Annotated in this window: 94 protein-coding genes, 1 pseudogene and 1 other annotated feature; of the genes and pseudogenes, 19 read left to right on the forward strand and 76 right to left on the reverse strand. The window is 53.0% G+C overall.

The genetic code is table 11. The features are described 5' to 3' along the window. From Q7J88_RS02015 to rpsB, 19 genes are all read right to left on the reverse strand, one after another. The coding region (locus Q7J88_RS02015; protein WP_303720480.1) for a 3-isopropylmalate dehydratase large subunit at nucleotides 1–1,085 on the reverse strand (1,085 nt) is incomplete at its 3' end. Nucleotides 1,086–1,124: 39 nt separating this feature from the next. Continuing rightward, complete coding sequence (locus Q7J88_RS02020; RefSeq protein ID WP_303720481.1) at nucleotides 1,125–2,666, reverse strand: 2-isopropylmalate synthase; 1,542 nt, start codon at nucleotides 2,664–2,666, stop codon at nucleotides 1,125–1,127. A gap of 190 nt (nucleotides 2,667–2,856) precedes the next feature. After that, nucleotides 2,857–3,084 (reverse strand) — a binding site (T-box leader). A 114-nt stretch (nucleotides 3,085–3,198) separates the two neighbouring features. Continuing rightward, on the reverse strand, nucleotides 3,199–3,957 hold the full coding sequence (gene pssA, locus Q7J88_RS02025; protein WP_303720482.1) for a CDP-diacylglycerol--serine O-phosphatidyltransferase: 759 nt from the start codon (nucleotides 3,955–3,957) through the stop codon (nucleotides 3,199–3,201). Next, complete coding sequence (locus Q7J88_RS02030; RefSeq protein WP_303720483.1) at nucleotides 3,948–4,598, reverse strand: phosphatidylserine decarboxylase family protein; 651 nt, start codon at nucleotides 4,596–4,598, stop codon at nucleotides 3,948–3,950. The genes pssA and Q7J88_RS02030 overlap by 10 nt, the downstream gene beginning before the upstream one ends. 83 nt (nucleotides 4,599–4,681) lie before the next feature. Further along, on the reverse strand, nucleotides 4,682–5,692 hold the full coding sequence (gene ilvC / locus Q7J88_RS02035; RefSeq protein WP_369681951.1) for a ketol-acid reductoisomerase: 1,011 nt from the start codon (nucleotides 5,690–5,692) through the stop codon (nucleotides 4,682–4,684). Nucleotides 5,693–5,850: 158 nt separating this feature from the next. Then, nucleotides 5,851–6,342: an acetolactate synthase small subunit gene (gene ilvN, locus Q7J88_RS02040; RefSeq protein WP_303720485.1), complete on the reverse strand. Its 492-nt coding sequence runs from the start codon at nucleotides 6,340–6,342 to the stop codon at nucleotides 5,851–5,853. Nucleotides 6,343–6,378: 36 nt separating this feature from the next. Further along, nucleotides 6,379–8,076, reverse strand: coding sequence for a biosynthetic-type acetolactate synthase large subunit (gene ilvB / locus Q7J88_RS02045; protein ID WP_303720486.1), 1,698 nt, complete (start codon nucleotides 8,074–8,076; stop codon nucleotides 6,379–6,381). 144 nt (nucleotides 8,077–8,220) lie between these two features. Continuing rightward, the gene (gene ilvD / locus Q7J88_RS02050) at nucleotides 8,221–9,891 is read right to left on the reverse strand and encodes a dihydroxy-acid dehydratase (RefSeq protein ID WP_303720487.1); all 1,671 of its coding nucleotides are present in this window, start codon (nucleotides 9,889–9,891) and stop codon (nucleotides 8,221–8,223) included. A gap of 146 nt (nucleotides 9,892–10,037) precedes the next feature. Beyond that, entirely contained in the window at nucleotides 10,038–10,256 is a 219-nt protein-coding gene (locus Q7J88_RS02055) for a DUF465 domain-containing protein (protein WP_303720488.1), read from the reverse strand. A gap of 99 nt (nucleotides 10,257–10,355) precedes the next feature. Next, nucleotides 10,356–11,063, reverse strand: a complete 708-nt coding sequence (gene tsaB, locus Q7J88_RS02060) for a tRNA (adenosine(37)-N6)-threonylcarbamoyltransferase complex dimerization subunit type 1 TsaB (RefSeq protein WP_303720489.1) — start codon at nucleotides 11,061–11,063, stop codon at nucleotides 10,356–10,358. Continuing rightward, on the reverse strand, nucleotides 11,063–12,382 hold the full coding sequence (gene rseP, locus Q7J88_RS02065) for an RIP metalloprotease RseP (RefSeq protein ID WP_303720490.1): 1,320 nt from the start codon (nucleotides 12,380–12,382) through the stop codon (nucleotides 11,063–11,065). Before rseP ends, tsaB begins: the two co-directional genes overlap by 1 nt. After that, complete coding sequence (locus Q7J88_RS02070; RefSeq protein ID WP_303720491.1) at nucleotides 12,379–13,539, reverse strand: 1-deoxy-D-xylulose-5-phosphate reductoisomerase; 1,161 nt, start codon at nucleotides 13,537–13,539, stop codon at nucleotides 12,379–12,381. The genes rseP and Q7J88_RS02070 overlap by 4 nt, the downstream gene beginning before the upstream one ends. Before the next feature lie 8 nt (nucleotides 13,540–13,547). Further along, nucleotides 13,548–14,333, reverse strand: coding sequence for a phosphatidate cytidylyltransferase (locus Q7J88_RS02075; protein ID WP_303720492.1), 786 nt, complete (start codon nucleotides 14,331–14,333; stop codon nucleotides 13,548–13,550). 10 nt (nucleotides 14,334–14,343) lie between these two features. Then, the gene (locus Q7J88_RS02080) at nucleotides 14,344–15,114 is read right to left on the reverse strand and encodes an isoprenyl transferase (protein ID WP_303720493.1); all 771 of its coding nucleotides are present in this window, start codon (nucleotides 15,112–15,114) and stop codon (nucleotides 14,344–14,346) included. Between the two features lie 135 nt (nucleotides 15,115–15,249). Continuing rightward, nucleotides 15,250–15,414 (reverse strand): DUF362 domain-containing protein, encoded by a 165-nt coding sequence (locus Q7J88_RS02085; RefSeq protein WP_303720494.1) that lies wholly within the window; start codon nucleotides 15,412–15,414, stop codon nucleotides 15,250–15,252. A gap of 38 nt (nucleotides 15,415–15,452) precedes the next feature. Beyond that, complete coding sequence (frr, locus tag Q7J88_RS02090; RefSeq protein WP_303720495.1) at nucleotides 15,453–16,010, reverse strand: ribosome recycling factor; 558 nt, start codon at nucleotides 16,008–16,010, stop codon at nucleotides 15,453–15,455. Then, nucleotides 16,007–16,732 (reverse strand): UMP kinase, encoded by a 726-nt coding sequence (gene pyrH / locus Q7J88_RS02095; protein ID WP_303720496.1) that lies wholly within the window; start codon nucleotides 16,730–16,732, stop codon nucleotides 16,007–16,009. The genes frr and pyrH overlap by 4 nt, the downstream gene beginning before the upstream one ends. Before the next feature lie 24 nt (nucleotides 16,733–16,756). Then, a complete protein-coding gene (tsf, locus tag Q7J88_RS02100) occupies nucleotides 16,757–17,665 on the reverse strand; it encodes a translation elongation factor Ts (RefSeq protein WP_303720497.1) in 909 nt (302 codons plus the stop codon). Nucleotides 17,666–17,782: 117 nt separating this feature from the next. Further along, nucleotides 17,783–18,577: a 30S ribosomal protein S2 gene (rpsB, locus tag Q7J88_RS02105; RefSeq protein ID WP_303720498.1), complete on the reverse strand. Its 795-nt coding sequence runs from the start codon at nucleotides 18,575–18,577 to the stop codon at nucleotides 17,783–17,785. Between the two features lie 265 nt (nucleotides 18,578–18,842). Here rpsB and lptF point away from each other — a divergent pair, with 265 nt between their 5' ends. Both lptF and lptG read left to right on the forward strand, forming a co-directional pair. Next, nucleotides 18,843–20,030: an LPS export ABC transporter permease LptF gene (gene lptF, locus Q7J88_RS02110; protein WP_303720499.1), complete on the forward strand. Its 1,188-nt coding sequence runs from the start codon at nucleotides 18,843–18,845 to the stop codon at nucleotides 20,028–20,030. Next, nucleotides 20,027–21,109: an LPS export ABC transporter permease LptG gene (gene lptG / locus Q7J88_RS02115; RefSeq protein ID WP_303720500.1), complete on the forward strand. Its 1,083-nt coding sequence runs from the start codon at nucleotides 20,027–20,029 to the stop codon at nucleotides 21,107–21,109. Before lptF ends, lptG begins: the two co-directional genes overlap by 4 nt. A gap of 71 nt (nucleotides 21,110–21,180) precedes the next feature. On the opposite strand, the gene ahcY is transcribed toward lptG, so the two are convergent. The 4 genes from ahcY to Q7J88_RS02135 form a co-directional block, all read right to left on the reverse strand. Then, a complete protein-coding gene (ahcY, locus tag Q7J88_RS02120) occupies nucleotides 21,181–22,617 on the reverse strand; it encodes an adenosylhomocysteinase (RefSeq protein WP_303720501.1) in 1,437 nt (478 codons plus the stop codon). 31 nt (nucleotides 22,618–22,648) lie between these two features. Beyond that, nucleotides 22,649–23,566, reverse strand: coding sequence for a metalloregulator ArsR/SmtB family transcription factor (locus Q7J88_RS02125; protein ID WP_303720502.1), 918 nt, complete (start codon nucleotides 23,564–23,566; stop codon nucleotides 22,649–22,651). Between the two features lie 174 nt (nucleotides 23,567–23,740). Continuing rightward, the gene (locus tag Q7J88_RS02130; protein WP_303720503.1) at nucleotides 23,741–25,576 is read right to left on the reverse strand and encodes a cell wall metabolism sensor histidine kinase WalK; all 1,836 of its coding nucleotides are present in this window, start codon (nucleotides 25,574–25,576) and stop codon (nucleotides 23,741–23,743) included. Nucleotides 25,577–25,828: 252 nt separating this feature from the next. Next, nucleotides 25,829–26,881 (reverse strand): TIGR04283 family arsenosugar biosynthesis glycosyltransferase, encoded by a 1,053-nt coding sequence (locus Q7J88_RS02135; protein ID WP_303720504.1) that lies wholly within the window; start codon nucleotides 26,879–26,881, stop codon nucleotides 25,829–25,831. Nucleotides 26,882–27,029: 148 nt separating this feature from the next. Here Q7J88_RS02135 and eno point away from each other — a divergent pair, with 148 nt between their 5' ends. Then, nucleotides 27,030–28,316 carry a phosphopyruvate hydratase gene (eno, locus tag Q7J88_RS02140; RefSeq protein WP_303720505.1) on the forward strand — a complete coding sequence of 429 codons (1,287 nt, stop codon included), beginning with the start codon at nucleotides 27,030–27,032 and terminating at the stop codon, nucleotides 28,314–28,316. A gap of 1,355 nt (nucleotides 28,317–29,671) precedes the next feature. Here eno and Q7J88_RS02145 read toward each other — a convergent pair. The 3 genes from Q7J88_RS02145 to cas6 form a co-directional block, all read right to left on the reverse strand. After that, on the reverse strand, nucleotides 29,672–30,121 hold the full coding sequence (locus tag Q7J88_RS02145; RefSeq protein WP_303720506.1) for a hypothetical protein: 450 nt from the start codon (nucleotides 30,119–30,121) through the stop codon (nucleotides 29,672–29,674). Next, nucleotides 30,122–30,439, reverse strand: a complete 318-nt coding sequence (locus Q7J88_RS02150; RefSeq protein ID WP_303720507.1) for a zf-TFIIB domain-containing protein — start codon at nucleotides 30,437–30,439, stop codon at nucleotides 30,122–30,124. It lies immediately after the preceding gene. An 88-nt stretch (nucleotides 30,440–30,527) separates the two neighbouring features. Next, nucleotides 30,528–31,478 (reverse strand): CRISPR system precrRNA processing endoribonuclease RAMP protein Cas6, encoded by a 951-nt coding sequence (gene cas6, locus Q7J88_RS02155; protein ID WP_303720508.1) that lies wholly within the window; start codon nucleotides 31,476–31,478, stop codon nucleotides 30,528–30,530. Between the two features lie 90 nt (nucleotides 31,479–31,568). Between cas6 and tgt the strand changes: the two genes are divergently transcribed. After that, the gene (gene tgt, locus Q7J88_RS02160; protein WP_303720509.1) at nucleotides 31,569–32,702 is read left to right on the forward strand and encodes a tRNA guanosine(34) transglycosylase Tgt; all 1,134 of its coding nucleotides are present in this window, start codon (nucleotides 31,569–31,571) and stop codon (nucleotides 32,700–32,702) included. 52 nt (nucleotides 32,703–32,754) lie between these two features. On the opposite strand, the gene Q7J88_RS02165 is transcribed toward tgt, so the two are convergent. From Q7J88_RS02165 to dnaE, 9 genes are all read right to left on the reverse strand, one after another. Further along, nucleotides 32,755–32,976, reverse strand: coding sequence for a hypothetical protein (locus Q7J88_RS02165; protein ID WP_303720510.1), 222 nt, complete (start codon nucleotides 32,974–32,976; stop codon nucleotides 32,755–32,757). Between the two features lie 12 nt (nucleotides 32,977–32,988). After that, the gene (locus tag Q7J88_RS02170; RefSeq protein ID WP_303720511.1) at nucleotides 32,989–33,210 is read right to left on the reverse strand and encodes a 4-oxalocrotonate tautomerase family protein; all 222 of its coding nucleotides are present in this window, start codon (nucleotides 33,208–33,210) and stop codon (nucleotides 32,989–32,991) included. 35 nt (nucleotides 33,211–33,245) lie between these two features. Beyond that, nucleotides 33,246–35,186: a transglutaminaseTgpA domain-containing protein gene (locus Q7J88_RS02175; protein ID WP_303720512.1), complete on the reverse strand. Its 1,941-nt coding sequence runs from the start codon at nucleotides 35,184–35,186 to the stop codon at nucleotides 33,246–33,248. After that, the gene (locus Q7J88_RS02180; protein WP_303720513.1) at nucleotides 35,173–35,919 is read right to left on the reverse strand and encodes a DUF58 domain-containing protein; all 747 of its coding nucleotides are present in this window, start codon (nucleotides 35,917–35,919) and stop codon (nucleotides 35,173–35,175) included. Before Q7J88_RS02180 ends, Q7J88_RS02175 begins: the two co-directional genes overlap by 14 nt. A gap of 113 nt (nucleotides 35,920–36,032) precedes the next feature. Next, complete coding sequence (locus tag Q7J88_RS02185; RefSeq protein WP_303720514.1) at nucleotides 36,033–36,974, reverse strand: MoxR family ATPase; 942 nt, start codon at nucleotides 36,972–36,974, stop codon at nucleotides 36,033–36,035. 126 nt (nucleotides 36,975–37,100) lie between these two features. After that, nucleotides 37,101–37,301: a cold-shock protein gene (locus tag Q7J88_RS02190; RefSeq protein ID WP_303720515.1), complete on the reverse strand. Its 201-nt coding sequence runs from the start codon at nucleotides 37,299–37,301 to the stop codon at nucleotides 37,101–37,103. Nucleotides 37,302–37,655: 354 nt separating this feature from the next. After that, nucleotides 37,656–38,414 (reverse strand): septal ring lytic transglycosylase RlpA family protein, encoded by a 759-nt coding sequence (locus Q7J88_RS02195; protein WP_303720516.1) that lies wholly within the window; start codon nucleotides 38,412–38,414, stop codon nucleotides 37,656–37,658. 12 nt (nucleotides 38,415–38,426) lie between these two features. Beyond that, nucleotides 38,427–39,389: an acetyl-CoA carboxylase carboxyltransferase subunit alpha gene (locus Q7J88_RS02200; RefSeq protein WP_369681952.1), complete on the reverse strand. Its 963-nt coding sequence runs from the start codon at nucleotides 39,387–39,389 to the stop codon at nucleotides 38,427–38,429. 49 nt (nucleotides 39,390–39,438) lie between these two features. Then, nucleotides 39,439–42,909, reverse strand: a complete 3,471-nt coding sequence (dnaE, locus tag Q7J88_RS02205; RefSeq protein ID WP_303720518.1) for a DNA polymerase III subunit alpha — start codon at nucleotides 42,907–42,909, stop codon at nucleotides 39,439–39,441. A gap of 248 nt (nucleotides 42,910–43,157) precedes the next feature. On the opposite strand from dnaE, the gene Q7J88_RS02210 reads away from it, so the two are divergent. Continuing rightward, nucleotides 43,158–44,021 (forward strand): HDOD domain-containing protein, encoded by an 864-nt coding sequence (locus Q7J88_RS02210; RefSeq protein ID WP_303720519.1) that lies wholly within the window; start codon nucleotides 43,158–43,160, stop codon nucleotides 44,019–44,021. 18 nt (nucleotides 44,022–44,039) lie between these two features. On the opposite strand, the gene Q7J88_RS02215 is transcribed toward Q7J88_RS02210, so the two are convergent. The 9 genes from Q7J88_RS02215 to Q7J88_RS02255 are packed head-to-tail and all read right to left on the reverse strand — an operon-like array spanning nucleotide 44,040 to nucleotide 51,841. Beyond that, nucleotides 44,040–44,663 carry a V-type ATP synthase subunit D gene (locus tag Q7J88_RS02215; RefSeq protein WP_303720520.1) on the reverse strand — a complete coding sequence of 208 codons (624 nt, stop codon included), beginning with the start codon at nucleotides 44,661–44,663 and terminating at the stop codon, nucleotides 44,040–44,042. Further along, nucleotides 44,660–45,985 carry a V-type ATP synthase subunit B gene (locus Q7J88_RS02220; protein ID WP_303720521.1) on the reverse strand — a complete coding sequence of 442 codons (1,326 nt, stop codon included), beginning with the start codon at nucleotides 45,983–45,985 and terminating at the stop codon, nucleotides 44,660–44,662. Before Q7J88_RS02220 ends, Q7J88_RS02215 begins: the two co-directional genes overlap by 4 nt. Further along, nucleotides 45,972–47,597 (reverse strand): V-type ATP synthase subunit A, encoded by a 1,626-nt coding sequence (locus Q7J88_RS02225; RefSeq protein WP_303720522.1) that lies wholly within the window; start codon nucleotides 47,595–47,597, stop codon nucleotides 45,972–45,974. The genes Q7J88_RS02220 and Q7J88_RS02225 overlap by 14 nt, the downstream gene beginning before the upstream one ends. Further along, on the reverse strand, nucleotides 47,594–47,908 hold the full coding sequence (locus Q7J88_RS02230) for a V-type ATP synthase subunit F (protein WP_303720523.1): 315 nt from the start codon (nucleotides 47,906–47,908) through the stop codon (nucleotides 47,594–47,596). Before Q7J88_RS02230 ends, Q7J88_RS02225 begins: the two co-directional genes overlap by 4 nt. Beyond that, nucleotides 47,905–48,807 (reverse strand): V-type ATPase subunit, encoded by a 903-nt coding sequence (locus Q7J88_RS02235; protein WP_303720524.1) that lies wholly within the window; start codon nucleotides 48,805–48,807, stop codon nucleotides 47,905–47,907. Before Q7J88_RS02235 ends, Q7J88_RS02230 begins: the two co-directional genes overlap by 4 nt. Continuing rightward, on the reverse strand, nucleotides 48,791–49,375 hold the full coding sequence (locus Q7J88_RS02240) for a V-type ATP synthase subunit E (RefSeq protein ID WP_303720525.1): 585 nt from the start codon (nucleotides 49,373–49,375) through the stop codon (nucleotides 48,791–48,793). The genes Q7J88_RS02235 and Q7J88_RS02240 overlap by 17 nt, the downstream gene beginning before the upstream one ends. Nucleotides 49,376–49,378: 3 nt before the next feature. Further along, nucleotides 49,379–49,591: an ATPase gene (locus Q7J88_RS02245; protein WP_369681953.1), complete on the reverse strand. Its 213-nt coding sequence runs from the start codon at nucleotides 49,589–49,591 to the stop codon at nucleotides 49,379–49,381. Nucleotides 49,592–49,614: 23 nt separating this feature from the next. Beyond that, nucleotides 49,615–51,522: a V-type ATPase 116kDa subunit family protein gene (locus Q7J88_RS02250; RefSeq protein ID WP_303720527.1), complete on the reverse strand. Its 1,908-nt coding sequence runs from the start codon at nucleotides 51,520–51,522 to the stop codon at nucleotides 49,615–49,617. Beyond that, nucleotides 51,497–51,841 (reverse strand): hypothetical protein, encoded by a 345-nt coding sequence (locus tag Q7J88_RS02255; RefSeq protein ID WP_303720528.1) that lies wholly within the window; start codon nucleotides 51,839–51,841, stop codon nucleotides 51,497–51,499. The genes Q7J88_RS02250 and Q7J88_RS02255 overlap by 26 nt, the downstream gene beginning before the upstream one ends. Nucleotides 51,842–52,026: 185 nt before the next feature. Between Q7J88_RS02255 and Q7J88_RS02260 the strand changes: the two genes are divergently transcribed. The 3 genes from Q7J88_RS02260 to Q7J88_RS02270 all read left to right on the forward strand — a co-directional run bounded on the left by Q7J88_RS02260 (nucleotide 52,027) and on the right by Q7J88_RS02270 (nucleotide 55,738). Beyond that, nucleotides 52,027–53,244, forward strand: coding sequence for a cation:proton antiporter (locus tag Q7J88_RS02260; RefSeq protein WP_303720529.1), 1,218 nt, complete (start codon nucleotides 52,027–52,029; stop codon nucleotides 53,242–53,244). Between the two features lie 59 nt (nucleotides 53,245–53,303). Then, nucleotides 53,304–54,341 carry a GMP reductase gene (locus tag Q7J88_RS02265; protein ID WP_303720530.1) on the forward strand — a complete coding sequence of 346 codons (1,038 nt, stop codon included), beginning with the start codon at nucleotides 53,304–53,306 and terminating at the stop codon, nucleotides 54,339–54,341. Nucleotides 54,342–54,427: 86 nt separating this feature from the next. Then, nucleotides 54,428–55,738: a DUF3422 family protein gene (locus Q7J88_RS02270; RefSeq protein WP_303720531.1), complete on the forward strand. Its 1,311-nt coding sequence runs from the start codon at nucleotides 54,428–54,430 to the stop codon at nucleotides 55,736–55,738. A 45-nt stretch (nucleotides 55,739–55,783) separates the two neighbouring features. On the opposite strand, the gene Q7J88_RS02275 is transcribed toward Q7J88_RS02270, so the two are convergent. From Q7J88_RS02275 to Q7J88_RS02300, 6 genes are all read right to left on the reverse strand, one after another. Continuing rightward, nucleotides 55,784–56,368 (reverse strand): nucleoside triphosphate pyrophosphatase, encoded by a 585-nt coding sequence (locus Q7J88_RS02275; protein ID WP_303720532.1) that lies wholly within the window; start codon nucleotides 56,366–56,368, stop codon nucleotides 55,784–55,786. 9 nt (nucleotides 56,369–56,377) lie between these two features. Then, nucleotides 56,378–56,743, reverse strand: a complete 366-nt coding sequence (locus Q7J88_RS02280; protein ID WP_303720533.1) for a hypothetical protein — start codon at nucleotides 56,741–56,743, stop codon at nucleotides 56,378–56,380. Between the two features lie 60 nt (nucleotides 56,744–56,803). Then, a complete protein-coding gene (locus tag Q7J88_RS02285) occupies nucleotides 56,804–57,826 on the reverse strand; it encodes a YafY family protein (RefSeq protein ID WP_303720534.1) in 1,023 nt (340 codons plus the stop codon). Continuing rightward, nucleotides 57,823–58,203: a nucleotide pyrophosphohydrolase gene (locus Q7J88_RS02290; protein WP_303720535.1), complete on the reverse strand. Its 381-nt coding sequence runs from the start codon at nucleotides 58,201–58,203 to the stop codon at nucleotides 57,823–57,825. Before Q7J88_RS02290 ends, Q7J88_RS02285 begins: the two co-directional genes overlap by 4 nt. A 73-nt stretch (nucleotides 58,204–58,276) precedes the next feature. Then, complete coding sequence (locus Q7J88_RS02295) at nucleotides 58,277–58,957, reverse strand: response regulator (RefSeq protein WP_303720536.1); 681 nt, start codon at nucleotides 58,955–58,957, stop codon at nucleotides 58,277–58,279. A 1-nt stretch (nucleotide 58,958) separates the two neighbouring features. Further along, entirely contained in the window at nucleotides 58,959–60,581 is a 1,623-nt protein-coding gene (locus Q7J88_RS02300; RefSeq protein ID WP_303720537.1) for a sensor histidine kinase, read from the reverse strand. A gap of 418 nt (nucleotides 60,582–60,999) precedes the next feature. Between Q7J88_RS02300 and Q7J88_RS02305 the strand changes: the two genes are divergently transcribed. From Q7J88_RS02305 to Q7J88_RS02325, 5 genes are all read left to right on the forward strand, one after another. Then, on the forward strand, nucleotides 61,000–61,977 hold the full coding sequence (locus tag Q7J88_RS02305) for a tripartite tricarboxylate transporter substrate binding protein (protein WP_303720538.1): 978 nt from the start codon (nucleotides 61,000–61,002) through the stop codon (nucleotides 61,975–61,977). A gap of 75 nt (nucleotides 61,978–62,052) precedes the next feature. Continuing rightward, nucleotides 62,053–62,484 carry a tripartite tricarboxylate transporter TctB family protein gene (locus tag Q7J88_RS02310; protein WP_303720539.1) on the forward strand — a complete coding sequence of 144 codons (432 nt, stop codon included), beginning with the start codon at nucleotides 62,053–62,055 and terminating at the stop codon, nucleotides 62,482–62,484. Between the two features lie 12 nt (nucleotides 62,485–62,496). Then, entirely contained in the window at nucleotides 62,497–64,050 is a 1,554-nt protein-coding gene (locus tag Q7J88_RS02315) for a tripartite tricarboxylate transporter permease (RefSeq protein WP_303720540.1), read from the forward strand. Between the two features lie 138 nt (nucleotides 64,051–64,188). Then, nucleotides 64,189–64,896, forward strand: coding sequence for a sulfite exporter TauE/SafE family protein (locus tag Q7J88_RS02320; RefSeq protein WP_303720541.1), 708 nt, complete (start codon nucleotides 64,189–64,191; stop codon nucleotides 64,894–64,896). Between the two features lie 116 nt (nucleotides 64,897–65,012). Continuing rightward, nucleotides 65,013–65,516 carry a peptidylprolyl isomerase gene (locus Q7J88_RS02325; protein WP_303720542.1) on the forward strand — a complete coding sequence of 168 codons (504 nt, stop codon included), beginning with the start codon at nucleotides 65,013–65,015 and terminating at the stop codon, nucleotides 65,514–65,516. Between the two features lie 43 nt (nucleotides 65,517–65,559). Here Q7J88_RS02325 and Q7J88_RS02330 read toward each other — a convergent pair whose 3' ends face one another. The 3 genes from Q7J88_RS02330 to Q7J88_RS02340 are packed head-to-tail and all read right to left on the reverse strand — an operon-like array spanning nucleotide 65,560 to nucleotide 66,607. After that, entirely contained in the window at nucleotides 65,560–66,009 is a 450-nt protein-coding gene (locus Q7J88_RS02330) for a heme-binding domain-containing protein (protein WP_303720543.1), read from the reverse strand. A 58-nt stretch (nucleotides 66,010–66,067) separates the two neighbouring features. Beyond that, complete coding sequence (locus Q7J88_RS02335; protein WP_303720544.1) at nucleotides 66,068–66,334, reverse strand: hypothetical protein; 267 nt, start codon at nucleotides 66,332–66,334, stop codon at nucleotides 66,068–66,070. A gap of 15 nt (nucleotides 66,335–66,349) precedes the next feature. After that, complete coding sequence (locus Q7J88_RS02340) at nucleotides 66,350–66,607, reverse strand: hypothetical protein (protein WP_303720545.1); 258 nt, start codon at nucleotides 66,605–66,607, stop codon at nucleotides 66,350–66,352. Between the two features lie 98 nt (nucleotides 66,608–66,705). Here Q7J88_RS02340 and Q7J88_RS02345 point away from each other — a divergent pair, with 98 nt between their 5' ends. After that, nucleotides 66,706–67,374 (forward strand): PolC-type DNA polymerase III, encoded by a 669-nt coding sequence (locus Q7J88_RS02345; RefSeq protein ID WP_303720546.1) that lies wholly within the window; start codon nucleotides 66,706–66,708, stop codon nucleotides 67,372–67,374. Nucleotides 67,375–67,410: 36 nt separating this feature from the next. Here the strand turns inward: Q7J88_RS02345 and galE are convergent, their stop codons facing one another. The 12 genes from galE to Q7J88_RS02405 form a co-directional block, all read right to left on the reverse strand. Next, on the reverse strand, nucleotides 67,411–68,427 hold the full coding sequence (galE, locus tag Q7J88_RS02350; protein ID WP_303720547.1) for a UDP-glucose 4-epimerase GalE: 1,017 nt from the start codon (nucleotides 68,425–68,427) through the stop codon (nucleotides 67,411–67,413). Nucleotides 68,428–68,586: 159 nt separating this feature from the next. Next, nucleotides 68,587–70,149 (reverse strand): glutamine-hydrolyzing GMP synthase, encoded by a 1,563-nt coding sequence (guaA, locus tag Q7J88_RS02355; protein WP_369681954.1) that lies wholly within the window; start codon nucleotides 70,147–70,149, stop codon nucleotides 68,587–68,589. 1 nt (nucleotide 70,150) lies between these two features. Further along, a complete protein-coding gene (gene guaB, locus Q7J88_RS02360; RefSeq protein ID WP_303720549.1) occupies nucleotides 70,151–71,623 on the reverse strand; it encodes an IMP dehydrogenase in 1,473 nt (490 codons plus the stop codon). A gap of 144 nt (nucleotides 71,624–71,767) precedes the next feature. After that, nucleotides 71,768–72,863 (reverse strand): peptide chain release factor 2 gene (prfB, locus tag Q7J88_RS02365; RefSeq protein WP_303720550.1). Its coding sequence is split into 2 segments (ribosomal slippage): nucleotides 71,768–72,793 and nucleotides 72,795–72,863, totalling 1,095 coding nucleotides; the frame shifts between segments, so codons are not numbered across the junction. Between the two features lie 127 nt (nucleotides 72,864–72,990). Then, nucleotides 72,991–73,647, reverse strand: coding sequence for a metal-dependent transcriptional regulator (locus Q7J88_RS02370; protein ID WP_303720551.1), 657 nt, complete (start codon nucleotides 73,645–73,647; stop codon nucleotides 72,991–72,993). A 184-nt stretch (nucleotides 73,648–73,831) separates the two neighbouring features. Then, nucleotides 73,832–75,787, reverse strand: a complete 1,956-nt coding sequence (gene feoB, locus Q7J88_RS02375; RefSeq protein ID WP_303720552.1) for a ferrous iron transport protein B — start codon at nucleotides 75,785–75,787, stop codon at nucleotides 73,832–73,834. 42 nt (nucleotides 75,788–75,829) lie between these two features. Next, complete coding sequence (locus Q7J88_RS02380; RefSeq protein WP_303720553.1) at nucleotides 75,830–76,264, reverse strand: Fur family transcriptional regulator; 435 nt, start codon at nucleotides 76,262–76,264, stop codon at nucleotides 75,830–75,832. A gap of 135 nt (nucleotides 76,265–76,399) precedes the next feature. Then, nucleotides 76,400–77,146 (reverse strand): cytochrome c biogenesis CcdA family protein, encoded by a 747-nt coding sequence (locus tag Q7J88_RS02385; protein ID WP_303720554.1) that lies wholly within the window; start codon nucleotides 77,144–77,146, stop codon nucleotides 76,400–76,402. Between the two features lie 17 nt (nucleotides 77,147–77,163). Continuing rightward, entirely contained in the window at nucleotides 77,164–77,697 is a 534-nt protein-coding gene (locus Q7J88_RS02390; protein ID WP_303720555.1) for a TlpA disulfide reductase family protein, read from the reverse strand. A gap of 22 nt (nucleotides 77,698–77,719) precedes the next feature. After that, on the reverse strand, nucleotides 77,720–79,027 hold the full coding sequence (locus Q7J88_RS02395; RefSeq protein WP_303720556.1) for a trypsin-like peptidase domain-containing protein: 1,308 nt from the start codon (nucleotides 79,025–79,027) through the stop codon (nucleotides 77,720–77,722). 13 nt (nucleotides 79,028–79,040) lie between these two features. Beyond that, complete coding sequence (locus tag Q7J88_RS02400) at nucleotides 79,041–80,390, reverse strand: sigma-54 dependent transcriptional regulator (protein ID WP_303720557.1); 1,350 nt, start codon at nucleotides 80,388–80,390, stop codon at nucleotides 79,041–79,043. A gap of 25 nt (nucleotides 80,391–80,415) precedes the next feature. Further along, nucleotides 80,416–81,462 carry a PAS domain-containing sensor histidine kinase gene (locus tag Q7J88_RS02405; RefSeq protein WP_303720573.1) on the reverse strand — a complete coding sequence of 349 codons (1,047 nt, stop codon included), beginning with the start codon at nucleotides 81,460–81,462 and terminating at the stop codon, nucleotides 80,416–80,418. 254 nt (nucleotides 81,463–81,716) lie between these two features. Between Q7J88_RS02405 and Q7J88_RS02410 the strand changes: the two genes are divergently transcribed. The 3 genes from Q7J88_RS02410 to Q7J88_RS02420 all read left to right on the forward strand — a co-directional run bounded on the left by Q7J88_RS02410 (nucleotide 81,717) and on the right by Q7J88_RS02420 (nucleotide 83,972). Beyond that, entirely contained in the window at nucleotides 81,717–82,034 is a 318-nt protein-coding gene (locus tag Q7J88_RS02410) for a hypothetical protein (protein WP_303720558.1), read from the forward strand. A gap of 368 nt (nucleotides 82,035–82,402) precedes the next feature. Further along, nucleotides 82,403–83,344: an AEC family transporter gene (locus Q7J88_RS02415; protein ID WP_303720559.1), complete on the forward strand. Its 942-nt coding sequence runs from the start codon at nucleotides 82,403–82,405 to the stop codon at nucleotides 83,342–83,344. A 34-nt stretch (nucleotides 83,345–83,378) separates the two neighbouring features. After that, entirely contained in the window at nucleotides 83,379–83,972 is a 594-nt protein-coding gene (locus Q7J88_RS02420) for a 50S ribosomal protein L11 methyltransferase (protein ID WP_303720560.1), read from the forward strand. 152 nt (nucleotides 83,973–84,124) lie between these two features. Here the strand turns inward: Q7J88_RS02420 and Q7J88_RS02425 are convergent, their stop codons facing one another. The 10 genes from Q7J88_RS02425 to Q7J88_RS02470 form a co-directional block, all read right to left on the reverse strand. After that, nucleotides 84,125–84,424: a GGDEF domain-containing protein gene (locus Q7J88_RS02425; protein ID WP_303720561.1), complete on the reverse strand. Its 300-nt coding sequence runs from the start codon at nucleotides 84,422–84,424 to the stop codon at nucleotides 84,125–84,127. A gap of 97 nt (nucleotides 84,425–84,521) precedes the next feature. Beyond that, nucleotides 84,522–84,746, reverse strand: a complete 225-nt coding sequence (locus tag Q7J88_RS02430; protein WP_303720562.1) for a hypothetical protein — start codon at nucleotides 84,744–84,746, stop codon at nucleotides 84,522–84,524. Nucleotides 84,747–85,018: 272 nt separating this feature from the next. After that, the gene (locus Q7J88_RS02435) at nucleotides 85,019–85,756 is read right to left on the reverse strand and encodes a succinate dehydrogenase/fumarate reductase iron-sulfur subunit (RefSeq protein ID WP_303720563.1); all 738 of its coding nucleotides are present in this window, start codon (nucleotides 85,754–85,756) and stop codon (nucleotides 85,019–85,021) included. Beyond that, entirely contained in the window at nucleotides 85,756–87,672 is a 1,917-nt protein-coding gene (locus Q7J88_RS02440; RefSeq protein ID WP_303720564.1) for a fumarate reductase/succinate dehydrogenase flavoprotein subunit, read from the reverse strand. The genes Q7J88_RS02435 and Q7J88_RS02440 overlap by 1 nt, the downstream gene beginning before the upstream one ends. Nucleotides 87,673–87,682: 10 nt before the next feature. Beyond that, a complete protein-coding gene (locus tag Q7J88_RS02445) occupies nucleotides 87,683–88,357 on the reverse strand; it encodes a succinate dehydrogenase cytochrome b subunit (RefSeq protein ID WP_303720565.1) in 675 nt (224 codons plus the stop codon). A gap of 416 nt (nucleotides 88,358–88,773) precedes the next feature. Then, a complete protein-coding gene (locus Q7J88_RS02450) occupies nucleotides 88,774–91,431 on the reverse strand; it encodes a valine--tRNA ligase (RefSeq protein WP_303720566.1) in 2,658 nt (885 codons plus the stop codon). A 134-nt stretch (nucleotides 91,432–91,565) separates the two neighbouring features. Further along, nucleotides 91,566–92,918, reverse strand: coding sequence for a response regulator (locus Q7J88_RS02455; protein ID WP_303720567.1), 1,353 nt, complete (start codon nucleotides 92,916–92,918; stop codon nucleotides 91,566–91,568). Nucleotides 92,919–92,949: 31 nt separating this feature from the next. Next, entirely contained in the window at nucleotides 92,950–93,273 is a 324-nt protein-coding gene (locus Q7J88_RS02460; RefSeq protein ID WP_369681950.1) for a hypothetical protein, read from the reverse strand. Nucleotides 93,274–93,371: 98 nt separating this feature from the next. Further along, nucleotides 93,372–93,824, reverse strand: a complete 453-nt coding sequence (locus Q7J88_RS02465) for a chemotaxis protein CheW (protein WP_303720569.1) — start codon at nucleotides 93,822–93,824, stop codon at nucleotides 93,372–93,374. Between the two features lie 112 nt (nucleotides 93,825–93,936). Beyond that, nucleotides 93,937–94,977, reverse strand: a complete 1,041-nt coding sequence (locus tag Q7J88_RS02470) for a deoxyguanosinetriphosphate triphosphohydrolase (RefSeq protein ID WP_303720570.1) — start codon at nucleotides 94,975–94,977, stop codon at nucleotides 93,937–93,939. A 245-nt stretch (nucleotides 94,978–95,222) separates the two neighbouring features. Between Q7J88_RS02470 and Q7J88_RS02475 the strand changes: the two genes are divergently transcribed. Together Q7J88_RS02475 and Q7J88_RS02480 are read left to right on the forward strand one after the other, a co-directional pair. Beyond that, a complete protein-coding gene (locus Q7J88_RS02475; RefSeq protein WP_303720571.1) occupies nucleotides 95,223–95,651 on the forward strand; it encodes a MucR family transcriptional regulator in 429 nt (142 codons plus the stop codon). A 132-nt stretch (nucleotides 95,652–95,783) separates the two neighbouring features. Then, nucleotides 95,784–96,890, forward strand: a complete 1,107-nt coding sequence (locus Q7J88_RS02480; RefSeq protein WP_303720572.1) for a transposase — start codon at nucleotides 95,784–95,786, stop codon at nucleotides 96,888–96,890. Nucleotides 96,891–98,353: 1,463 nt separating this feature from the next. Here the strand turns inward: Q7J88_RS02480 and Q7J88_RS02485 are convergent. Further along, a pseudogene (locus tag Q7J88_RS02485) lies at nucleotides 98,354–98,611 on the reverse strand (transporter); the annotation flags it as partial.

Raw genomic sequence — 98,611 nt, forward strand, 5'->3', positions numbered from 1 at the left:
CAGAAGCCCGCATCCATGAATACCTTGATGATCCCCTCGTCCAAAGCATCCTGAAAAATTTTCGGCGTCGCCGGAGAAACGATGCCACGCACCGAATCGGCGATGGTCTTGCCTTTAAGTACTTCGGCCGCTTGGCGTAAATCCTCGATCCGGCCGTTGGTGCAGCTGCCGATGTAGATCTGGTCGACCTTAGTGCCAGCCATCTCCGACACAGCCTTTACACAATCCGGTTTGTAATCGTATGTGACCTGCGGTTCCAGGCTGGAGACATCGATATCGAGTACCTTGTCGTAGCTGGCGTCATCATCGGAAACCCACTTACCGTACTCCTCAAGCGCCTCTTCCTTGCTGGTAAACTCATCCTGAATGAAAGGCCAGAGATATTCGACAGTGGTCATATCCGGCATGCAGACGCCGGAGGTACCGCCCGCCTCAATCGCCATATTGCAGAGAGTCATGCGCGCTTCCATACTCATCGCATCGACAATCGGACCGCGGAACTCAATGACCCTGTCGGTGGCACCGTTAACACCGAGCTGACCGATGACGTAGAGGATTACATCTTTAGCCACGACGCCCCGCGGCAGAGTACCGTTCAGGTTAACGCGGATCGTCGCCGGCTCGCGGAAGGAGCAGACCCCCTTCAAAATACCGACTTCCAGGTCGGTGGTACCGACGCCAGCGGCGAAAGCACCGAAAGCACCGTGGGTACAAGTGTGGCTGTCTCCCATGATAACAGTGAATCCGGGGCGAATGTAGCCCTTCTCCGGGAAGATCGCATGGCAGACGCCATTGCGCCCGACATCGAAGAAGTCAGGAATATCGTGGCGACGAGCCCATTCGCGCAGGATAAGAGCCTGCGTGGCGGTCTTGCTGTCCTTGGCCGGAGTAACATGGTCGATGACCACCTTGATCTTGTCTTTATTGAATACCCGGTCCTTACCCCGCCACTCCAGATCGGCGATCGCCACCGGGGTGGTGATTTCGTGACAGAGTACCCGATCGAGACTGAGGACCTTGGTCCCCTCGAACGGCTCATCCTTGAGATGGGCGTCAAAAATTTTTTCCGCTAACGTCTTACCCATGAGTTTCTACTCTCCTGTTTTTAATGCCAACAATCCGGACTAAACTGATTCCTGTGTCCGTTGAGCAATACTGGCGATCTTGTTCAGCGCATTGATGTAGGCTTTGGCGCTGGCAACGATAATATCAGAATGTGCTCCCTGCCCCAACACTTCACGGCCTTCATGGTTTTTCAGACGCACCGAACATTCCCCCTGTGCATCGGTCCCACCGGTGATAGCACCAACCGAGAAGTTGAGCAAGGGGTAATCGGTTCCGGTCAGTTGCTTGATCGCCTTGAAAGTAGCGTCAACCGGGCCGTCACCCATCACTGCGGTCTTCTTCATTTCACCTTCCACCTCCAGCTCAACAGTTGCGGTCGGAGCAGCAAAAGAGCCGGAACTGACGTTCATCTGCTTCAGCTTGTAGGTTTCAGAGATACGCATGACTTCGTCGGCAACGATGGCATCCAGATCTTCGTCAAAAATCTCTTTCTTCATGTCAGCCAGAGCTTTGAAGCGAACAAAAGCCTTTTCGATCTCTGCTTTATTCAGATCGTAGCCAAGCTCCTTGAGGCGATCAATAAAAGCATGACGACCGGAGTGCTTGCCGAGAACCAGTTTGTTGGCGTTGAGACCGATCGACTCGGGGGTCATGATCTCGTAGGTTTCCTTGTTCATCAATACGCCGTGCTGGTGGATTCCTGCCTCATGCGCAAAAGCATTAGCACCGACAATCGCCTTGTTCTGCTGCACTTGAATACCGGTAATGGTAGTCAACAGCTTGCTCGACGGCATGATCTGCTCGGTAACAACATCACAGGCATATGGGAGGATGTCATGACGGGTACGCAGGCTCATCACAACCTCTTCGAGCGAACAGTTCCCGGCCCGTTCGCCGATTCCGTTGATGGTACATTCCACCTGCCGCGCACCAGCCTGTACCGCCGCCAGCGAGTTAGCCACCGACAGGCCGAGGTCGTTGTGGCAGTGTACCGAGATAATTGCATCATTGATATTCGGCACATTCTGCTTCAGATAGCTGATGATCTTAGTGAACTCCGACGGAATTGTGTAACCGACGGTGTCCGGGATATTGACCGTGGTCGCGCCGGCTTCGATAACCGCCTGAACCACCTGAGCCAGGAACGACAGACGGGTCCGCGCGGCGTCCTCGCAGGAAAATTCGACGTTCGGAGTATAACCGGCAGCACGCTTGACGGCAGCGACAGCGGCATCGATGACCTGCTGCTCGCTCATCTTCAGTTTATGCTGCATATGAATATCACTGGTCGCGATGAAAGTGTGAATCCGACCACGCTCACCGGCATACTTGAGCGCCTCCCAAGCCCGGTCGATATCCATATCTGCGGCGCGAGAGAGCCCTGCGATCTGCGGTCCCTTGATGGTCTGGGCGATCTTTTTTACCGCTTGGAAATCACCTTCGGAGGCGATCGGAAAACCGGCCTCCATAACATCTACGTTGAGCTTTTCCAGCTGATGAGCGATGCGCAGTTTTTCTTCGATATTCATGCTGGCGCCGGGAGACTGTTCTCCGTCACGCAAAGTAGTGTCGAAAATAATGATTTTTTCTTTTTGACTCATGGCCTCATCCCCTTCTCTCGTGGAACCTACCGGTCAATACCGGGGCAGTTCTTATCCGTGAAAATCTTTAACTTTAGTTTTTTCGGTTGCAGGTCACCTAGGTCTGATTCCACTAAGAACCACCCCCTTTCATCATCCTGTTTAAGATTTTACGCAGAAAACAAAAAAACTCCCGCGCCTGTAACATCCGTACAGGGGCGAGAGCTGAAATGCTTCGCGGTACCACCCTGATTCGACTTCACAAATTCCCCGTGAAATCCTTCATTGGCCCTTTACGCAGGCTCACGACAGAAACTAACCGGCGGCTTCATCTCTGTAGCTCCGAGGCGAGTTCGGCGTCTTTCCGTACCGGCTCACAGCGACCGCCGGCTCTCTGGAACGGAAAGGAGAGCTTACTACTCCTCTTCAACGCTTTTCATGTAAAAACCGATTCAACCGGAAATGCGACCTCAAGTCAAGTCGATTTTATAACCGAATATTTCCATTTTATCTTTTTTGAAGATATCGAATCTATATATCCTCAGGAAAACAGCTACAGCAGCTCCTCTTTTTTGCCCCGCCGCCATCGATACAGGTATTCGAGCGGTCCGGAAACCAGATAGACCATGCCGATGACAAACAGCATAACTTCCGGTTTGGCAACGATCAGAATCATGGCCATGATCGCCCCGACCAGCAAGCGAAACGGCTGTCGTTTGAACAGATCAGGATCTTTAAGGGAAAAGTACTTGATTTTGCTGACCATCAAAAATGCCAGTAGAAAAACCAGAAACACCACCGATACTTTTTTGATGGTTCCGGTCCCGCCCAACTCGAAAAATAGCAACACGCAGGTCGCGACAATACATGCCGCCGCCGGTATAGGCAGGCCGACAAAACGTTTCGACTCCACGGTATCGACTTGCACATTAAAACGGGCCAGCCGTAAAGCTCCACAAACCACGTAGAGGAACGCAGCCAGCCAACCAAGCTTGCCAAACGGCTTGAGCGCCCAAGCGTACATCAACACCCCAGGGGCGACGCCGAAAGCAACCACATCGGCAAGCGAGTCCATCTCAACGCCAAATTTGCTGGTGGTGCCGGTCAAACGCGCTACCTTACCGTCCAGCCCATCAAGGATGGCGGAAAGGAAGATGAACCAGGCGGCACGGACAAAATTACCGTCGGTCGAGGCGATAATGACATAAAAACCAGCAAACAGACTCCCCGCTGTAATCAAATTCGGCAGGACATACACCCCTTTGCGGAGGTTTTCCCGCTTATCGGTTTTGGTCGGTTGTTCTAGTAACAAGGCAATTTCCCCAGAATCGTTTCGCCGGCGACGGTCTTTTCGCCGAGTCTGATTTCAACCTCGCTCCCTTGCGGGAAGTAAATATCGACGCGTGAACCGAAACGGATCAGCCCATAGCGCATACCACGTTCCAGCGTATCGCCGATCACCGGGTAAGTCACGATTCGCCGGGCAACCAGACCGGCAATCTGTACAAACAGAATTCGACTGCCCTGTGCAGTTTCCAGCAGAATCCCACCCTGCTCGTTGCACTTGGCCGCCTTATCGAGCGAGGCATTCAGAAACTCGCCCTTCTGGTAGTACATCTCGATCACTTTGCCGCTACAGGGAGCCCGGTTCACGTGAACATTGAAAACGTTCATAAAGATGCTGACCTTGGTTACCCGCTCTTTAAAATAACGGGGCTCATTGACATCGCCGACAAATATTACTTTGCCATCCGCCGGCGCCACTACCAGATCGCGCCCTTCCGGGACAACCCGCTCCGGATTACGGAAAAAATAGACCGCAAACAGGGTCAACGCAAGCATGATAAGGGTCAAAAAGCTCCAGCCGATCATGGCACAGACCAGAGTGACAAAGCCGAACAGTCCGATAAATGGATAGCCTTCAACCGCTATCGGTTTATTTTGATTTCGCATTCTTCATCTCTTTTGTGACGTAAAAAGGGCAATCGCAACGACCGCCCTTTTTACCACAATCTAACCGAATTGATTTAGCCAAATCAATTCTTAGACTTATCAACAATCTTCTGAATCCAAGGCATCATGCTGCGCAGATTCTCGCCGACCTGCTCGATCGGGTGCGCGGCGTTGAGACGACGGCGGGCGGTCATCTCCGGGTAATTGGTCTGCCCCTCGAGGATAAAGCGCTTGGCGTACTCACCATTCTGGATGTTGGTCAGACACTCCTTCATAGCCTTGCGGCTTTCATCGTTGATCACCTTCGGACCGGTGACGTATTCGCCATACTCGGCGTTGTTGGAGATCGAGTAGTTCATGTTGGCGATGCCGCCCTCGTACATCAGATCTACGATCAGCTTAAGCTCGTGCAAACACTCGAAGTAAGCCATCTCCGGTGCATAACCTGCCTCGGTCAGGGTCTCGAAACCTGCCTTAACCAGCTCGACCGCACCACCACAGAGAACCGCCTGCTCACCGAACAAGTCGGTTTCGGTCTCGTCCTTGAAGGTGGTTTCGATGATGCCGGTACGGCCACCGCCGACGCCGCTGGCGTAGGACATGGCGACCTGCTTGGCTTTGCCGGTCGCGTCCTGGAAGACCGCTATCAGGTCAGGGATTCCTCCGCCCTTGACGAACTCGGAGCGGACCGTGTGACCCGGAGCCTTCGGTGCGATCATGATTACATCGAGGTCAGTACGCGGCACAATCTGGTTATAGTGGATGGCAAAACCGTGGGCGAACGCGAGGGTCGCACCCTGCTTCAGGTTCGGCTCGATCTCTTCAGCATAAAGCTGAGACTGGAACTCATCCGGGGTAAGAATCATCACCAGGTCAGCCTGGGCAACCGCCTCAGCAACCTGCTTGACCTGCAGTCCATGAGCTTCGGCTTTGGCAACCGAAGAAGAATCACTGCGCAGGCCAACTGTAACATCGACACCGGAGTCCTTCAGGTTACATGCATGGGCATGTCCCTGGGAACCGTAACCGATGATCGAAACCTTCATCCCCTGAATGATGGAGAGGTCAGCATCCTTATCGTAATAAACTGGCATTGTTTGCATCGATATTTCCTCCTGAAAAATTATCCCGTTACGGCAGCCTTGGCTACCGAAAAAGGTGAAAGCCAAACGGTTGATCCTTATAGCACAGAGCCTTTGTCGAGGCAAAGCCTTAACAACCAACCAATTAACAGTTGTTTGATATAAACAAACTAGCCGGTTACCCCTTTGGCTCCGCGCCCCATAACGATCGGACCGGAGCGGACAATCTCCTTGATCCCCATCGGCCGCAACAGTTCGATCAGACCGTCAATCTTGGCCGGGGCGCCGGTAATTTGAATGGTATAGGTTTTCGGCGTGACATCGACCACGCTGGCACGGAAGATATCGACAATCCGCAGCGCCTCGGCACGCGAATCAGCTTCGGCGTTGACCTTGATCAGTGCCAGCTCCCGTTCGACATAGGCCTCCCCGGTGAAATCAACTACCTTAATGGTCGAGATCAGCTTGTTCAGCTGTTTGTTGATCTGCTCGAGAATGCGATCGTCACCGGTCGTCACCAGGGTCATCCGCGAGATGTTCGGCTCCAAAGTCGGCGCTACAGACAAACTCTCGATATTGAACCCCCGACCGGAAAAAAGTCCCGAAATCCGCGATAGCACCCCAAATTCATTTTCCACCAACACAGAAATTGTATGCTTCATCTTCTAGATCCTCTCTATAAAAATCCAACTGGCAAGCTAAGAAGCCAGAACCATTTCATGAATCCCTTTACCGGCCGGAACCATGGGCAGCACGTTCTCCTCGCGCGCGACCTTAAACTCCATCAGTACCGGCCCAGGGGTCTCCAACGCTTTTTTGATGGTGCCCTCAACGTCGCTCACCTTCTCGCAACGCAAACCGGCGGCGCCATAGGCCTCGGCCAATTTAACGAAGTCGATCGGCAGCTCCATGCAGGTTTGACTGTAACGCTTGTCGAAGAACATCTGCTGCCACTGCCGGACCATGCCAAGGAAGTTGTTGTTGAGAATGGCGATCTTGACCGGCAGTCGGTACTGCACCAAGGTCGCCAGCTCCTGCGAGTTCATCTGGAAGGAGCCGTCACCGGAGATATCAACCACCTGGCGGCCAGGAAAGGCCACTTGGGCGCCAAGAGCCGAAGGAAGACCGAAACCCATGGTCCCCAGGCCTCCCGAGGTCAAAAAGGTGCGCGGATGACGGAACTGGAAGAACTGCGCGGTCCACATCTGGTGCTGTCCGACCTCAGTAGAAATAATGGCGTCATCAGCGGTCAATTCACGAATCTTCTCGATAACAAATTGTGGTTTGATAATCGTGTCTGATTGTTTGTAAGCCATCGGGTGGGTCTGCTTCCACTCACCAATGATGGCCCTCCAATCGGCTGTATTCTCAGCCAGTTTAGCCAATTCATCCGGCGATTCAGCTAGATTCTCGCCCAGTTTGCCAAGAACATCCTTCAGATCCCCAACGATCGGCAGGTCTACGGCGACATTCTTTTTGATCGAGGTCGGATCGATATCGATATGGATCACCTTCGACTTCTTAGCAAAGGCATCGATCCGACCGGTAACCCGGTCATCAAAACGGGCGCCAACCGCAATCAGCAGATCACACTCGGTGACCGACATATTCGCATAAAAGGTCCCGTGCATGCCGAGCATCCCCAGTGCCAAGGGGTGATTCTGCGGAAACCCGGACATGGCCATCAGGGTCGTGGTCACCGGGGTCTGGGTCATCTCCGACAGCTTGATCAGCTCCTCATTGGCTGCCGACAGGTTAATACCGCCGCCGACATAGAGAACCGGCCGTTTGGCCTGCAGAAACATTTTGGCCGCCTTTGCTATCTGCCGAGTATTCCCCTCGTAGGTCGGCTTATAACCACGCAGGTTGACCTTTTCCGGATACTTGTACTTGGTCTTGGCAATCTGGATATCCTTCGGGAAATCGATCAACACCGGGCCGGGACGTCCTGAGCGGGCGATATAAAAAGCTTCCTTGATGGTGCGCGCCAGATCCTTGATGTCCTGAACCAGAAAGTTGTGCTTGGTGCAGGGGCGGGTGATGCCGCACATATCGGCTTCCTGGAAAGCATCGTTACCGATCAGCGGCGTCGGCACCTGACCAGTGATGATCACCATCGGAATCGAATCCATGTAGGCAGTGGCGATCCCGGTGACGGTATTGGTGGCGCCAGGACCACTGGTTGCAATCACCACCCCAACCTTACCGGTGCTACGCGCATACCCGTCAGCAGCATGAACCGCTGCCTGTTCATGACGGGTCAGAACGTGCTCGAGCGGCGAATCGAACAGATCGTCGTAAATATTGATCACCGCACCACCAGGGTAGCCGAATACGGTATCGACCCCTTCTTTTTGCAAACTCTCCAGTAAAATCTGCGAACCGGTCAGTTCCACCTGATACTCCTCTGCAGTCGTCTCTCAAATAATCCAAATAGAACACTGGCAGTGGAAAACCGTTATCCACTGCCAGTAGAAACAGGGAGTTTAACGCCCTGAAGATATAAAAATCAATATACTTTCGAAACTTAGGTTGATTTTCTAGTCAGCCTTGCACACCGCGCCAGTACCGGCATGAGTCACAACCTTGGCGTAACGGGCCAGCCAGCCGGACTTGATCTTCGGTTCAGGCGCCTGCCATTTGGCGCGACGTTCTTCGAGAACTGCATCCGACAGATCGATCTTCAGGCTGCGGTTCGGGATATCAAGTATAATCAGATCACCGTCTTCAACCAAAGCGATCGGACCACCTTGTGCCGCTTCCGGAGAGATGTGTCCGATACAGGGGCCACGGGTACCCCCAGAGAAGCGGCCATCAGTGATCAGGGCCACCGAGTCACCAAGGCCGAGCCCCATCAGAGTTGCGGTCGGAGCCAGCATTTCGCGCATGCCGGGACCACCCTTCGGCCCTTCGTAGCGAATCACCACCACATCACCAGCGACCACCTTGCCGCCCATCAGCGCTGCCATGGCCGCCTCCTCCGAATCGTAACAACGCGCCGTGCCGCTGAAATTCATCATCTTTTCTGAAACGCCCGATTGCTTGACCACCGCACCTTCCGGGGCCAGGTTCCCCTTAAGGATGGCGATACCGCCTTCCGGACGGACCGGGTCGGAGACCGGATGCACCACTTCTTCATCGACAGACTCGACACTCGCGACGATCTGCTTGATGCTGGCACCAAGCAGGGTCGGGTTGTCGTTGATCCGGTCGCGCAGCTGATAGAGAACCGCCGGAACCCCACCAGCCGCATCCAGATCCTCCATGAAGTGGATGCCACCCGGGTTCATTGAGGCAAGTTGCGGTGTGGTACGGCCCAGCTCGTCGAAGGCATCGAGCGGTAGATCAACACCAGCCTCACGGGCGATCGACAGCAGGTGCAGGACTGTGTTGCTGGACCCCCCAAGCGCCAAATCGACGCGGATAGCGTTTTCGAAGGCTTCACGGGTCAGAATCTGCCGCGGGGTAATGTTGTTGCGTACCAGTTCGACAATCTTCTCACCGGAAGCGAAAGCGATCCGCCGTTTCAGCGAGGATACACAGGACGCAGTACCGCAACGCGGCAGGCTCATGCCCATGGTTTCGGTCAAGATCGCCATCGTGTTGGCGGTGAACAGCCCCTGACAGGAACCGGCGGTCGGGCAGGCGTTGTCCTCGCACATCATCAACTGCTTTTCATCGATCACTCCCGCCTTGTACTGTGCCATCGCCTCGAAGGTGTCGGTGACAAAGGAGAAGCGTTTCCCTTCCCGACCAGACCCGGTCTGCGACGGTCCAGCAGTCACGACGATGCAGGGAATGTCGAGGCGCGCAGCCGCCATCAGCATCCCCGGAGTAATCTTGTCGCAGTTGGTGAGCAATACCAAGCCATCGAGGCGATGTGCCTCGGCGATCGATTCCACCATGTCAGCGATCAATTCACGGGTCGGCAGCGAGTAATGCATCCCTTTATGCCCCATGGCGATACCATCGCAGACACCGGGGATTCCGAAGATAAAAGAGTAACCGCCACCGGTGTGGACCCCCTTCTCGATGAACCGCTCCAGATCACGCATTCCGGTATGGCCGGGAATCAGATCGGTAAAAGAGGAAGCGATGCCGATAAACGGCTTCTCCATCTCTTCATTCGGCACACCGGTGCTTTTCAGCAAAGCCCGGTGTGGGGTCCGTTCAAAACCTTTGGTTATTGCATCACTACGCTTTTCGCTCATTTCCGTTCACCTGTCGATTGGGCTTCACCCAAATAGAAATTCATCCAACCAATTTGGACTCTCAAAACGAAAATACAGCAAAGGGTTTAAGCGGATGCTTAAACCCTTTGCTGTATAAAACTCTTCCCGTTTATGACGATACGGGATCAGTTACTTACGGTATGAAGGATTTTTTCCATCGCATCCTTACCTGCGAGTTTCATCTTCTTGACTTTATTTTTTTCTAGCTCTTCCTGGGTAGACAAGAAAGGTTTTTTATCGTATTCGGTTAACTGTTTTTCAAAAATGATGTGTTCTTCGTAGAGCATGCGGAATCGGGGATTGCTGTCGAGAAGGGTTTGCAGCACGTTCTGATCAATTTCCATTGGCACCTCCGCGTGTCAGGGTTAGAACTCATAAAACATGTTTATAGCTAATCAAAATGAGCTGCAAATGTCAATAACTGAACCTCGCAGAAAAACAAGTTAAGACTTCTTCTTATGGCCCAACTCGGCATCAGACGGTCGGATATAGATTGGCAGCAATTCCGCAGCGGTATCCACCCTCTCATGAACAAAGCCCTGCCAACCCAGCCAAGCGGCTTGTGAAGCTCGAACCTGATGTGCGGAGGCGTTTGGTAACAGAGCCTTTTCGCCCAACGCCTCGATGATTTCCTGCTGATACAGGGGGACACCATCGCCGACAAAAGCGACCTGACAATCGATCTGCTGCAGCAGATGCTGCGGCGGGAGAACCTGCGCCTCACCGACCGGTTGCGGACCTTCCTCGCTCCAGCGGAACAGTTGGCTATAGACCTCTTTTTTACGGGCATCCATAAACGCGCAGATCGGCACCGGCGACAGAGGCAGATTCATGGCCAGCATCTGCAACGAGGAAACTCCAATAACCGGTTTGGCAACGACTTGTGCCAACCCCTTGATGGTCGCTATGCCGATCCGAAGCCCGGTAAAGGATCCCGGCCCAGTCACTGCCACCAGTAGGTCGAGATCCTGCAATTGCCACCCTGTGTCGGCAAGCAACAGATCGATTTGTCTGAGCAAGTTCTCACTGTGAGTGCTACGCACATTCAGCAGCGACTCGCCAACCAGCTTCTCGCCCTGGCACAAAGCGACACTGCCGGTGAAGGAAGAACTGTCGATGGCAAGAATCTTTATGTCTGCAGAATTGCCCATCACCCCAACAGTCTGATGATATCGTTATAAAAAGCCAACACCATCAGCATCAGCAACATCGCCATACCTACCTGCTGGGCCACCTCGCGCGCACGGATCGACACCGGCCGCCGGATGATCAACTCAATCAGGTTGAAAAGGATATGGCCACCGTCGAGGATCGGGATCGGCAGCAGATTGAGTATTCCCAACTGGATTGAAATGAAGGCTAGTACCGAGAGAATTGCCGCCAAGTCTGTCTGCGCGGCTTGTCCAGCTACCTGAACGACGGTAATCGGCCCGCCGATATTCTTCGTCGAAACACTGCCACTGAACAGCTTTTGAACGAAAACGACGGTCAGTTCAATCAGCTCCCAAGTCCGTTTAGCCCCTTCCTGTAAGGCATCCACAAAACCGAAACGTTTCAGTTCGGTGGCCTGCTTCGGCGCGATACCTATCAGATAATCTCCTTCACCGTCTCGTTGTTCCGGGGTCAACTCGACCTTTACGGTTTGGCCATCCCGCTCCAGCACCACAGGCACCGATTGATTGCCGACCTCTTGCACAATCGGCCGCAAATCGTACCAGGATGTAATCCGGTGCTTGCCAATCTGCAGGATCAAATCACCTTTTTGCATACCGGCTAGTTTTGCCGGCATATTGTCGGCCATGTCGCCGATACGGGCTTCCTGCTGCGGCAAAAGCCCTAAAGCCTGCATCCCTTCCAGACTTTTGTTGTCCGCCGGGAGTTCCAATTTCAGCAACTGGCCATTCCGCTCGACTTCAAAAACAAGCGATTCCCCCGCCCCGCTGACAAATGCCCGGTTGGTGTCGTTCCAAGTGGCAACCGATCGCTGGTTGACACTGACAACGCAATCTTCAGCTGCAAATCCACCACTGGCCGCTTCGGAATCAGCGAGTACATGGCCGACACATGGCGGCTGGTCGATGTAACTCGGCATCTGCACACCGACCATGAAGGAGACCGGCAGAATCAGAAACGGCAGAATCAGGTTCATCAGCGGCCCGGCGGAAACAATCGCCAAACGCCGCGAAACCGGTTTGTCGGCAAATGAGCGCTTCCGCTCCTCAGCAGTCAACTCAGCCGCTTCACCCTGCTCGCCGCTTCCTTCGCCGAGCATCTGGACATAGCCGCCGAGGGGGATGGCACAGATCAGATACTCGGTTTCTCCCCACTGCTTGGAAACCAACTTCGGTCCGAAACCGAGGGAAAATTTCAGGACTTTAACACCACACCACTTGGCGACACAAAAATGGCCTAATTCGTGAACGAAAACCAGTATTCCGAGCATTAGAATACCGGCGATTACGGTAGTCATTTGAGACCTCCATCAATCAAGTTTCTTGCCTCCTGACGACCCCATAAATCAGCCTGCAACACCCGGTCGATGGTTGTCAGTTGCTCTGGATGATGACGCTTCATCACCGCCTCGATCAGCTCCGGGATACCGAGAAAACTGATCCGCTGTTGCAAAAAGGCCTCGACCGCCACCTCATTGGCTGCGTTCATTACAGCCGGCAGGCTGCCGCCAACCTCCATCGCCTCGTAGGCCAGCCGCAAACAGGGGAACTGCTGCAAGTCGGGCTCAGCAAAAGTCAAGCTTCCGGCCTGTGTCAAGCTAAGCGGCTTCTGCTCAAGTGGTAGCCGTTGCGGCCAGGAGAGAGCGTAAGCGATCGGTGTTTTCATGTCAGGAACCCCGAGCTGCGCTATCACCGCACCATCCCAGTATTCGACCATCGAGTGGACAATACTTTCCGGATGGATATGCACGGCGATCTGTTCACCTGGCACGCCAAACAACCAGTGCGCTTCGATCACCTCCAAGCCTTTATTCATCATGGTTGCAGAATCGATCGAAATTTTCTGCCCCATATCCCAGTTCGGATGTGCCAAGGCATCTGCAGGGGTGACCGACGAGAGCTGTTCCAGGTCGTGCTTCCGGAAAGGCCCCCCCGAAGCGGTCAGGATCAAGCGGCGGATATCTTCCTTGCGCTGCCCGGCCAGTGACTGGAAAATAGCTGAATGTTCGCTATCGACCGGAATCATGCAGCAACCCTGCCGCTCTACTTCAGCCATCACCAGGGAACCTGCCGCTACCAGGGTCTCCTTGTTCGCAAGGGCAACATCCTTGCCGGCCTTGATCGCAGCCATGGTTGGAACCAGACCGGCGGCGCCGACGATCGCGGCAACGACCATCTGTGCATCGTGGCAGGTAGCACACTGAATCAATCCTTCGATCCCGCAGACAATCTGGACATCAAGCCCCTTAAGACCTGCAGACAACCTTTCCGCACCCTGTTCCGTCGCAACGGCGACTATTTTGGGCCGGAAACGCTCAACCTGCTTCAACAACAGGTCGATATTCTTTCCTGCCGACAGCGCCACAACCTTGTAACGATCGGGAAATGCTTCGATAATCTGCAGCGTACTGACGCCGATGGAGCCGGTTGAACCGAGAATAGTCAGGTTTTTCATTATTTCACTCACCCACCATACCCATACCTGGCGAGGCAATAAACAACGGGAAAAGCAAACAACAGGCTATCGAGTCGATCGAGCAAGCCACCGTGGCCGGGGATCAGCGTGCCGGAATCCTTTACGCCGCAGGCTCGCTTCAGCAACGACTCGAACAGGTCTCCCAGTTGGCCTACAACACCGAGCAGCAGGCCGACTGCAATACCGTCCCAAACCCCGATCATCGGCAAAAAAGTCAATCCGGCCAGTTCAACTACCAGCACCGAGCCGAGCAAACCACCGACCCCCCCCTCGACACTTTTGTTCGGGCTGACTGCGGGGTAGAGCTTATGCTTTCCCAGTTTGCTACCAACAAAATAGGCGCAGCTATCACAGACCATTATCACCAATAGTGTTAGAAAAATCCATGCACGCCCATTCGGCTGATAACGCAATTCGACCAGATGCCCAACAAGAAAGGGCAAATAAAAAAAGCCGAGGCAAAGCCAACCGAGGCGATGGTGAACCGCGGAGAGTTCTGAAAAACGGAATAGAAAGAACAGGCCCAAGATCAGAATTGCTCCCCCGAATAGGGGTAACAACAACTCATGACGCTGCATATAGAGAAGAGGGATGCTTAGGGCACCGGCCCCCGCCGCCACCCACTGCTCAACGACATTATTTTCCGCTAGGCCCATCCGGTTGAACTCAATAAGGGCCAAGAACAGTACTACGGCGAGAAACAATGAAAAGATCAACGAATTGGCAAAGGCGACCAACAGTATCAGCAGCGGTATGACAACCGCTGCAGTCACAATACGCTGTTTAATGGCTCTCTCCTTCCGACAGATCGGACCCCGACGTCATCAGCTGATCATCAGTCAAACCGAAACGCCGCTTTCGCTGTCGGTAGTCCTCAAGGGCCCGGTGCAATTCCTGCGCATCAAAATCGGGCCACAATACATCAGTAAAATAAAGTTCGGCATAGGCCACCTGCCAGAGCAGGAAATTACTAATCCGCTTCTCCCCGCTGGTGCGGATCAGCAGATCCGGCTCCGGGATTCCCTGCGTATCAAGAAATTGAGCAAACAGATCATCATCGACAGTTTGCAGATCAAGCCCCGCAGAGACCTTCTCCGCCAATTGCTTTGCCGCCCGCAGGATTTCATCCCGACCGCCGTACGATAACGCCAACACCATGGTCAGCGCGCTCCCTCCAGCAGTATCGGCTTCGGCTTCGGTCAATGCCCGCCGTACCGATGCAGATAAACGGCTACGATCGCCAATCACCCGCAGGCGAATGCTCCCATCCAGCATCTTCTGCCGCTGCGAAGCGAGAAACTGCAACAACAATTCCATCAGCGCGTCCACTTCCTGCTGCGGACGACCCCAGTTCTCGGAACTGAATGCAAACAGGCTTAAGTAGCGGATGCCAACCTGCAAGCACTCGTCAACAACCTTAACGACGGTCTGCACCCCCTGTTGATGGCCGGCAATCCTCGGCAAACCCTGTTTTTTGGCCCAGCGTCCGTTACCGTCCATGATAACGGCCAGATGCTGTAGCGGAGCACAATTCTCTTTTACTTGTTCAGACATTCCCAGCCTACCCCTCGAAAAACATAAGCTGGAAAATTAGCATGATTTCCGCCTTAACAGCAAGAATGGAAAAAGCTCGCCAATAAAAAAGGGGACACCCGAAGGCATCCCCTTACAAAACTGACCAATAATCGCTTAATCGACGATCGCATTTACCGGACAGCTGTCTACACAGGCGCGGCACTCGGTGCACTCGTCAGTAATCGTATAAGTTTCTCCAGATTCAACGATCGCCCCCAGTGGACAAGTGTCAACACAAGTTCCACAGGCAATACATTCTTCGTTAATCTTCAAAGCCATTCGCTGTTACCTCCACATAAATTACAGACCGTCGAAGATCAGATCTCCATGACCTCTTCTTCTTTTTTTTGCACTACCGAATCAATCGTGTCGACAAATTCGTCGGTCACCTGCTGAACCTCCTTTTCGCCACGCTTCAACTCGTCTTCGGTAATTTCTTTTTCTTTTTCCAGCAGTTTCAGGGTGTCATTTGCATCACGGCGGGCATTTCTAACCGAGATCTTGGCGTCCTCGCCCATCCGCTTGATGATCTTCACCATCTCCTTGCGGCGTTCTTCCGTCAGTGCCGGCACCGGCAAACGGATCAACTGACCATCAGAGGACGGTGTCAGCCCGAGATCCGCCTTGAAAAGCGCCTTTTCAATTTCCGGAATCAGGTTTTTCTCCCAGGGCTGCACAGTGATCAAGCGCGGCTCAGGTGCAGACAGAGTTGCAACCTGGTTCAGTGGGGTCGGCACACCGTAATAATCAACCCGCACATCATCAAGCAGAGTAGTTGTTGCCCGTCCGGTACGGACCTTGGTCATCTCTTTTTTCAATGCCTTGACAGCCTTATCCATGGCTGACCGGGCCTCACTCATGACTTCATCTATCATCCTGCATCACCTCCCTTGACAATTGTACCGATCTCTTCACCGCGAACAACCTTCTGAATATTGCCGCGCTGGGTCAGATCGAAAATGATCATCGGCAGATTATTATCCATGCAAAGCGAAGTCGCCGTCGCATCCATTACTTGCAATCCTTGCTGCAACACTTCGAGATAGGTCAGGGTCGGCAGTTTCACAGCATCGCTGTTCTTTTTCGGGTCGGACGTGTAGACGCCATCGACCTTGGTTGCCTTAAGGATAACTTCGGCATTGATTTCCATCGCCCGCAAACTGGCGGCCGTATCGGTCGTGAAATAAGGGTTGCCGGTACCGGCACTGAAAATCACCACCCGCCCCTTTTCCAGGTGGCGAACCGCCCGGCGCCGGATGTACGGCTCGGCGATCTGCTGCATCTCGATCGCTGACTGGACCCGCGTCACAACCCCCTGCTTTTCTAAGGCGTCCTGCATCGCCAGGCTGTTCATAACAGTGGCGAGCATTCCCATATAATCGGCACTAGCCCGATCCATCCCTTTGGAGGAGGCGGCAAGACCCCGAAAGATATTGCCACCACCAATAACCAAAGCAACCTGAACGCCAAGATCGACTATTTCCTTGATTTCAGCAGCAATCGAAGTGATCACATCCGGGTCGATTCCATAGCCCTGCTCGCCGGCAAGGGCTTCACCACTTAGTTTCAGAAGAACACGTTGGTACTTGATCGCCACGTCAGGCTCCTGCAGATCGGGGTTTTACTTGCTCAAGGCAGCAACTTCGGCCGCGAAATCATCTTCCTTCTTTTCGATACCTTCACCGAGTTGGTAGCGAGCATAACTGTTCAGCTTGATTTCGGTACCGAGTTCCTTGGCCAGAGCCTCGACCACTTTGCCGACTTTTTGGTCCGGATCGATGACGAAAGCCTGCTCGATCAAGCAAACCTCACCGAAGTACTTGTTGATCTGACCGGTAATGATCTTCTCAACGATATTTTCCGGTTTGCCGCTGTCGAGAGCCTTGACGCGCATAATCTCTTTTTCCTTGTCAATCACTGCGGAAGGCACGCTGTCGCGATTCAGGTACTGGGGAGCGGCTGCGGCGACATGCATGGCAATCTGACGACCCAGCTCAGCAACCTTCTCGTCGGTCGATTCAGTCTGCAGTTCAACCAGAACCCCTATTTTCCCGGCACCATGGACGTAATCAGCGACAACCCCTTGGCCGGCGTCAATCCGCTCAAAGCGACGGATATCCATGTTCTCACCGATGGTGGCGATCTGGTGGGTCAGCTCTTCGCTGACGGTACGACCGGTTTCGGGATAAGTGAGCCCTTTCAGAGCTTCAACGTCAGCGGCAACGTTAGCCGCCACGACCCGGCCGATGCCTGCAGCGAAAGCCTTAAAGGCATCGTTTTTAGCAACGAAGTCGGTCTCGGCATTGACTTCGACCAGCGCACCGACCGTTCCTTCGGAAACGGCAACAACCATCCCCTCGGCGGCAACCCGACCAGATTTCTTGGCAGCAGCGGCAAGACCTTTTTTCCTCAGAAAATCGACCGCTTCCTCCATGTTGCCGGCCGTTTCGGTCAAGGCTTTTTTGCAATCCATCATGCCAGCGCCGGTCTTCTTACGCAGTTCCGATACCATCGCAGCTGTAATACTCACATTTTCCTCCATAGTGTTGACGGGCATCGCACCCGTAAATTTAGGTGTTAAAGCAACGGCCGGACCGAAGCCCGGCCGCCGGCCTATGCATTTTCACTGTTATTAGTAAAGATTAGGCTATTCATCAGCGGGGGTCGCTTCAGCTGCCGGAGTCTCTTCCACCGAGGCAGGTGCTGCCTCAGCAACTTGATCATCCTGTCCTTCCGCTTCAGTCTGCTTCTGATCCTTGCGACGCTGGCCACCTTCGATACAGGCATCAGCCATTTTGCTAGCGAACAGGCGGATGGCGCGAATCGCATCATCGTTCCCCGGAATGATGTAATCGATATTGTCCGGATCGCAGTTGGTATCTACAACAGCCACAACCGGGATTCCCAGCTTGTTGGCTTCCTGAACGGCGATCGCTTCCTTTTTCGGGTCGATGATAAAAACCGCTGCCGGCAGCTTGCTCATATTCTTGATGCCGCCGAGGTTCTTCTCCAGCTTCTCGCGCTCGCGCTCCAGCTGCAGGGCCTCTTTCTTGGTGTACTGCTCGATGGTGCCATCAGTACCCATTGCTTCGATCTTCTTCAAGCGATCAATGCTCTGCTTGATGGTGGCAAAGTTGGTCAACATACCGCCGAGCCAGCGGTTGTTGACGTAATATTGCTCAGCACGCATCGATTCTTCAAGGATGGCATCCTGTGCCTGCTTCTTAGTGCCAACAAAGAGAACCTTTTCGCCATTAGCGACGGTATCCTGAATAAACTGATAGGCGGTCTTGAAATAACGAACGGTCTTCTGCAAGTCGACGATGTAGATACCGTTACGGGCACCGAATATGTAAGGCTTCATTTTCGGGTTCCAGCGCTTGGTCTGGTGACCGAAGTGAACGCCGGCTTCGAGCAGTTGTTTCATGGTGATTTGGGCCATCTGATTTTACTCCTTTTTCTGGTTTAAATCCTCCGCCCCAGTCTTTTCTGCCAGGCCTCCGGTGTTGATCGAGAACCATCCTGAACAGATCCTGAAGCGTGCGTAGTAAATAACTGCACGGGTATAACACTCAAGCGAGTTCCAAGCAAGTGAAATTTTCCAAATTGGGCAGCAATCCTTTATCCCATTCTAAGCGCTATTTTCCGCAACCAGACATGGTTTACCTTATTTACAGATGTGAGCCGCTGTACTAACATGCGCCACCATGTCGAGCCTACGTATTCATCGTTATATCAGTCGTGAGATCAGTGTTCCGGTCGTCCTGAGCTTGCTGATTTTCACCTTTGTCCTGCTGATGGGACGCATCCCAAAACTGACCGAACTTGTGGTCAGCAAAGGGGTACCGAGCCGAGAGATCATTCAACTATTCAGCTACCTGATGCCGACCTTTTTCAGCATCACGATGCCACTCTCTTTCTTGCTCGGCATCCTGCTCGCCTTCGGTCGCTTGTCGGCCGACAGCGAATTCATCGCCCTGAAAGCTTCTGGCGTAAGTCTCTATGCGCTGCTTAAGCCGGTGCTGCTGATGGGGCTCTGTTTTTCTCTGTTGACCGGCTGGCTGACGATCATCGTCGAACCCGCCTCAAAAAGCGCCTTCCGCAGCAAACTGTTTCAGATCGCCTCAAGCAGAGCCAGCGTTGGAGTTCAGCCTGGCATCTTCAATGACAATTTTGATGGCCTGGTGTTATATACACGTGGAATGGATGAGCGACAGGGGATCATGGAAGGGGTATTCATTTCAGATGAAAGGGAGGGAGAAACACCGGCAACAATCGTCGCCAAACAAGGGCGCTTCATTCCCGACCCGAAAAACTACAGCTTGACCCTGCGCCTCAGCAATGGCACCATCCACAGGCAACCGACCGGCAAGAAAAAAGCAACCTACCAGACAGTCGGTTTCAGCACCTACGACATCAACCTCGATCTCGCCAGCCAGCTGGCCGATGAAAAGCAGCGGCACAGATCGCGCGGCGAGCTTTCCTGGTCGGAACTTAACGAGGCTTACGACGCAGCTGACAACGAAAAAGCCAAGTACAGATTCGCGGTAGAAAAACACAAGCGGGTCGCCATCGCCTTTGCCCCGATGGTCTTCGCTCTGGTCGGGGTTCCGCTCGGGCTGCAATCGAACCGCTCCGGGAAAGGCGCCGGCTTCGCCATGGCATTGGCGATCGCCCTGGTCTATTACCTACTGCTCAGCGTCGCCAGCACCCTGGCCGGCAAAGGGGCACTGCCCGCATCGGTCGCTCTATGGCTGCCGAATTTCTGTTTTCTGTTCGGCGGCAGCTACTTTCTGCACCGCACCGCCATCGAACAACCGATGTCATTTTTCAGCTGGCCGGCACGACTACTCGGACAACTCAAGCACCTGATTAGCGGCAAGGAACGGCCATGATGATTCTCAACCGGTTCCTGCTGAAACACTTTTTACGCATTCTATCCTTGAGTGTCGGGGCCTTTATCGGCATCTACCTGTTGATCGATTTTTTTGAAAAAGTCAGCGACTTCATCGACTACAAAGCATCGGCGGGCGATTACCTCACCTACCTGTTCAACAGCATTCCCTTTGTGTTTGTCCAGATACTTCCCCTGTCGATCCTCATGACGGTGGTCTTGACCCTCGGCATCCTTGGCCGGACTAATGAAGTGACTGCCATGCGTGCCTGCGGCGTCAGCCTTTGGCGGATCGTGCAACCCTTTATGCTCTTGGCACTGGGGCTCTCCATTTTGCTATTAACGCTGAATGAATTTGTCGTTCCTTTAAACGCCAGGGCATTGAACAACCTCCTCGATATCAAGCTGCAAGGCAAGCAGCAACTCAGCTTGAAACGGAACGAACTCTGGTTTCGCGACAAAAATCGAATCATCAACATCAAAGTAGCAGACCCGCAGAACCAGCGCTTACATGGAGTGACCATTTTTGAACTGGACGATTCGCCGAAAATTATCCGACGCCAAGAGGCTACGCAGGCCGATTTCAAAAACGGCCAATGGACAACAAAACAACTGACCGAAAACCGTTTCGATCCGACCTATGGTGATCTGCTGAAGATCGAGTCGCTAAGCAATCAGACCATCAACATCAACCGGAAACCGGAGGACTTTGCGCAACAGGCGGCCCAGAACGAGACCCTTAATTTCCGGCAGTTGCTGAACATGGTCAAAAAACTTGACCAGGAAGGGATCGACTCGACCAGACAACGAGTCGACATGCATAATCGACTGACCGCCCCCTTCACCTGTTTGATCATGGCCTTTCTCGGCATCCCATTTGCGCTACAGCGTGGCCGCAACAGCAACATCGCTTTGGGGATAGGACTCAGCCTCGGCATCGGTGTAATCTATTTCATCCTCCAGTCGCTGGTGAGCGCTTTCGGCTATTCCGGTGCGTTACCGCCGATCGTGGCGGCCTGGACAACCAACCTCATCTTTATACTGCTTGGCGTCTGGATGCTACTGAGCGTGAAAGAGTAGCGACCTCCTAAAAAAAAGCCCGGTCGACGTGCTGTCGACCGGGCTTTTTTGCAACGATCCTGCTAGCGAGCTTAATAGCGATAGGTATCCGGCTTGTAAGGGCCAGCGACTGGCACACCGAGATACTTCGACTGCTCCTCAGTCAAAACGGTCAGTTTGGCGCCCAGCTTATCGAGATGCAGGCGGGCCACTTTCTCGTCCAGTTGCTTCGGCAGCACATAGACCTTGTTTTCGTAATTCTCGCCATTCTGGAACAGCTCGATCTGCGCCATCACTTGGTTGGTGAAGGAGTTTGACATGACGAAGCTCGGGTGACCGGTAGCACAGCCGAGGTTGAGGAGACGCCCTTCAGCCAGCACGATAACCCCGTGTCCGTCTTCAAACTCCCAGCGGTCAACCTGCGGCTTGATGTTCTGCCGCTCTACGTCGCCAGCCTTCTCCATCGCTGCCATCTCGATCTCGTTGTCAAAATGGCCGATGTTGCCGACGATGGCGTTGTTCTTCATCTGGCGCATATGCTCCAGAGTGATGACGTTCTTGTTGCCGGTGGTGGTAACGTAGAGATCGGCAAAATCAAGGACATCCTCGACCCGCTTCACCTCATACCCCTCCATCAGCGCCTGCAGCGCGCAAATTGGGTCGATTTCGGTGACAATGACTCGCGCGCCCTGCCCACTCAGGGATTGACAGCAGCCCTTGCCGACGTCGCCGTAACCACAGACCACGGCGACCTTGCCGGAAAGCATCACATCGGTTGCGCGCATGATGCCATCGACCAGCGAATGACGACAGCCGTAGACATTGTCGAACTTGCTCTTGGTGACCGCATCGTTAACGTTCATCGCCGGGAACAGAAGCTCACCCTGTTCCTCCATCTGGTAGAGACGATGCACTCCGGTAGTGGTCTCCTCGGTCACCCCCTTAATCGAAGTGGCGGTCTTGATCCACTTCTGGGCATCGGCGATGATCGACTTCTCAAGCTGGTTAACCAGCTCGCGCCAGTCCTCCGGGTCATCCTCGGTGACATTCGGCACTGCATCCACCGACCATTCGTTACCCTTAAGAACAAACAGGGTCGCGTCACCACCGTCATCAAGAATCATGTTGGGAAATTCGCCGTCCGGCCAGGTAAGCATCTGCTCGGTACACCACCAATATTCTTCCAGAGTCTCCCCCTTCCAAGCAAACACCGGAATCCCTTGCGGGTTATCAGCAGTTCCTTCCGGACCAACGGCGACCGCAGCCGCAGCATGATCCTGCGTGGAAAAGATATTACAGGAACACCAACGCACCTTGGCCCCCAGATCGACCAAGGTCTCGATCAAGACCGCCGTCTGGATAGTCATGTGCAGCGAACCGGAAATCCGCGCCCCCTCAAGTGGCTTCTGCCCTGCATATTCTTCGCGCAACGCCATCAGCCCCGGCATCTCCTCCTGGGCCAGAATAATTTCTTTGCGGCCCCATTCGGCCAGGGAAAGATCTTTGACTTTAAAGTCCTGATTTTCCATCTTTGTACACTCTCCTAATTTAGATGACGCTTCAGTGCGTCTCTTTTATCGCTGTTAGAATAACGACCGGCCATTCGTCGGTGCGTCCACCAATGATTTCTGTAACTACCTGTTCGAATCCGGCTTCACTACACCAGACTGACAAGTCTTGTACAGTAAAACCGAGCCATTGATCAGCCAATTCGTCTCGAACCCACTCCTTATCGTGACGTTGCAAATCACAGAGCAGCAGTCGTCCACCAGAGTGCAGAACCCGCGCCAGCTCCCTGATCACTGCAGCCGGGTCGGAGGCATGATGCAGGACCATATTGAGCAAAACAACATCGACCGAATCGCTCTCCTGCGGCAACGCCTCCATCTGTCCAAGCTTCAACTCAATATGACTAAAAACAGCGGTTGCCTCGCGCGCAGCCTCTAGCATCGATGGCGAGTGATCAACACCGACCAGCCGTTCGGCCCTATCGGCAACCGCCGCCATCAGGCTTCCGGTACCAACACCGACTTCAAGCAGCTTAACGCAATCTGGAATCAGGACAAGCAATTGCGACAAATAATCGGCAGTCGGCAACAGGTCACGAGCCATCTGGTCCCATTGCCGGGCATGTCGGTCAAAAAATTCACGACTGCGCTGTCGACGTGCCGAAAGGATTTTAACCAGCGCGGTGCGATCCCGAGCATATTCCGCCAAACCGCTCCAGCGCTTCTCGAGATGCGGCAGCAAATCCAGGAAAAGGCCGTTGGTCGGCTGCAGCTGATAGTAGGCCCAAGTTCCCTCACGCTTGACCTGCACCACACCGGCATCGAGCAGGACCTTCAGGTGCCGTGAGATACGTGACTGCCCCATCTGCAGAATATCAACCAGTTCCTGAACAGTAAATTCGCCCAGTTGCAAGATGGCGAGCAACCGCAAACGAGTCTGATCTGCAAGAGCTTTGAATAGGAACAGCATATATATCCGAGAAAAAGGATTACAAATATCAATTTTTCTTGATATACCAGATGAGCAGCATTACGTCAAGGCGGGACAAAGACGAGAAGAGTTTATTCCTGCCTACCAGGAATACTAAGCAGGTTTAGTTTGACAGGATAACTACTGAGACAACGACACGCCAACATGCGTCGATCACCTTGGTAGGGTCACGACAACCCGAGTACCTTCCCCGTAATGGCTGTCAATGTTTATTGAGCCGCCATGAACATCAACGATGTATCTGACGATACTCAAACCGAGCCCAGCCCCGCGCACCCCCGAATCGACAGGATCGGCTCGGTAGAAGCGATCGAAAGCCCGTTCGACCTGCTCAGATGTCATACCAACCCCCTGATCCGCAATGGTCAATTGGAGGCCGTCCGAAACTTCAGCTAAATCAATGTTGATAATCCCCCCTTGTGGAGAGTACTTGATCGCATTACTGATCAAGTTTTCCAAAACCTGCAGCATCCGATTCCTATCCACCCGAATCGGTGCCACCGGCTCTGTCACCTGATAGGTAAGCTGATGGCGACCAACGCCATGCAGTTGAGCATCTGAGACGGCAGCGGCAACCAACCGATCAAACTCAACCAGTTCAAGGTTCAGTTCCAGAGGACGCCCCTCCTCTATGCGTGAAATATCCAACAAGTCATCAACGATCAGCGCCAAACCATTCGCTTTTTCGTTGATGATAGTTAGAAATTCCAGCTCTTCATCTGGGTTGAAAGAACGATTTTCGAGCAACAGCTCAGAGTAGCCGAGTATCATGGTTAAGGGGGTCCGCAACTCATGAGCGGCAATGGTCACAAACTCGCTCTTCATCCGCTCTACATTGCGAACCTTGGTTACATCCTGTAAAAAAATCACCATCCCCTTGGTGTCGCCCTCGCTGGAGAGCAGTTGTGATGCGCGCACTGCAAGAACCTGGGGTCCCTCCCCCTGCTGGCGATTCAGGAGCAAGTCAAATTCAGTCACTGCCCCGGTCACCAGTGTACTCTTGATAACAGATACGTTCTCATGCAGAGCAGGCAGATCAATCAGATCTTCCAGACGGACTCCTGATTGCCAATTATTTACCCTGAATAATTCGATTGCAACGGGGTTCAGGTGAAGAACCCGATTCCGGTTGTCGATGACAATCAGGGCATCAGCGACGGAAGAGAGAATCGCGTCGATCTTGTCATGCTCTTCGGAAACCTTTCTCAACGCATCCCGAAGTGCTATTTCAGCCGCCTCGCGTTCTTCAATCTCAGCTGAAAGTTTACTATTGGCGGATTGCAGCTCACTGGTCCGCAACGCAACTCTGTTTTCCAGAGATTCATTAACAGCCTTCAGAGCCCCTTCCGCTTCCCGCAATGCCAGAAAATTCCTCTTCGCCCGACCGAGGCCAATCAGCATCAGCAACAAAAATGTTGCCGCAAAGGTCAACAGCATCAGCCCGGCTTTCGAATTAAGTACCTTCAACTGTTGCTGCTCATCCGTGATGTCATAATAGACTTCAACCGCCCCATGAAAACTTTTCTGCACCATGATTGGCACATAGGTCTCGACAACATCCATCGAAATCGGGACTCCATCGGCAGTCAGGTGATCTTTTTGCACCACCTTGGAATAGAGCTGCCCCCTAGCGACCTGTTGCACAAAGTAGGGCTTCTCATTGACATCGCCGATTTCATCTTCCTGGGTCGAAAAAACGATGCGGCCACTCGCGCTGAAAATCCGCAATTTCAGCAGCAGTTCCTCTTCTTTCAAGGAGTTGATTTCGGAAGTAATCTGACTACCGATAGAATCGTGCTCCAGATCGACCCCTTCTAATTGTTTATTGACCACCAGAAAGCGGACAAAGCGAACCGCCTCCCATTCGGTCCGGCTAATCAACAGATCCTTATACGCAGGATAGGTGTAAAAATAATCGTAGAGAGGAAAGCCAACGACCAAGACAATCGTCAGAAGAAGCAAGTTGCGGAGAAAGCTGATTTTGAGCATCGGCACACCACTGAGAGGATAATCAGAGCAGAAAAAGTGCCTGAAGCACCATAAATCATTCGTTCCTGGCAGCCCTTCAGCCCCATGAACTGATGTTAGATAGTTAAAATATCAAGCGGCTGCTGTCAATCAAAATCACAGCCAAATACTTAACAATATTGCCTTCTTGCTGCTACTCCATTCCCAAATATGGGCTCAACAGCTAAAAAGTCACATTCAATATTCCAACAGAACTTTTTTCATTCGCCAACATCAGGCATCTTTGCTACGCAAAAAGAAATCGGTCACTTCAAACCAGAAACGCAGCATCAGGGTTGCCGCCAACCGGCCGAGAGGATTGTCAGTAAACAGCTCGTAAAGCGGCTCGAAGATCCGTGTCAGCAGCGTCGACCCTTGGCCAACGACAACACCACGATTAAAAGCGAGGCGAGCATCCAGAGCAAATGTAAGTTGCCAGCCATGTCGCCGAACATAACTCCCGCTTTGCCACCAGATCCGCCAAGCTGCACGATACCCCATGCACGAAAACAGATTTCGAATCAGCCGAAAGAATGGCCTTAGCTGGAGCTGTTCGGTCTCCGCCTGCTGGCGATATATATCTCTCGACTCGGCAAAAAACTGTTCCCAGCCGATATCCCGAAAACACATGATCAACGCACCGAGCAACTGCCGCTGCCACAGTCCTTCGATCTCAAATCTGCGTGCCGAAGTGCTGATTTCCATTGGTAACAGACGCCACTGCCCTATCTCTCTTACGCGTTCGGCAAAATCGGTATCTTCCATCACACGCATGGTTTCATTGAATCCGTTAAGCTGCTCAAACAGATTACGCTGTAGGACAAAACCCTGATCACCGTGAATGGTTTCCGGGCGCCCGAGCCGCGCCTTCCATGCATAATAATAGTACCCGAAGGCAGGCTGCTCGTCGCAGCGTCTGAAACGGAGCGCGAAGTGCCCTGCCAGATTGCTGCTTCCTGCCTGTTGCATCAGATCAAGCGCGTTACGTAACGCCAACGGATCAGAGAAGCGGCTATCGACATGTAGGAACAACAGCCAATCGGCATTGGCTTGCCTGACACCATGATTCAACTGCCGGGCACGCCCCCGCTCACTCTGCAGTACCGCGAACGGAACTTCCAACTGCAGTTGCTGCAACCATTCTAGACCGCCGTCAACCGAACCGCCATCGACAAACAACAACTCAAAAAATACCTGCTGCTGCCGCTGCAAATCAGCTAGGAAATCGGGCAATTCTGCAGATTCATTGAGGATAGGAACAACGATGCTCAGCTCGGGCTGTTTCATGTCGACAGTATTCACTTTAAAAAGGAAAAAACGGCTTTAATTCACCGGGGCCTGTGCTATAAGTAATGCCTGTTTTTTAACCTGTCCGTTCTGGGTTATGCAAATCAGGACGATAACCTGTTAACCATGACATATCAAGGGGTGGAACATGAGCGAAATTATTGACATCTATGCCCGCGAGATTCTCGACTCCCGCGGCAACCCGACCGTCGAAGTTGAAGTGGCGTTGGAAACCGGCGTGATCGGCCGTGCTGCTGTGCCGAGCGGTGCTTCGACCGGTGAGCGCGAAGCGTTGGAACTGCGCGACGGCGACAAGAGCCGATACCTGGGCAAAGGCGTCCTCAAAGCTGTTGAGCACGTCAACGAAGTGATCGCCGCCGAACTGATCGGCTGGGAAGCTTCGGACCAAATCGGCATCGACAAAAAGCTGCTCGCTCTGGATGGCACCGATTTTAAATCGAAACTCGGCGCCAATGCCCTGCTCGGAGTTTCCATGGCCTGCGCCAAGGCGGCTGCGGAAGATGCCGGTCTGCCTCTCTATCAGTATATCGGCGGCTCCAACGCCAAGGAATTGCCGCTGCCAATGATGAACATCCTCAACGGCGGAGAACACGCCGACAATAATGTTGACATTCAGGAATTCATGATCATGCCAGCCGGCGCAGACAGCTTCAAAGAAGCTCTGCGGATGGGGGCAGAGATCTTCCATGCGCTTAAAAAAGTCCTCAAGGAAAAGGGTTACAACACCGCCGTTGGCGACGAAGGTGGCTTTGCACCGAACCTTTCGAGCAACGAGGAGGCACTTGAAGTGATCATGGAAGCGATCAAGGCTGCTGGCTACATACCCGGAGAAGAGGTGCTGCTGGCCCTCGACGTGGCTGCCTCCGAAATCTACAAAGAAGGCAAGTACAACTTCGCCAACGAAGGACAGGCACTCAAAACCGCTGCCGAGACTGTTGCCTTCTACGAGGATTTGGTCGATCGCTATCCAATCATCTCGATCGAAGACGGCTTAGCCGAGAACGACTGGGATGGCTGGAAACTAATGACCGAAAAGCTTGGCGACAGAATCCAGATCGTCGGGGACGACCTGTTCGTCACCAACACCAAGATCCTCAAAGAAGGGATCGAGAAAGGGATAGCCAACGCCATCCTGATCAAGGTCAACCAGATCGGTACCCTTACCGAAACCCTCGAAGCGATCGAGATGGCCAAGCGTGCCGGTTATACCGCCGTCGTCTCCCACCGCTCAGGAGAAACCGAGGACACCACCATCGCCGATCTGGCGGTTGCAACCAACGCCGGCCAGATTAAAACCGGTTCGCTTTGCCGAACCGACCGTATCTGCAAATACAACCAGTTGCTTCGAATCGAGGATGAACTGGATGACACTGCTGTATTCGGCGGCAAGGAAGTCTTCTACAACCTGCATTAAGACTTGTCCAGTCTATTGAACCGATAAAAAATAATCCCCGGACATTGCCATGACCGGGGATTATTTTTTATTCAATACTTGCCGGGGTCGCGAACTAGTAGAAACAAGTTTCCATGTTGTATCCTGAAAAAATAGTTCAAGAGAAGCTGGCTGACCACCATCATTGGCGCCAGAAGATTCATTACATCCTGAAACTTGAAACTCTCAATGTCACTGAGCCGTCATTGAGCCAGTCGTTTTGCCTCAAGATATGTTCAACGAATTCCTTGGATCGCTTGAAAGCGGGGGCCGGGTCTGCGGAAAGGGAAAGAAGATGAGTGAACTGCTTAATGACTACACTTGCTGCTTTTCTCAACAGGATCACATATTTTCTGGCCCGTCGAATCAACAACCCATAAGGTAAATGTCGCTTCCTTGCTGAAACCATCACTTTCACCACTCTCGATCTTGATACCCTGTATGGCCAGGGCATTGGCAGCGCAAAAAGATAGCCGGGAGTCTCTTTTGAAATAATGGGCAAGCCGGTCACAAATTCCTAGTTGTTATTGTCATACTGATATTTATCGGTAATATCTGCTGCTGAGGTAGCAAGCTATCCTTAATGGCAAACCTCAATCTATTAATGATCTTTTCCCGCCCCGAATTAATATCGTCATCTACCAGTTTGACCAAAGCACGTAGATCATTTTCTAAATCCTGCAAAAGAGCCTCGCTGTTTATACGATTTCGGGGCAAGGTAACCGTAAAAATGGCAACTATTTTTTTTTGTTTCCATTTTTCGGCGATTATAAGGGATACCTAGCAAAATCTTCTGCAGATAGGGAGTGAGGGATATTGCAAATGCGTCCTTGCCGAATATAGACACGACTGGTTATCAAAAGGCCTATAATAAGAGACAGCAGACTTGGCCGGTAACATATGAAAATGACAGCTTTTACCTGCAAAGGCCACCTTAAAGACGATAGCATCGGATACATTCCACACCCTCAAGATTGGCACTGAAGTCCCCTGCAAAGGGTTCCCAGTCAATTGTAGCTGCCCTTTGCACACGTTCACTATTAATACAGAAATCGATAGGATATTCATTTTCAGAGGGGTAAAACACTTAACAATAGAGACCCACTAATTGACAGATTGTAAAAAAACTCCTCCAGCTGCCAATTAAAAATCTTTACTCATAAAATCTCAAGCGTTTGATATTATAAAAGTAATCTTTAAATCTTGAAAAACTTACGACCCTAAAATTTTCTAGGATGGTCACAACAACTATTGTCAAACTTACTTATGCAAATCGAGAAGAAGGACATAAAAAAGGGCCTGAATTTTATCGCAGGCCCCTTTTACCCTTTCAATAATCAATCTACCGGGAAAAGCAGGTAACTACTGCCTTTCCTTTCCCGCTTCAACTTTTCACTGTCAGCCATTTCTTTGAGCAGCACCTGTAGTTGTTTTTTTCCGACATCAGCAAAGCTCTCATAAATTTCAGACTGTTTCATGCCGGGCAAATTTTTTACCGCAGCAAGAATTTCATCCTCAAGGCTGAATGATTCATCATCAACCGGTTCCGCCTTGCTTGTCATTTTCTCAACTTCCGGCGTCACGATCGGAGGATCGGCCGCCTCTTCCTTTGTTTGTTCAGGTTCAGCCACGGGTTCCTGCGCTGCCTCTTTCACTGGTTCTGCTACAGGAGAAGCCGCTGTTTCCGCTTCCTGCTCAGCACGAATCTCCTGCTCGATCGCCATCATTTTCTGATAAAAATAGAACCCAGCCCCCGCCAGCAACAACAATGCAATGAACCAGAACATTTACACCTCCTCAGACGTTTCTTGGTTATCGGCATGGAACCAGCGGTCGAACCAGGTTCGATGGTCCTTTTCCGCCAGTATCTTAAGATCGTTCGGTCCAAGCCAGACACCTCCGCAACCGGGACAGCGGTCAAGGGGAACATCCCGAAAGGTCATCGGCTCAATCTTTTCTCCGCACTTCGGACAACGCCCTTTGGCACAGTTTCTTGCCAAGGTTTCCTCGGCATCGTGCTTCATATTATCGATTATTTCCTGTTCCTTCTTGTGGAAATATTCGTTTTCCAATGCTTTTTTCCGTTCATCCCAGGCGTTTGTCATAACAGCCTCCTTGGTTAGTGGTTGGCTACACTTAAATTATAACCAAGACTGCCTGTCGAGCAATAGAGGTACCACAAAAAGCTCAGTTCTAACAATAAGTTCTCAACCGATACTGGCCAAATCCGTAGGCGGCTCCTTTTCCGACATTGAACAAACTGCCAAGCCGCAAGATCCAAAGGATCTCCTCGAGGCCTTCCGCCGTGAGGCATATCCTCCCCATCAAACCACCCAGGTCCTGTGACTTTTCCGGCCCATGCAAAGTCCGCCAGTCATGCCATTGCAAACTGTTTTCTGCCTCGCGCGCAGCATCGGCAATCGCTTGCCAAAAACGTGGTTCTTTGATGATTTCCACATCGGCATGACTGGTCAACAGTGCTGAAACCCTGCGCAAAAGAAACGGAAACAGCTCCTTGAAATCGGCGCGGAAAAGTGGCTTCCCTTTTTTCAGCAGGCGCATCGGACTAACAATCTCCAGAGCGAGCCATTCCTCAACAGCTGGCTGTCTCTCCAGCCACCAATGCAGCTCGCTAACCGGTGGTGTGATCGACACTTTGCACCCTTCACTCCAGAGCATCGCACGCACACCGCTGGCATCCTCCGATTCCACACCCTCGAGTTGGAAGCGCCCGCTACCGTAATAAAGTCCCTGCTGACCCAGCATCTCCCACAAAGAGACAAAAGCGTTAACCGCCTGTACCGCCTGCCCAACGAACAAAACCGGCAGAACAATCCTTTGCTGCGCTTCAATATGGCCGCAGATATCTAAATTGGGTTGCAGCACAAAGGCTGGGGCGGGCTTTTGGGCGATCCGACGCACCTGAGGGTCTTGTGAAACCGGCGGCTGAAGAAGGTTTTTTAATAGTGCAATATCCTCACCGCCCCAACCTTCGAGGGTTTTCAGCGCCTGAAGTAGCTCGCGCCGCAACTGCAGCAATGCTGCTTGCGGCAAATCAAACGTATCTTTCAGCTGCAGATGAAAATATAATTTGACGTATTCGACCTGCTGAAGTTCTTCAGGGATCGGGGCAAGATAGGACATGACAGCTCCGATGACGTTGCACCACAAGCAAGTTTCTGTTATAGGTTAGCGCCTTGTATCCTAAAGCAAGCTGAAAGGGAGAACAACTGAATGTTTCAGTTCACACTGCTCAAGGAAGACCCGAAAAGCCGCGCCCGCCGCGGACGACTGGATACCCCGCACGGCATCATCGAAACACCGATCTTCATGCCGGTCGGTACGCACGGCGCCTTAAAAGCAATGACTCCGGCCCAGGTCGAGGAGACAGAGGCCCAAATCATCCTCTCCAACACCTACCACCTGCACCTGAAACCGGGGGAAGGCTTGGTGAAAAAAGCAGGCGGGCTGCATAAATTCATGAACTGGAACAAGCCGATTCTGACCGACAGTGGCGGTTTTCAGGTCTTTTCCTTGCCGAAAAAAAGGATCGGCGAAGACGGTGTTCACTTCCGTCACGAGTTTACTGGCGAGGAGATCTTCCTCGGCCCAAAGGAGGCGATGCAAATCGAGAACGATCTCGGCGCAGATATTATCATGGTCTTCGACGAGTGTATTCCCTACCCGGCTACACACGATTACTCGGCCAAATCGATCAAGAAGACCCTGCGCTGGGCTGAACAATGCTTAAAGCATCACAACCGCGAAGACCAGGCGCTGTTCGGAATCGTCCAGGGGAGCGTTTATGAAGATCTGCGCCGCGAGTGCGCAACAGAGCTGACGGCGATGGACTTTCCCGGTTACGCAATAGGCGGCGTCAGCGTCGGGGAAGGGTTGGAACTGCTGAAGAAGGTCGTCGATTTCACCGAGCCACACATGCCGAAACACAAACCGCGCTACCTGATGGGCGTCGGTCTGCCGGAGGATATCCTCGAATCGATCGAACGCGGTATGGACATGTTCGACTGCGTCATCCCGACCCGTTATGCGCGCAGCGCCACCCTGTTCACCAGACGGGGCAAGATCCGCCTGACCAACAAGAATTTCCGCCGGGACTTCTACCCGGTCGATCCTTCCTGCGACTGCTATTGCTGTCGTAACTTCACTCGCGCCTATCTACACCATTTGTACAACTCCAACGAGATTCTCTCTGCAACGCTGGCGGCGATCCACAACGTGCGTTTTTACCTGAACATGGTCGCCGATGCACGGGCTGCGATCGAAGTGGGTGAGTATCCGGTGTTTAAAAACGAATTCCTGGCGGAGTACTGTTCCGGCAATCAACCGCAAAAAAAGAAGAAGAAATAAGAAAAGGGGCCGTTATCCGACCCCTTTCCCGTTCGCAACCATCCGGCAACCGTTAAGGTGCGTACTCTATTTTCGATTTCTGCTCGGTTCCACATTCTTTACAGTTAAAAACCCGCGTGTCGTGCCACCAGGGTTCTGCCCCCCAATAGTTTTCGTTGGCTATACAATTGACATGCTCGACAGCATTAAAGTTTTTGACCTCGTTACATTCCTGACAATAAAGCCAGAGCTTGCCGTCGGCACCCGCCTGCAGGAACTCTCCCGGATTTGACATCCCTAAACCTTTCTACTTACTTGAAATATTCGCGGTTTTCCCTTCGGCTCGCAACCGCTTGACAGCGCGACCGGCGATTCCCCAACTGTTAGTTTCGACCTCTTTGATCAAAACATGGGTCGAAGCCGGGTTTTTGTCGAGTACCTTGACCATCAGATCGGTAATTCCCTCGATCAATTGCGCTTTCTGCTCGTTGGTTGCACCTTTAGTGATATTAATCTGGACATAAGGCATGCTCATTCTCCTTTAAATTCATGGAATTTATACAATTACTCATTATCGCCATGCGGCGGCGGCAATGCAACCTGTATCGCAGAATTATTCTTCAACTGGGCAAGAAGCTGCCGCAAACTCGTATAGGTTTCATCGCTCATAGACTGATCACGATAGATTGCCCCTCCGTAAAGCTCGGCAAATTCTTGACAGCGGGGGTCATTGCTGCACTTCGCCAACTGAAAGAGCCCCAGGTCGGCCGGCAAATCACCGACACCAGCTGCCTGTGCCAGGAAAGACCGATAGCTGCACAGCAACCTTTCGTGACGCGACTTCTTTCGCGCCCAGAACCACCACCCCGCCAGCGGTAGCAGAATCGGTAGTCCCCACAAAAGGGAAAGCAAAGAGCGCGATTCGAATTTTTTCAGTGCACGGACCTTACCCACCATATCTCGCATCAGGCTGAACTGCTGACGCAAATCATAGTTCAGCACCAAACGGCTCCAATTGTGCTGAATGGCATCGGTTAGCGCTTTGAACGACACGATACTGAGTCCGCTTCTCGCGACCAGCGCATCATCGGCGTTAATGGCCAGTCGGCTCGGATCGATCCGCCGCCAAATCCCATTATCATCGAGCGCCTCGACCCAGACATGCGCAGCATCTTCACCAACCAAATAATAGCCACCCAACCGGTTATACTCCCCCCCCAAGTAACCGCCGACCAAACGGGACGGCACCCCGGCCAAACGCAGCAATACAGCATAGGAAGAGGCGAAATATTCGCAATACCCACGATGACTTTCGAACAGGAAAGTTTCCACCGGATGTTCTGTTTTCGGCAACTGGGAGGTCGAGTAGCTGAGTTGTTGCTGGAGAAAAAACTGATCAAGAAGGTCCAGTTTTTCACTGTAGGTTTTTCCCCGCCTGACGCCATCGGCAACATCATGCAGCCGCCCGCTGAAACGCTCCGGCAAAGCGAGGTATTCAACCACCGCTCCCACCTGTTTGCTACGGGCTGAAGATTGCGACTGAACCCTGTAGCTGAGTTCTCTTGACGCGTCACGAACTCTGGAAACCCCATCCGGAGCGTTTTGGTGCCGAACCTGATTGATGTAGAGAGACCGATCAAGAGTCACCAGGTAGCGATCCGCTTTCGGTTCTGAGTAGATGACCAGGTCGATTCTTTCCTTCGTATCGGCCAACAGTTTTTCATTGGCAATTACCGGATCACGCTTCCAGACCTTGCCCTCCACTCGATTCAATACAACTCCTCGCCAATAGAGGACTTCGGCAGGCAGTTCCCGGACCTCAGCGCGAAAAGCGATCTGCGTGCTATGAGCCAGCTCGGCCACCGAACCGGGTTGCACTTGGTCAGTCATGCCGACCATTGCCGATGGTTTGGGGTTGAGGAAGTTCCACAACGGTGTTTGCGTGCGCGGCAGAATTACGAACAGAACCAACATCAATGCCAGTGAACCTGCCGGAAGCAAAGCCATCGTTTTCAGCAGCACCAGCCATTGGCCGCGGCCGAAGCGGATCTGTGGATCGGTGACGTAGAAACTGAGCAGCACCAGACCACTGGTCACCAGCAGGATGAGCAGAATCAGGTAGAAAAGATACGCCAGATCGAGAGTCAGCATCGACGAGGCGGCAAGAATGATGGTCGCCAGCAGAAATAGTTGCAGCAGGTGACGAGCCGACTTATCACTCGCCAAACGCACGCTCAGCAACAGACACAGCAGACTGATCAACGGAGTGGCGAGATTGGCGATGGTCGCCTGCGAGATGAACAGCAGGAAAAAACCGATCGAAAGCACCGTCGCCAGGCGGTTGCTGAGCAAATAGCGACCGCAACGATCGCCACTGATGCCAAGGACAAAACCGAGGCCGATCAGCACCAGCACCCAGGTGTCAAGGAAGGGAATCAGTGACAGAACCCCGATCAGCGCCGACAGGTAGCCGAGTAGCTGCAATATCCGTTCAACGCCGACCATAGAGAGCCAATTCAGTGAGGAGTTTTAACCGCTGATTCCTGCCCCCAGCGGGCGGTATCAGCAGGTCGGTCATCTGCAAACCTACAGCCTGCTGTTGCGAGATCAACCGATTGATCAGAAAGGCACACTGTCCCAGACGCTGTTCGAGCGGCCCGGTAAAATCCTCCAGGTTCAGCAGTAATGATGGTGCGCCGAGCCGCGTCTGTCGCTTAACGATGTATTCATTTTGGCGTGCGGAAAGCTTCCAGTGGATCGATTTCAGCGGATCACTCGGCCGGTAACTGTCAACACTCCGCAGCTCGCCATCGATCCCCGGTTGTGGCATTTCCCGGCGGCGAGACTGCTGGCTGGCTGTTCCGCCGCTGGGTAGCTCAGCGGCAAGCGGCTTCGGGAAAACCAGCAGTTGCTGCTCAATAAAAATACAGCGGGAACGAACAAAAAAGTTGATCGGAAAACAGGAGCGGACCCAAATCTCCGGCAATGGTTGATACCCGCGCTCTGACAACGTCAGCGACAATGGCTGCCGCTGGCAGTGCCTGCTGGGTAACAAGGGGAAAAGAGTTGCCCCGCTACCGATTTCTACGCTGATCAGAAAAGCAGGCAACCAACGCCGCCGATTTTCCAGTTCGAGCTCAACCCGTCCCGAAAGGTTGGCAAACAGATCATCTAAAGGAATAACTTTGACCGCCAGGCGCTGGAGGTTCTGCTGCCCGAGCAGTCCGGAAATCGCCATAAATCCAAGCAGCGCCGACACCATCAAGTAAAGCAGGTTGTTGCCGGTATTTACCGCCGCAAAGCCGAGCAGCAGAGTTACGGCGATGTAAACAACGCCGGCTCTGGTCAGTTTCAGGCCATAGGTACGGGAATTTCTGCGAGCAGCGATTTGAACACCTCTTCTTTACGCACGGTTTGAAACTCGGGCCGCAAGATCAAACGATGGGCAGTCACCGGTACGGCAATCCGCTGCACATCTTCGGGAACCACATAATCACGCCCTTCCAGATACGCCTCGACCCGCGCTGCGGACGCTAGGCTGAGACCACCTCGGGTTGAAATGCCGGAAAAGACCTGCGGGTGAGAACGACTGCTCTCGATTAAAGCGTGGATATACTCAGTCACAAGATCGCCGAGTTGAATATTGTCGCGGATAAAGCACTTGGTTTCGAGAATCTTGTCCCGCGCCAACAACGGCTTGATCGTTGCCAGATCGTCACGCACGCTGCCGCGCTGAATAATCTGTTTTTCCAGCTCCGGCGGTGGATAACCGATACCAGTGGTAATCAGAAAACGATCGAGTTGCGATTCCGGCAGAGGGAAGGTGCCGACCTGTTCAGCCGGGTTCTGCGTGGCTATCACCAGAAAGGGTTCCGGCAACTCGTAGGTCACCCCCTCCACCGTGACCCGCCGTTCTTCCATCGCCTCAAGCATGGCACTTTGGGTTTTCGGCATCGCCCGGTTGACCTCGTCAACCAACACCAGATTGTTGAAGACCGGCCCCTTGATGAAGTGAAACTGGTTGTTCTGACGATCGAAAATCGATAGACCGGTAATATCGGAAGGCAATAGATCACTGGTACACTGAATACGTCCGAAATCGAGGTCGAGAATCCCAGAGAGAGCCAGTGCGAGGCTGGTTTTTCCCAATCCGGGGATATCTTCCAGCAGAATATGCCCACCGGAAAGCAGACTGACGATCGCCAATCGAATTGCCCGGACTTTTCCCTGCAGATATTTGCCGGATAGGGTTTCGATAACGTCGAGTATTTGCTTGCGTTGATAGAATTCCATCGGAGTCTCCACTGAAGTCACTTGCAAGCGATTATAAATGATCGTTGCGTGGATATTCTAGCGGTGCACAAAAAAAGGCTCCGCAGTTTCCTACGGAGCCTTGTATCGCTAAACTGTCAAGCGATTTTAGAGCTTAGCAACGTTGCTAGCCTGAGGGCCCTTCTGGCCATCAACAACGTCGAAGCTGACGCGTTGGCCTTCAGCCAGGGATTTGAATCCATCACCGCTGATCGCTGAGAAGTGGACGAAAACGTCAGGACCATTGTCCTGCTCGATGAAGCCAAAACCCTTAGAATCGTTGAACCACTTGACGGTACCTTCTGCCATCTTCTTTTCTCCTTACTTGCTCCCACCATGGGATTGTGTTGTGGCGCAGACTTTCTGCAACCCATCTAAAAAACCGCCCAGTCCTTATGGTCTGTGCGGCTTCTTTTCTGACTTGTCAGTATAAAATCTACACAAACTGAATCTGAGACAATAAAACGCTAGCACGGTCTATTCGCAAAAGCAAGCCATAACAGAATATTTTGAGTTTTTTTCAAAACGGCATTCCACTCAATCATTTCGGATAGTTACCAAACGGACGGCAAAAAAAACGGCTATCCAAACAAAAAAACAACGATTTATTCAGGCTAAAATGGATTATTTCTACGATACTTCGGGCATTGTCACGCGCTGTATTCAATCAAAGGCAACGACAAAACTGCCCGGATAACCACTACCAGAGAAGTCCAAGACAGCCTGCTCCGCGCGCTCCAGAGAACGATAATCACCCACCCGGACTCGATACATCTGCCGTCCGTTTACCAAGGCCGTCTGAACATCAGCTTTGCCATAACTGTTCCGCAGCTGAGCGGCCAGCCGGTAAGCATTGTCGCGCACCGAAAAAGCACCGACCTGCACCGCAAAGCTGCCGGCATCGTAACTGGTCGGCGGTCGGTAACTGATCGTCCCGCGATCGGTCTCTTTGTAACCAAGCGCCTGTACCTGCACCGGCGCGGTACCGGCATCAGTTATCCCTAACTTATCTGCGGCGGCATAAGAGAGATCGATGATCCGCCCAGCGACAAAAGGGCCTCGATCGTTAACCCGCACAATGATTGAGCGACCGTTCTGCAGGCGAGTGACACGCACGTAGACTCCAAGCGGCAGAGTTTTGTGTGCTGCGGTCATGGCGTACATGTCATAGATTTCTCCGTTGCTGGTCTTGCGGCCATGGAATTTATCACCGTACCAACTGGCTATGCCACGCTGACTGAACCCCTGATGGTCGCGCAACGGATCGTAGCGCTGTCCATCGACCTCGTAAGGTTTCTCCCATCCTTTCAACTCGCGGGTTTCCCGAGTTTCGATGACGCGCGTGGTGTGCCCGCCGCCACAGCTGCTCAGCACCAGCACCAGCAGCAACAGGGCACAACAGTAAAAAAAACGAGACAACATACGAAAACAGATCTACTTCGGTTCTTCAATCTCTGACATTGCCCGGAAACGCTGGTAGCGCTGTTCGATCAACTCTTCGGGGGACATAGCCTCCAGCTCGGCAAGATGCTTGAGCAGATATTCCTTGAGGGTCGTCGCGGCCTGGTGATGATCCTGATGGGCACCGCCGAGCGGCTCCGGCACAACATCATCGATTACGGTGCCAAGGCTGTCGACATCCTGTGCCGTCAGCTTCAGCGCCTCTGCAGCCTGCGGCCCTTTGGCGCCGTCGCTCCAGAGAATGGCGGCACAGCCCTCGGGAGAGATGACCGCATAAACCGAATATTGCATCATCAGCACCCGGTTACCGACGGCAATCGCCAGCGCACCACCGGAACCACCTTCCCCAGTCACGGTAACGATGATCGGCACTTTCAGCATCGCCATCTCGCGCAAATTGCGGGCGATAGCCTCGGCCTGTCCGCGCTCCTCTGCACCGATTCCGGGGAACGCTCCAGGAGTGTCGACAAAGGTGAAGATCGGCAACCCGAACTGATCGGCCATCTGCATCACCCGCAGGGCCTTGCGATAACCTTCCGGGTTCGGCATACCGAAATTCCGATGCACCTTCTCCTTGGTGTTGCGCCCTTTCTGATGACCGATGACGCAGCAAGGCTTGCCGTCGAGCCGCGCAAAGCCGCAGACCAACGCTGGATCGTCACGGAAGTTCCGATCGCCATGCACTTCAAAAAAATCGGTGAAAACATGTTCGATGTAATCGAGAGTGTAAGGACGGTTGGCATGCCGGGCCAACTGAGTACGCTGCCAGCGACTCAGCTTGGAGTAGATCTCCAGCTTCAATTTTTCCGCTTTCTTTTCCAATTTCTGGATATCGGAGGAAAAATCGACGCTGTCGGTCGAATAATCGCGCAATTCACCGATCTTAGTTTCGAGTTCGGCGATCGGCTTTTCAAAATCGAGATATTGATTCATTATTTTACTCCCTGTCCATCAGCGGACATTGACATTCGGCAAAGGCCGAAAACTATTCAAACTTCATAACGTTGTAGCCGAACAACTGTTCAGCGTCGGCCATCGCTTCATCCGAGGCAGCCATCTTCAAGCTTTCCGGCAGACAGATGGTAGTTTCGCTACGATTCGGGATCACCACGTGCAACTTGACCTTACACGCTCCCCGATACTTCTGCATGATCCCCTTCAGCTGCCGTAACTGCATTTCATCGAGTCCGGGAGTAGTCAACCGAATATGGATACATTCGGTCATCGTCTCCTTGACGTCGCTCAGCAACTGCACTTCGTTGGCGAGCATTTTACAGGATTCCTCACCAACATCAAGTTCACCGCTAACCAACAGCGGATCCTCCCCCTTAAGCAGCTCCATCGAAGCGGCATAGGTTTCCGGAAAAACCACCATTTCGACTGAACCGCTCAGATCCTCCAGGGTGACAAACGCCATCCGTTCGCCCTTCTTGGTCATCAGTTCCTTGATTCCGGAGACGATCCCGGCAACCCGCACTTGTTCCTTATCACTACGCTCGACCAACGCCGCCGTTTCACAGGTGGCAAAACGCTTGATCGACTCGCTGTAACGGTCCAACGGGTGACCGGTAACGTAGAAGCCTAGAGCCTCCTTCTCATAACCGAGCAGGGTCTTTTCATCCCACTCCTCAACATCGGGCAATTCGCCATAGCCGTTGCCGCCGGTCGAAACGATCTCGTTGCTGCCGAACAGCGAGTCCTGTCCCGATTCGCGTTCCCTCTGCAAACGCTGACCGATCTCCATCGCTTCTTCCAGAGCCGCCATAAACTGGGCGCGTTTACCACCCAGAGAATCGAAGGCCCCGCATTTGATCAGCGCCTCACCGACCTTCTTATTGACTTTGCGCAGGTCGACCCGCTCACAAAAATCCTGCAACGAACTGAAAGGCTTATTCTTTTTCACCTCAAGGATCGAATCGAGAGCTGAAGCACCGACCCCTTTGACCGCACCGAGTCCGAAGCGCATCGACTCGGCGTCCACGGTAAAAGAGCGGTCGGAAGCGTTGATGTCGGGGGGATGCACCTCGATCCCCATTGCCCGCACATCGGCGACATTCTTGATGACCTTGTCGGTATTCTCCATATCCTCGGTCAGCAGCGCCGCCATAAACTCGACCGGGTAGTGGGTCTTCAGGTAGGCGGTGTGGTAGGAAACCAGGGCATAGGCTGCCGAGTGCGACTTGTTGAAGCCGTAGGCGGCGAATTTTTCCATCAGATCGAAAACTGCCTCAGATTTCTTCAGATCGAGCTGGTTCTCCTTGGCGCCGTCGAGGAAGATTTTCTTCTGTTTGGCCATCTCCTCTGGCTTTTTCTTACCCATCGCTCGGCGCAGCAGGTCAGCACCACCGAGGCTGTACCCACCAAGCACCTGGGCGATCAGCATGACCTGCTCCTGGTAGACGATAACTCCGTAGGTATCTTTCAGGATCGGCTCGAGCTGCGGGAAGTCGTATTTGAACTCTTCCTGGCCATGCTTCCGTTTGATGAAGGAATCGACCATCCCCGAACCAAGTGGCCCCGGGCGGTAGAGGGCGACCATCGCAATCAGGTCTTCGAAGCAGCTCGGTTTGAGTTTGACCAGGTACTCCTTCATTCCCGAGGATTCGAGCTGAAAGACACCGGTGGTCTCGCCACGGGAGAGCAGCTCGTAAGTCTTCTTATCGTCATCCCGCACCATCTTAAGATCGAAATTCGGGTCCTTCCCCTCGCGGATCAACCGCACCGCGTTCTCGATAACGGTCAGGGTTTTCAGGCCCAAAAAGTCGAACTTGACCAGACCAATCTTCTCGACATAGCTCATCGGGTACTGGGTAACCTGGCCGCCCGACTTGGGATCGACATAGAGCGGCAGGTATTCCGACAGCGGCTTCGGCGTAACAACCACCCCGGCCGCGTGGGTCGATGCATGACGGGTCAACCCCTCAAGCGCCAAGGCAATCTTTACCAGTTCACCGACCTTCTTATCCTTTTCAATCAGCTCCTTGAGCTTCGGCTCCTGCTCGATCGCCTGTTTCAGGGTGATACCGAGCACACCAGGAACCAACTTGGCTATCTTGTCGACTTCGCCGTAGGGGATATTCAACGCCCGACCAACATCGCGCAGCACCCCTTTGGCCAGCATGGTACCGAAGGTAATGATCTGGGCTACGTTCTCATGGCCGTAGCGATCCCGCACATAGTCGATCACCCGCTCACGGCCATAGATACAGAAGTCGACGTCGATATCCGGCATCGAGATCCGTTCCGGATTGAGGAACCGTTCGAACAGCAGGTTATAGGGGATCGGGTCGATATCGGTGATGCGGATGGCGAAGGCAACCAACGAGCCTGCTGCCGAGCCACGGCCGGGTCCGACCGGGATGTCGTGATCCTTACCCCAGTTGATGAAATCTGCAACGATCAGGAAATAGCCGGGAAAACCCATACTTTTGATACAGGCCAGTTCTTCGGCCAAACGGTCGCGGTAAATTTGTACGTCCCCCTCAGTCAGTTCCCGCAACTTGCGTATCTCGTCGAGTCGTTCATCCAAACCGGCCCAGCTCTGTTCTTCGAGTACTTCGTCAAGGCTCTTGTCAGCCGGTTTTTCGTACTGAGGGAAGTGGTAGGTATTGAAGTCGAGTTCCAGGTTACAACGCTCGGCGATCCTGACGGTGTTGGCAGTCGCTTCCGGATAGCCCTTGAACAACTCGATCATCTCGTCCGGCGTCTTGACATAAAACTCGTCGTTGCAGAACCGCATCCGGTTCGGATCGTCCATCGTCTTGCCAGTCTGAATACAGAGCAGCACTTCGTGAGCGAAAGCGTCCTCTTTGAGCAGATAGTGACAATCGTTGGTCGCCACCAGCGGCAGGTTGAGTTCTTCGGCGATCGCCACCAGCCCCTTGTTCGCTTTGGCCTGCTCCGGCAGGTAGTTCTCCTGCAGTTCCAGATAGAAACGATTGTCGTCAAAAATCTGCGCCATCACCCGCGCCCGTTCCAACGCTTCGTCCGGCTGGTTCAGGTTGATCAGGGTCGGCAGCTCGCCCCCCAAACAAGCCGACAGGGCGATCAATCCCTCGTTATGTTTTTCCAGAATTTCCCAGTCGATGCGCGGTTTATAGTAGAAGCCTTCTCGGTAGGCCATCGAAATCAGGCGGCAGATATTCTGATAACCGGCCAGATTCATGCAAAGCAGCACCAAGTGGTAGGACGCCTCAGAGGACCCACGGGCGTTGCCTTTAGTGAACCTTGAGCCGGGGGCGACATAGACTTCGCAGCCGACAATCGGCTTGATACCGGCTGCCATCGCCTTGTTGTAGAACTCGACCGCACCGAACATGTTGCCATGATCGGTCACGGCGACCGCTGGCATTTTATATTCCTTGGCCCGGGCGACCAGTTCATCCAGCTTGATCGCCCCATCGAGGAGGCTGTATTGACTGTGCAGATGCAAATGAACGAATTCGGCGTGTTCCATAAATCCAGCAGAAAATCGGGGCTAAAAAATGAGAAAAACCGATCATCCGTAAGGCACTGATCGGTCGTAAAATTATCGGGCAAATCTACCACCGTTACAAACATATGGTCAACCGAAACCAGCCTTTTCCCGAGCAAGATTTTCGTATTTCTCCGCCGATAATTTTTACCGACTGAAAATCGATCAGTAAACCGCTATACTGGGCAGGAAAAGTTCCACTTAATCATTCACCCGGACAGGATCGGCAGATGACCGCAGAAGAGATTATCAAAAGTGTCAGCCGATTAGTTTCCCTCCCCGATGCTGTCATGCGCGCAAGTCATCTGCTCGACTCTCCTGACACCAACATTGCAGATATTGGTGAAGTGATTGCTCATGACCCGGCCCTTTCGGCCCGCTTGCTGAAACTGGTCAACAGTGCCTTTTATCATTTTCCCGGTCAGATCGGCACCCTCTCCCGGGCGATCACCCTGATCGGCTTTGATGAACTGCGCTCCCTGCTGGTCGCATCCGCATCTGCGCAATGCTTCAACCAGCTCGCTCCGGAATCGATCGACATGAACAGCTTCTGGAAACGCAGTGTTTACTGTGGGCTGGTTGCGCAAAAGCTGGCCTCGTTGCTGCAGGATAATAACGGAGAATCGATGTTCCTGACCGGCCTGTTGCATGACATCGGCCATTTGATCCTGCTGACAAGCCTGCCGGAACAAAGTCAAAAAATAGTTGAACGGGCCGGAAAAACAGGACAACGTATGGCGGAGATAGAAACCGAACTGCTTGGTTTCAACGCCCCTCAACTGGGAGCGTTGCTACTCGAGAACTGGCAGCTGCCGAAAAAACTGTGGGAACCGGTCGGTTGCCAACTACAGCCGGAAAACGCAACCGAGTACCCACAGCAGAGCAAGTTATTACATCTCGCCCTCGCCATCACCGATTGCGTTGAGCCGGAGCTGAAAACCGAAAAAAAAACACCCCTGGAAGGTTTGCGGCGGGTATCTTTCCAAGATTTCGATCTGACCATCGAACAACTGGAGATGCTCGCCATCGACGCCAGCTTGGAAAGCTTCGAGGTGCTGTCGATCATCAATCCGCAGGTGACGATGATTTTCTGATTTTCTTCTTAGCGAAATCTACTTGCCTCTTTTAAGTTCCTTGAACATTTTCAACCGATAATAAGCTTCCCGCTCCCGCTCGGCCAGGTAATGGGAAATCTCGCGGATTTCCGCGTGCAGTCCCGGCAAGATCCTTTCTTCCAGCACCCGGATGCGCCGGGTGATCCGCAGCAGCTCTTCACCGAGTCGACGGAACATTCCCTCGTAGCGGGCCATGGCCAACATCTCTTCAATGATGGTTTCAAACAGCTGCAGCGCCTCGTCCAGATGAGCGCTGGCAGCTGGATAATCGTAATCCCGCTCTTCGAGCGAGCGGCTGGCCGACTCGGCCTGCTGCAAATCCCGATAACGCAGGCCGAGGATGTTCATATCGACCAACTTCACCCCTAGGTGCCGCTGGCTGATCAGGGCCAGCGATGCGATGTAGTCCTCTCCTTCCAGGCCTAGACTGGTCTGCAGTTCGACAATGCCCTTGCTATAGTGGCTGCGGGTTTCTTCTCGCGAAGCGATCAAAGGCCGACCGACCTCGAGAAATTTCTTGATCAGCGCCTGACGCCGCCCTTTGAGGATCCCGGTGCAATTGATCACCGCATGGCGCCGGTCCTTGAGCAGCAGTAGATTGCTTCGAGTTGCCTGAATCATGGCAGTTTCACCCCATACTCGCCGAGCAGCTTCAGACCGATATCGAGGGTCTGGTTGATATCGCGCCGCTCGTTGCCCTGATGGACAAAGCTCCGTTCGAAGTTATCTGCCATCTCAAGGATTTTCTGATCCTCCTCTAACAACCCATCCTTGCCGACCACCGCCTCCAGTTTCCGCAGATCGCGCCCTTTGGCATAATACTGATAAAGCAGGTTGGCGATCTGTCGGTGATCGGCGCGGGTCTGCCCTTCACCGATGCCGTGCTGCATCAACCGGGATAGACAGGGCAATACATCAATCGGTGGAAACAGCTCTTTTTGCTGCATTTCACGCGACAACACGATCTGCCCCTCGGTGATGTAGCCGGTCAGATCGGGGATCGGATGGGTGATATCGTCCTCCGGCATGGTCAACACCGGCAACAGGGTGACCGAACCTTTTCTATCCCGCAGCCTCCCGGCCCGTTCGTAAAGGGACGCCAGATCGGAATACATGTAGCCCGGATAACCGCGTCTCCCCGGCAGCTCTTCGCGGGCGGTGGAAATCTCGCGCAAGGCGTCGCAGTAATTGGTCATGTCGGAGACCAGCACCAATACATCCATCTGATGATTAAAGGCCAGATCCTCGGCTACCGTCAGTCCCAGCCGCGGCGCCTGCAGCCGCTCCACCACCGGCTCACCGGCAAGGTTGAAAAAGGCGACGAAACGGCTGGACATCTCTTCCAACGTGCGCCGGTAAAAATCGTATTCGTGGTAGGTCAGACCGAGGGCGACAAACACTACGACGAACTCGCCCGCCCCTGGCAAACGGGCTTGGGCGAGAATCTGTGCCACCAGTTCCTGAGCCGGCAACCCGGCGCAGGAGAAGATTGGCAGTTTCTGCCCCTTGATCAGACTGTTCAGCCCGTCGATGGCGGAGATGCCGGTCTCAATCATCTCGCGCGGGTATTCCCTGCTGACCGGATTGATCGGCGCGCCGGAAATTGCTCCCCAACGCTCAGGAATAAACATCGGCGCGCCATCGATCGGCCGAAACGACCCATTAAAGATTCGCCCCAAACAGTGCCGAGACAGGGGCGCCCGCTTGACGATATCGTGAAAAGTAACACTGGTCTGCTCTAGATCGAGTCCATAGGTTTCACCGAACACCTGAATCAACACCTGTTCGGTGTCGATCTTCAGCACCTCACCCTCCAGCGTCTGACCGTCCGGGGCTAGCAGCGTCACGGTTTCGCCGATGCGGGCTTCGAAAACCCGTTCGACGAACACCAATGGCCCGCGAATGGCACAAATCGATCGGTAACAGTGCTCAGCCAGCCGCATCACCATCTCCCCGCAGAATATCTGCCAGTGCTTCGCCCTCAGCCAATCTTTTCTCGGCTTGGCGGTAGTTATTGATGATCCCGGCGATCCGCTCCAGCGTCTGTTGCGGCGACGAAAAAGCGTCGTCCGAGAAGCTGTTCTGACAGAGGAAATCGCGCCGTACCCGCTCAGCGGTAAACATCAACAACCGATCCCGGTCTTGCAGTCCTTCCATGCCGACCACCTCGACCACCTCACGCAATGATTCCTCCTGCTGCAGAATCGCTCGGCAAGCGGTCTGCAGTTCCGTCCAGCGTGGCTCGACCTGCTGGCGGAAATATTTCGCGGCCCTACTGGCAAAGAGAGAATAGCTCTGCGACCAGTTGATGGCCGGGAAATGTCGACTGTGTGCCAGCACCGTGTCGAGCATATAAAACGCCCCGGCGGCACGCAGACAGGACTGGGTGACTGGTTCGGAGAAATCGGCCCCCGGCGGAGAAACAGCCAGGATCATGCTGAGCGAACCGAGCTTACCCTCGGCGGTTTCGACCACCCCGGCCCGTTCGATGAATTTTGCCAAGCGGGAGCTCAAGTAGGTCGGGTATCCCTCTTCACCGGGGATCTCCTCCAGCGAAGAGGAGATCTCGCGCAATGCCTCGGCCCAACGAGACAGGCTGTCGGCCAGCAGCAGCACATCGTAGCCCATGTCGCGGTAATACTCGGCCATGGTCACCGCGGTAAAAATGGAGGATTCCCGCGCCGCGACCGGCATATTGGAGGTGTTGACGACGACGATGGTCCTTTCCAGCAAAGGCCGTCCGGCAGTGTCCTGCAATTCGCCGAACTCGCTGAGCAGACCGGCCATCTCATTGCCCCGTTCACCGCAGCCGACATAAACCACCACATCAACATCGGCAAACTTGGCGATCGACTGTTCGAGGACCGTCTTGCCGGTGCCGAAGCCGCCAGGGACGACCGCCACGCTCCCCTTCATCATCGGAAACAGAAAATCGATGCAGCGTTGCCCTGTAATCAGCGGCTGTTCAGCCGACCGCTTATGACCTCCGAAGCGGGGATGTCGAACCGACCAGTTCTCCCAGGCGTACTGCTGTTGCCCGCCACGGAAGGTGACCAGTTTAGATTCCAAGCGCAGCGGACCATCGACAATCTGTTCTATTTCACCAGCCTGAGTCGCATAAATCGGATGCCGCAAATGTCCCTCCGAAATACAGCCCAACCGGTCGCCGATGGCCACTGAGTCACCCGGCTGTTTCTCGGCGGCAAAGTGCCATTGCTGCTGCAGGTCGAGCGAAGAGACATCATGGGTTTCCTGGATAAAGTCGCCACTGCGCCGCTGCAACGCGGGCAACGGCCGCTGCAAACCGTCAAATATGCCTCCGAGCAGTCCCGGACCGAGCATCACCGTCAGCGGCGCCCGAGTCCCCTCGGCCGGTTCACCGACACTCAGTCCGTGGGTGTCTTCGAACACCTGCACGGTAGTGGAGTCCTTTTCCAAATGCACCACTTCACCGGAAAGCCGGGCATGACCGATATATACCCGGTCATAAAGCTGCAAACCACGGATATCAACACTAACCGTCGCCCCGGAAATGCTGGTCACGACACCCTTCATATCTGCAACCTCACATGGTAACCGAGCGCCCGCCGGATCATGCGCTGCAGGGCATCTTCTTCACCGATTTGTTCCGGAGCCGGCAGAGTGACCAACAACCCATGCCAGGCTGATTCCAGCTCGGCAAAGCGTTTTTCCCCGATCGCATTGACCAGGCGTTCATCGACCACCAGTACGCTAACATCCCGGTCGGCCATCGCTTCGCGCAATTGATGTTCCGCTTGGGCGAGCGGTATCGTCAGCTGCCGTGAACCGGCCAGACTGAACCCGTAGCGAGCATCTTTCGGGGTCAAAAACAAGACTTCGCTCATCCCTGTACCTCTGCGGCCTGCGGCGTCACCGATGTCTGCTCCTCAAATATGCGCACCCCCTGCTCCCGAGCCGCCAACCAACAGCGCCAGAGATAATCGATCACCACCCCCAGTTGCAGCGGTTCCCGACCGGCCTGTCGTAACCGGTCCGTCAACCCCTGCAACAGATACTCCTCATCCGCATCTTCCAGCGGTAGTTGCCGCTGCCGGGCATACCTCCTCATCAGCGTCAATAAGGCCGCGGCATCCCGCTGCTGCCAGATTTTTTGCAGCAGCCCTGGTTCCAAGCTACCACCTTCCAACAGAGGCGGCGTAACCGGCACTTGCCAGCGCAAATGTTTTCTCAGGGCCTGCAGGTTACGCATGTCGAGCAGGTAAAGCAGAAACCGTTTTACCGCCTGGTCGCGACAGCTTCGACAGGACTGCTGCAGATAGCCGCCGATCAGCTCCTGTTCCAAGCCCCCAGGTCCCTGGCGCAGATAGCGGGTAGGCAATCGATCGAAGAACGGATACTCCTCCGCATACTCCCGCTGCAGACAACGCAGAGCCTCAACCGGCTGTTCCGCGGTTTCGACCACCCTAATCACCTTCTCCTGCAACAGGCTCTGCTGCAACTGGCCACTCAGCGCCTCGCGCTCCCCGGCAGCCAGATAACGCAACGCCATTACCAGCAGGCGCAGTTCGCAATATTCAAAAATCGGCAGAAGCTTGTTGCGTAGTTTGGCGTTCGCCTGCCGATAGACCCAGCGATATTCTGCCATGAGCGCCTGCCGCGGTTCATTGCTGCCAGACTTGCGGAACAACCCGCCGCTGGCCAATTCGGCCCGCCGCGCGCATATCCTGGCGTAAAGATAGTCGTTTGCTGCTCCGGCGTAGGGAACTTCAATCAGCAGGCTCATAGTCCCCCGCGATCCGCCGCAGCTCCACCATCAGTTCCGGCAGTAGTTCCGGCCACAGATGGTGCAAGCGTTTCCCCAGCGTATTCTCGATCTGAATCCTTCCCCCTTCTGTCTGCACGATTAACCCGCCGAAAATCTCATCGCTGATTTCGATTTCGGCCTGCGGGTACAGTTCCGCCACCAAGGGTTGATCGCGCAGGTTCACTTGAATCCTCTGCCAGTGATGATCGGGAATTTCCGACGCCAGCGCCTGGAATAGTTTTGCCCCGCCAGCGGCAGCCATTTTAGAGAGCTGTTGATCCGCCAGTTCGCGCAACCGCTCCGCCAGCGCCGCTTCCGCTTCCAGGCGAAGAAGTTGGGCACGCCGCGCCGCTTCGGCCTGTTTGGCGGTCGTTAACAGCAGCAGTTCCGTTTCCAGTTCGGCATTGACATCGTGCTTTTCCCGCTCCGAGGCTGTTTTCTGTTCGCTCCGCAGCCGCTCTGCTTCGTTCTCAGCGTGCGCCCAGATTTCTCTGGCCCTATCGTCGCCATCGCGTCGTAAGGCCGCTTCCAGTTCAGTTTGTCCCATCGCTTAGAGCACCAGAATCATGACCGCTACGACAAAGCCGAGAATCACCATGGTTTCCGGAATCGCTAGCAGGATGATGATGGTACCGGTCAACTCTGGCTTTTCCGCCAGGGCTCCCGCGCCGGCCGAACCGATCCGCGACTGCGCCCAGCCGGTCGCTATAGCAGGAACACCGACGGCCAGTGCGGCGGCGAACGCAAGCAAAACACTATCCAAATTCTCCATCTTCGACCTCCTGTTTATTTGCTGTGGGTCACGGTTGTCTGATGGTTCTTCTCCAGCGGCTGGTAGCGTCGACCGCCGAATTCGAGAAATTTGCTAAAAAACTCCACGTAATGCAGACGCAGAGCATGCACAGTCGGGGCAAAAACACCGAGGATCAGGTTGAAGAAATGCAGTACCCCGGCGACCAGAAACCCGGCCACCAGATCGCCGGTCATACCACCCAGCTGATTGGCGACCTGGGCCAGAAGTACCGAACAGAGCCCGATCGCCATGATCCGTACGTAGGAAATAATATTGCCGAAGCTCTTCAGCAGTTCCAGCGGCGCCAGTAGGCCGCCGGCGATGATCAACACCGGCAGCAACAGCAGGACTGCTAGCAACAGCGGCCAGGTCAGTTGCCAGGGGAATGGGAACAGAAAACCGACTAACCAGATGCCGCAAAGGCAGATCAGCAACAGGTTGATGAGCTTGACGAACGCTTCCCGACGCAGGTGGCGCTTGAAGTCGTAATGGATGCCGAGCAGCAGACCGAGCAGGATATGCGCGGTGCCGACCGAAATTGCAAAAGTGATCATCGGTACAACTGCCCGACTGCGCTCCTGCCAGATCGGCTGCAAATGAAACAGTTGCTCGCCGAGATTGCCGAACAGTTCCCCATAGAACAGACCGAACAGCACAGCGTAGGCCGCCGACACACCGAGTATCCTGGCAGCATCGACCAGTGTTTCACGCTGTGGGCAGAAGCGGATCACCAACCCGGCAAGTACTCCGAGCAGCAGCCCATAGCCGATATCACCGAGAATCATGCCGAACAAGAGCGGAAAAAACAGGCCGAGGAAGGGAGTCGGATCGTAGGAACTGTATTTCGGCAACGGCAGTAATCGGGCGAACAGTTCGAATGGCTTAAAGTAGAGCGGATTACGCAACAGCACCGGCACCCGATCGTAATCTTCCTGATGCAGTTCCAACACACTCAAGACGACCCGGCCAGCAAAGACGTTGGCCAGAACCTGCCGTAACTCTTCGACACCTTCACTCGGCATCCAACCGTTGATCAGAAAACACTGCCGGGTCTCATAAGCCAGTGCGCTCGCCTGATACAGCGACAACCGCTCATCCAGCCAGGCTAACGTCTGCCGATAAATCGGCAGCCAGTGGTGTGCGAACGTTTCCCGCTCGGCGCGAGCCTCCTGCAACTCGGCAGCCACTCGATCCAACAGTTTCTGCACAGCGGTGGGCTTGTCCCGAAATGGCAGTGCAGCCAATTCCTTCGGCAAATCAAGCTCCGGGACCTTTTCGGCAAAAAGCAGCTTCCGCAGGCGTTCTTCCATGTTCAGGTCAGCTGTGATCAAACCAACAATGCTACCGTCATCGATGCTGGTGGTCGATAGCCGGCAGCGCCCCTCTGTCTGCTGCTCCAGCAAATCTCGCAGCTTCGGGATATCATCCGCATTACGGATCGTCACCCCGAAAAAAGCCAACCGGGCATGCTCGACGACATCGGCGACTAGCGGCTCCAGCACTCTCCAGAAGCGCAAGTGACCGGTTAATCTATCAGCCTCTTCACGCAAAGCGTGACACTGTTGCTGCCAGTTTCGGCAAGCGAGCAGATGTTTATCAACCAGTTCGTTCAGAACATCAATAATTGGCAATGGCGGCAGATAGCTGGTCCTGCTGGGGAGATCGGGGAGGCAGGCCAGCAACTGGCGGATCTGCTCTTGCAGGGCCACAAAGAATTGTTTTTCGCCAATGGCGGACTGATCGAGCAACAGCTCCTTGACCCAGGCCTCATCCTCGGGGCGGACAAAGCCGCGGGCATCCGCTTCCGGATGGAAGACCCCCTTACCCCTGAGCAGCTCAAGCGTATCGAGCAATAAATCTTTTGGGCCAACTATTTCAATTTTTGCCATCTTGATGATCATCGACTGGCCTCGGGATTATCCTCTCCAACTGTCGACGTAACACCTCCAATAGGGTCTCTTCGCTCAATTCCTTCAGGCGTCGGCAATAGGACATTTCTGCATCCAATAAACGTGTGCAGCTGCTATCGATCTGCTGTTCCGCCTCCCGCATGAGCTGCCGTTTCCGGTCCGCGATCCACTGACGATCCCTCTTTGCATTAGCTTCCAACTCGCCGCGCACCCCAGCCAGCCAGGCTGTTGCCTTTTCCTGCTCCAGCCGCAACTGCTGTTCAATCCGGTTTTCCAGCTGAATTATTGCATTGAGGATCTGATCGGCCATCGGCACGTCCTTTGGACAACAAACCAACAGAGGTCTATCAAGTATATCAAACCGCTGGGAATTTGCGGTCTTAGCGCTCGCCAAAGACTCATCAATCGCAGGAATCGGCGCAGGATATGGTAAAATGTCAAATTATGAACAACGCTCGATCCTGATTTTCGACAACCCCGATCTCGGCAGGTGTCATGGATACTGTTGTTGCCTTCTTCACCCAAATGACCCAGAATAGCACGACTCTCAACCTCCTGATGCTGATGGTCATCATCTGGACCACCGGGGTGATCTGCCGGATTATCCATCAACCTGCGGTGCTGGGGGAATTGACTGCCGGAATCATCTTCGGCCCGGCCTTTCTAGGCCTGATTGTACCGAATGAAATGCTCGCCACGCTCTCGGAGCTTGGCGTATTTTTCCTGATGTTCTATGCCGGGCTGGAAACCAACCCAATGGATCTGAAGCGCTACCGCTTTCACTCCTGTCTGGTCGGAGTTGCCGGCTTCCTGATCCCGTTCGGCATTTCCTATCTGACCTGCCAGCTGTTCTCCCTGCCGATGCTGCAGAGCCTGTTTATCTCGCTCGGCCTTTCGATCACTGCTATCGCCGTCAGCGCCCGGGTTTTACATGACCTTGAACTTACCGACCATGCGGTCACGCCAGTAATCATCGGCGCCTCGATTATCGACGACGTGCTAGCGCTGTCATTTTTTACCGCAATTATCGATCTTGGCACCAACCAGGGAGCAATCAACTGGCTGCACTTCGGCCTGACCATGGGCAAAGTCATCCTCTTCTTTGCCGTCGCGATTGGTATGGGTATCTGGCTCTACCCGAAAATCGGTCACCACTTCGCATCGCGCAGTTCTAAAGGTTTTACCTTCGCCCTGATAATGGCGCTGCTGTTCGGTCTTCTGGCTGAGATTGCCGGGCTGCACCTGATCATCGGTGCCTACATGGCCGGCCTATTTGTTCGGGAAGGCGTGGTCAGCCCCGAGCTGCTGACCAAGATTTCCGATCGTTTCGTCTCGATCACTTACGGCTTTCTCGGCCCGATCTTCTTCGTCAGCCTCTCCTTTCACGTCACCTTTTCAATTTTCAATACCCATCTGCTGCTGACTTCGATCCTAATGCTGGCAGCCATCTTCGGCAAGGTTCTCGGCGCTGGCAGTGGCGCCCTGGCTAGTGGTATGAATCGCAAGGAAGCGACCGTGATCGGGTTGGCGATGAATGGTCGGGGCGCTGTTGAGCTGATCGTCGCCTCGATCGGCCTGCAGCTCGGTTTGATCAACGACCAAATCTTTTCAATCCTGGTGCTGATTGCCTTTGTCACCACCAGCTTGCCGCCGATCTCTATAAAGCTTTATTTGGACCGGATCGATTACAATTTTGAAATACCAGTAAAATAAAAGTCTAACACTAAGACAGGAGTCTTCTCCGTCAAGAAACTTACCTGCAAGGAGTCGTCATGCGTATCGAAACCGACCTGAAGCTCGGGTTTAAAGATGTCCTGATCCGTCCCAAACGTTCGACCCTGAAAAGCCGTGCCCAAGTCAACGTGGAGCGGGAATTTACATTTCTGCACAGCAAGCAGAAATGGCACGGCGTACCGATCATCGCCGCGAACATGGATACCGTCGGCACCTTCGAAATTGCCGCAGCCCTGGCCGAATACGGTTTGATGACCGCCATCCACAAGCATTATTCACTAACGGCGTGGAACCAGTTTCTCAGCGGACACACGGATGACATCTACCAGCGGATTATGGTCAGCACCGGCACGGCGCAAGAAGATTTCAGCCTGATGCAAAAGATCATCGGTAAACACCCGAAGCTGCAATTTATCTGCATCGATGTCGCCAACGGCTACGCCGAGGCCTTTGTCGAATTCGTCAAACAGGTCCGCGACGAGTTCCCCGACAAGACTATTGTCGCCGGCAACGTGGTCACCGGGGAGATGGTCGAAGAGCTGCTGCTCTCCGGCGCAGACATTGTCAAGGTCGGCATCGGTCCCGGCTCGGTCTGCACGACCCGGGTCAAAACCGGGGTGGGCTACCCGCAGCTGTCTGCGGTCATCGAATGTGCCGATGCCGCCCATGGGCTGGGGGGACGGATTATCTCCGACGGCGGCTGTATCTGCGCTGGGGATGTCTCAAAAGCATTCGGAGGTGGGGCTGACTTCGTCATGCTCGGCGGCATGCTCGCCGGTCACGATGAAAGCGGCGGACAGCTGGTGCACCGGGATGGCCAGCAGTTCAAGCTGTTCTACGGAATGAGTTCTTCAACGGCGATGGAGAAACATGCCGGCGGGGTGGCCGAATACCGAGCCTCTGAAGGGAAGACCGTCGAAGTCCCCTACCGCGGACCGGTAGAGGAAACAGTCAAGGACATTCTCGGCGGTGTCCGCTCGACCTGCACCTATGTCGGGGCAGGCGCCTTGAAAGAATTAACCAAGCGGACCACCTTCATTCGTGTGCAGGAGCAGGAAAACAAGACATTCACCTAAAATACTGAGGCACCCTTGTCAGCAGCGATGCGACTCCGTTAGAATTCCATGAAGTGTAAATATAATTACCAGACTCAGAGGGATCCATGTCGGGAGCCAAAACCGTCGAATACCAGTTTCACCCGCAACGAGAAGCACTTTATAACGAACTGCATATCCGCCCGTTCCATCCACTTAGCACACCGCAGCAGATATCCCATCTTGCCGCCTGTGCTCAGCGCCATGAACTGACCACCTCCTACCAGCGGATCTGCGAACTCTGCCAGCGTTACAACGTCAACCAACCGACCGCTGAAGCGGTCTCTTTTTTCCAGAACTTCGGCGAATTTGCTATCCATTGGGAACGGCATGTCGAATTCTATTCCCTGACCATCATGCAACCCGAGCCGGTCACCGGTGAATCGTTCGAGCATCCGGCCATCAATCTGCTGCCGGAAGATTGGCTGAAATCGCTACCGGGACAGATGGTTGCCGCTTTTCACCTGATCATCGACGACCAGCAGCCTGATGAGCAGAGCGCCATGCTGAGCCACTCTTTCGAAGGGCACAAAGTGATGGTCAGTGCCGCAAAAGAGGGACGAGCGCAACTGTTCACCGCGTTCAAGCTGCACGGCGATGGCTACGGCCGCTTCATGATCCGTAATTCCGGTTTGGGTGACGAACAAATGGGACAACTGGCCCGCCGCCTGCTGGATATGGAAACCTACCGGCTGCTGTCACTGATTTCCCTACCACTGGCCAGAGAGATCGGCCTGCAGATGGTCGACTTGGACCAGCAGCTGGCGCAGATACTACAACAGGCCGATCAGCTCGATTCAAGCCGCGCCGAACGCGAATTGCTTTCCCGCCTGACCGAATTGGAAGCCAAGCTGGAAACCTACCGTACTGCCACCAATCGCCGGTTTTCTGGCACACGCGCCTACCATGACTTGGTGCACAGCCGTCTTGAGGGGATGCAGGAAACCGCTGTCAACGGGCACATCTCGCTGCAGGAATTTATCAATCGTCGCCTAACACCGGCGTTGCGGACCTGCGAATCGCTGCAACATTGGATGGAGGATCTCTCGAAGCGGATCGAGCGCGCCAGCGACCTGTTGCGCACACGTGTCAATCTGAACCTGCAGGAGCAAAACCGCTCGCTACTCTCGGCGATGAACCGCCGGAGCCAACTGCAGTTCCGCCTGCAGGAGACAGTCGAAGGACTGTCGATAGTCGCCATCAGCTATTACATGGTCGGCCTGATCGGCTACCTGCTAGGCGGTTTTCCTCTTGAAAACTGGGGCTTAAGCAAAAAAGTGCTGACCGCCTGCGCCATCCCGCTGGTGCTCCTTACCGTCGGCTATGTTACCCACCGGATCAAGCACCGGCTGATCAAGAATCCGTTGGGGGAAGAGTGATAGAAGGACGGACCTTCCCGGGAAACAGTTCGACTGCGGCAAACATTACCCCAGCACCGGCACCTCGGCATCTTCCAACATCGAAACTAGTTTGATCAACGGCAGGCCGATCAGGGAATTATAATCGTCGCCCGCCATCCGTTCCATCAGGGTAATGCCCAAACCTTCCACCTTAAATGAACCGGCACAGTCGAAAGGTTGCTCACGCTGCAGATAATTGAGAATCTGGGCATCGGTAAGCGGACGCAGGGTTACGGAAAAGGTGACGACATCGCTGCTGACAACACCGGTACGGCTGTCGAACAACACCAGACCTGTATAGAAGGTGTGGGTGCAGCCAACCATTTCTTTGAGCTGCGCAAAGGCGTTGTCCAGGTTGCCTGGTTTACCGATCGCCCGCCCCCGCGGGTCGACAAAAATCTGGTCGGAACCGATAATCAATGCATCCGGATACTGCTTCTCAAGGCTTTGCGCCTTGCCGAGCGCCAGATGTTGAACCAGCAACTCCGGCTCGATGTTCGTATCGATCTGCTCTTCAAAATCGGGAGCGGCGGCAACAAATGGCAGCTGCAGCTGCTCCAGAAGTTTCTTCCGGTAGGGGCTGGTTGACGCTAAAATCAGTTGTCTCATTTTTCCTCATCAGGCGGCGAGCCAGTCATGTCCATCCAATATCGGGAGCACATCTTCAAATGATGATGTAGCGGCCCATTTTCCGACCGTCGAAACAACCTTTTGTACTGCTTCGAGCAATTGTTTCTTAAGCAGTTCCAGATCGATTTCCGCAGCCAGCTCTTCAACCTGTCCCTCATCAGTCCAAAGCGGAAGAATTCTCACCTGCGGCTGTTTGCCGAGTTGAACTTCGCCCCAGATTTCCCGGTGCCCGTCGCCTACCAGTCCGCTAATCAGACCGTCGGTGCCATTACCGGTCGGCTGCAAGGAAATATCGCGGATATCAAAATAAACACCGCTTTCACCTGTTCCCGTCATTGGAGATAACCAGATCATAACGCCTCCTTATAAGCATTCGGTTAATCTCCATATTAATCCCTGAGGCGACAGATTATGTCACACACCCTGTTCCCTCTTTTGAAAGGCCAGTCCGCGAGTCATTCCATCAATAAACTGTTGCCGTAATGATTCCGGCCCTAGCACCCGCACATGCGGAATAAAAGAATAGATCCAGGACAGAATCTCTTTATCCCCCGCAGCATCGAACCGCAGGATCAGACTGCCATCAGCCTGTTCTTCCAGCTGCTGCTGCGGATGCCAGACACGTTCGCGGATCAGGTGGGAGATCTCCTGTTCGAACTGCAACTCGACCGGCTGGGACGCCCCATCGTCGATCAGGCCGAACGCGGCACCGGTCAGAGCGGCAGAAGAATAGTCTTCCGGCACCTCGAAACGCTCACTGCTTAAGGCCAGCGACTCGATCCTTTCGATAGCGAACAGGCGCAACGCTTTCCGGTTATGCGCATAGCCGCCCAGATAGAGGGCGTTCTTAAAAAATAACAAAGTATAGGGATCAACCTGATAGCTGGTTTTTCTCCGTTTGGCCGGCCGGTATTTGATCTCCACCTGCTGCTGTTTGAGCAGCGCCTGACGCAGATCGGTCAGCAGCTGGTGCTGTCCGGAGTAATCCTTAAAACCGAGAAAGCGCGGCGCAGAGGCCTCGGCCAGCCGCTCCAGGTGAGCAACACTGCGCGGCGGCATGCTGGATCGGATACGGGTGAAAATCGCCTCAAGATCGTCCTGGAACGGCGTCCCCTGCAGGAATTCCAGTTGGCCGCGACAGAGGTAAAGGGTCATCAGCTCTTCGAGGGAGAAGGTGATCGGCGGAATTTTGCTGTAACCAGTGATAAAGCTGTAGAGCACCTGTCCATCATCCTGCCGCTCGCTGATCAGCGGGTAACCGGCCTCCTCGATCGCCTTCAGATCACGGTAGATGGTGCGCCGAGTCACCTGACACTCCTCAACCAGTTCCTCGACCGTTGCCCCGTAACGGGTCTCGAGAATCCGGATCAGGTCGTGCAGCCTCGCCGCCTGACTGTATTTTTTGGCGATCCGGCCCGGTTTTCGTTGTGCGTTCACTGCTCACCTTCCTGCTGCTTATAGTAGGTATATTTGTGCGCCTTGCCGCGCACCTGCTCTTTCGGATACTTGCGCGCGTTTTTTTCCAGCTTGTTCAGCACTGTTTCGGCCAACTCAAGTTGCAGGCAATTGGCCAGCGACAAAGAATAAAGAACGATATCCGCCAGTTCTTCACCGACTTCCTGCAAAGCGTCCCGATCAAGCTGCTGCGACTGCTGCTCAGTCAGCCATTGAAAATGCTCCATCAACTCTGCCGCTTCAATGGAGATCGCCATCGACAGGTTCTTCGGGTTGTGAAACTGCTGCCAATCCCGTTCACAAACGAAGTTGGCCATCCGTTCTTTCAATTCATGCAGGGTGATCTGCTGATCGGTCATAACAACTCCACGGAAAAGAATTGCCGATCAGTATAGGGGGTTGAACGGGAAAAAAAAACCGGTAGGTGACCAGTTATTCAGAAAAATATTTGCGCTCCGGACGCCCCACAGCTCCGTAAATCAACTCTGCCCGCAATTGCCCGGCAGCGGTCAGGTATTCCAGGTAGCGTCGCGCGGTGGTCCGACTGGCGCCAATCTGTTGGCCTACTTCTTCGGCGCTAAAGCCTTCCGGATGCGGCTGTTTGAAAACGGTGCGGATCTTTTTCAGGGTCAGCGGATCGATCCCTTTCGGGTATTGCGGCTCGCCGGGACTACTGTCTTTGTGAAGATGCAGCAGCCGATCGACGTCCTGTTGATTGAGAGTGGTTTCCGACTGCAGTTGCTGACGGTGGCTGCGGAACCGCTCCAGTGCTTCCTGGAAGCGGGGGAACATGACCGGTTTGATAATGTAATCGAAAACGCCACCGCGCATCGCTTCCTGCAACGGTTCCAGTTCCTTGGCCGCAGTGATCAGGATAATATCGGTCGCCTGCCGCCGGGCACGTACTTTCCAGAGCACCTCAGTGCCCAAGCCTTCCGGGAAATAGAGATCAAGCAGGATCAGGTCCGGCTCGAGCAGTTCGGTCATCTTTTCGGCGTCTTCCAGTGTGCCAGCGATACCGCAGACAGTAAAACCGTCGATTTTTTCGGTGAAGTGACGGTGAATCTCGGCAATCTTCGGGTCGTCATCGACTATCAGTACGCTGAACACCATCTCAACCGTTCTTACGCTTGGGGATAAAGGCAGTGAACAGGGCACCGCCCAGCTCACTATCACCAAGAGTAATCTCTCCTCCGAAATCCTGCAAGGCTGTCATGACCAAGTACAAACCGTGACCGCGGTCCTGCTGTTTGGTTGTGAAACCGCGATCGAAGATCTTTTTAACCAGTTCTGGCGGAATTCCCGCTCCAGAGTCGCCGACTTCAAATACCAGATCGTTACCACTATCGGTCATTGACAATGTCACCCGGGGCGGGTTTTTCCCATGCAGTGCGGCGTCAAAAGCGTTGTCGATCAGGTTGCCGAGAATGGTCACCAGCTTCTCCCGACTCAACTCATCCGGCACGGTAGTCAACTGGCTTTCCGGGTCGATGATGAAATTGATATGCAGTTCCTGAGCGTGGTTGTATTTGCCAATAAGGAATGCAGCCAGCACCGGAAAGGGTACCGCCTTGGCGAGGAAAGCGATCAGCCCCTGGTAGCCAGCGGTCTCTTTGCCGATCAGATCTAGAGCCTCCTTTTCGTGGCCGATCTGGATCAGTCCGGCGATGGTGTGCAATTTATTAGAGTATTCGTGGGTCTGGGCACGCAGCATCTCTGAATATTCTTTGACCTGCGACAGCTGCTTGGCAATGATATCGAGCTCATCCTTACGCCTGAAGCTGGCCACCGCCCCGACGATTTTTCCATTCTCAATCATCGGTACAGTGTTGAGGATCATCATGGTTCCAGAAACTTCAAACTCGTTATCGAAGCGTTGTGCGCCGCCGTCAAGGACTTTCCTTAAATGGGCTCCTGGTAACACCTCGCGGATATGTTTACCAAGCAACTCATCCTCGGTTTTGCAGCCGACACTTTCAATCGCTACACGGTTGGCGACGGTGACACAAGCGTCCCGGTCAATAGCTACAATTCCTTCGCGGATCGATTCGATGATCGTCGCTCGCTCGTTAAACAGCCAGGCGATCTGTTCCGGTTCCAGGCCGAAGATCTGCTGCTTGACGTGATTGGAGATATGCACCGCACCGAAGACGCCGATCAGCATCAAAATGCCGACCAGTACCCCAACCTTCAACTGTTGCTCTTGGACGATATGATGCACATCTTCCAGAAGGTAGCCGACCGAAACTACGCCGATGATGCCGTCATCTTTAGAAATGATCGGTGCCTTGCCACGGATCGAGGGGCCAAGCGTGCCAACTGCGCGGGAGACGTAGGACTCGCCCCTTTCCAGAGCTGGCGCGTTGTCTCCACCGACCATTTTTTGGCCAATCCGGTCCGGATTCGGGTGGGAGAAACGGACTCCTTCGATATTACCGATAACGATGAATTCGGCACCGGTCTGCTGCCGGATCTCTTCCGCCAGCCGCTGCAATTCCCCTTCGGGGTGGAGTTTGATAATCTGCCTTCGAACCAGCGGTATTTTGGCAACTGTTTGCGCAACCTGCAGCGCCTGTTTACCGATTTTCTCTTCCAGGATTTCGCCGATCATTGCAGTGTACATGGCACCCGCCACCAGAGTGAGTGACAGCACCAGCAGGCAGACCAGCAGAATCATCCTGGTTTTCAGGCTGCTGTGGATAATGTGGGGTTTCCTGCGGATCGCTGCAAAAGGCATGGTCCTCTCCCGATTATACTTTTTTATCCACAAGCATAACCTGTTACCGGCCTGAACAGTATGAACAAAAAGCTCAGAATGGAAGAAATATTCGGTCAGATATTCCAGATTGCGATGTGCAATCAGAACCAATCTTCTCTCCCCCCATTGGCCGTTTGCATTACTCCAAGTTCGACAGATACTGTCGTGAACTTTATGGACAAATTGTAGTTTATGGCATAAATGCAACTTATTTCCGTATGGTTTACACATCCCCATTCCATGAATAAAATCCCGTTATAAAGTGAGCGATAGTGCTTGCAACAGTTTGAACAGCGATGGTGCGGCGGCTTTGAAAACAACCCGTTCAGCTTCCAGTGTCTGGTTAGCGAACGGAACAGCACTTCATCCATCAACAACGGAGTCTATGGAGGCAAGAATGAAAAAAATTTACGCATTACTGGCATCTCTTTTCCTGCTGGCCACCCTGGCCGGCCAGACCCTGGCCTTCGAGCCCGAGAACCCTGAGTGTATCGCACCCGCTGGCCCGGGTGGTGGCTGGGACTTTATCTGTCGTACCACGGCCAAGAATCTATTTGAGCTGGGGTTGATCAAGCACGCCATGCAAGTCACCAACATGTCCGGTGGCGGCGGCGGCGTGGCGTTCGCCCACGTCACCCAGGAGCGCAACACCGCCAACGATCTGATCGTTGCAGCCTCGACCAGCACCACTGCGCGCCTGGCACAAGGCATCTTCAAGGGTGCCAGCGCCGATTCGGTCTACTGGCTGGCGACCTTCGGCGCCGAGTACGGCGTGCTTGCCGTCAAAAAAGACTCCCCCTACAAAAATCTCAAGGAACTGATGGATGCGGTCCTCGCCGACCCACGTTCGGTCGCTTTCGCCGGTGGTTCGTCGGTGGGTGGTTTCGACCACATCAAGCCGATGATCGTCGCCCGGAAAGCAGGCCTGAAGGATGTGCGCCAGCTCAAGTACGTTGCCTATGCGGGTGGCGGCGAGGCGATGACCGGGCTGCTTTCCGGCGCTGTCCAGGTAATGTCCGGCGACTTCTCTGAGCTCCGTGGTTTCTACGAGTCGGGCGATTGCCGGATTCTCGCGATCCTGGCACCCGAACGTCTGAAGGGCTTCCCCGATATCCCGACCGCCAGGGAGCAGGGATATGACGCCATCGGCGCCAACTGGCGCGGGCTCTACATGCCGGCCGGCGCTTCCGATGAAGCCAAGGCGTTCTGGGCGGATGCGATCAAGAAGATGACCGAGTCCGAGGCGTTCCAGAAGGACCTGGAAGCCAAGGCGATCGAACCCTTCAACAACTTTGGCGCGGACGCTGAAAAGTTCGCCAAAAGTGACATCAAGGAAATCGCCGACCTCTCCAGGGAAATCGGTATCCTCAAATAATCACAGCATCGAGGCTGCCCCAACTCTTGGGACAGCCTCGCAAATTTTTAAATTGTTTGAAGAAAGAGAAATCTTATGAGCGACCGGATATTCGGTTTTTTCGGGTTGGCGCTGTCGGCATTTTACTTCTGGGCGACCTCCATCATCCCCGACAGTTTCATGATCGATGTCGTCGGTCCGCGGGCCTTCCCGTATATCGTCGGGACCGTTCTTGCGATTTGTGCGTTGTACATCCTGTTGCGACCCGACGCCGAGCCGGACTGGCCGAACCTGATGAACTTCATCGAGATTGTATTCGCTACGGCGGTGATGTTTCTTTATGCCTGGACGTTATCCAAGGTAGGCTTCGTGATCGCGACCGTTTTCGCCACTTCTTATCTGACTTGGCGATTGGGGAGCAAACCGCTCGGCTCTCTGATCACCGGTATCGCGACCTCCGCGGGTATCTACGTGGTCTTTCACCTGATCCTCGGCCTGTCGCTGGCCAAGGGTCCACTCGGATTTTAAGGGGGTAGGTCAATGGAAATTTTCTCAAACCTGGCAGACGGTTTCGCCGTAGCATTGACTGCCCAACACCTGCTACTGGCTCTGCTGGGCTGTTTTCTCGGCACGCTGATGGGGGCATTACCGGGGCTCGGACCGGCCAACGGCGTGGCGATTCTCATTCCCATCGCGTTCACCCTGGGACTCGGGCCGGTTGCATCGCTAATCCTGCTGACCAGCGTCTACTACGGCGCCATGTATGGCGGGCGGATCAGCTCGATCCTGCTGAACATTCCCGGTGACGAACCGGCGATGATGACCTGTCTGGACGGGCATCCGATGGCCCTGCATGGGAAAGCTGGCGAGGCGCTGGCGATCTCCGGTATCGCCTCGTTCATCGGTTCCTTTTTCGCCACTTGGGGTCTGGTGCTGATCGCGCCGCAGCTGGTCAAGGTTGCTCTTCTGTTCGGCCCGGCGGAGTATTTTGCCCTGTTCACCATGGCGTTCGCAACCTTGGGCGGCGTAACCGCCAGCAACCAAGCGAAGTCGGCCTTCGCCGCCGCGCTGGGGCTCGGCATCGCGATGATCGGAAGTGATTCGCAGACCGGCTCGGAACGCTTCACCTTCGGCCATATTCACCTGTACGACGGGATCGATTTCCTGATCGCCATTGTCGGCCTGTTCGCTATTAGCGAAGTATTGATCTTCATCGAACATCACCAGGGCGGTGCCGCAGCCAAATCGAGTGCGAAGATCGGCAAACTGATCCCTGACTTTTGTATATTCAAGCGTTCAATTGGCACACTGGTTCGCTCGACCATCATTGGTTTCCTCTCTGGGGTTTTGCCGGGAGCGGGTGCATCCCTGGGGTCTTTCCTTTCCTACTCGGTGGAGAAGAACACCCTCGATCGTGAAAACAAAACCTTCGGCAAGGGGGATCCACGTGGTGTCATCGCGCCTGAATGTGGCAATAATGCGGCCGCCGGTGGAGCGCTGGTGCCGATGCTCTCCCTCGGCGTGCCGGGCTCCGGAACCACAGCGGTTCTCCTTGCGGTGTTACTGCAACTCAACATCACTCCAGGACCGTTGCTATTTCGGAATAACCCTGACATCGTCTGGGGTCTGATCGCGGCGCTCTTTATCGCCAACTTCATGCTGCTAGCGCTGAACCTGCCAATGGTCGGTCTGTTTACCCGGGTCTTGCTGATTCCGACACGAATCCTGATGCCGGTGGTGGCTATGATTTCTTTTGTGGGTATCTACGGTCTCACCGGCTCGACCTTCGACGTCATGCTGATGGTCGGTTTTGGTTTCGGCGGCTGGTTGCTGCGCAAGCTTGGAGTACCGCTAGTGCCGGTGATCCTCGGCATCCTGCTTGGCAATGAGATGGAGGTCAATCTGCGGCGGGCCTTGCAGATCTCGGACGGGGATTGGTCGATTATGGTCGGCAGTCCACTGGCCATTGGCATCTGGGCGATTGCGATTGCCGGCTTTGTCCTGCCGATTTTCTTCGGCAAGAAGGTGAAAAATCAGATGCACGCCGATCATTCGGAAGTCGAGATGGAAGAGGTTATCGAAGGCGGGGACTGATTTGAACAGTGGCAACTGATGTCGCCTTCGTCGGATCACTTAAAGCAGAAAGATGTGATTGCCGCAGGTTGAATAAATGGTGTAACTAAAGCAAAGGGAGGATCGTCGTGGTCCTCCCCTTTTTGTGCGTGGATTGTTATGGAACTGCTGCTGATTACTATTTTCTCTTTTGTCAGCGCCTTGGTCACCTCGGTTTTCGGATTCGGAGCCGGGCTGGTGTTGACGCCACTGCTCGGTATCATGATGCCGTTGACAGACGCCCTCGGCATTGCGTCACTGGTTTTTCTGTTCACCGCCGGCTCAAAAACCCTCTGGTACTACCGCGATATCAACTGGCAGGTCTACCGACCGGCCTTCACACTCTCGCTTGTCGGTCTGCTGCTCGGCTTCGTTATTATCAGCTATATTGACGTTAACCTGCTTGAAACCGGCTATGGCGTGTTGCTGATTTATTTCGCTGTCAACATGCTGCGCAACACCGATCAGACCAAAGCCCTGTTGCCGAAATCGAGTTACCCGGTTTTCGGCGGCGTACTTTCGGTACTGATGCACAGCGGCGGGGTATTCTTCTTTCGCTACGGCCAGTTTTTCGGTCTCGACCGCTTGCAGATGGTCGGCACCATCGCCGCTATTCATTTTTCGATGAACATCTTCAAGGCTGGCTTTTTTACCGGCAGCGGCATCGTCGATGTTCATTATCTGTACACGCTGACACCCGCCTACCTCGCCGCCATTATCGGTACCCGCATTGGCCGCAGCGTACTCAAACGCTACGTCAACGAACGCATGTTCAGCATCGGCGTGGCCTCTCTGTTACTGGTTCTGACACTCAAATACCTGGTTTGAGAAAATCACCTCAGCCTCCAACTATGGAACCAAAACAAAATAGCGCTTTTCTTGTCAGAGTAGCTGTGCTAGAACCTTGCGGTTTCAATAATAGCAACACCCAACAGAAGGAAATAATGATGGCACAAGCAAAAAAAGGGGACCGGGTCACGATCAACTTTATCGGCAAACTGGAAGATGGCTCAATCATTGATTCGACCTACCCGTCCGCGGAAGAGGATTGTGATTGTGATGAGCATGCAGCGCATGATTGCAATGACAGTGACTGCTGTCAGGACTCCGGCCCGTTTGAACTGGTGATCGGCGAAGAGAGCTTTTACATTCTGATTGAGGAAGCACTGATCGGCATGCAGCCGGGCGAGAAGAAGACCGTTACCATCTCACCAGATGATGCCTTCGGGGAGAACGATCCGGAAAACGTCTTCAGCGTTCCGCGCAACGAATTCCCAGATGAGATCGAGCCGGTGGTCGGCATGGGTCTGGAGGTGACCGGCGAGGATGACGATCTCTACATGGTGACGGTGGTTGAAGTGACCGACGAGCAAATCAGCCTCGACACCAACCACCCGCTGGCTGGCGAGACACTGCACTACGAGTTCGAGTTGGTCGAAATTTGTTAACTTCCGCAACAGAAAAGGAGGCTGTTTTAGCCTCCTTTTCTGTTTACTTCTCCAGCTCTATTTTAGAGCCAAAGGTTTTTCTCAAGCCCGTCACCAATTCAGACGTTTCCCGATCGCTCAAATCCGCCTCAGGGTGAGGAAAAACGTAAAACCATGGCGGCATTTCTCCTTCAATAACCACTTCCACTGCCTCATCTGCCTTGTTTTTTTTCTGCACTCCCCAAGCGGAGACATTGAAGTGCTCGCGACCACTATCAACATCATGGGCAATTAGCCATGAAACAGGTGCATAATTGCTATACCAGGGCCACGTTGTTTCATGACTGTGGCAATCGCCACAAGCCCGGTAAAACAATTCTCTGGTTTGGGAACTATCCCAAGAGGGCTCGGAAATGACCAGCGGATTGTTGTGGTCTTTCCCGTAGGGAATCAGTTGGATCACGAATGGCAAAACAATGATCGCGACAGCTGCTATGAGTATCCTGCTTTTCACAATCTCTCAACCTTTCTGCGCAGCTTTTTAGCCGCAAAACTCAACATAAATCAGTTTCTTAATCAACCGTGCTCAACGACTCCATAATCCGGGTAGTCATGTTTTGGTAACTGATAATCCCAACCATGCCGAGGATATCCTCATCGCTGAATCCCGCCTTGCGCAACACTTCCAGATCCCGCGAGCTACAGGTATCGGGAGAACGGGTCACCTTGGCCGCGAAATCGGCGATCAGGCGTTCCCGTTCCGTCAGTTCTGCTTTGGTATAGTCTTCAGCCACCTGTGCTGCCAACTGTTCATCCTTTGCCGCTCGACCGAGGGCCACCCGATGGGTCGCCGTTCAATGCACACAGCCGATCACGGCCGAGGTGACCAGCGCGGCGACCTCCTTCTCGCGCAGACTCAGGCTGCCGACATCACGATAGACCGACACGCCCAAGTAGTGCAAGTGTTCAGACAGCTCCGGAGCCAGACTGGTCAACTGTGTCAGGTCGGACAGCTTACCAGTGAGAGGCTTGCGCGTCTTTTTATAAAGTCTCTGCACCTTCTCTTGTGGTGAGTCCTCAGGTTCGATTCGGATCCAGGGGGTCCAAGTCATCAGCTCCTCCGTTTGCTTATTTTTTGACTCGCAACTGGTCAACGGGCAACAACAGAACGTAAGATGGTTTCACTACATGCAACCGAAAGGTAAACTTGATGAATTATACCGCAACAAACGAGCCTGTTGTCGTCATCGATTTTGAAACCAGCGGCATGTCTCCAGCGCAGGGGGATCGCGCCATTGAAGTTGGCGCCGTGCTCATCCGCGACCAACAGATCACCGACCGTTTTCAAAGTCTGATCAACCCTGGCTTTCTGATCAGTAGGGAGATTGAAATGGTCACCGGCATCAACAACCGAATGCTGGGTGGCGCCCCTGTATCAGAAGAAGTGATTGGTGAACTGGCCAATTTTATCGGTCACTATCCGCTGGTGGCACATAACGCCTCTTTCGATCAAAAATTCCTCGAGGCAGAATTGGAACTGATCGGCAAGAAAAGACCCTTAAATTTCGGCTGCACCCTAAAGATAGCCCGCCGGATCTATCTCGACCTGCCGAACTACAAACTTGAAACCCTGATCAGGCTAAAGAATCTGGCAGGTAACGGACCATTCCATCGTGCCTTGGCAGACGCAGAGATGACCGCCTCCCTCTGGCTGCAGATTCTTAAAGATATCGGCCTGCAGTACGGTTTTTCAGAGCTCCCTTTTGCTATTTTACTCAAGCTGGCCAAGACCCCGTACTCGCAGGTAAGCGAATTTTTACTCAAAACGGCTGAAGAGTTCAGAACGTCACGTCCGGATACGACCAGATCTCTCTTCTAACGCAAGAAGTCGTTGGCAGCTGCCAACGGTTTTCATTTACTCCTCGAACCCGTTCGGGTTCTGCGATTGCCAGCGCCAGGCGTCGACACACATTTCTTCGACGCCGAACTCGGCCTTCCAACCGAGCAGGCGGTTGGCCAGTGACGGATCGGCGTAGCACTCGGCAATATCCCCCGCCCGGCGTGGTGCGATCTTGTACGGAACTTTGCGTCCGCTTGCTTTTTCGAAGGCTCGCACCATCTCCAGCACGCTTATACCTCTACCGGTGCCAAGGTTCACCGTCAGGTTCCGCTGTTCGCGAAGCAGATAATCGACCGCAGCCACATGCGCCCGCGCCAGATCGACAACATGGATATAATCGCGTACCCCTGTCCCGTCAGGGGTGGGGTAATCATCACCGAAGACCTGCAGTAGTTCGCGACGACCAACCGCCACCTGGCTGACGAACGGCATAAGGTTATTCGGAATATCGTTCGGGTCTTCGCCGATCAAACCACTAGAGTGGGCACCGACCGGGTTGAAGTAGCGCAGAATGGCAGCCTTGAAATCGGCATGGGATGCGCAAACATCGTTAATCAGCTGCTCCATCACAAGCTTGGTGCGACCGTAAGGGTTCGTCACCCGCAGCGCGGCATCCTCAGTGATCGGGCATTTGTCTGGATCGCCGTAGACCGTAGCGGAAGAGCTGAAGACTAGGTTGTTGCACCCAGCAGCTCGCATTGCCTGTAACAGCGTGATGGTGCCGGAGATGTTGTTATCGAAATATTCAAGCGGTATTTCGCACGACTCACCAACCGCTTTCAAGGCAGCGAAGTGGATCACAGCATCGATCTGATAATCGGCGAAAAGGTTGGCGAGGAATCCATTATCGCGGATGTCACCCCGCTCGCAGGAAATTTCCGTTCCGATGATGGTCGCCAGTCGCTCCAGCACCACCGGTGAACTATTGCAGAAGTTGTCGAAGATCACCACTCGATAGCCGGATGAAATCAACTCCACCGCCGTATGCGAACCGATATAACCGGCACCGCCGGTCAGAAGAACAGTTGCCAAAACATCCCCCTTGTTTATTCGCGGATCTAAATTTATCAACTTCAGAACAAAACAGATTTAATTCTAAAGATTTCGACCAATAGAATCCAACCTTTTAACAAAAAAGAGCCGATGTTTATACTCAACGGCTCTCTTCACTTCTGCTACAGTTTTATCGATTCACTCCCACTCGATGGTCGCGGGCGGCTTACTCGAGATATCGTAGGTAACCCGGTTTATCCCCTTGACCTCGTTGATGATTCGGTTACTAATCCGCGCCAGATCCTCGTACGGCATCGGGTACCAACCGGCAGTCATGAAATCCTTGGTCTCGACCGCGCGCAGGGCAACCACGTACTCGTAGGTGCGACCATCCCCCATCACGCCGACCGACTTGACCGGCAGGAACACGGCGAAGGCCTGACTGATCTTGTGGTAATGACCGCTCTCGTACAGCTCCTCGATGTAGATAGCGTCAGCGCGGCGGAGGATCTCGCAATACTCCTCTCTGACCTCGCCGAGGATACGCACCCCTAATCCCGGCCCCGGGAAGGGGTGCCGCCAGACCATCTGGTGCGGCAGGCCGAGTTCCTCGCCGATGGCACGGACCTCGTCCTTAAACAGCTCGCGCAGTGGTTCGAGCAACTGCAATTTCATGTAATCGGGGAGGCCACCGACATTGTGGTGACTCTTGATGTTGTGCGCCTTTCCGGTTTTAGCCCCGGCCGACTCGATGACATCGGGGTAGATAGTCCCCTGCGCCAGCCACTTGGCGTCCTTGAGCTTGTTCGATTCCTCTTCGAAGATATCGACGAACAGGTTGCCGATGATCTTGCGTTTTTTCTCAGGGTCGGTCTCGTCGGCCAGCGCTGCGTAGAATCGTTGCTGGGCGTTGACCCGGGTGACCTTGACCCCCATGTTGCTGGCAAAGGTCGCCATCACCTGATCGCCTTCATCCAGCCGCAGCAGGCCGTTATCGACAAACACGCAGTGCAGCTGGTTACCAATCGCCTTGTAGATCAGCGCCGCTGCTACCGATGAATCGACGCCACCGGAAAGACCGAGAATCACCTGATCGTCACCGACCAGTTCCTTGATCCGCGCCACTGCATCTTCGATAATTTTCCCCGGTGTCCAGCTGCCACTGCAACCGCAGATCTGGCGCACGAAGGTGTTGAGCAACTGTTCACCACGTGGGGTGTGGTTGACCTCGGGATGAAACTGCACACCGTAGAGGTTGCGTGCCACGTTCTGAATGCCACAGACCGGCGCATTGGCGGTTCTGGCGATCATCTCGAAGCCTGCCGGCATTTTCTCGACGTGGTCGCCGTGGCTCATCCAGACCGGGCTTTTGGCATCGACAAAGAAACCGTCGAACAGCGGTCCAGGAGTCCCTTCAGCGAGAAGCTCGGCATGACCGTACTCCCGCTTGCCGGCAGCAATTACCTCGCCACCAAAGTGGCGGCTCATCAGCTGCATGCCATAACAGATGCCGAGGACCGGAATCCCGAGCTCGAATAGCTCTTCCGCAATCGCCGGAGCCCCCTCTTCGTAGACCGACTTCGGCCCGCCGGAAAGAATAATCCCCTTGGCACCAAAGGTCTTGATCTCCGCCAGCGACATGTCGAAGGGGTGCAGTTCGCAGTAGACGTGCGACTCACGCACCCGCCGGGCGATCAGCTGCGTGTACTGGGAGCCGAAATCGAGGATCAGGATTTTTTCACTGTGAATATCGGTCATCAGTTTAAGACCCTCTTTCAATCCGATAGTTGGGCGCTTCCTGGGTGATGGTCACGTCATGGACATGAGATTCACGCAGGCCGGCGTTGGTGATGCGTACAAACTGGCCATTCTGCTGCAGTTCCTTAATTGTCCTGCAGCCGGTGTAGCCCATCCCGGAACGCAAACCACCCATCAGTTGATGAATGTTGTCGGAGAGCGGGCCACGAAACGGCACCCGGCCCTCGATCCCTTCCGGGACCAGTTTCGTATCGGTATCGACATCGCCTTGAAAGTAGCGGTCTTTGCTACCTTGTTTCATCGCACCGAGACTGCCCATGCCACGGTAGGATTTGTAGGTTCGCCCCTGATAGAGAATAGTTTCTCCCGGCGACTCTTCGGTACCGGCAAACAGCGAACCGATCATGATCACGTCTGCACCCGCAGCAATCGCTTTCGGCAGGTCACCGGAGAATTTGATGCCGCCATCTGCGATCAAGGGAACATTGGCGGCATGAGCGACCTTGGCGACCTGCTGGATCGCAGTGATCTGCGGCACACCGACTCCGGCAACTACCCGGGTGGTACAGATCGAACCTGGCCCAATCCCAACCTTAACAGCGTTGACGCCTTTGTCGATCAATGCCTTGGCGGCAGCACCGGTAGCGATATTTCCGGCCATCAGTTGCAGCTCGGGGTACTGGTCACGCACCCGCCCGATTGCATCGAGAACCCCCTGGCTGTGCCCGTGCGCGGTATCGACCACCAGCAGGTCGACACCTGCCTTGACCAATGCCTCGGTCCGATCTTCCAGATCGACGCCAACCCCCACAGCAGCGCCGACCCGCAAGCGACCCAGGGCATCTTTGCAGGCGTTCGGGTATTTACGGACCTTCTCGATATCTTTGATGGTGATCAGCCCTTTCAGGGCGAAATTATCATCCACCACCAGCAGCTTCTCGATGCGGTGCTCGTGTAGATGGAATTTGGCTTCCTCCAGGGTGGTGCCGGGAGGTACGGTGACCAGCTTGTCCTTGGTCATCACATTGGAAATCGGTTGATCAAGATTGGTTTCAAAACGCAGATCGCGGTTGGTCATGATGCCGACCAGTTTGCCGTTCTTTGTTACCGGCACACCGGAGATACGATATTTTTTCATCACCTCCAACGCTTCGAAGATTTTCTGGTCGGGATCCATAGTGATCGGATCAACGATCATGCCGCTCTCCGACTTCTTCACCTGATCGACCTCAAGTGCCTGCTCGGCCGGGGTCATATTCTTGTGGATGATCCCAAGTCCCCCTTCCCGTGCCATGCAGATGGCGCTGCGCGATTCGGTGACGGTATCCATCGCCGCCGACAGCAGCGGGATATTCAGCTTGATCGATGCGGTTAGCTGGGTGGTCAAATCGACTTCCTTTGGCAGCACCTGCGAATGGGCAGGGACCAACAGGACATCGTCAAATGTCAGGCCTACGGGAATCTCAGAATCTTGCATCGATCGCTCCTTTGCGTGGGGGGAAATTTTAACCGGCGAATCTAGCGGAAAACTTCTCATGAGTCAAGCATTTACGGCGCTTTTTCAAAAGAAAAAAACGCCGTAAAAATGGGACATCGTTTTATTCATATTGGTCTGGCGAAATCATTTTCCACTCAGCAAATAGGCCTCGATAAATCCTTCCAGATCGCCATCGAGAACCGCGTCGGTATTACCGACCTCATAGCTGGTGCGATGGTCTTTGACCATCCGGTAAGGGTGCAGCACATAAGAACGAATCTGGCTCCCCCAGCCGATCTCTTTTTTATCCTCAGAAAAGGCCGCGGCCTCCTCCTCTTTCTTGCGCATCTCCAACTCGTACAAACGCGCCTTAAGCTGCTTCATCGCCGTTGCCCGGTTCTTGTGTTGAGAGCGCTCGTTCTGACAGGCGACAACGATGCCGGTCGGAATGTGGGTGATGCGGATCGCCGAATCGGTCTTGTTGATGTGCTGCCCCCCGGCACCACTTGCACGGAAGGTATCGACCTTAATATCCTTCTCCTCAACTTCGACTTCAATCGATTCATCAAGCTCTGGGAAGACAAACACCGAGCAAAAGGAGGTGTGTCGGCGGGCATTCGAGTCGAACGGCGAGATGCGCACCAACCGGTGTACACCGATCTCCGCTTTCAGGTAACCATAGGCGTACCCGCCTTCGACGCTGAAAGTTGCGCTCTTTATGCCCGCTTCGTCTCCCGCCTGATATTCGGTCAGCTCCGTTTTGAAGCCCTTCTTCTCGCAGTAGCGCAGGTACATCCGCAGCAGCATCTCGGCCCAATCCTGAGCTTCGGTACCGCCACTGCCGGCATTGATACTCAAGGTGGCGTTGCTGGCGTCATGTTCGCCGGAAAGCATCCGCGCAAACTCCATCTTGTCTATCTGCTTGACCAGATCGGGAAGCAACTCATTCACTTCGGCGAGGGTTTCTACGTCCTCCCCTTCTTCTCCAAGTTCAATCAACACCTGCGCATCTTCCAGCTGCTGTTTAGCCGAGACGCAATCCTCGACAATCTTTTGCAGCATGGTCCGTTCTTTGAGCAACTCCTGCGCTTTATCCCCCTGATTCCAGAAATCGGGGTCGGCGATTCCCGCCTCTAATTCCTGAACCCGTTCCCGCTTGGCATCGACGTCAAAGATACCTCCAGAGTTCCTGGAGTTTTTCCTGCAATTCTTTAACGGTCTCTTTCGGTTCCCGGAACATATACTTGTCTCCTAAAAAATGATAATGAACTGAGCCGCGCAGTATAGCCTAAAAGGATGAAGAAATACAGCGCTAGAAAAACTCGGGGCGACCCGCTGGATCGCCCCGAAAATCGCTGAATTTAAATTTACTTTACCGGTCGCCGAATATGGATTTCTCTCGCCAAGGTATCGTCAACGGCAAACTGCGAATGGCCGACCTTGAAGATGTAGCTGGGAAAAGTCTGCACCAGGTTGAGCTCGCTGCCGGGCAGCACCCCCATGCTCATCAACTTCTGCATCTTTTTTTCGTCACTAGCCGCCAGGTAGGCGATTTCACCCGATTCGCCAGATTTCAGCTCGGTCAGCGGTACGATCCCCGGTGCCCCTTTCTGCCGCGCTTCTTCGCAGCAGGTGCCAGGCGGAATCGGTTTGCCGTGTGGGCAGGTGGTCGGGTGGTTGAGCAGGGTGCAGATCTTGGTATCGACGCCCTGATGCAGCAGGTGCTCGAAAGCGCAGGCCTGCTCGTTCCCTTCGTCTCCCTGAATATCGAGGATATCCATCATCAGCCGCTCGGCCAAACGATGGCGACGTACTGTCATCTGCGCTTCCGGGCGACCTTCCTTGCGTAAATGCAGACGCTCTCCACGAACTTCCACGAAGGCCTGCTCGATCAACTCGTTCAGCTCTTGGGCATCAGCACTGATTCCAAGTTCGCTGAGCAAACAACCGACTTCATCCCCCTCGACCGTAGCGATCCAAAGAGATTCAAGAATTTCTTCTGCTTTTGGCGATAAACGATCCATTGATCTCAATCCTTTTGTTCCTTCTTTTCCAATATTCTGCGCAACAGCTTTCCCGGTGCCGGGTTCGCATAGCCGCAATAGGGACAATGTATCTTGCGACAGCCCCCTCGGCAACTTCCGCACGAGTTTTTTTCCTCTCCCGGCCCGATTTCCGCCGGGATTTCTTTTCCACAAAAGCCGCAATTCATGCCAGCACCCCGGTAGTCAGAAGGATTTTATTCAACAGCCAACCGCAGGCGAAGGCGAGTACCGAAACAAATAAAAAAATCGATAGAGATACCTGGAAACCACGTTCTTTCTTCATCATCAGGAACTGGGCGATGCAGGGGACAAAGAGGGTCAAGGTAACCGCTGCGACTGTCAGTTGGGTCGGAGTCAGCAGACCGTTGGTCTGCAGATCGTAAAGACCGGCAGCGCCGAAATCGCGCCGGAAAAAGCCAAACACGAAGGCCGAGGTCGCTTCGTTTGGTAAGCCGATAGCGCGCACGATCGGTGCAAGTCCACCGATGATCCCTTCTAGCGCGCCGAGCATCTTCAGGCCCCAGAGGATAAAGGATGCGAACAGGAACAGCGGCAGGATCTCCATGAAATAAGACTGCATCCGGGTCAGGGTCTTGACCGCTACATTCCGGAACTGCGGCAGGCGCAACGGCGGCAATTCCATGTAGAAGACCGGATGTTCTCCCGGCATCACCTTCGAGGCGAGAAATCCGACCAGCAGGAAGATTAGCAACATGGAAATCATCCACACTGCTAAAGCGCCGGGAACCTCTGAGAGTAGGCCGAGGATCACGCCGAGTTGAGCGCTGCAGGGAATCGCAAGGGAGAGCAGGATGGTAGCGATGATCCGCTCCCGCACCGTTTCCAGGGTCCGGGTCACCATGGTCGCCATGGTGTCGCAGCCGAAACCGAGGACCATCGGGATCACGGCGCGGCCAGAAAGACCGATCTTCTTGAAAACCCGGTCGACCAGCAAAGCCAGCCGCGGGAAATAACCGGTATCCTCTAGCAACGAGAAAATCAGGAAGAAGGTGCCGACGATCGGGAGCACCAAGGCAACGGCATAACGGATGCCAAGGGTCCAGAGGCCATACTCCCCGGCCAGCAGCTCAAACAGCCACTCTGCGGAAACGTGGCTGCGAACAAAATCGACCACGGGAGGATTGATGTAATTTTCGAACAGACTTCCTTCCAGAAAATCGACTAGGGTACCGGCCCCAAAGCCACCGACAAACTGGTACAGACCAAAGTAGATCACCAGCAACAGGATGGGTGTACCACTCCAGGGGTTAATGGTCCACCGGGACAGTTTTTCCGCAAAAGGCTCATCTGCCTGCTCCGCCTGCGTAACAACGTCGGCGAGCATATTCTTGCAGATTTTCTTGCGCTCCATGCTGATCTGCAGATGCAAGTCGGCGCGCCGTTCAAAAATAATCCCGCGCACCACTTCCATCAACTCAGCCAGATTTTCTGCGGGTTCCCCACGTTCGACGAGTTGCTCAACATCAGTGTCTTTCTGCATCAGCAACAGTGACGTAGCCCGCTTGCTGAAGCGATACTCCCCTTTAAGCAGCGCCGCAGTAAGCGTAACATCCCGCTCCAGGTCTCTGCCGTAAGTAAATGGTTTGTGCGGCACCGATGCGTAGTCGGCGATCGCCTGCTGCAACTCAGCCAACCCCTGCTTGCGCCTCATCACCGTGCCAATGACCGGCACACCGAGATTCTGCTGCAGCTTTTGCAAATTGATCTGCATGCCGAGTCGCTTCGCCTCATCTAGGATATTGACGACAAGGATAATGGGCAAACCGGCTTCGATCAGCTGCAAGGTCATTGGCAACATCCGCTCAATATTGCGCGCATCGATCACATGCAGCACCGCGTGGGGCGTTTCTGCCAGCAAAATCTTCCGCGCGACACGTTCTTCCTCGGTAATAGGCATGATCGAATACATGCCGGGAGTGTCGAGAATTTCGTAGTTAACCCCGAAGATTTCACACTCGCCGCGGGAAACTTCGACCGAGGTTCCGGGATAGTTGGAAACTGTGGTATACGCACCGGTCAGGACATTAAAGAGGACACTTTTGCCGACGTTCGGGTTACCAACCAGAACGACTTTAGGTAGCGGATTTTGCTCTGCCATAAATCTTAAAACTTTCAGACATTACTGATGAAGGATAATATTTTATTGGTCCGCTGCTGCACATGCAGCGCAAAGGCCGTAAAGCTCAAGGCGATGATTTTCGATGGTAAACTGATGAGTTGCCGCAACTGATTCCTGTAGTTTTTCGATTTGCGGTTCTTCAAACTCGATAATCAGACCACAGCTGGTACAAACCAAATGGTCATGATGCTCTTCTCCATGCACCGGCTCGAAACGGGTCTGGCCATCTCCGAAATTCCGCTCTGCGGCTATACCGCATTCAGCAAACAGCTTGAGCGTCCGATGAACGGTCGCATAGCCTATCTTCGGGTATTCTTCGCGCAGTTTCAGATAAAGCTCTTCAGTGGAAAAATGAGATTCGGAGGCAAGAAACGTCTCCAGAATAATCATTCGCTGGTTGGTATTCTTCAGCCCTTTACGACTGACATATTCGTTGAATTGCTTTATCGGGTCCATCGGTTCAGCCCTCAACTAGAAAATGAAAACGATTTTCAGAAGCTAAAGAAACAGAGCAGAAAGGTCAAGAAAATTTTTCAAAAATAAAAAGACGCCCCGAACGGGACGCCCCAACAAACGACGAGAATAGTGAAATCAGGCAGGAGGGAAAAACCGGTACAGGTAACCAGCAAGCCGGCTGAACATGTCGAAGAACAGCAGCACACCAGCAACCATCAACAACAGGCCAGTCAGGATCTCGACAATACGGATATGCTTTTTGAAACGGTTGAAAAAACCAAGGAAGCTGTGAAAAAGAATCCCAGATATTAAAAAGGGCACCCCCAGCCCAACCGAATAGGCGGAAAGCAACAGCACACCACGCCCTGCTCCACCAGCACTGCTGGCGGCAATCGCCAGGATCGCACCGAGAATGGGGCCAATGCAGGGGGTCCAGCCAGCGGCAAAAGCGATCCCGACCAAGAACGTTCCGACGAAACCGGTAGGCTTGTTACGCAGTTGAATCCGTTTTTCGCCAAGCAGCACCCCGAAATGAAACAAGCCACTCAGATGAACACCGAACAGAAAGATGAGCACCCCGCCAACTTTCTGCACAATGCCCAAGCCTTCTCGCAGGTGGGCCTGAAATGTCGACGACGCAAGTCCCGCCAAGGCACCGAGCGCGATAAAAACAACTGAAAAACCGGCAATAAATACCAGGGAGTGCGTGATAACCGTCATCCGCACTTTGGTGCTGGCGTGGGTAACATTTAGTTCGCCAAAGGACAGGCCGGAAATATAGGTCAGGTACGACGGAATCAGCGGCAACACGCAAGGGGAAAAATAGGAAAGCAAACCTGCGGTAAAGGCGATCCAGACGGTGACATCGGTACTGGCTTCCATAGAGATAACTCCGGCGCTCAACCCTTGAGCAGAAAATTGATCAACTTAAACGCCGGGCCGCCCATCCAATCGATAGCACCGATAACCTTTTCGACAACCATGCCGTTGCGATCAATGATAAAGGTCTCCGGAAACTGGAACACCTTGTAGAGATTTTGCACTTTGGCTTCACCATCGAGGAGAATCCTGAATGTATAGGGGTTGCTCTGCAGAAACGTTTGCACCACCGGACCGCTATTCTCCTCGACATTCACCGCCAATATCACCAGACCATCATCCTTGAACTTGCGATGCAGCATCTCCATCGAGGGCATCTCTTCGCGACAGGGCGGGCACCATGTAGCCCAGAAATTAAGCAGAACCACCTTCCCTTTCATATCAGCCAGGGATACACTCTTCCCCTGCATGTCGGTCAGGGTAAAGTTTGGTGCAAGCTGCCCCTTGCCGGTGCCGACATTGCCCTGCCCTTGTGGTTGTTCGCTCTGCTCGCTACAGCCGACAAGCAACAGTAGACAGAAGAGCACTAGGCCTTTGATGATCATTGAACGCATAAAGAAGTATCCTTTTCGTTTATTATGGCAATTCGATCAGATAACCGCGATTATTGCGGGCCACCAGAAACGTTAACGGCAAGCGCCCGATCCGCTCCGTGATCACCGCTTCGTAATCGCTAAGAGTCTCAATTGCAATTCCATCCACCTTAGCAATTTGATCGCCAAGCTTCAAACCGATTTTATCCGCGGCAGACCCATCGACAACCCTGTCGATAAACAGACCGCGCTGCCCTTCCTTGAGGGAGAAACCGAAATTCTGCAGAGTATATGATAATTCATATCCTTTCGGCAAGGTTGTTAACAAAACACTCTTTTCCTGCATCTGCAAACCGCGCAGCAAAAAAACATTCAGCTTATCTCCCGGGGTGTAGGTCTGCAGCAGGGAATAATATTCCTCCAGCGATCTGACCTCCACCCCATCGATGGTCAGAATAACATCGGCAATCTGGAAACCGGCCTTTTCCGCCGGTGAATCGTCAAGCAGTTCCTCAATCAGAACTCCTCCTTCACCGTATGAGTGCGTAAAATTACTGCTGACTTCGGCTGGCACCACACCAAAATAGGCACGACGGACCCGCCCGTATTCGATCAAATCGTTCAAAACCCTTTTTGCCGTGTTGATCGGAATCGAAAAACCGATCCCCTGTGCCTGCCTGGCGATGGCGGTATTGATACCGATCAACTCACCGTTGATATTGATCAACGGTCCGCCAGAATTACCAGGATTGATCAAGGCATCGGTTTGGATGAACACCGAAGAAAAGTTTTTATCGAGTTGAACATGTCGTTTAGTCGAACTGATGATCCCGGTAGTAATCGAATGACCGAGGCCGAGCGGATTGCCGATGGCAATCACCGATTCACCCAGCAGGAGATCGTCTGACCTAGCCGGTTGCAGATAGGGGTAGTTTCCCTGCTGTTCTATTTTCAGCACCGCTAGATCGATCCGTTCATCCATCCCGATCAGTTTGGCTTCTAGCTCTTGGTTTTTTTCCGTCAGGGCAACAAAGATTTTCGAGGCTTTTTCCACCACATGAGCGTTGGTCAGAATATAGCCCTGCGCATCAATGATCACCCCGGAACCCAAGGATTGAGTTTTATAGCTGCGCGGTGAGAGCATGTCGTTGAAAAACTGTTCGAAAATCGAATCACCAAACCCGAAAAAGGGGCTGCTGCGCTGACGCACAATTTCTTCGGTACGGATGTTAACCACCGCGTCACGAGCCTTGGCAACCGCTTCTACCACCGGAGTACGTCGCTCTGCTGCCAACGCATTGGAAAACGGCAGTAACAGCAACAGACCGACAAACATCAAACGGATAAACATACGAAAAAAACTCCTACGAGGTTTGGATATGGTATTTTTCCAGTCGATAAAGCAGTGTGTGTCGCGGAATCCGCAAGAATGCGGCGGCCTTGCTCTTGTTGCCTTCGCAACGCCGCAATGCCTCTTCAACCGCCTCCTGCTCAAGCGCTTCCAGCGAATAACCTTCATCAGGCAGATTCAGCACCCCGCCACTGCGAACCGTTGGTCGGCCGATCCTCTCCGGCAGGTCGGACAACTGCAACAGGTCTCCTTGGCGCAGGATCAGCATCTGCTCCACAACATTTTCCAGTTCCCGCACATTACCGGGCCAACTGTAACTCTTCAGATAATCGAGGACCTCCTTGGAAAAACGGACTCCGACGCCAGCATTCTGCTTTTTCAGGAAAAAATCGAGCAACAGCGGAATATCATCTTTGCGTTCGCGCAACGGTGGTAATTCCAGGGGCACCACCGCCAGCCGATAATAGAGGTCTTCACGGAAGCTTCCATTCTCCATCGCTTCTTCGAGATCGCGATTGGTCGCTGCCACAACCCGGACATCGACCTGCTCCGTTGTCCCGCCGACCGGCTCAAAGGTCTGCTCCTGCAAAACACGTAGCAGCTTCGGTTGCAGATCGATCGGCAATTCGCCAATCTCGTCGAGAAACAAGGTGCCGCCATCGGCCAGTGAGAACTTTCCTTTACGGTCCCTGATCGCTCCGGTAAAGGAGCCTTTGATATGCCCGAACAGTTCGCTCTCGATCAAATCCTTGGGAATCGCCGCACAGTTGACCGCGACAAAAGGACCGTCACAACGTTCGGACCCCTGATGCAAGGCTTTCGCGATTACTTCCTTGCCGGTACCGCTCTCGCCACTGATCAGCACCGATGCCTGAGTTGCCGCCACCCGCTCGACCCGTTCCAGAAGCTGTTGCATGCTGCGCGACTGACCAATGATCTGCTTCCGATCAAAGTTTCCGGACAACACATCCCTGAGCTGAATGTTCTCCCGCCACAGCTTGCGATACTCGAAAGCCTTTGCAACGGCCAAGGTCAGCTGATCACGACTGAACGGTTTCGTCACATAATCGTAAGCGCCATCCTTGATCGCCCCAACCGCCTGCTCCACCGAACTGTATGCGGTAATAATAATGACCAGGGTCTGTGGTTCCAACTCCAGCACCTGCCTCAGAACCTGATACCCGTCCATCTCCGGCATCTGCACATCGGTGATCACCAAAGCGGGCCGATAACGTTTGAACAGAGCCAACCCTTCCGCGCCGTTGGCCGCCGCAAGAACATGATATCCCGCCTGCTGCAGGTTAAACTCGGTTACCCGCCGCAAAGAAGCATCATCATCAATCAGTAATATTTGTTCAGACATCTTTCTCCTCTATACCATCAGCATATCAAGCACGCTGCAATATCAAGGTAAACTCGGCGCCCCCATCCGGGTGATTGGCCACTCGGATCTGTCCGCAGTTATTCAACACAAGGCGGTGGGTAATTGCCAAACCGAGTCCAGTCCCGTCCTGCCTGGTGGTAAAAAATGGGTTGAAAATCTTGTCGAGGTCGGCATCGGGGATTCCCGGTCCGTTATCTCTGAACAGCAGGGTGATCTGGTCCTCGTTAACCTGGGCGAGAATCCAGACCTGACCACCGTCCGGCAACGCCTGCAAAGCATTCAGGATCAGGTTGAGAAAGACCTGTTTGAATTGAGCAGCATCACCTACCGCAGCTGGCAGTTCTTCTTCGCTCCAGACAACGGAAATCTGTTTTTGGTTTGCCTGCTGGCGGGTTAACTGCAACACCTCATTCAGCACCTGGGCCGGTTTGAATTCGTTTCTCTCACTCGCTTCCGGGCGGGCAAAATGCAGGAAATCTTCCAGTACCTTGTTAAGACGATCAACCTCATCGACCAAAATATTGGTGAACTCCGCATAACGATCTTCAGGAGGAAAAGCGTCACGAAGGATTTCGGCTGTACCCCGTATCGACCCGAGCGGGTTGCGGATTTCGTGCGCCATCCCGGCAGAGAGTTCACCAAGGGCGGTCAGCCGATCGGCGCGTCGCAGCTGGTCTTCAATCTCCAGAATCAGATCCGCCTGAGATTTCAACTTCGCGTAGCTGCTTGCTAAATGCTCCACTGCATCTTCCGCCCTTATGCGCTGGACATGCTCCCGCTCGGCCAGGAAACCCGTGAGACAGCCGATCGTGTTGTAAATAAGAATTTCCAGATATTGTTCGATGTGGATCGCCGGCAGATGTCCCCACTGAAACAACACATGCGGCGCATACAACACGGAAACTAGCAAGGCGACGATTGCTCCGCCACGCAGATAATACCAGATCCCACCAAGAACAATCGGCACATAATAGAGCCTCCGATAGATGCCGTGACTTTGCGAATGCTCGGTGTGCGTCAAATAATGTAGCGAGGTGACGCCAACAATCATCACGAACAATATCAATAGGCGGATATAATTACCCCTGCCAATCTTTATCACTTTTCCGTACTTTCGAAAACGATTACCAACATAAGTAGTAGAGAATAATATTCATTGTGCTGTTGAATATTCTACGCTGCAGAACAAGAACTGTCCATAGCAACAAACAACTATCTGATATTTATAGAAATTATAATTGGCACACTGCTTGAAAAAAGTATTTGTAGAGATTACAAAAAACTATTTCCTACAAGGAGAGGATCATGAAAAAACAAACTAAAGCAATCGCGATCGCAAGCGTTTTTGTAGTATCTGGACTATTGGCAAGCAGCTTGGTTGCTGCAAATCAATTTAACTCGAGCGACCGGGTAGGCATCAATCAGTACGGTGAGCTGGCCTCCAATGACAGTACACTCCCGGAAGACCGGGTAGGCATCAATCAGTACGGTGAACTGGCCTCCAATGACAGTACACTCCCGGAAGACCGGGTAGGCATCAACAAGTACGGTGAGCTGGCCTCCAACGACCGCACTTTCCCGGAAGACCGGGTAGGCATCAACAAGTACGGTGAGCTGGCCTAAACAATGTTCAGTTCAATTAGTAGATAACCCCCGGCCTTGCCGGGGGTTTTGTTTTAAGGGCCATAAATAACTTCAAATGGTCAAATATGAGAAGGCCTCCCTTAAACAATTTAACAGGCTGTTCAGCGTGGAAGGCTGCAACTATTTAGGGTGCTATTTAACCGCTAGGGACACCGGAAAAGCTGTGTAGTACTGGGTATTTTTTTACCAATAGAAGAATCTCTGAGTTAAAATGTCGGCACTGACAAGTGTCACAGCTAATCGCACATAATCCACAGATCAAGAGGCCTCGCAAGAGGCCCCTTTTTTACCCCTAGCGTAGACAGTGACCATAAACTAAGCTATCCTGCCTCCGTTCTGGAGGTTGCATGTCGCTACTGATCGATACCCTTACCATTGTCTTGCCGGTTTTTCTCGTCATCGCTCTGGGACAGCTGCTTACTCAGCTGCGTTTATTTGATGCCAGCTTCGTACAGCAAACCAACCGATTGGTTTATATCGTATTTCTCCCGCTCCTACTGTTTCACAAAATCGGCAAAGCTGACTTTGCCACCTTTTTCAACGGCCCGTTGGTTATTGCCTCCTCACTGGTTATCGTAACCGGGTTTTTATTGACCTACTTCTACACCGGGCTACGTAATTACCCTGCCCCGAAACGCGGCAGTTTTTGTCAAGGTTCTTTTCGGGGCAACCTTGCATATGTCGGGCTGGCGATCTGCCTGAATGCTTATGGTGATGAAGGTCTGACGCGGGGGGGCATTTTGATGGGCTTTCTGGTTCCGGTACTGAACCTGTTCGCCATTTTCGCGCTGCTGCTGCCCTACAGAAGCAATGCGGATGAAAAACAACCGAACTGGCTGGCTCAAGTGGCCTTCAACCCACTGATCATAGCCTCTTTCCTCGGCATTATCTGGAGTTACTGGCATCTGCCGTTGCCGGTCATTATCGACCGTGCCTTGAACATCACCACCGGGATAACCCTCCCGATGGCGTTGCTGGCAATCGGTGGCTCTTTTTCAATGGAACGAATTAAGGGTGACTTACGCATAGCGGGTTTGGCGACCATGATCAAATTGACATTTTTACCGATTTTTGCCGCTATCCTACTGTCCTTATTCAAGGTTCGAGGGATCGATTTCGGCATCGGCATTCTGATGGCTGGAACCCCGACGGCAACGGCAACCTACATTATGGCCCACCAGTTGAAAGGTGACGCGGAACTTGCCGGTTCAATTGTTATGCTATCAACGCTATGTTCAGCGATCAGTTACACAATTATTTTGTTCATTCTCAAAGGAGTGGGGCTGTAATCATCCCAGCTCATTTTCCTTATCGGAGTCGGTTTTGAAAGAAGATTATCAGCCATTTGCTCTTGGCTCCCGTTTCTGCATTCTCCCCCCCGACCTGACACCATCGCCGGGAGATCATCTTAACCTGATCATGGAACGCGGCGCCTTCGGTTCCGGCGAACATGAGACAACCAGTAGTTGCCTGGAGGCACTGGAACAAATGTCTTTTACTGGCAGGGAGAAAGTACTCGACCTAGGCAGCGGCACCGGGATTTTGTCAATCGCGGCGTTGCTTCTGGGTGCAGGAAAAGGCTGGTGTATAGATATCGAGGAAGCAGCGATTAAAAATTGTGCGCGAAACTGTACACTGAACGATGTCAGTGACCGGGTCGTACATATCTGTGGAACGCTGGATACGCTGAAAGAAGATGAATTCGACCTTATCCTGGCCAACATCTACGGAGATATACTGCTAAGCGTCGCCGCCGACCTCGTCGCAAAAGCGAAATCGGGAGCCGTACTGCTGCTGTCAGGGATCCTCTGGGAATATAACTTCGATGTCCGCCAAAAGTACGAGCGCCTTGGATGTGAAGTGATCAAAAACCGGATGTTGGAAGAATTCAGCACCGTCCTGCTTAAAAAAATCTGAGTTATGCCTACTGTGTCAACACAGTCGACTGTCAGATAATCGTCCGGTTCCGGCTCTCTGCTTTGGTCTGGCACAAGGCTTGGTCTGCGTAGCTGGCCAACTACTCCATCCGCTTAACATCCTACGGGAGGCTGCAATGCTAAACGAGATCATCACCGGCATAGTACATTGCCGGGCCGTAGTTGAAACTCACTGACCAACGTACGTAATCGTTCAGCCACTTTCCAAGCGCCTTGCAGGTAAGTATCTTCCGGTAAAATTGCAAATTCTTCGCCGCCAATTCTCGTCGCTAGGGCTTTACTCCGCACGACTCGTTCAAAAAGTTTGGCGACCTTCTGCGGAACTAGATCCCCGAAGGGGTGGCCAAAAGAATCGTTGATCTGCTTGAAGTGATCGATATCGCAAAGGATCAGAAACAGCGAACCAGAACGCCGCTTGCCCCAATCAGGCATCGCCTCGAAAACACATTGATGAGCCCGATGCCGATCAGTTCATCAATAGTCGCCATTCGGTTGAGTTTTTCATGTGATTCTGCCAGGTAAATTTTTATCACCACCTGCGTTGCCACCAATTACAGCATCTAGGACAGGGCAGAGTAAAAATGTCGGCACGCTTTGCCGCAACGGTCATCGCACCGATAATGGGACCATTTTCCTGCAGCAATGGTACGACCATCAACGAGCAATAATCGCCAAACAGGTGTACACGGCTGAAAACCGGAGATGTCCCTTTGTAGTCGGCGTTGTCGGGTAACCTACGTCGGCATTTGATCACCTGCCCCCCCCTGCTCTGCAGGAAAGGCTTGGCTGGACAATTTTTCAGCATTATCACCCTGAACATAACTGATTCGATGCTGATCTTTATCGATCAGGTTGATGGCAATAAAATCTGCTGGGACAATAGTGTTGATGCTCGAACTTCAATTCGCCGAAGATATCGCCTTCGGACTCATTCATCTACGTTAAAAGCCGAGATGTTCTGTTTTCAACCGTGTAAAAAAAGGGCGGATCCGAAGATCCGCCCTTCTATTTTGCATTTTACTTCGATTAAGCGAGCGACTTGAGGTACTCGCGGTTAAGCTTGGCAATAAACTTAACGCTAATTCCCTTCGGGCAGGCTTCCTGGCACTCGTAATGGTTGGTGCAGTTACCGAACCCTTCGGTGAGAAGTGTGTCGGTCATTTCCTTGACACGAGCCTTGGCCTCACCTTTCCCTTGCGGCAGAACTGCCAGCTGGGACACCTTGGCGCTGGTATAAAGCATTGCCGAGCTGTTCGGGCAGGATGCAACACAAGCCCCGCAACCGATACACTCGGCGGCATCCATAGCGTAGTCCGCCGTCGGCTTTGGAATCAGGAGGGCGTTACCGTCAGCGACACCTCCAGTGTGACAAGAGGTGTAACCACCGGCCTGCATAATCTTCTCCAGCGCGCTCCGATCAACGATCAGATCCTTCTGGACCGGGAACGCCTTGGCGCGCCACGGCTCAATGAAGATTTCGTCTCCATCTTTGAATTCACGCATATGCAGCTGGCAGACAGTGGTCCGCTCCTGACCGCCGTGCGGCTTGCCATTGATCACTTGGGAACACATGCCGCAGATACCTTCGCGGCAGTCGTGATCGAAAGCGATCGGGTCTTTACCGGTCTTAATCAGGTCCTCGTTGACATCGTCGAGCATTTCCAAGAAGGACTGATCCTCGCTGATGTTCTTGGCCTGATAGGTTTCAAGCTTTCCTTTATCCTCTGGCCCCTTCTGGCGCCATACATGCAATGTCAGGTTCATTATTTGTAACTCCTCACGGCAAGTTTGACGTTTTCGAACTTCAGGGGCTCTTTGTGCAGTTCAGGCTCAACACCTACACCCTTGAATTCCCAGGCACCGACGTAGCAGAAGTTCTCGTCGTCACGCATCGCTTCACCGTCGTCAGTCTGATGCTCTGTGCGGAAGTGGCCACCACAGGACTCCTCCCGATGCAGAGCATCCTTGGCAAAGATCTCGGCAAACTCAAGAAAGTCGGCCAAGCGGCCGGCATTTTCGAGCTGCTGGTTAATTTCGCCAGGCTCACCGGTAACGTTGACGTTGTTCCAGAATTCATCACGGATTTCCGGAATTCGCTTGAGAGCATTCTTGAGGCTGGCGTCACTACGAGCCATACCAACATCTTCCCACATGACCGTACCGAGTTCACGGTGCAACTCGCTGACGGTCTTCTTGCCATTAATATTGAGCATCTTGTTGATCTGGGCTTCTACTTGCTCAACTGACTCTTTGAAAGCTGGATGGTCTTCCTTAACGGTGCCCGGAGTGATGCTTGCCAGGTACGGAGCGATGGTGTAAGGAATGACAAAGTAACCATCAGCCAGACCTTGCATCAGGGCCGAAGCACCGAGACGGTTGGCACCGTGAACCGAGAAATTCGCCTCACCGAGGACGAACAAACCCGGGATGTTGCTCTGGCACTGGTAGTCAACCCAGAGACCGCCCATGGAGTAGTGCGGTGCCGGATAGATCCGCATCGGCCTCTTATAGGCGTTCTCAGCAGTGATCTTCTCGTACATTTCGAACAGGTTGCCGTAACGCTCAGCAATGGTTGCCTCGCCGACGCGGTCGATCGCGGTCTGGTAGTCGAGGTAAACCCCGCGCTTACCGGGGCCGACGCCACGATTATCGTCACACTGCTCTTTCGCAGCACGGGAAGCGATATCCCGCGGAGCCAAGTTACCGAAGGAGGGATACTTCCGCTCCAGATAGTAGTCACGATCTTCTTCGGGAACATCTCCCGGAGCCTTGTCGCAATCGGCCTCATTCTTCGGAACCCAGCACCGACCGTCGTTCCGCAGCGACTCGGACATCAGAGTCAGTTTCGACTGCTTGTCACCATGCTGCGGGATACAGGTCGGATGGATCTGGGTGTAGCAGGGGTTTGCAAAGTAGGCACCCTTCTTGGCGGCCTTCCATGCTGCGGTTACGCTACAACCCATGGCGTTGGTCGAAAGGTAGAAGACGTTGACATAACCACCGGTTGCCAGCACAACAGCATCGCCCCAGTGGGACTCGATCTTGCCGGTGATCAGGTTACGCACGGTGATACCCTTAGCAACACCGTCAACCACGACCAAGTCGAGCATCTCGGTACGCGGATGCATCTTGACGGTACCAGCTTTCACTTGGCGGGACAGTGCCGAGTAGGCTCCGAGCAGCAGCTGCTGACCGGTTTGGCCACGGGCGTAGAAAGTACGGGAGACCTGTGCACCACCGAAGGAACGATTGTCGAGGTAACCGGCGTAGTCACGGGCGAATGGTACGCCTTGGGCAACGCACTGGTCGATGATGTTGTTCGACACCTGAGCAAGACGCCAAACGTCAGCTTCACGAGCGCGGAAGTCACCACCTTTGATGGTGTCGTAGAACAGGCGGTAGATAGAGTCACCATCGTTCGGATAGTTCTTGGCTGCGTTGATACCACCCTGAGCAGCGATCGAGTGAGCACGACGAGCACTGTCCTGGTAGCAGAAAGCTTCGACATTGTAGCCGAGTTCACCAAGGGAAGCTGCGCCGGCGCCACCGGCGAGACCGGTACCAACCATCAGAATTTTGAATTTACGCTTATTGGCAGGATTGACCAGCTTCATGTCGAAGCGAGCCTTATCCCAAGATTTTTCAATAGGACCTGTGGGTGTTTTTCCGTCGAGAATCACAATAAACCCCCTAAACCTTTACGATATGGAAGAGGAAAGCCAGCGGAATGGCGACATACAGAACGCCATATGCGACAGCAGCCAATTTGCCAACAGCAGTAACCTTGTCCTGGCTTGTACCGTTGTTCCAACCAAGAGTCTGAACAAAGCTCTGGATTCCGTGAGTCACATGGAAAGCCACCGCAATCATGGCAATCACATAGACAATGGAAACAAAGGCGCTGGTGAAGCTGTTCCCAACCATTGCGAAAACATTCAGACGACCATTGACCAGGGGTTCAAGCGTTGCAACTGCACCGGTGTGCACAACGTGCAGAGTGAAGTGCAACAAGTGATAGAGCAGGAACACCAGAATAATCAGACCCGTGTAGATCATCGACTTGGCGGCAAAGGTGGTCTTTTGCGAAACCTGAATCGCATACTGCTCTGGAGTTGCAGCGCTGTTCTCCACAGTCAGTTTGATACCGAAAGTAATGTGAATAGCGAACAGGGCCAGCATGACCAGACGGAAAATCCAGACGATCGGACCCAAGCTATGCAGCTTTTCGGCGTAAATGTTGATTGCTTCGGAGCCGGCAAATACCGACAGGTTCCCGAGCAAGTGGACAGTGATGAAGCCGACCAGCAACAGGCCAGTGACTGCCATCAATACCTTTCTTCCCACAGTGCTTGTAAACAAATGCATAGTGTCATATCCCTCGAGAATGAGATTTGATTGTTGGCCAGGACTCCCTGGAACAATCACCAGAACTTTCCGGGTGGCTCACAACCCGGCACGTCACTTCATAAAAACTGAGCCTACTCTCCTTTCCTTGGCGGAACCCGCCGTCTTTCCAGCCTCCTTTTCTTTGTAAATAAGTTTGAAATGAATTTTTGTCGGCTTAGCGCCGTTAGCCCATCGTAAAAAACAGAAAACCCATGTCGTTTTCTGTTATATCAAATCGTATACTGTATACTAAACATCGTTATAAATTTAAACAAAAAAAGGCCAACCTGTAGGAATTCTAATCAAGTTGGCCCGATTTACCGAAAAGCAGCAACATCTTGAGCTTATATACAAAAACGACCGGAAAGGTCATTCCCTTCCGGTCGTTTTTTTGATTATTTCAAAGCCAGGATCTTCTCCAAACTCTGTTGCAGAATTTGGCTTTTTTCTTCCGCCGAGGTCAGCTTGGTGCGATCTTTCTCAAGCACCTGTGGCGGTGCATTGGCGACAAACTTTTCATTGGACAATTTCTTAGTGAAAAAATCGACATCCTTCTGCGCCTTTGCAATCTCCTTGTTCAGGCGCGCTTCTTCCTCCTCAACGTTGATCAACCCGGCAAGAGGAATTAATACTTCGACATCACCCGCAACCTGGGTTGAAGCCTGCTTCGGATGCTCTAGACCGACAGCGAACCGCAACTCGTCGACCCGAGCCAGCGACTTGACATAAGCCTGCCCGGCATCGATCGCAACAGCTGACTCCTCGGACTTACAATCGAGCGCAACTGCAATCCGCTTACCCGGTGGGACATCCAACTCACCACGGATATTCCGGATGGCCCGGATGACCTCCATCAACAGCTTCATCCGCTCAACTTCGGTCGCATCAACCTTACAGAAAGCGCCAATCGGATAGTTTGCCTGCATAATTGACAGCGTCGGTCTTTTACCCGGCAACGCCTGCCAGATTTCTTCAGTCACAAAAGGCAACAACGGGTGCAATAACCGCAGCAACCCTTCGAGCACAGTAAAAAGCACCTTCTGGGCGCGCATTTTGGCCTGCGGTTCGTCTCCATAAAGGTCCTCTTTGCTCAGCTCGACATACCAGTCACAGAATTCATGCCAAGTAAAGGAGTAAAGTACCCCGGCGACATCGTTGAACTTGTAACCGTCCAAAGCCTTGTTCGCTTCTTCTGCAGTTTTCGCGAAACAATCGAGAATCCACTGATCGGCCTGAGATAGCTCGAAATCTTCCAAACTTGCCGATTCCGGGTCAAAACCCTCCAGATTCATCAGTGCGAAACGGCTGGCATTCCATAATTTATTGACGAAGTTGCGGTAGCCGCCAATCCGCTCGGTAGACAGCTTGATGTCACGCCCCATGGCGGCAAAAGCGCAAAGAGTGAACCGGAAAGCATCGGCACCGTACTCCTCGACGATGGTCAACGGATCGATCACGTTGCCCTTCGATTTACTCATCTTCTGCCCTTGGGCATCGCGCACCAGGGCGTGGATGTAGACCTCTTTAAAAGGCACCTGCTCCATGAACTTGAGGCCCATCATCATCATGCGAGCAACCCAGAAAAACAGAATATCAAAACCGGTCACCAGACAGCTGGTCGGATAGAATTTCTGCAAGGTTTCTGCATTTTCCGGCCAGCCCATGGTCGAGAACGGCCACAGCGCAGAAGAGAACCAAGTATCGAGAACATCTGTCTCTTGTCGGATATTGGGACTACCGCAGTGCTTGCAAGCGGTCGCGTCTTCTATGGAGACGGTGATCTGTTCGCATTCGTCGCAATACCAGGCGGGAATCCGGTGCCCCCACCATATCTGGCGACTGATACACCAATCCTGAATATTGTACATCCACTCGTAGTAGGTCTTTTCCCACTGGGCCGGAACGATTTTGGTATCGCCCCCTTTAACCGCCTTGATCGCCTCTTTAGCGAGCGAACCGACAGCAACATACCACTGCTTGCTCATGTACGGCTCGATGATCGTCTTGCAGCGGTAGCATTCGCCTACCGCGTTGGCGTAATCATCAATCTTTTCCAGCAGGCCCTGTGCTTCCAGATCAGCAACGACTTTCTTGCGTGCCTCGTAGCGCTCCTGACCCGCGTAGGGGCCACCGTTTTCGTTGATAACACCGGACTCGTCAAGAACGTTGATGAATTCAAGATCATGTCGCTTGCCTATCTCGAAGTCGTTGAAATCGTGTGCCGGGGTGATCTTCACCGCACCGGAGCCAAATTCCTTATCGACATAATCATCGGCAATGATCGGAATTTCACGGTTGACGAGCGGCAACATCACCTTCCCGCCAATTAACCCCAAATATCTCTCGTCCTCCGGATTGACCGCCACAGCAGTATCGCCAAGCATGGTTTCCGGGCGGGTAGTGGCAACGACCAGATATTGATCAGAACCTTTCACCGGATATTTCAGATGCCAAAGACTTCCCTTTTTATCATCATGCTCCACTTCCAAATCGGACAGGGCCGTATGACAGCGGGGGCACCAGTTGATCAGTCGATTGTCACGATAGATCAGTCCATCATCATAAAGACGGACGAAAACCTCCCGCACCGCTTTGGACAGCCCCTCATCCATGGTAAAGCGCTCACGCTGCCAGTCGCAGGAGGCGCCAAGTCTTTTGAGCTGGTTGATGATCTGTCCACCCGACTCTTCACGCCACTTCCAGACCCGCTCGACAAATTCTTCGCGGCCGAGTTCATGACGATCTTTCCCCTCCGTAGCGAGTTGTTTTTCAACCACGTTCTGGGTGGCAATGCCAGCATGATCGGTTCCCGGCATCCAGAGCACCTCATGCCCGGTCATACGCTTCCAACGGCAGAGGATATCCTGTAAAGTATTATTCAGCGCATGCCCCATGTGCAGGACACCGGTCACATTCGGCGGCGGAATAACAATGGAATAATGGGGCTTTTGCGACTTTTCATCGGCATGGAAATCACCACGCTGTTCCCAGACATCAAACCATTTCTGCTCAACCTGAGCCGGCTCGTAACCTTTGGGCAGTTCTGTTTTCATCTTTAACGCGTCCTTGTATTGAAACTGTGAGTTCTGCAGCATATCGGGGGGACAATAAAGGGGGGAGGCAAGGAAGTCAAGACCTCCTGCACCTCCCCCCGAAGGAAAAGCGCTAATTGATCTCAAGCTAGTCGCTACTCAGTTGCACCTTGGCGGATTTTGCGAATCTCTTCACGAATCATCGATTCTGCCAGGTCGGGAACCACCTCCCAGACAACTTGTTCAAGCATTTCTCCAGCCAGTTTTTTGATAATCGGTCCGGCAACCTTGCCCACAACTTCTTGCAACTCATCATCGGAAAGTTCCCGCAATTGCTGCTCCACCAGCGCAATCGGCTCAGGCTCAAATGCGCCCGCAGCCTCCGCTGTGGGCTCCTCAACAGCAAACTCAAGGGCCCTATCCGCTGCAGCCGATTTTTCGACAAGGCTTTCTTTATACGGCACAAAAGGTACTTCGCCTAAGTCCGCAGACGGTTCAACGTTAAACTCTTCGACCGGTTCTTCCTCAAGGATATCCTCTTCAGCTAGGTCGAGAATCCCCTCTTCCTCCTCGAAGGTTTCTGCTTTCCGCTCGACGAGCGGAAGCGGTTCATGTTCTTCAACCGCGAAAGACGTTTCCGCATCTGGCTCCGCTTCAAACGTCGGCTCTTCGTCAGCAATAATTGCTTCTTCACTCAGCTCCAGAGGCGCATCTTCAGCCATATCGAGTTCAAGAGGTTCTTCTGCTGCGAGTTCATTATCTTCGTCGGTCAACTCAAATGGCTCTTTCTCCGACACAGACAAATCAGCAGAATCCTCTTCCGCAACAAGCTCGTCAACTGCGGAGAACTCTTCCATGACATCCGCTTCTACCGCAACCGACATGTCTTCGACAGGTTGTAGTTCCTCTTCTTCGAACGATACGGCATCCCAGATATCATCGGCCGACTCTTCTGCAGCAGGTTCAGCCACAGCGGGTTCTTCAATTTCTTCAACCTCGTCCAGCCCTAGAACGACTTCATCAATAGCCGCTTCTTGCAGCTCGGCAGATTCTTCAGTTGTTTCCTCAACGACCGCGTCAGCAGAGAAATCGACCACATCTTCTGCCACACCGTCTTCGGCTGCACCCAAACGTATCGGCTCCGCTTCTAGAAGTTGTGCCACCTTGTCAAGTAGCGCTTGTGACTCAAACGGCTTGCTGATCCAGCCATCCGCCCCGGCGGCTTCTGCATGGCTTTCGTCAAAATGCTCGAAGGTTCCGGGCAATAGAAGAACGGAGGTATGCTCTAGGCGGGGATCGGATTTGATCGCCCGGCAAAGCTCAAAACCATCCTTGCCCGGCATCGAAATATCGGCGATCACCAGATCGGGGTATTCGCTCAAAGCCTTTTCAAGCGCTTCGTTGCCGTCATCACAAACATGTAACTCATAATCTTCTGTCGCGAAGATAATGCCGATGACTTTCTGAATCGTAACGCTGTCATCAGCAAGCAGCAGCTTCTTTGTCATTGATGCCTCCTCGCACCATCGGTGTCGGGCGTTATTGTGCGACCTCTTCGGTCATCGCCATCGCTAAATAGTCAACATCGAGAATGTTATACTCTTTACCCTGGTATCCGAAAACTCCAGTTATTCCGGTCATGCCCGCGCCTTTGGTTGGCAGTAACTGTCCTTTTTGCGCTGCCACGATTCCACAGGTGACCTCCGCAGGGAAAGCGACCGTTCCGGCCACTGAACTGGCCAGAACTTTGTAATTTGCAGAACAGGCCGACATTTCTTGTCGATCCGTAATCTGCGACAATTCCACCACGGGAACCAAGCGACCATCATCGACCAATATTTCTGCAACCACCTTCGGAAGCATCGGCAGAAGATATCCGCGACGCTGGTGAACAATTTTCCGCATACTCAAAAGTGGTACGGCATACGCAAAAGAGCCGTAACAAAAAAGGCCGTAACGAATCATATGGCAACAGAAGATGAACCATAGTACTTTTCTGGCTCAAAATGAATCATCGGCTCATCTTCGATAAGACTAATTTGTGAATAACAACCTTCAATCGACTGCCTGAGCAAAGGGGGGATATCACAAGCAGCGAGCTTAGTAGCGGGAACGATCCCACCAACCCGGTCAACCAGCAACGCCCAATTCCCTTCGGATCCTCTCAATACCAAAGCGCTCTTTCTTGTAATGGCCAAATGTGAGTGTGTGTTGAGACGGAACGCCGGATCGACTACAGGAATCTGAGTTTGTCGAAAACTCAACGATCCGACAATCCCCTGATCCATGTCTGTCCGGCTTGGATTAAATTTTTCTGTGAGATGTTCACAAATTTCAACAACTTCTTCCAAGCCCAAAAGAAATCCGACTTCCCCAAGATGAAAAATCAACTTTCTGGTGCCAGCTGGGCACATGAGACCTCGACATGACAAAACTTGCTATTTTCACATAAAGCGTCTCTAACGTTAACATAGGGCCTACCCACTGTCAAGCTTTCACTAGGAAAATCCAATGAGTTACCCACCATTAAACAGCCTTCCAAGGTTGCGGTAAAAAGAGTCGATGATAAAGCGCCAAAGCAAATCGATCGGTCATCCCGGCAATAAAGTCTACAACGGAAGTCTCTAAGCTATCCCCTTCCAGCCTGCGCCCGCCATGTAGCAGAAAAACCTTTTCATTATCCATAAAGTAGAGAAACAGTTCCCTAAGTAAATGCGATGCCTTAACGAAATCATCATGTACCCGATCAACCCGGTAGACATGTTCGAACAACCAGCTACGCAGCGCCCGAATCGCCTCAGCCATTTCTGCGGAAATACGCACTTCTGACCCATCACACTCAAGAGAGGCTTCGATCAGATCACGAACCATTCGATCAATTCGATGTGAATGCCTCAACCCGACTACCCGAGAAATCGCTTTCGGCATATCTGATTCAGAAATAACCCCGCCACGGATGGCATCATCCAAGTCATGACTCAGGTAGGCTATAATATCGGCCAAGCGGACCACCTGCCCCTCCAATGTTACGGAAGCCGACTCTGGGCTGGGGGTCAAAAGCCCACCTTGCCCTTTGGAGTGCTTAAGGATTCCATCACGCACCTCATAGGTCAGACCGAGTCCTTCACCATCCTTCTCAAGGATGTCTACAACCCGCAAACTCTGCTTTACGTGATGGAACCCGCCAGACACCAGTTCATTGAGTACCCTTTCACCAGCATGACCGAATGGGGTATGGCCGAGATCATGGCCCAACGCAATCGCCTCAGTCAGGTCTTCGTTCAAGCGCAACGCCCTGGCAATTGTTCTTGCGACTTGGGAAACTTCAAGTGTATGCGTCAGACGGGTCCGATAATGATCCCCTTCAGGAGATAAAAAAACCTGAGTTTTATATTTAAGACGTCGGAAAGACTTACTATGTAGAATACGATCACGATCATGCTGAAAGACAGTCCTTATCGAACAGGATTGGGTTCCATTTACCCTCCCTCTCGAGTTTCTGCTCAAACAGGCATAAGGAGAAAGGTTCTCGACTTCGCGTTGTTCAATCGTTTCTCTGATTACCATATAAAAATGTCCATAATTAAAGAAAAAAGCATGTTAGAAACATATTTATAGTCTAAAAGTTGCCAAGTTCAATATATCTGCTATTAAATTGTACAGACAAAAAACACTCTGAATAAATATTTTTTTCATTTCAACCTTGATTTAAACTTTAAACTTGGTTTAAAAGTACCCCCTTTAAAACATTTTTTGGGGAGGGGGTATACAGTTAACAGGTATTTTACCGCCCATCCCAAAGGAGGATATCAATGGCAACTATCATGGAAATGGCAGCAGAAATTATTGCTGCTCATGCATCGACAACTCCAATGTCTAAAGATGAACTGATTGCTGAACTCACTGAAATTCATGCTGCGCTTTCTTCGCTTGAAAAAGGGGAAACGATCGAAAAAGAAGAAGCGACTGAAGAAACACCCGCAGTTTCTCGCAAAAAAGCATTCGGCAAAGACAAAATCTATTGCATGATTTGTGGTAAAGGATTTAAAACTTTATCCCGCCATTTGAAAACTTCTCACGACATGACTGCATCCGAATATCGTAAGCAATTTGATATACCGCGTAGTCAATCGCTGGCAGCAAAGAACTACTCCGAAAGCCGTCGGCAAATGGCTGTCGATCGGGGGCTGGCAGATAACTTGGCAAAAGCCAGAGCTGCCCGTGGCAAAAAGAAGAAGTAACATATGAGCCTCTTGCAAAAGTATATTCAGTTTTCTGAATACAATTTCAGAGGATGAAATAAGACGAGCCTCAAAAGCAACTTACTGATATTATTAGGTTACGACGCCAAATAACAATCAGAGAGGGTGCCAATGAAGCTCAAAGCCAAAGTATCATGGTTAATGGAAACAGTACAGCAAAGTTTGTTTCCGCATCTTGACGAATGCTTGCCTCTTCCACTGACGAATCCGGAAAAGCAGTTGGTCAAGATCCTTGAGCTGGTTCAGATTGAAAAATATGTTCCGGTCAGCGCCAGCCGTCAATGGTTGGGGCGGCCAATCAAAGAGCGTGAAGCTCTGGCCAGGGCGTTTATCGCCAAAGCGGTTCAGCGCTATCAACATACCAGTTCTTTGCGCCACGCGTTGCTGAGTACGCCGAATTTACGGCTGATCTGTGGTTTCAGCAAACGCCAGGAAGTTCCGTCCGAATCCACCTTTTCCCGCGCCTTTGCCGAATTCGCAAAAGTCGGGTTAGGAACTTTGGCCCACGATGCCTTGGTCTCAGAACATCTTGGCTCCGAGCTGATTGGCCATATCAGCCGGGACTCGACGGCGATTACGGGCCGAGAGAAACCGGCAAAGAAAGTTAAAGCCCCCAAGGTTGCCAAGAAAAAAGGACGGCCAGCCAAAGGGGAAATCAGGCCGCCAGCGGAACCAAAGCGTCTTGATCAGCAATGCACCCAGACGGCAGAAGAGGCCATCGCTCAACTGCCAAATGTCTGTGACCGTGGCGTCAAGAAGAACGCCAAGGGATATACTGAAACCTGGAACGGCTTCAAGTTGCACCTGGATGTCAATGACTGCGGTTTTCCCCTGAGCGCGGTTTTGACCTCAGCGTCGGTCCATGACAGTCAGGTGGCCATTCCGCTGATGAAACTGACGGCCAGCAAAGTCACCTCCTGTTACGATCTGATGGATGCGGCTTATGACGCCAGCCAGATCTGGGAGCAGAGCCGTGAGCTTGGTCATGTGCCGATCATTGATCGTAACCCGCGGGGACAGGAGGTCATCCCCATGGCTCCGCACGAAGCGATTCGTTACAATGAACGAACCGCTGCCGAGCGCTGCAACGGCCGACTGAAGGATGAATTCGGTGGTCGCAGCGTTCAGGTTCGTGGTGCCGATAAAGTGATGCTGCATCTGATGTTCGGCGTCACGGCTTTATTTGCCGATCAGCTTCTTAAAGTCACAGGTTGCTGATTGCCAAAGCAACAAAACTTAACTCAAAGGGAGCCGTCTGCCCAGAATCTGAAAAATCGACGCCGCAGAACGCTCCGTACGGGATTTTTTTATTTAAACCGGTCTCAACCCTGAGCTGTCAGGTTTTTCCAGCTTAAGGCCGAGACTTTTGCAAGAGGCTCATGTATTTGTGCATACACGATGGACGGTTTCAAAATGAACCACAGCCCAACCCAATTTCCCTGAAATAGGACTGTCTTACGGAGGAACTATCTCCAATTTTATATTTGATAATAAAATCCGATATGGTTGCTGGACCACCAGAGAAAGTTAACGTGCCATAAAATTCTGTGTTGGATTAAATCTCGACAAAAATATTGCCATAACCACCCTGAAGCTTGACCGACACATCCCTGTCAAAAGAAAAATTTTCCGCTGCCTGCTCTCTCGCTTTTATTTTTATCGTATTAGACCTGCCAGAAACGATACGGTATTAGGCACATTGCATTGTCATGTACGTGTCTTGAGGGCCTTCAAGTATTACCGGATAGGGAATATTGCTGAGAATAAAGACTGCAGTAACACTCATTCGCTATTTACATATTCACTTTGCAATCGCCGACGCCACAACAAGAGCTGGTCCGACCGCCAAAACTGTAGTTGTTGTCTGAAATTGCGATCAGGGCCTCACCCCACTACCGAAGTCTGAATCAATGAGCCATGATGGAAGAGTCACCCGATCATCAACGTCGCAGCGAGGAGATCAAAATATCTTTGGAAACTGCTGGTTCATGGGTGTGTGCGGTTGTTCTGAGAGAATCCAGCCGGAATTGATTCATTGGGCCGATGGATCATTCGTCTTCTGGAAAGAAGAGGATGGAACAAAACTATTTTTGCAGTCGCCAACAAGATGGCGCGGATTGCCTGGGCTATTCTTAGGCATAAGACCTGTTACGAACCAAATTTTGCATAATCGAACTATCGAATCAACTTGAAGCTAAACAAAGGGAAGGATGCCACTCACCTGAAATTGCGAAGGCAGTATGATCAGTAATGACAAAACAGATAAGACCGGTGTATTTAAAACCTGACAGTCTCAACGGTTTGAGAAACCGGACTTTTAATAAGGACAATACGTGCGTAATCCATTAGGGTCCGGCGGAACAGAACCGCCTAACAAAGGCCGGATATGTGGCAGCAAGCTTGTCCCTCGCCATTCATCACAATGCCCTGCATACCGGGGTGAGGAGAGACCATATATGATAATGATTTAGTGTGATTTTAGCAAAACTAGGCACCCTGACTTGCTTTGTCAGTTGTTTTAGTTACTCAGTTTCCCCGATGAAGCGATCAGGATTTTTTTAAACCTTCAGCCGGGCATCGAGCAAGTTATCAGGTTTGGTCATCAGTGGTTCCTCGTGTTGTTAAGGGTCGTAACCGATCATGATCTTGTTTACAAAACTATTTACCCCCTCCGCATATCGCTAAAACCGATACCCTATGCTAAGCCCAACCAAGTACATCTCGGACAAATATGACCCATTGGCCGTACTGACTGGTTCACCAACCAACACGGAACCAACAGGGTCACCAAGGGAATTGGTCTTATCTCTTTTTTCATGCAGTTGGTACCCAAGTGCACCACTCACTGTCCAAGTGCCAAAAGACCAATCGGCCCCCAATGTAAAAAGATGCGCATCAGAGTCGGGAATCAGCGGATCAAACGTTGAATCGGGGACAGC

Origin of the sequence: Malonomonas rubra (assembly GCF_003247215.1) — a bacterium.
GTDB classification, from domain to species: domain Bacteria; phylum Desulfobacterota; class Desulfuromonadia; order Desulfuromonadales; family Geopsychrobacteraceae; genus Malonomonas; species Malonomonas rubra_A.

What these genes read in the sequence shown, in the direction of transcription:
- Q7J88_RS02020 (WP_303720481.1), bottom strand. Translation starts at nt 2,666, where the DNA reads ATGAGTCAAAAAGAAAAAATCATTATTTTCGACACTACTTTGCGTGAC.
- Q7J88_RS02030 (WP_303720483.1), bottom strand. Translation starts at nt 4,598, where the DNA reads ATGCGAAATCAAAATAAACCGATAGCGGTTGAAGGCTATCCATTTATC.
- ilvC (WP_369681951.1), bottom strand. Translation starts at nt 5,692, where the DNA reads ATGCCAGTTTATTACGATAAGGATGCTGACCTCTCCATCATTCAGGGG.
- ilvN (WP_303720485.1), bottom strand. Translation starts at nt 6,342, where the DNA reads ATGAAGCATACAATTTCTGTGTTGGTGGAAAATGAATTTGGGGTGCTA.
- ilvD (WP_303720487.1), bottom strand. Translation starts at nt 9,891, where the DNA reads ATGAGCGAAAAGCGTAGTGATGCAATAACCAAAGGTTTTGAACGGACC.
- Q7J88_RS02055 (WP_303720488.1), bottom strand. Translation starts at nt 10,256, where the DNA reads ATGGAAATTGATCAGAACGTGCTGCAAACCCTTCTCGACAGCAATCCC.
- tsaB (WP_303720489.1), bottom strand. Translation starts at nt 11,063, where the DNA reads ATGGGCAATTCTGCAGACATAAAGATTCTTGCCATCGACAGTTCTTCC.
- rseP (WP_303720490.1), bottom strand. Translation starts at nt 12,382, where the DNA reads ATGACTACCGTAATCGCCGGTATTCTAATGCTCGGAATACTGGTTTTC.
- Q7J88_RS02070 (WP_303720491.1), bottom strand. Translation starts at nt 13,539, where the DNA reads ATGAAAAACCTGACTATTCTCGGTTCAACCGGCTCCATCGGCGTCAGT.
- Q7J88_RS02080 (WP_303720493.1), bottom strand. Translation starts at nt 15,114, where the DNA reads ATGTCTGAACAAGTAAAAGAGAATTGTGCTCCGCTACAGCATCTGGCC.
- Q7J88_RS02085 (WP_303720494.1), bottom strand. Translation starts at nt 15,414, where the DNA reads ATGGCTTTGAAGATTAACGAAGAATGTATTGCCTGTGGAACTTGTGTT.
- frr (WP_303720495.1), bottom strand. Translation starts at nt 16,010, where the DNA reads ATGATAGATGAAGTCATGAGTGAGGCCCGGTCAGCCATGGATAAGGCT.
- rpsB (WP_303720498.1), bottom strand. Translation starts at nt 18,577, where the DNA reads ATGGCCCAAATCACCATGAAACAACTGCTCGAAGCCGGCGTTCACTTC.
- lptF (WP_303720499.1), top strand. Translation starts at nt 18,843, where the DNA reads ATGTCGAGCCTACGTATTCATCGTTATATCAGTCGTGAGATCAGTGTT.
- lptG (WP_303720500.1), top strand. Translation starts at nt 20,027, where the DNA reads ATGATGATTCTCAACCGGTTCCTGCTGAAACACTTTTTACGCATTCTA.
- ahcY (WP_303720501.1), bottom strand. Translation starts at nt 22,617, where the DNA reads ATGGAAAATCAGGACTTTAAAGTCAAAGATCTTTCCCTGGCCGAATGG.
- Q7J88_RS02125 (WP_303720502.1), bottom strand. Translation starts at nt 23,566, where the DNA reads ATGCTGTTCCTATTCAAAGCTCTTGCAGATCAGACTCGTTTGCGGTTG.
- Q7J88_RS02130 (WP_303720503.1), bottom strand. Translation starts at nt 25,576, where the DNA reads ATGCTCAAAATCAGCTTTCTCCGCAACTTGCTTCTTCTGACGATTGTC.
- Q7J88_RS02135 (WP_303720504.1), bottom strand. Translation starts at nt 26,881, where the DNA reads ATGAAACAGCCCGAGCTGAGCATCGTTGTTCCTATCCTCAATGAATCT.
- eno (WP_303720505.1), top strand. Translation starts at nt 27,030, where the DNA reads ATGAGCGAAATTATTGACATCTATGCCCGCGAGATTCTCGACTCCCGC.
- Q7J88_RS02145 (WP_303720506.1), bottom strand. Translation starts at nt 30,121, where the DNA reads ATGTTCTGGTTCATTGCATTGTTGTTGCTGGCGGGGGCTGGGTTCTAT.
- Q7J88_RS02150 (WP_303720507.1), bottom strand. Translation starts at nt 30,439, where the DNA reads ATGACAAACGCCTGGGATGAACGGAAAAAAGCATTGGAAAACGAATAT.
- cas6 (WP_303720508.1), bottom strand. Translation starts at nt 31,478, where the DNA reads ATGTCCTATCTTGCCCCGATCCCTGAAGAACTTCAGCAGGTCGAATAC.
- tgt (WP_303720509.1), top strand. Translation starts at nt 31,569, where the DNA reads ATGTTTCAGTTCACACTGCTCAAGGAAGACCCGAAAAGCCGCGCCCGC.
- Q7J88_RS02165 (WP_303720510.1), bottom strand. Translation starts at nt 32,976, where the DNA reads ATGTCAAATCCGGGAGAGTTCCTGCAGGCGGGTGCCGACGGCAAGCTC.
- Q7J88_RS02170 (WP_303720511.1), bottom strand. Translation starts at nt 33,210, where the DNA reads ATGCCTTATGTCCAGATTAATATCACTAAAGGTGCAACCAACGAGCAG.
- Q7J88_RS02175 (WP_303720512.1), bottom strand. Translation starts at nt 35,186, where the DNA reads ATGGTCGGCGTTGAACGGATATTGCAGCTACTCGGCTACCTGTCGGCG.
- Q7J88_RS02180 (WP_303720513.1), bottom strand. Translation starts at nt 35,919, where the DNA reads ATGGCGATTTCCGGACTGCTCGGGCAGCAGAACCTCCAGCGCCTGGCG.
- Q7J88_RS02185 (WP_303720514.1), bottom strand. Translation starts at nt 36,974, where the DNA reads ATGGAATTCTATCAACGCAAGCAAATACTCGACGTTATCGAAACCCTA.
- Q7J88_RS02190 (WP_303720515.1), bottom strand. Translation starts at nt 37,301, where the DNA reads ATGGCAGAAGGTACCGTCAAGTGGTTCAACGATTCTAAGGGTTTTGGC.
- Q7J88_RS02195 (WP_303720516.1), bottom strand. Translation starts at nt 38,414, where the DNA reads ATGTTGTCTCGTTTTTTTTACTGTTGTGCCCTGTTGCTGCTGGTGCTG.
- dnaE (WP_303720518.1), bottom strand. Translation starts at nt 42,909, where the DNA reads ATGGAACACGCCGAATTCGTTCATTTGCATCTGCACAGTCAATACAGC.
- Q7J88_RS02210 (WP_303720519.1), top strand. Translation starts at nt 43,158, where the DNA reads ATGACCGCAGAAGAGATTATCAAAAGTGTCAGCCGATTAGTTTCCCTC.
- Q7J88_RS02215 (WP_303720520.1), bottom strand. Translation starts at nt 44,663, where the DNA reads ATGATTCAGGCAACTCGAAGCAATCTACTGCTGCTCAAGGACCGGCGC.
- Q7J88_RS02220 (WP_303720521.1), bottom strand. Translation starts at nt 45,985, where the DNA reads ATGCGGCTGGCTGAGCACTGTTACCGATCGATTTGTGCCATTCGCGGG.
- Q7J88_RS02225 (WP_303720522.1), bottom strand. Translation starts at nt 47,597, where the DNA reads ATGAAGGGTGTCGTGACCAGCATTTCCGGGGCGACGGTTAGTGTTGAT.
- Q7J88_RS02230 (WP_303720523.1), bottom strand. Translation starts at nt 47,908, where the DNA reads ATGAGCGAAGTCTTGTTTTTGACCCCGAAAGATGCTCGCTACGGGTTC.
- Q7J88_RS02235 (WP_303720524.1), bottom strand. Translation starts at nt 48,807, where the DNA reads ATGAGCCTGCTGATTGAAGTTCCCTACGCCGGAGCAGCAAACGACTAT.
- Q7J88_RS02240 (WP_303720525.1), bottom strand. Translation starts at nt 49,375, where the DNA reads ATGGGACAAACTGAACTGGAAGCGGCCTTACGACGCGATGGCGACGAT.
- Q7J88_RS02250 (WP_303720527.1), bottom strand. Translation starts at nt 51,522, where the DNA reads ATGATCATCAAGATGGCAAAAATTGAAATAGTTGGCCCAAAAGATTTA.
- Q7J88_RS02255 (WP_303720528.1), bottom strand. Translation starts at nt 51,841, where the DNA reads ATGGCCGATCAGATCCTCAATGCAATAATTCAGCTGGAAAACCGGATT.
- Q7J88_RS02260 (WP_303720529.1), top strand. Translation starts at nt 52,027, where the DNA reads ATGGATACTGTTGTTGCCTTCTTCACCCAAATGACCCAGAATAGCACG.
- Q7J88_RS02265 (WP_303720530.1), top strand. Translation starts at nt 53,304, where the DNA reads ATGCGTATCGAAACCGACCTGAAGCTCGGGTTTAAAGATGTCCTGATC.
- Q7J88_RS02270 (WP_303720531.1), top strand. Translation starts at nt 54,428, where the DNA reads ATGTCGGGAGCCAAAACCGTCGAATACCAGTTTCACCCGCAACGAGAA.
- Q7J88_RS02275 (WP_303720532.1), bottom strand. Translation starts at nt 56,368, where the DNA reads ATGAGACAACTGATTTTAGCGTCAACCAGCCCCTACCGGAAGAAACTT.
- Q7J88_RS02280 (WP_303720533.1), bottom strand. Translation starts at nt 56,743, where the DNA reads ATGATCTGGTTATCTCCAATGACGGGAACAGGTGAAAGCGGTGTTTAT.
- Q7J88_RS02290 (WP_303720535.1), bottom strand. Translation starts at nt 58,203, where the DNA reads ATGACCGATCAGCAGATCACCCTGCATGAATTGAAAGAACGGATGGCC.
- Q7J88_RS02295 (WP_303720536.1), bottom strand. Translation starts at nt 58,957, where the DNA reads ATGGTGTTCAGCGTACTGATAGTCGATGACGACCCGAAGATTGCCGAG.
- Q7J88_RS02300 (WP_303720537.1), bottom strand. Translation starts at nt 60,581, where the DNA reads ATGCCTTTTGCAGCGATCCGCAGGAAACCCCACATTATCCACAGCAGC.
- Q7J88_RS02305 (WP_303720538.1), top strand. Translation starts at nt 61,000, where the DNA reads ATGAAAAAAATTTACGCATTACTGGCATCTCTTTTCCTGCTGGCCACC.
- Q7J88_RS02310 (WP_303720539.1), top strand. Translation starts at nt 62,053, where the DNA reads ATGAGCGACCGGATATTCGGTTTTTTCGGGTTGGCGCTGTCGGCATTT.
- Q7J88_RS02315 (WP_303720540.1), top strand. Translation starts at nt 62,497, where the DNA reads ATGGAAATTTTCTCAAACCTGGCAGACGGTTTCGCCGTAGCATTGACT.
- Q7J88_RS02320 (WP_303720541.1), top strand. Translation starts at nt 64,189, where the DNA reads ATGGAACTGCTGCTGATTACTATTTTCTCTTTTGTCAGCGCCTTGGTC.
- Q7J88_RS02325 (WP_303720542.1), top strand. Translation starts at nt 65,013, where the DNA reads ATGATGGCACAAGCAAAAAAAGGGGACCGGGTCACGATCAACTTTATC.
- Q7J88_RS02340 (WP_303720545.1), bottom strand. Translation starts at nt 66,607, where the DNA reads ATGACTTGGACCCCCTGGATCCGAATCGAACCTGAGGACTCACCACAA.
- Q7J88_RS02345 (WP_303720546.1), top strand. Translation starts at nt 66,706, where the DNA reads ATGAATTATACCGCAACAAACGAGCCTGTTGTCGTCATCGATTTTGAA.
- guaB (WP_303720549.1), bottom strand. Translation starts at nt 71,623, where the DNA reads ATGCAAGATTCTGAGATTCCCGTAGGCCTGACATTTGACGATGTCCTG.
- Q7J88_RS02370 (WP_303720551.1), bottom strand. Translation starts at nt 73,647, where the DNA reads ATGGATCGTTTATCGCCAAAAGCAGAAGAAATTCTTGAATCTCTTTGG.
- feoB (WP_303720552.1), bottom strand. Translation starts at nt 75,787, where the DNA reads ATGGCAGAGCAAAATCCGCTACCTAAAGTCGTTCTGGTTGGTAACCCG.
- Q7J88_RS02380 (WP_303720553.1), bottom strand. Translation starts at nt 76,264, where the DNA reads ATGGACCCGATAAAGCAATTCAACGAATATGTCAGTCGTAAAGGGCTG.
- Q7J88_RS02385 (WP_303720554.1), bottom strand. Translation starts at nt 77,146, where the DNA reads ATGGAAGCCAGTACCGATGTCACCGTCTGGATCGCCTTTACCGCAGGT.
- Q7J88_RS02390 (WP_303720555.1), bottom strand. Translation starts at nt 77,697, where the DNA reads ATGCGTTCAATGATCATCAAAGGCCTAGTGCTCTTCTGTCTACTGTTG.
- Q7J88_RS02395 (WP_303720556.1), bottom strand. Translation starts at nt 79,027, where the DNA reads ATGTTTATCCGTTTGATGTTTGTCGGTCTGTTGCTGTTACTGCCGTTT.
- Q7J88_RS02400 (WP_303720557.1), bottom strand. Translation starts at nt 80,390, where the DNA reads ATGTCTGAACAAATATTACTGATTGATGATGATGCTTCTTTGCGGCGG.
- Q7J88_RS02405 (WP_303720573.1), bottom strand. Translation starts at nt 81,462, where the DNA reads ATGATTGTTGGCGTCACCTCGCTACATTATTTGACGCACACCGAGCAT.
- Q7J88_RS02410 (WP_303720558.1), top strand. Translation starts at nt 81,717, where the DNA reads ATGAAAAAACAAACTAAAGCAATCGCGATCGCAAGCGTTTTTGTAGTA.
- Q7J88_RS02415 (WP_303720559.1), top strand. Translation starts at nt 82,403, where the DNA reads ATGTCGCTACTGATCGATACCCTTACCATTGTCTTGCCGGTTTTTCTC.
- Q7J88_RS02425 (WP_303720561.1), bottom strand. Translation starts at nt 84,424, where the DNA reads ATGCCTGATTGGGGCAAGCGGCGTTCTGGTTCGCTGTTTCTGATCCTT.
- Q7J88_RS02435 (WP_303720563.1), bottom strand. Translation starts at nt 85,756, where the DNA reads ATGAACCTGACATTGCATGTATGGCGCCAGAAGGGGCCAGAGGATAAA.
- Q7J88_RS02445 (WP_303720565.1), bottom strand. Translation starts at nt 88,357, where the DNA reads ATGCATTTGTTTACAAGCACTGTGGGAAGAAAGGTATTGATGGCAGTC.
- Q7J88_RS02450 (WP_303720566.1), bottom strand. Translation starts at nt 91,431, where the DNA reads ATGAAAACAGAACTGCCCAAAGGTTACGAGCCGGCTCAGGTTGAGCAG.
- Q7J88_RS02455 (WP_303720567.1), bottom strand. Translation starts at nt 92,918, where the DNA reads ATGACAAAGAAGCTGCTGCTTGCTGATGACAGCGTTACGATTCAGAAA.
- Q7J88_RS02460 (WP_369681950.1), bottom strand. Translation starts at nt 93,273, where the DNA reads ATGCTTCCGAAGGTGGTTGCAGAAATATTGGTCGATGATGGTCGCTTG.
- Q7J88_RS02465 (WP_303720569.1), bottom strand. Translation starts at nt 93,824, where the DNA reads ATGTGCCCAGCTGGCACCAGAAAGTTGATTTTTCATCTTGGGGAAGTC.
- Q7J88_RS02470 (WP_303720570.1), bottom strand. Translation starts at nt 94,977, where the DNA reads ATGGTAATCAGAGAAACGATTGAACAACGCGAAGTCGAGAACCTTTCT.
- Q7J88_RS02475 (WP_303720571.1), top strand. Translation starts at nt 95,223, where the DNA reads ATGGCAACTATCATGGAAATGGCAGCAGAAATTATTGCTGCTCATGCA.
- Q7J88_RS02480 (WP_303720572.1), top strand. Translation starts at nt 95,784, where the DNA reads ATGAAGCTCAAAGCCAAAGTATCATGGTTAATGGAAACAGTACAGCAA.